This window comes from Rubrivirga sp. SAORIC476, from assembly GCF_002283555.1.
GTDB lineage: Bacteria > Bacteroidota > Rhodothermia > Rhodothermales > Rubricoccaceae > Rubrivirga.
The window spans coordinates 57,672-146,437 of sequence record NZ_MVOI01000003.1 but is presented as its reverse complement, the minus strand read 5'-3'; the positions used below and the strand labels follow the sequence as shown (position 1 = coordinate 146,437).

Here is an 88,766-nt window from a genome sequence, read left to right as displayed (position 1 = left end):
GGAGCCGGTCGCGGAGCCGGTCGCGGAGCGTGTGGCCGCCTCCCAGCCCGCCGCCGTGGGACCGCCTGCCGTCTCCGGCACGGACTCGCGCGCCAGGATGCTGTGGGGAGGGACTGTCCTCGTGCTCCTCCTCGTGGCCTTGGCCGTCTACGCCATCGCGTTCTGAGGTTCGCCCCGGCCGGTCGGTCCGAGTGCATCGGCTCTCCAGTCCTGCACCGACGTATCACTCCCCCTGTCATTCCCCTTCGAGCCATGACCGACGACGACTGGCGCCAGCGCCTCACCCCCGAGCAGTACCGCATCCTCCGCGAGGGGGGCACCGAGCGCGCCTTCACGGGCGCCTACCACGACGAGAAGGCGGACGGCGAGTACCGGTGCGCCGGCTGCGGCGCAACGCTCTTCCAGAGCGAGACCAAGTTCGACAGTGGCAGCGGCTGGCCCAGCTTCACAGACGCCATCGGCGGGGCGGTGACGCTCCGTGACGACCGGTCGCATGGGATGGTGCGCATCGAGGCGCTCTGCACGGTCTGTGGGGGCCACCTCGGTCATCTCTTCGACGACGGGCCGCGGGACCGGGGCGGCCTCCGCTACTGCGTCAACTCCGCCAGCCTGGTCCTCGACCGCGCCGAGGCAGGCGAGGCCGCGCCGGATGGAGAGAGGTCGTGAGCGGAAGAGCGGCCCGGCCGGGTCACGACGCTGGGGCGGTACGGCCAGTGGGTAGCGGGCCGATGAGTACCTCACCGACACTCGTCTCCCGGTAGTAGTCCAGGCCCAGGGTCTCGGCGAAGGCGTCTGCGTTGCCCGTGCCGAGCCCGCAGACCGCGATGCCGAGGGCGGCACCGGCCAGCCACAGCGACTGATAGAGGGCACCGACTTCCTTGAGCACGAGGCTGTACGCGATCGACTCGTACTTCCAGGCTGTCCGCGCGAAGCGAGCCGTGACCACCAGCAGGATCGGGGCGAGCGCCTCCGCGCCCGCCGCTCTCGCCCCGTCGCGGATGAGGGTCTCGATGTCCTCCGCATCCGCAGCGACCGGGTTGAGCGCGTGGTCGGCGGGCTGGTATCGGTAGGCGCCGGGCGAGAGCCCCTCGCACGTGCGCACGAGGACGAACAGCCCAGTCGGGTAAGTGGCGCCTCCACTCGGATAGGGGCGCCGCCGCCGACCCTGACTGTGGGTCTCGCGAACGGCGAGCGACAGGAGCGCGCCGAGGTCGGCGACGGAAAAGGGTTCGCCTCCGTAGTCGCGCGTCGAGGTTCTGCGTTCGAAGGCTTCCGAGAGAGGCATTCGACCGCGGCGGCCGTGCCCAGGCAAGGGGACGCGGTCCGGAGAGGGCGGAGGGAGGACCTCCAGGGGCATCTCGGCGCCAAACCGATAGGTCCCCCCGATGGGGGCGTTCGTCCGCCCGTGGCGGGTGCGGGCGTGAAAGAGCAGGTCGTGGAATTCCCAGGTCGACAGCGAGGGCGCGTCGTCGGCCTCGGTGCCGTCGGCAGGCGAGAGGAATCCGTGCTCGACGAGCAGGTCGAGCGCATTCCGCGTGGCCTCTCGCGAGGCAGGAGGGAGTGCGTCCAGGAGGGCGGCCAGCGAGACCGGGCGCGACAGACGATGCAGCAGGGCCAGAAGGCCCTCGCTGGCCGGGAGCCGCGCCGGTGTCAGCGACGACTCCAGCACGAGACTCTGCCCATCGTGTCGGAGGTACGCGAATCGGGACAGGACGTAGCGAGGTGTCGGAAGGCCGTCCGGTTCGGGCATCGGTAGAGGCGAGGGGGACAGGATGATAAGGGTCTACATTGCGGGCGATGAATCGACTTCGTCTCAGCGATCGCGCCCTCTTCGTCCCGACGGAGCATGGCCTCCGTGTTCTCACTGCCGACGCGAGGCATCTCCTGAGTGGCGACGCCGCAGCGCCGTTGTTCGCCCAACTTCGACATGCGCTCGACGGCCGCTACTCTGCGACCGAGATCGTGGACGCGAGCCCTCCGGAGGTCCGGGACCGGGTGGCGACGGTTCTGTCCCAACTCGATGCGGCGGGAGCTTTCGCGCCACCGCCGCCCTCACCGCCTCGGTGTCTCGCGTGGAGACCGCGGGCGGCCGACGGGATCCCCGGCCTCGGCGCGGTATTCGATGTCGAGGCCTCGGCGGACGTGCTGCTCACGGACGATCGTGCGGCGGTCTGGAGCCATCTCGATGTCCTCACGCAGCGTGAGCGGCCCCTCGCGGTCGTGCTCGTCGCATCACTCCCGCTGGACTCGGTCGAGCGAGCATTCCTGACAGAGCTCGCTCGCTCGATGGCGACCCGCTCGACCTCGGCGGTGTTCGAGGCAGGGGAGCGAGGCCTTTGCGAGGGCGTGCTGACGACCGAGGCCTCCGCTCCGGCGTGGGAACAGCAACTGAGCCTCGTCGAGGCGACGCTGGTCCCTCAGGTGCCGCTCGTCGGTGCGGTCGCGGCGCTCGACGGGCTGCCGCTCCTCGTGCAGACGCTCGGGCTGGACGTGTCCGTCGTCCGCCAGTGTGCCGCAGACGGCTTCCTCGCCTCCCTTGCCTGCGGGTCTCTCGTCTTCCATGCCGACCGCAGTGCCGCCGTCTGCCGACTCCGTGCGCTCGAAGCCCGCGCCTGGACGCTCCGGGACCGCGACGCCCGGCCCGGCCTCGTCGACCTCGGGGAGAGCGCTGAGGCGGCCGGACGGATGGCCGTCGCCTCGGCGCGAGCCGCCCAGCGGGACGGGGTGGACCTGAGCGCACGCTCGCTGTCGCTTCCGGGTGGAGTGCATGCGCTGGAGGCCGGAGGGCGCTGGGTCGTCCGGTGGTCCGAGGCGGAGGCGGTCACGGCGGCGCTGGTCGCCGCGCTCGGTGCCGCGCAGGGAGTCTCCGTGGACGCGCGCATCGCCACATCTCCCCCCGACCCGGAGGGGGCGGGGGAGGCCCTCGTTCGCGTGCTACCTGGAGGCGAGCCCCGTGTCGACTCCATCGACGTGTGGGGACGGCGACTGTACGGGGTGCGCGATGACGGGTAGCGCCCCTTCCATGTCACCTCGGCTGCCTGCCGCTTTCGCAGAGGCCCTCCGTGTGTCTGCGACGGGACCTCCGGTCAGGGTCGACCTCCTGCTGGACCTCGATGCGGTCGCGGAGCAAGCCCGCCAGGCAGGAGGGCCTGCGCAAACGCGCCACGTTCTCGTGGGGTACGACCGGGTGTTGGTGGTGCACACCGAGGCCCGTCCAGACGCCCCCTGCATCGCGTGCGTCGCCCGTCATGCCCTCGACAACCACCCGTACGCGGAGGTCGATGCCCTCTGGGAGGAGGTCCAGCACCACGGCTTCCGAGCCACCTACGATCCCGACGCGCTGGGTCTGGTGCCGCACCTGCTCGCCGAGTGCCCGTCGGGTGCCGCTCGCGTATGGATCCCGGGCGTTCCGGAGGTCTTGGTCGGCGCCGTCTACCGCCACCCCCGTTGCCAGACGCCGTGGCATCCCCCCGTCGGGGCTCCGAGCGGGGCGCTGCGCCTGGCCTCTCGCCTGCTCAACGAGAGCCTCCGCGGCGGCACGCCCGACGTCGACGGCCTCCTCTCGCCGACCGGCCCGATCCGACGGGAGAAAATGGTGCACGGGCAGGCCGGGCTGGTGTCCTGCATCACCGAGAGCATGCGGCATCGCGGCTCCCGGGTCGAGATTTGCGGAGGCGCCAGCCGGACCCCCACTTTCGCTGCCCGCTCGGCCCGGTGCGAGTCGGTCGAGCGCTACCAGGTCACGTACGAACCGGCGGACTCCCAGACCGTGCGTGCACCCGTGAGCGACGCCCTGACGATGCATCGAGATCGGTACCCCGACGAAGACGCGGCGCACGTCATCGACCCGGACCGGCTCTTTTTCTCGGTCCGCGACGAGCCCGAGGCGGGGCGCTACGACGCTGCAACGCCGCTCCGCTGGACGACGGCGACCAGCGTCACCCGCGACGCCGTGTGCCTCGTTCCCGCGCAGGCAGTCTGGATGGCGCCCATCGCGCGGCGGGGCGCCCCCCACGTCCGCGCCTCCACGAACGGGTGCGCGCTGGGCACGAGCGTCGAGGAGGCGGCCCTCCACGCGGTCCTGGAACTGGCCGAGCGCGACGGGTTCGTGACCTCCTGGCTACTCCGCCGACGGTGCCGCGCCATCGACCCCACCTCGGTCGAGAACGCGGCCTTCCAGGCGCTCTCCGACCGGGTCGCAGCCACGCATCCTGCGTACGCGCTCCACTACCTCGACACGACGAGCGACCTCGGCATCCCGTCGGTGTGGCTCCTGGCCCTCCGTGCCGACGGTGCGCTGGGACCGGCGACGCTCACCACCGGCGGCGGCGGGCTCTCCGTCGCCGACGCGATGGCGGGCGCCCTCCGCGAACTCGCGGGGCAACTCCGCCAGGCCGACCCTCAGGGGGCCGGGCCGCGACACACCGAGGCGTACATCGCGGAACTCGAAGCCGACCCGATGCGCGTTCTTGACGTGGGGGATCACGGCGCGTACTACGCCGGGCCTGGCGCGCGGGCCCGCCTCGAGGCCTTCTGCCCCCCGTCGGGGGTGGTCGCCGCCGAGCAGGTCCAGGCGACGGCTCTCTTCCCGACGCTTCCGGTGGCCGACCCCAGGGACATCCTCAACGCCATCGCCCACCGCCTCGGCGAGCTCGGCTCCGAACTCGTGCTCAAGGACCTCACGGTGACCCCCTTCCGCGAGCGCGGCCTGTTCTGTGTCCGCGCGCTCGCCCCGGACCTGTTCCCGGTCTCGTTCGGCCACGACAGCCAGCGCGTGGCGGTCACGGACCGGCTCCAACGCCTCGCCGAGGCGTACGGCGTGCCCGTCCCGCGCACGGTGGAGGACCTGAATCCCGACGTGCATCCCTTCGCGTGAGGAGCACGGGGAGGAGTCAGGAAATGAAGCTGTTGAAGTCGCAGAGGGCGCGGTAGTACTCGTCGGTCTCGTAGAGGACGTCGTGCGAGCCGTCGGCCACGATGCGGCCGTCGCGCATCACGATGACACGGTCCGCGCTCCGGACGGTCGAGAGGCGGTGCGCGATGATGAGCGACGTGCGGCCCTCGACGAGTCGGTCGAGCGCGCGGAGCACCTCGCGCTCGTTCTCGAAGTCCAGCGCCGAGGTCGGCTCGTCGAGCAGGATCAATTCGGGGTCGCGGACGAGCGCACGCGCGACCAGCAGCCGCTGGCGCTGACCGCCGGACATGGTGTCGTCGGAGAACACCTCGTCCAGGCCCTTGTCGAGGGTGGCCACCTCGTCCCACATGTTGACGCGGGTCAGCACCTCCTTGAGTTCGGCCTCAGAGCGCGATCGCGTCCCGATGCACAGGTTGTCGCGGATCGAGACGTCGAACAGGAAGTCGCTCTGGCTGACGACGCCGATCCGTCGGCGGTAGGCGTTCAGGTCGTCCACGAGCGCCGGGTCCTCGCCGCCGACGCGCACCTGCCCGGCCGAGGGCTGGAGAAAGCCGATCAGGAGGCGGAAGAGGGTCGTCTTGCCCGCTCCGCTCTTTCCGATCAGCGCGACGCGCTCGCCGGGCCGGATGTCGAGGTGGAGGTCCTTCAGGATCGGAGTGTCCTCGCGGTATCCGAACGTGACGCCGTCGAGCTGGACGCGGCCCGGCTCACGTCGGGGGGCGCCCAGGGCTGGCGTGTCGACGACTGGCGCGGGCAAGAGGGCGCCGTCGCCCATCGACACGGGCGTCGTCGTCTCGACCTCCATGTCGATCACCTCGAAGTACTTGATCAGGTCCTCGGAGACGGTGGCGAGCTGGCGGTACTGGCGGGCGAGGCCCTGGACCGGGTTCAGCAGCAGGCCCGCGATGATGTAGGCCGAGAACAGGTCGGCGATCGACAGCCGCCCCGCGCCCAGCATCACGAAGCTGACCGCGAGCGCGCCCACCACCGTCGCGGTCCGCAGAATCCCCAGGACGGCGCCGAGGCGGGACTCGTAGACGTCTTCTCGGTACTGCGCCTTTCGCCGCCGTTCGACGAGGCGCTGCACGTCGGCGGTGACGCCGACCGAGGCCGTGAGCGCCTTCACGGTCAGCATGCCGTTGATGATCTCCAGCATTCGCGAGACCAGCGGGTAGCCGGTCGCGAGGGCCTGGCTGTGCAACTCGCGGAGCCGCCCCGTCGTCGCGAGCACGTACGCGGCCATCGTCCCCCCGCCGATCAGCAGCGCCACGAGGATGGGCCAGCCGATGGTCGCCATGACGACGGCCAGCACCACGAGCGTGATCACGTTGAGGGTGCCCTGCACGACGACGGTCGTGAACGTCCGCGTCACGTTCATCACGTCGATCACGCGCTGGAACAGGCTGGTCGTCCGCCGCATGTGGAGGAACTGCGGCACCCGGACGTTGAGCACGGTCTCGTAGTACGACAGCAGCGCGCGCTCGCTCAACTCGGTGTAGACCGACGCCTGGACCCGGTTGACCAGGTGGCCGACGCCCTGCTGCGTCGCCATGACGGCGAAGTAGCCGAGCAGCGCGAGCGCGACGGCGTCGGCCTCCCCAGCGCGGATCGAGCGCTCGACGGTGCGGAACAGGAGCGGAATGAATGCCGCCGACGCCGAGAACAGCAGCGACAGGGCTGCGGCGACGCCCAGCCGCCAGCGCGCAGGGGCGAGCTCCCGGGCGAACCGCAGCACGGGGCCGACGGCGATTCGCTTGGGGGGAGCCGACGGGGTCAGCCACTCGTTGTTCTTCGTGTACCGGGACATCGGATGGGACGGTTGGTGAGGGTCAGGCCCCTCGGGCCATGACGCCGCGGAGACGGTCGGCGAGGTCGACGTCGTAGAGGTCCTCGACGGCGCGGTAGGCGAAGTGACCGAACGCGAACCGGTCGACCACGGAGAACCCGAGCTGCGGGAGGAGCAGGTACAGCAGGTTGACGTTCATGCGAGTCAGCACGAGACCCCGGCGGCCACAGAACCGGTCGAAGGCGTCGTCGTCGCCGAACAGGACGGACAGGAACGGGGTCTCCCGCTCGGCACCCCCCATCGACAGACGCCCATGTTCGAGGTAGGTCCTCGGCTCGGACGGCACGACCGCGCCGAGCCGTCCGGCGTCGTAGAGGGCGGCGATCCGGTCCTGGAACCGTCGCTGGAGCGGCACCCACGCCGCCACCACCGGATCCTGAGAGAGGTCCCCGTGCTCCCACTCGGCGAGGGCCGCCTCGGCGACGGCATGGATGCCCTCCCGGTTGGCCGCGTAAGCTGCCTCGATGGATGCCGTGAGGGTGGCGGGCTTTCCCGCCGCGAAGCGTTCCCAGTGAGACCGGAACGAGAGGGACCCATCGACGAGGGAGCCGAGGAAAACGAGGCTCCGCAGGAAGTACAGCTTCAGGGCCTCGGCACGCGGGCTCGTCGCATCCAGGACGGCGTAGGCCGTCGGACGGCTCTCCGCGTAAAAGGCCTCGGTCAGGGTCGCGCCTTCCACCCCTAGGTGGCTGGCGGGGGTGTGGTAGGGCACCGCCGCCGTCACGTCGGCTCGGTACCCGAAGTCGATGCCGACCGCGTCCAGCCCTTCCTCGACGGAGAGCCGACGGGCCCGCTCGGGGTCGTAGCCGCCGTCGTCGGTGGTCGGCATCGTCTCGAAATGGTCGGCTGCCATGTCGGCGAGCCTCTCCAGTACGCTCGACGCCGTACCTGCGTCGGCTCGGACGTTGACGCGGACGTGGGCGCCCCCCACGTACCCGCGTGTCCAGTAGCTCTCGCACACCGATCCGAGGTCCTGCTCCCACGCGCGGATGACGTCGAGCACCACTCGGTTGGGGTGCCCGGAGTAGACCGCGAGGGTATGCCAGGAGGGCGTGCGCGGTGGCGTCATCGGGCCGGCGGGGTAAGGTCCACCATGAGCTCAGAGGTGGTGGGGTGGCCGTCCACACGGAGCAGACCCTCGATGTCGGGCCGGGCCGGGCTCAGGAGGACGAGGTCGGTGGGGCGAAGCTTGCGGACGCGGCGCAGGAAGCTGGCTGCGCTGAGGGCGCTGCCGAGGTCGAGGTAGCGGGGCTTCGCCGTGCGCGCGCGCGGGCCGGTCGTGGTGTAGTAGTACGCGGTCGGGTCGGGCCCAATGGTCTCGTGGAGCCAGCCGGCGAGCGTCGTGGCCGACCGAGAGTCGTCGGCGAGGCGGGGCGGCAGCGCGCCGCGTGGGACCGCCCAGCGCTCCCGCCGGACACACACCGACCCGAAGCGCGCACCGGGCTCGTACGTGACCGCGTCGGAGAGGGGGACCGGACGCTCGAACGGATTCACGAAGGCGTCTGCGTAGTCAGTCAGCAGCACACGGTATTCCAGGGCCAGCTCGCGGCTGAGGACCAGCCCATCGTGCACGAAGCGGAGTCGCTGCCCGGTCGAGGCTCGCCAGAGGCACACCTCGCCGTCCTGCTCCGACATCTCGATGTCCGTCGGGAGGATCCAGTCCTCGAACAGAGAGCGGTGGCGCTGGGTCACGGCAAAGCCGACTCGGCTGGAACGCGCCGCATCGTTGAGGTTGGACTGGAGGGGATCGTAGATGGAGACGGTGAGGGCACCGCCCGGCTCCCTGCACGTCGTGTCCTCCAGCACCCAGCCACCGGGCAGGAAGCGGCGGAGGAACCGCCCTCCGCCGGCCCAGAGGTTCGTGAGGTAGAACATGCCCGACGCATAGTCGACGGCGCCCGTGACGGAGAGGGGCGAGGGGGGAGGTAGGGTCTGCGTCCACGCGGCGAGTGTCGCGGGGGAGATCTCGCCGGCGGCCTCTCGATATCTGGCTGCCGAGGCCGGAGGAGGGACGCTGCCCGAGAGAGCGGGCAGAGGCTGGGTGCGCAATTCCGTGATCACGTCGAGGTACCGGACACGCCCTTTCCCGTGGAGGTCCGAGAGGAGGCGCTCCCGGAGCGCAGCGCGGGTCCTCGGCACACTCGGCAGGGCGCCGAGGACCCGCGCCAGCGTGCCGAGGTCGGCGGCGATCCGCGCGTGCGCCTCGTCATGGCCCGCGCCGATCCAGGGCGAGGCGTAGCGCGTGACGTATGCGGGGGGCTGGGACGAGGCCGACGCCCGCTCCATCACCGCGGACCCGAACAGGCGGTCGCCATCGAACCGGAGCGGGAGGTCACCGAGTGCGCCCGTGCGCCCGTGCACCGCCCGCAGGCGTGCCGCGCGTTCAGCCGAAAGGCCGCCTGCCTCCAGATCGTCCACGAGGCGGGACGGGTCGCGGATCAGGAAGCGGGTCAGGATGCGAGCGCGGACGAGCGTGTCGAGGGCGCTCCGGACGGCCTCCGGTGCCATGCCTGCATCCACGAGGGCTTCCTTCGCGGCGGACTCCCGGAGCGGGGGGCCAGAGAGGCACTCCAGCATTCGCAGGAGCCCCTCTGAGACAGGCACGCTCCGGACTTCCATCAGCCCGCCGCCGGACATCACCGACACCCGGAGCGTCGCGCCGTCCTCTACAGAGTAGGGCGATGCCATGACGAACGGGTCTACGGCCTCCCCGTTCGCCGTGGCCAGAAGGTGGCGTTCCAGGACGTGGGCGTGCGGAAGGCTGAGTGCGAGACGGGCCGCCTCGGCCAGGGCGTACGGAGATCCGGGTGGCATGCTGACCTGTCCGTAGAGAAAGAACGGGTTCGCCTTGCTTGAGAAGCGGGTCGCGACCTCGTAGAGCGAGGTCTCCACCTTTGCGTACCGAGTCTCCGTCCGATCGGCAACGGGGACACGGCCGTACTGTCGGACGGCGCGGGCGAGGTCCAGCCCGGCATAGTCGACCGCGGCCATGAACCGGTCGTCGTGGAGCAGGGCGTCGAGTGCCTGCCGCTCGTCGCGTCTCGTCGCCACGTCGGCCTGGTCGGCGGCACGGTCCGCGTCGCGTCGCGCTTGCTCGTAGGCGGATGCGAGATCGGCGAGCGTCGCGGGGAGCCCGTCCGTGTTATGGATCGCTCGGCCGTTGAACGCCGAACGCTTGACCCGCAGGGCCACCCGACGCTCGGGTGGGGGGAGGGTCGGCATGGCATCGTAGAGTGCTGCGACGAGCACGTCCCGGGCCACCTCCCGCGCGCGGTGGGCATCCCGGGCCGAGTCGAGGTGCTCACGGCGGGCCCCCAGCCCGCGGCCATAGGCACCGGACAGGGGCGCGCCAGCGAGCCGCATGGCGACGACTCGGGCATCAACCTGAGGGAGGACAGGGAGGGGTGCGTTCACCGGGTCACGTCCTGAAGCGCGGCGTGGGCGGACAGAAGAAAACGCGGGGGGCTCCATGGCCCCCCGCGCTGTACTGCTCCGTGTAGGACACCGAGCAGCGAGTTCGAACTGTGACGGACGCTACTGACCGATCTCCGGAGTGGTCTCGCGGGGGCCATCGTCGCACGAACCGCAGGAGTTCGTACAGCCATCGTCACAGCAGGACGCTGCGAACTCGGGCATGCCACGTCCAGCGGACTCCTGGAGGAGCGCGACGTCGGCATCGGTGACACCGCTGAGGTCGATGTCGAGGGTAAGGTTATCCATGGTGAGACGGGGGTGCGGCCAGTGGTGCATCCATTGACCTGGAGACAAGGAGGGCGGATTGCCCGAGAACATTTCGAGTATAGGTGAATGGGTGCGGTGATGCAATTGGTATCTGTCTGGGGCCGATCGGTCAGGGATGCCCTTATGTGCATCTTCTGGATCTCTGTACGTCTGTAATTCAGTAGGCTAGAATCCAAACCCGGAATCAGCTTCCGTTTCCGGGGCCTGCGGTGCTTCTCGGTCAGACGACGACCCGAATGAATAGCTGAGTGTAATAAATGCCTGCTGAATGGCTGGATTCCGGACTGCGATGAGCGGGACGGTGGCCCCGTCGAATGACTCGAAGGTGAAGGTCGATGTCGCGAAGAGGTCATTGACCCGGAGCGCAAGCGAGAGAGAGGGGGAGAGTTCATGCGCAGCCGCCAGGGAGACGATTCCAAACCCAGAGACGCGACCTGTCTCTGTCTCCTGAGGTCCGCGGTAGTACCCGAATGCCTGAATGCTCGTCCCCTCCGCAACCTGCACGCGGATGTTGCCTCGTGCAGTCGCCTGGACATCGTCGGATGAGAACGTGCTCCCGAGAGCCATGCCTGATGTCGTGGACCGGTAGAGGCTGCCTGCGACGTAGGCTCGGACGGGCCCTCGACGCTCGAACACGGAGAGGTCCACTCCGTAGCTCTCCTGGAGGTCGAGATTGGCGAGGCCGAACACCCGGGTCCCGCTCGTTCCCTCTGTGAGCAGACGACGGATGGGGCTCGTGGTACGGTTGTAGAAGGGCGTTACCGTAACCAGGTACTTGTACCGCGCGCTGACCTCGAATGCGTCTGTGTACTCGGGTGAGAGCGCCGGATTGCCCCGCCGGATCGTGAGCGTGTCCTCGAAGGAAGGGAAGGGGTTGAGCTGCGACGCACTGGGCCGCGAGATGCGGCGGCTGTAGCTGGCGCGCAGGTTGGATCCGGACCGACCTTGAATCGGGAGCGTCAGGAAGGCGCTCGGGAAGAGGTCCGTGTAGCGGTCGTCCGCCTCCCCCTCCAGAGGGGGAAGCCCGGCCAGCGGCGGCGCGTCGTTGAGGAGGTCGAAGGCGCGGGAGGTGGTTTCGACCCGGAGTCCGGCCAGGGTCTCGAGGCGCCCGAACGACCGCGACGCCTGGCCGTACGCGGCGAGAACCGTCTCGCGATAGGTGAGTGCGTTGGACCGCAGGGGGTCCGTGACGGCCACCTCCCCGATCGAGTAGTCCAGTGTGCCATCGACGGAGCGGCGCGTGAGGCGTCCTCCGGCCTCAATGAGCCCGGACCCGACCGGGCGCGTGTAGTCGGCTTTGGCATACGCGTCGACGACGGTTTGGTCCTCTGTGGACTGTTCGAGTCCGGTCAGGACGCCGGAGGCTCGCTCGGTAAACACATCGTCGTCGTCGGAACGGGTGCGGAACGCCTTGGCTTCCAGAGACAGGCGGTGCTGGGGGCCACGGCCGCGTGTCGGGGGCGGTGCGAAGTCGTGGTTGAGCACTGCCGCTGCGCTGGCGGTCAGGCCCGCCTCGTCCCCGTCGGCGAACCGCGTGCCGCTTTCGGGGCCGCCGCGGGTCGAAAACTGGCGGAGGTCCTCGGTCCCCGCCTGGTCACGCTGCCCGAGGACGCCTTCGAAAACCAACGCGGTTCGTGGGGCGGCAGCGTAGTCCACGCGCGCGGTGGTGAAGACGGAGAGGGTCTCCGTCGCCTCGTCATAGGCCTGGAATCCTGGCACACCGACGATCGGGACGCCCCGCTCGGTGGTTCCTGCGAGGTCGAAGGCGTCGTACCGGACGCCCAGCGTCCCGGTCGCGTCGAAGGCGCCTCGCTGGTAGGAGAGGGTCCCGCCGAGTTCGGCGGCCGGGGCCGTCCCCCCTCCGACGGTGGTCCCGCCCGAGAGCCCACGGTCTGTGTTCTGGACGAGGACGATGTTGATGATTCCGCCAGTCCCCTCGGGGTCGTAGCGCGCCGAGGGGTTCGGAATCACCTCGACGCTGCCGATCTGGCTGGACGAGATCTGCCGGAGGTATCCCGTCAGGAGCGCGCCTTGCAAGGGGACGGGTCGTCCGTTGACGTGAATCGCCACGTCCCCGTTGCCTCGGAGGGAGACGTTCCCGTCTACGTCCACATCGACCGAAGGGAGCGTCTGGAGCGTCTCCAGCGCGTTCCCGCCTGCTGTGACGGCCTGATTCTGCACGTCGTAGATCGTCCGGTCGCCGACCTGCTGCACCTCGGGTCGGTTGCCGACCACCTCGGCGCCGCCCAGCGCCTGCGCGGTCGCGGTGAGCCCGAGGCGGCCGAGGCGGACCGGTTCGGTGCCGACGACCGTGTCGCGGCGCACGGTGTCGTAGCCCAGGAAGCTGACGCGTACGCGGTACCCGCCAGCCGGTAGGCCGTCGAACCGAAACGCCCCCGCCGCGTCGGTCGCGACGCCGGTCACGAAGGACGAGTCGGCCGTGCTGTAGAGCGCGACGCTGGCGGGCGTCAGCGTGCTGTCCGTCGCGGTGTCCACGACCGTCCCGACGATCACCCCTGGGCCTTGGCCCTGTGCCCAACTGGTCGTGCTGAGCGCACACAGAACTCCGAGAAGCAAAGCGGTGCGTGGCCAGATATGCATTTGAAGAGCACTGTGGAGAGAGCCGGAAGAGGCAGGGATGCCGATCGGCGATAGAGTATACATGGGGCGTCGATGATTTGGTGTACCTTTGGGCAGCTTCCGGCCATTCCCTATGCTCTCACTCGTGGTGACTGGGGTGCTGGCGCTGTGGTTTGCGCTGGCGCTTCTCAACCAATTCCGTCACCCGCCGCTGAAGCGCCTGATGGCGTGGGTTCGGCGTCGGGATCGGTTGGGGCTGTTGCCGGGATGGGGCTTCTTTACCGCCGACGTCGGCACGACCGATGTCTTCGTGTATGCCCGTCGGCGAGGCCCCGACGGGACGCCGACGGGGTGGCACGCCGTCCCGACGGGGCGTCGGCAGGGCGTCCTTCGTCTCGTTCACCCCGACCGACGGATGCGGGTCGCTGTCTCGAACACGCGCCACTGGCTGCTCGCCCACCTCCATGCGTCGGACGGGACCTCGGGGCGGATCCGCGAGGGAGAGCCGTATCGTCTGCTCCTCCGTTATGCGGCCTCCACCGTGCCGCGCGAGACGACCCCGGAGGGGGAGGAGACGGCAGGCTGTCAGTTCCTGGTCGGAATCCGGGCCGAGCTGGGAGGCGCATCGCCCATCAAGCCGTTGCTCGTCTCGGCGTTTCACTCCGACGACGAGGGGATGGCGTCTCGCTGAGGGGGGGACCTCGGCGAACCCAGCCGCGGCCGTGGGGGAGCGATCTCGAGGAGACCGTCGGCTGGTGCGGTGACCCGTCCAGAGACTGCGCCCCACCGGGATGGAATGCGCTCGCCTACCCTAGCGGCCCGTGCTCGTAGCTGTCGATCGGAACAGGTGGTACTATCGATGCAGTCTCGTCGTTGAGCCCATCCCGCCTTCCCTGATGTCCATGTCTGCTCTGGCACTCGTCGTCGCCCTTCTCGTCGCTCCTTCTGTGCCAGTGGACTCGCTCGACGTCGAGGGTCGAGACGCCCGCTGGAGCGGGGTCGTGCCTCCCGGGGCCGCCATCGAGATCCAGAACGTGAGCGGAGAGATCCTGGCCGAACGGTCCGAGTCGGACGAGGTCGAGGTCGAGATCCAGCGGTTCGGGGCGGCATGGGAGACGGTCCGCCTCGACTTGGTGATGGGCGCCGACGGGAGCGTGTCGATCTGTGCGATCGCCGACGATGCGGAGTACCTCGAAGAGCGAGGCTACTCGGCCGAACTCGGCCCGAAAGGGTGCGTGCTGGGCGGCGGCGGGCGTCTCGGCGGCGTTGGTCGGGACGAGTCTGACGTCGGCGTCTCGTTCGTGGTCCGAGTCCCGGAGGGCGTCTCATTTCGGGCCCACACCTACGACGGGGACATCGAGGCGGCGCTACCGGGCGCCATCTCCGCCTTCACGAGCGATGGTGACATCTACCTCGACCTGTCCACGGTGGCCTGGAGCGGACCGGTCGACCTGCGGACCAACGACGGGGACGTGAGCGTGCGCCTCGCGGAGGGAACCGGCGTCGAGGTGGACGCCTTCAGCCGCTTCGGCCGCGTGCGGACGGACCTTCCGGTGTTCCGGGACCCCAGCACCGGGGCGGTCTATGGGCGAATCGGGGACGGAAGCCGAGGCCTGAAGATCCGCACGACCGAGGGCACCGTGCGGATCCGGACGGCCGGGCTGTAGCCCGGCGCGAACACTCGGCAGGCTCAGGCCGCCCGCGCCACGGGCATCAGCATGCCCACCTTCACGAGCTGACGAACCAGCTTGAGGCGGGCCTCGGCCGGGATCTCGGCAGGGAGGTCCGTCGCGGAGAAGGCGGCGCCTCCTTCGATGCGTTCCAGCACTCCGTCGGCACCGTCCGGGAAGCGGACGGTCCGCCCGTTAAAGGACAGGATTTTCGTCGAGGCGCGCTCGTCGACCCGGTAGAGGAGGTCCTGCCGCATGCGAACCGGGTCGTCCATGCCCAGCGTGTCCGCCCGGTCGACATCCTCGATCAAGCCCTGGAAGGGGGCGGCGGTCGTCGCGACGACGCGCGCGCCGAGGGTATCCACCGCCCGTGCCAGCACCGACGCGTCGAGCCGCTCCCGGAGGGCCGCGAGCACGTCCTCGCTGTGTGCCTCGATGTCGGCCGGGTCGGCACCGCGGGCGAACCCTGCGGGGAGCGAGCGCCGGAGCTCGGGCGACGCGCCGAACACGTCGCCCAACGCCGCAAGCACAGCGTCGTGCCAGGTGAGGGTGTACGCGCCGATGGTGAAGTGCATCGAGAGGGTGTCGGTCGTGTAGGCCGCGTGGTAGAACCCGCGCGGGATGTAGAGGAAGTCGCCCTCCTCCAGTACGACCTCCATCATCAGCGGGGGCTCGCTGTTCGGGTCTGTGGAGTGCGAGTAGCGGACCGCACCCGCCTTGAGGCCGAACAGCTCCGGCCGCCCTCGGACGAGCTGGTCGTTCGGCAACTCGACGGGCTCAGCGTACACGTTCCAGTGCTTGCGTCCCTTGATCTGCACCACCAGGACTTCGTGGCCGTCCTGATGGACGTTGAAGCCCTGCGAGTTGCGAGGCGTCAGGTACATGTTGATCCGGACCGGTGCGCTCGTGTGTTGCGTGACCCCGGCCGCCAGGGCCTGTCCGCCAGGGAGGTGGCGCTGGATGCCGCGGATGCGGACGGTGGACCCGTTGGCGAACGCCTTGTACACGCCCTCCTGCTCGTACGCGACGCCCGAGCCGAACTCATGGATCGTGGTCTCCGGCCCCCGGGAGCCGATCACCGACAGCGACATGCCTTGCTCCCCGGAGAATCCCGTGATCAGGGAGTCGATCTCACGGGTCGTGGCGAGGCCATCGTAGTACGAGCTGTCCCCACGCGAGATGTGGAGCGGTTTCTTCTCCCAGTACTCCGCGAAGAACGTCTCGACGGAGATGGGGGCGATGAGTTTTTCGAAGGGGAAGTCCATGGGTGTGGGGGAGGGGGTCACAAACCTAGCACAGGGGAGGTGATGTGAAGAAGGGTGGAAAGGGACGATGTTGCGAGGTCATTCAGGGGCGCAGAGATCCAGTAGGTGCTGGGAAGTGCCGCTCCGAAGGCGAACACGAACCGGTTGAGCCCCATGGTTGCGGCGATCCCGACGTGGAACAGCGTGGCGATCGCGGCGAACGTCAGCGCGCCGGGCGGTCCCAGCAGGATGAGAAGAGGCCCCAGGGTCTCGAAGCCGAGCGTGCCCCACGCTGCGACGGCGGCGAGGGGGCGCACGTGCATGAGCGGCACCAGCGCTGGCGTCCCGAAGGTCTCGGTGGCCATGATCGAGCCGAGCACCGTTCCGTCTCGCCAGCCGGGCACCGACAGCTTCTTGAGGCCCGCCGTCACGTAGGCCACCACGGCATTGCCCGCGACGAACCACAGGGCCGCAGACCGCCCGAGAGAGCCGCCAGCGAGACCATACGCGACCACGGCCGACCACACGATCAATTGCATGTAGTCCGCCCCGTTGGAACTGAGCGGTGCTCGGATGCGGACGAGGAGGTGTACGGCGAGGACCACGATGCCCAGAAGTGCGCCCGCAGGCCCAGCCCACAGGACCAGGGGAGCCACCCCGAAGGCGGCCGCGATCTGGACCCCGAGTGCCCACTTGAGCGGGCCCGTTTGCGTCAGCCGTCTCAGCGTCGGCCGAAAGCGAGTCGCCTCCCAGGCGAAGTACCGGTCGAGCGGGCTTTTTGGGCCGAGCAACTCGGCGGCGTCCAGCGCAACGCCGCACGCCGCGATGAGAGCTGAGATCGCCAGGATGCCGTCGGCGGTCATCGGTCCGCGAGGAGCTGGTCGTACGCCGTCCGCGCGGTCTCACAGATGATCCTCTCCTCCTCGAAGGAGAAACCGAGCTTGTTGCAGAACAAGTGCAGGGCGTGGACGCCGACGAACAGGCCCTGCCCGCCTCGGTGGATCGAGCGGCGGATCAGCGCAGCGAGGGCTCGGACGTCCTGGCGGGACTCGAGAGGACCCTTGAGGGCGTCCGCCATCGTTCGGAGGGCGGCGAGCGAGGGCGTGGGCGCGTCGGCCGAGGCGGCGTGCCGGCGGGCGAAGGCGACGCTCCGAGAGAGCCCCTCGCGTGCATCTCCACGGAGCGCCTCCGACCACAGGGTGGAGATCGTGAGTGCCGTTGCGAGTGCGAGGGTAGAGCGATCCGGCCACGTGCGCGCCTGAAAACTGAGGGCGAGCGTCGACGTGTGTCCGTTCATCACCTCGGCGTAGACGGAATCCCACGTCTCGCCGAAGTAGTGGGTCTCACGCGAGTAGGGCACGAGACGCACACCGGCCGCACCGAACGCCGCGGCGAGGGGAGCGAGCGCGTCGAGGTGCGCCTGTCGAGCCGAAGGCTGCGCCTGGATCCGGAGTCGGAGTTCGAGGCGCTCCTCCCTGTAGAACAGGTGGAAAAAGCGGTGTGCGTCGCCGTCGGCAGCGAGACGCACCAGGGCGGGGGCCAGCGTGCGCGCGAGGATGGTGGCGAGATCGCCACCATGGAGAGCGACGAGCGAGACGTGGTAGCTGTGCCACATCCGGGCACACGCCTTGGTGTGTTCTCGGCGGTAGAGAACCGAAGGGGCAGTGGGTGGCAAGGATCGGGCGGACGAAAGGGTTGCCTGACTGACAGCGCGCTTTCCGAAGGGTACCGACCTCTGTGGGTTTGTGCATCAGGAGAGTTCGGATCCGATTCATCGAAATCGGGCGACGTGGTCCAAACATCGGGTTGCATTCGGGTAGCAGCCGAGAGCTCTCGGTGCGCCCGCTCCTACCGACTGGACACAGCCTGGATCGGGGAGGCTCTCTGGACCGTTGGTCTCCATGCGACCCTGTCCCGCGACCCCCACCGTGTCTGGTGCAGGGGAGATCCAGGCGCTGCGCAGCAGCCCCGAGTTGCCACGCGTGTTCTCCGGAGGTGCTGGGCCGTCCGACGGTTCGGCCCACGTGCCGCGTGCTACCGCAGCCAGCTCGCCGGGTTGACCGCAGTGCCGCCCTGGTAGAGGGCGAAGAACAGCTGGGAGCCGCGCCGCTGGGACGCCGTCCCTGCTCGGCCGATCACCTCGCCCGCGCGGACGCTCTGGCCCTGCGAGACGGCCACCTGCGACAGGTTGCCGTAGAGCGTCACGTACTCGCCGTGCGAGATCATCACGTATGTGCCGTAGGTCGGAATCGTGCCGACGCGCTGCACGACGCCCTCGAACACGGCACGCGCTGGGGCGGCCGGAGCCGTCGAGATGTCGATGCCCGGCGAACTGGTCGTCGTGCCCGTCACCGGGTCGCGACGGGACCCGAAGAGTCCGGTGATGGTGCCGTCGGCGGGGCGGGGGAGGCGGCCCCGGTTCTGACTGAAGGAGCCCGTGAGGTCGACGGTCCGGTTGGTAGCGGGCGGCGGCGCGGGGGCGGGCGGCGGCGCGGGGGCGGGCGTCGTCGTTCTGGGGGCTGGCCGAGGAGCGGGGGCGGTGACCTCCGGCTCGCGCACGGGAGCCGGTGTGGGCGTCGGCGGGGCAGGTGGCGGCGTCGGCGCGGGCGTCGGCGTCGCCTCGGCGATGGGCGGCGAAGGCGTCGGGGCGGTCCTGGGCTCGGGGCGCCTGCGGACCTCGGCGGCTCGGCGGGCGCGCTGCTCGGCCTCACGGGCCTGTCGTTCCACGCGGGCGATGCGCTCCGCCTCGGCTGTCGCAGCGGCCTGGGCGGCAGCCTGGGCCGCGGCCTGGCGCTCGCGCTCCGCCTCCGCGATCCGCTGGCGTTCCCGCTCGGCGGCAGCGCGGGCTCGCTCCTGGGCGACGAGGTCCTGAACGAGGCCCGCCAGTTGCTGGGCGTCGGTGCGGCGCTGTGCGAGCTCGCGCTCCAGGCGGCCCCGCTGCGAGCGGAGGTCGGCGACGAGGCGCTCGCGCTCGCGTCGGCTCTGCGCGATGCGCGTCTGCTCGGCCTGGCTCTGCTGGAGCAGCCGCTGCGTCTCCTCGAGCGATGAGCGGACGGCCACCTCCCGGGTCCGCATCTCGCCGGTCTTTTGAGCGATGCGGTCCACCTGCGCGCGGCGTCGGCTCGCGAACTGCTGCAGGTAGCGCGCGCGCACGATCATCTGGTTGACCGACCCGGCGGAGAGGATCAGCGCGAGGCTGTTGCGACGGCCGTGCATGTAGGCGTGGCGGGCGCGCTCCCGGTACGACTGCTTGGCGTCCTGGATCTCGGTCTCGAGCCGCTCGATGGAGCGCCGGAGCGTCTCGGTCTCGCCGCGGATGGTCCCGATCTGGGTCCGGTACCCCGAGACGAGCTGCTCGCGGAGTTGGACCTCGGCGTCGAGTCCCTCCAGGGCCTGCAACTCGGTCGCCTCCTGGCCGCGTGTCTCGCGGACCCGCTGCTCGACGCCCTCGATCTGAGAGCGGAGGCCGCTCAGGCGGCGCTCGGTTGCCTGGCGGTCCTGCGCCAGCGCGGGAACGGCCAGGAGCAAGCTGAGAAGGAGGACGCGACGCATGACCGGAGTGTCGGCGAGACGGCCGAAAGGTAAAGAGGGGAGCCGGCGAGCGACCGTCTGCGACTACTCGATCTCGATGACGTCGTACCCCTCCGGGCGCACGAACCGCAGGCGGAGGTCCGCGGGGTTGACCTCCAGCCGACGGTGCTCCAGGCTGACCGTCGTCCCGGCACCCTCCAGCCGGACCTGCCGGGGCAGCACGACGCCATCGACGGTGTCGAACGCGCTCGCCTCCTGAAGTCCCGCCTGCCGTCCGTCGGCGCCGAATTCGAGGACGCGGACGACGCGCCAGAGGGCCGGGTCGATGGTATAGGCGCGGCTCCCGGCACCGCCGGGGAGGCGCCCGGTGAGCTGGTACAGGCCGTCCTGCGCGCTGAGCGACCACACCACGTCCGCCTCGGGGACGAGGAGGCCGAGGGCGGCGCGAACGACGCGGGCGTCGGCGCTGGCGCCGGGGACGATGCGGTCGGCGGCGGAGAGCGGCCCGATCACGAGCTCGTCCTGGAGCGAGTTGGCGAACAGCACCGAGTCCCGGGTCACGAGGGCGCGGCCGACGGTGATGCCCAACGGGCCGCGCACGACGACGGTGGTGCTGTCCTCCAGGCGCGTCCGCAGGCTGAACGAGGCGCTCTGGTCGCTGCCGTTCTGCTCCACGCGGAGGTCGCCGTCGGCCGCGACGCTCAGGACGGGCGCGACCGAGGCATCGACCGCCGCCACGATCTGGGCGACGGTGTGGTTCGGGTAGCCAGCCGCCTCGCCAGTCGGGGCGTCGGTGACGAGGGGGCCGGTGGTGATGCAGCCGCTGAGGGCGACGGCGAGGGCGAAGAGGCCGGAGAGGCGAGCGAGCACGGGGAGAGGGTCAGCGGGAAAGGACGGCGTCGAGCCGGGCCCGGAGCGCGGGCGCGTCGGGCAGGTCGTCGCCGAGGAGGTCGAGGGCATCGGCGGCGCGCTGGGCAGCAGCGAGCGCGTCGTCGGTGCGGCCGGCCGCGGCGTACGCCTCTGCAGCGCCCACGAGGACGGACGGCACGGAGGCAAACAGCAGGAGGGCATCGTCGGCCGTCGCCCCGGCGCGAGGGTCCGCAGTCTGGGCGAGGGCCTGGAGCGCGAGCGCCCAGCGGTCGATCTGGCGCGGATCGTCGTCGATCTCGGCCAGCAGCGCGTCGGCGGCCTCCGCGAACTGTCCCGCGGCGAACAGCGCAGGGCCGTCCGCCTCACCTCCCGGAGTCGGCGAGGCCGCAGACCGAGCACCGCCTCGAAGCTCGTCCACCCGTCGGCGGACCGCGGGGTCGTTGGGCGCGAGTCGAACGGCGGCCTGGGCCTGTGCGAGCGCGTCGTCGGCGTCGCCCTGCTGCTCGGCGAGCACGGAGAGCCGGAGCCGCGCCGCGACGGTGTCGCCCACGCGGACGAGGGCGGCGAGGGCGTCTCGCTCGGCAGCCGCGTCTCCACGCTCCGCGGCGAGGTCGGCCGAGAGCGCGAGCACGTCCGGGTCGGCAGGAGAGAGGGTGCGGGCGCGATCGATCACTGAGGCCGCCTCGGCCGGCTGGCGGGCGCCGCGGAGGGCAGTGGCGAAGGCCAGCCACGCCTCGGCGCGGTCGGGCGCGGCCTCGGTCGCCCGGCGGGCGAAGAAGACGGCGTCGGCGGGAGCGTCCATGGCCGTGGCGACCTCGGCGCGGAGGGTCAGCACGGTCACGTCGCCGGGCGCGGCCTCCAGGACTGCGTCCAGCGAGCGGCGGGCCGTCTCGAAGTCCTCGATGGCGACGGCCGTCAGCGCGCGGACGAACCGACCTTCGGCCTCCGCGGCGTCGGCCCGTGACTGCGCCGAGGCCGGCATGGCGGCGAGGAGGAGCAGGGCGACCGCGAGGCGCACAGGGTAGGGGGGAGGGGGGGAACGGAAGATCGCACGAGCGCGCGGCGGGCCAACGCTAGCTTTCGGCCGGTTCGTACCCCACCCCATGGCCGACGCCCCCACGCTGTCCCGCTTCCGCGCGCCCGACACGACGCTCATCCTCGCGGGGATCATCGTGTTCGCAGCGGTGCTCACCTGGATCGTGCCACCGGGCGAGTATGCCCGCGCCGAGATCGAGGTCGAGGGCGTCGGGACGCGCGAGGTGGTCGTGCCGGGCTCTTACGGGCGTATGGAGCGGGGCGACGAGGGGGTCGTGAGCCGCCTGCTGCACTCGGCGGCGATGGTCCTCCAGGCGCCCATCCGCGGGTTCGTCGATGAGGACGCGGCGCCCATCATCGCGTTCGTGCTGCTCGTCGGCGGTGCGTTCGCGGTGCTGACCGAGACCGGGGCGGTGGACGCCGCGCTGCGGCGCGTGGTCTCGGCCGCCGAGCGGTCCCCGACGCTGGACGTGCTGCTCATCCCGCTCTTCATCGCCATCTTCTCGCTCGGTGGGGCGGTGTTCGGGATGTCGGAGGAGACCATTCCCTTCGTGCTCATCTTCGTCCCCCTGGCGCTGGCGCTGGGCTACGACTCGCTGACGGGCGCCGCGATTCCGTTCCTGGGCAGCGCGGCGGGATTCGCGTCGGCCTTCTTCAACCCGTTCACGGTCGGCGTGGCGCAGGGGATCTCGGGCGTGGCGCTGTTCAGCGGCGCGGGGTTCCGGGTCGTGCTCTGGGTGATCGTGACGGCCGTGGTGGCGGGCTTCGTGATGTGGCATGCGCGGCGCGTTCGCCGGGACCCGGCTCGGAGCCCGGTCCACGCCATCGACGCCGCGCAGAAGGGGGAGGGGCTGGTGGAGGTGGAGAGCGGCTTCACGGCCACCCATGGGGCGGTGCTGCTCGCGTTCGCCGCAGGCATCGGCGTGCTGGTCGCGGGTGTGCTGCTGGCGCAGTGGTACATCGTCGAGATCGCAGCCCTGTTCGTCGGCCTCGGGGTGGTGATGGGCGCCGTCGGTGGGCTGGGCGGCAACGGGACGGCCCGCGCGTTCATGATGGGCGTCCGCGACCTGGCGCCGACGGCCGTCATCATCGGGCTGGCGCGGGGCATCCTGATTGTCCTCGAAGACGGTCACGTCGTGGACACGATCCTCGACGCTCTGGCCTCCGGGCTCGGTGGTGCGGGCGCGACGCTGGCGGCGTGCGCGATGTTCGGCATCCAGACCGCGATCAACTTCTTCGTCCCGTCCGGCAGCGGGCAGGCCGCGCTGACGATGCCGCTCATGGCCCCGCTGGCCGACCTCGTCGGCGTGAGCCGCCAGACGGCAGTGCTCGCCTTCCAGATGGGGGACGGCTTCACGAACATGATTATCCCCACCAGCGCCGTCCTGATGGGCGTGTTGTCGCTCGCAAAGGTCCCGTGGCCGACGTGGGCGAAGTGGGTGCTTCCGCTGCAACTGCTCCTCGTGACGGTCGGCCTCGTCGCCCTCGTGATCGCGGTCGGGATCGGGTATGCGTGAACCCGAGGTCCTTAACGGTGTACACTACCGGGCACGGAAGCGCTGCCACCACACGTTCTTCGCATCGCGCTCCCGCCCGGTTGGCACGTCCCTTGACAGCCTCCGGACTCCCACTGGTTCTCCCACCCTCCCCCGCACCATGTCCCGATTCTTCCTTCGTGCGCTCGGCGCCGTCGCTCTCCTCGTCCTCGCTGCCCCCGCCTTCGCTCAGTCCGTCGACGGCTGTTGGGCGACCATCGACGACGACGACGGCAGCGTCAAGTCGTACGTCCGGATCTACTCTGAGGGCGGCGCCAAAGTCGGCGACATCGTCCGCCTCACGAACAGCGGTGGTCGCTGCACCGACTGCGCGGATCGCTACAACAACCGCGTCCTCCGCAACGAGCGGATCATGAGCGGCTTCCGGGCCGATGGCAACCGGTACACCGGCGGCAGCATCATCGACCCGAAGAGCGGCCGGACCTACAACGCGCTGATGAACCTCGTCGAGGGCAACAGCGACCGTCTGTACCTCCGCGGATACATCGGCGTCCGCGCGCTGGGTCGCTCGCAGACGTGGCGTCGCGCGGCGGCCTCGAACTGCGCCTCCTGATCCTCGGTTAGGGATTCGTGACGGCCCCCCGGTTGCGCTCGCAGCCGGGGGGCTTCGTCGTATCATCACGGAGCCGTCGGCGCCGGTGCCGACCGCGAACCGTGCCGCTGCCTTCCCAACGTCGTCCCCCCACGGTCTCCTGCCGTCGGTCGCCCGCTCCGTCGCGGGCCGGTCGTGAACTCCCTCGGCGGCCCGGTCCTGGTGCTCAACCAGGACTACCAGGCGCTGTCGGTGTGCAGCGTCGAGCGGGCGGTGGGGTTGGTGTTCCTGCAGAAGGCCGAGATGGTGGCCGCGCGGGCAGACCGAGCGCTGCGCTCGACGCGCGCCTCGTACCCGTGGCCGAGCGTCGTTCGGCTGAAGCGCTACGTGCGGGTGCCGTACCGCAAGGTGCTCCTGACGCGCCGCAACGTGATCCGCCGCGACGGTCACACGTGCGTCTACTGCGGCGCCACCGAGCGGCTCACCATCGACCACGTGATGCCGAAGTCGCGGGGTGGGCCGGACACATGGGAGAACCTCGTCGCCGCGTGCACGCCCTGCAACAACCGCAAGGGCAACCGAACGCCAGAGGAGGCGGGGCTGACGATGTACTCGCGCCCCTTCCGCCCGAGCCACGTCATGTACATGCGCGACCTGATCGGCACCGGGGAGGAGGCGTGGAAGCCGTTCCTGTTCGCAGCGTGAGGGGGCGCTGCGCTCGCGGACAGAGGAATCCGCTTCGGTCGATTGCAACGACAGAGGTCTGGTCGCGGAGCAGCAGCGGCCCGAACTTCTCGGTTCCCGATCCCTGATTCCCGACCCCCATGATCCTCCCTGACGGCCGCGACCTCCGGCCCGGCAAAGTCCTCTGCATCGGCCGCAACTACGTCGCCCACGTCATCGAGATGGGCGGGCGCGAGGGCGACCAGCCGGTCGTCTTCCTGAAGCCGTCCTCGGCGCTCATCGCGGACGGCGACGACATCGTGCTGCCCCGCCAGTCGGCCGACGTCCACCACGAGGTGGAACTGGTCGCCGTGATCGGCACGGGCGGCAAGGACGTCGCCGAGGCGGACGCCCTCGGGCACGTCGCGGCCTACGCCGTCGGCCTCGATATGACGGCGCGCGACCTCCAGGCGGACGCCAAGAAGGGCGGCAAGCCGTGGAGCGTCGCCAAGGGCTTCGACACGTTCGCGCCGCTCGGTCCGCTCGTGGACGCCGCCGACGTGCCAGACCCCCAGGCGCTCGACATCACGCTCACCATCGACGGCGAGGTGCGTCAGCAGGGCTCGACCTCCCTGATGGCGTTCTCGGTGGCCCGCATCGTCTCGTTCCTGTCGAGCGTGTTCACGCTGGAGCCGGGCGACCTGATCTACACCGGCACGCCGGAGGGTGTGGGTCCGGTGCACGAAGGCGAGACGCTGGTCGCCTCCATCGGCGGCTTCCCGTCGCTGACGGTCGGCGTGCGACGCTGAGGCACCACGCGGCGCGGTCGGTCGTTCGGAGGCGGTCTGCCCCGGTTTCCTCTCTGCCGCTCGTGCCCTCCACCCTCCGCCGCTCCGCCTGGCTGGCGTTCGCCCTCGTCGCGCTCACCGCGCAGGCCCAGCCTGTCCGGACCGGGGTGACGGTGCCCGACCGGTCGGCCCCGCGCCCCACCGAGAGCGTCGGGCGCTTCGAGGCGACCGTCGTGGATGCGGAGACCCGCCAGCCGCTCCCCGGCGCGACGGCTCAGGTGCAGGGTTTCCAGGGCGGCGCCTCCGCCGACGCCGAGGGACGGCTCGCACTCGACCTGCCCGAGCTTCCCGCGACCGTCGTGGTGCGGTTCGTCGGCTACGCGCCGGGTCTGGTGCCTCTCACAGCGGAGGACCTGCAGGACGGCGTCGTCCGGCGGACCGTCCGCCTCTCGCCCGCGCCGACGACGCTCGGCGAGGTGGTGGTGACCGACGAGCCGCCCGGGGAGGTGCTGTGGCGGCGCCTGCTCGCACGCCGCCAGCGCCTCTCGGTTCGGCTCGGGGCGTATGCGGCCGAAGGCTACTCGCGCCTGCTGCTCACTCGCGACGGCGTCACCGACGTGCGGCCGGTCGCGATCTCGCTCACCGAGGCCGTCTCCAACCTGTCGTGGTCGCGCGGCCTCGGGCTCCAGGAGGAGGTCGTCGCCCGGCGGCGGCTGCCCGATGGCGGGCCGTTCCGGTGGGCCGGGCTGGAGCCGCTCCCGGACCTCTACTTCGAGGACGTGCTGTGGCTCGACGGGCGCCCCATCCCGTCGCCCACCCGCTACGATGCGCTCGACCACTACGCCTTTCGGCTGGGCGAGACCGTCGAGGTGGACGGCCTCCGGTACCTCGACCTCGCCGTCATCCCGCGTCGCGGCGGCCTCGTGGCGGGCCGCATCCGGGTCGTCGACTCGCTCCTCGTCATCGCCGAGGCGGACCTCCGGGCGGACTTCTCGCCCGGCGGCTCGGTCGATCTGTTCGACGCCTCGTACCACTGGGAGTTCGAGCCGGTCTGGACCAGCGCGTCGCTGGCCGACTCGGTCTGGCTCCCACGCCGGTTCGACCGCGAGGGGACGGTGCAGGTGAACCTCCCCGGCAACCGCATTCCACAGGTTCGCTTCCGCCAGACCACACTGCTGGACCTCGTGGTGCCGGGCGTCCGCGGCGAGGCGACCGGCCTGGGACGTCGCTACCGGAATCCGCGGAGCGCCTACGCGGGCCACGAGATCTTCCGGGCCGGGCGCGCGGCGCTCCCGTTCGACAGTCTGGAGGTGGTCGCCAATGAGTCGGAGTGGATCCGACGGTCGGAACTGGCCGACCTCCTCAAGCCCCAGGAGGGGCTGTCGCTGGGAGGCCTGTTCGGCGCTGCCCTCTCCCTGGCGGGCGTCGACGTGGAGGGAGAGGACGACGACTGAACGAGGCGGGCGCAGAGCGTGGGGATGAGCCCGCGCTCCGCGCCCGGTGGCCTACTTCGGGTCCTGCCCCTTGCCGGTCAGGCCGCCGTGGAAGCGCTGGAGGTGGCCCTCGATGAACCACGTGCCCCGCTCTGCGACGTGGACGATCTGGTCGTAGAGGTCCGTCGTGCCGGGGTCACCGATCTCGTCGCTCTTGCCGTTCGACTCGCGGATGTGATCGGCGTACTGCGCCCAGCGGTCGGCGAGGACGGTGAGGAACGACGGGTCGTTGAGATCGCTCTCGTCCTCGTCCTGGTCGGTGCCGGGGAAGGGGTCGATGAGGCTGTTCTTGGCCGCCATCCGTACGGTGCCGTACGCGTAGCCGCCGAGGAGAACGATGCGCTCGGCGATGAGGTCTGCGGGCTCCTCCAGCTTCTCGGCCAGCTCGTCGTAGAGCAGGTGGAGCTGGTAGAAGTCCTTGCCCTTGACGTTCCAGTGGGCCTGCTTCGTCTGAGAGTAGAGGTCCGAGGTCGCGGCGAGGGTCGTGTTGAGCAGCTCGACGAGCTGGTGCCGCTTGTCGGCGTCGATGCCGAGGCGGGTGGTGTACGGGGTCTGAGCGGTCTTGGAGTCTGCCATGGGAGGAGAGAAGGGAAGAGAGGGATCGTCTATACCGGCCCGTGGGCGCTGCTGATCCGACCCTCTCGGAATCTCTGTCCGGACTCAGGGGCTCCCCGAGCCCGTCTCTGTTGCTCGATTCGAGGCATGGCGGGCGGACTGTCGGAGTGCCGACGCGCCACCCTCCTTCGGCCCGTTGGGCTGGCTCGCCTCGGGCCCGAGGCGGAGGGAGCGGCGATTTCGCCGGAGCCCCTCCGGCCGCGGCGCTAGGTTCTGTGGATCAGACTCAGACGCATCGATGAAGACGTTCGCCCTCCGTCCCTCGCTCGACTCCGCCGCCGACGCCCGGCCCGGCGCCCCCGGCGACCCCTCCGCCGCCGACACGTCCGAGGCCGAGGCCCTGCTCGGGGGCCTCAATCCCGTCCAGGCCGAGGCCGCGCGGACGACCGAGGGACCGGTCATGATCATCGCCGGTCCGGGATCCGGCAAGACGCGCACGCTCACGCACCGGATCGCCTACCTGCTGGCGGCCAAGAAGGCGTGGCCCAGCCAGATCCTGGCGCTGACGTTCACCAACAAGGCCGCCCGCGAGATGCGGAGCCGCGTCATGGGGCTCGTCGGCGAGGAGGCCAAGGGGATGTGGATCGGGACCTTCCACAGCGTGTTCGCCCGCGTCCTGCGCCGCGAGGCAGACCAGATCGGCTTCTCGCGCGACTTCACGATCTACGACTCGGATGACTCCGAGAAGATGATCAAGGAGCTCATGACGCGCTACAACGTCGACCCGAAGCGCGTCACGCCGCGGTCGGTCAAGAACGCCATCTCGGGCGCCAAGAACGCGATGGTGAGCCCGGAGGAGTACGCCCGCCTCGCAGGCGACCCCTTCACCGAGGCCGCCGCGAAGCTCTACACGCCGTACCAGGCCGCGCTCCGGAAGGCCAACGCGATGGACTTCGACGACCTGCTCGGCATGCCCATCCGCCTGTTCGAGCAGCATCCGGACACGCTCAAGGCCTACCAGCGTCGCTGGCGGTACCTCCACATCGACGAGTACCAGGACACCAACCGCACGCAGTACGTGCTGGCGAAGCTCCTCGCGGCCGACCACCACAACCTCTGCGTCGTCGGCGACGACGCGCAGTCGATCTACGCCTTCCGCGGGGCTGACATCCAGAACATCCTCTCGTTCCAGAAGGACTACCCGGGGGCGAAAGAGCTGCGGCTGGAGCAGAACTACCGCAGCACCCAGAAGATCGTCCGGCTGGCGGACGCGGTCATCAAGGGCAACGCGAAGCAGCTCGACAAGACGCTCTGGACCGACAACGACGAGGGCGACCCGATCGTCCTCATGGAGGCGCTCTCGGAGCGCGACGAGGCGCAGAAGATCGAGCGCACCCTCCGCGACATCCGGTCTCGCACGGGCATCGGCTGGCGCGACGCGGCGGTGCTGTACCGGACGAACGCGCAGAGTCGCTCGATCGAAGAGGCCCTGCGGCGCGGCGGCATCCCGTACCGGATCGTCGGCGGGACAAGCTTCTACCAGCGCAAGGAGATCAAGGACGCGCTCGCCTACCTCCGGCTGGTCGTCAACCCGAGCGACGACGCCTCCATCCTGCGCGTCGTCAACGTGCCGACGCGCGGCATCGGCGGCAAGACGCTCGACCAGCTCCGGACCTACGCCGCCGAGCACCGCGTGGCGCTGTGGCAGGCCATCCAGGACCCCCAGGGCGCCGGGCTCTCGGCCCGGGCATCGAAGGCCGTGGAAGAATTCGGCTTCCTGATCTCGCGCTTCGCCTCGAAGGCCACCACCGCTCCGGCCGACGAACTGGCCCGCGAGCTGATCCAGGAGACAGGTCTCCTCAAGACCCTCCGCGACCAGAACACGCCCGAGGCACTGACGCGGCTGGAGAACGTCCACGAGCTGCTGAACGCTGTCGCCGAGTTCGCGGGCTCTGACCCGTCCGGCGAGCCGCGCACACTCTCGGAGTTCCTCCAGGAGGTCAGCCTCGTGGCCGACGTGGACCGCCTCAGCGACGACGAGAACCGGGTCACGCTCATGACGCTCCACGCGTCGAAGGGACTGGAGTTCAAGGTGGTGTTCGTGACCGGCCTCGAAGAAGGGCTCTTCCCGCTGGCGAAGGCGGCGCAGGACCCGACCGAGCTGGAAGAAGAGCGGCGGCTCCTCTACGTGGGCGTGACGCGCGCCGAGGAGATGCTCTACCTCAGCTTCGCCCGGAGCCGGTACCGCTACGGCGACCAGCAGTCGAGCATCCGCAGCCGCTTCCTGGACGAGCTGGACGGCGACGACCTGCTGCGCACCGAGTCGGGCGGGCGCGTCGAGACGCGGACCGACCGCTTCAAGACGGCCGACGGGGGCATGGGCCGCTACGGCGGCATGGACCCGGACTACTGGAAGGACACCCTCCGCCCGGAGGCCGAGGCGGCCAAGAAGCTCAAGCGGCGCACCAAGAAGGTCTCGTCCGGCGAGCGGCAGATCGTCTACGACGAGGGGCAGGCGGCCGTCGTGCCGGGCGTGCAGGTCTACCACAGCGCCTTCGGGAACGGCAAGGTGATCTCGGTCGAGGGCGTCGGCGAGCGCGCGATGGCGACCGTCAACTTCAAGTCGGTCGGGATGAAGAAGCTGAAGCTGGCCTTTGCCAAGCTGCAGGTGGTCGCTTGACCCCGCTCCCGCCGTCGACCCACGACACCGCCCAGTTCCTCGACTACCACGTCTCGATGCTCCGGGACACGGTCCGGACGAACGCCTTCCGCGAGGCCGTCCACGCCACCGTCGTCGAGGGGGACGTCGTGGTCGACATCGGGTGCGGGACGGGCATCCTCTCGCTGTTCGCGTGCCAGGCGGGCGCGCGGCACGTCTACGCCATCGACCGCGGCCCCGTGCTGGACGTCGCCCGCGACCTCGCGCGCCGCAACGGGCTGGCGGATCGCATCTCGTTCCTCCGTGGCGAGTCGACGGTCCTCGATCCGCCTGAGCGGGCGGACGTGCTGATCACGGAGACGCTCTGGAACCTGGGCCTCGGCGAGGGCCTGCTCTCGACCGTGTCCGACGCCGTCCGGCGGTGGCTCCGCCCGGGCGCGGCCATCATCCCAGGGACGGTCGAGGTTCGGCTCGCACCGATCGGCCTGCGCGGCCTGCGGGAGCGCCTCTCGGTGGCGGACCTCGACTACGGCGTCGACTTCTCGCACCTGGAGGCGGCCTCGCGCAACGTGCCGCGCTCAATGTTCATCTGGCCCGAGGCGGTGCGCTGCCCCGCTCAGACGGTATGGTCCGCGCGTCTCCCGTACGGCGGCCCCGAGACGATCCCGATGGCGGCCGAGTTCGTCGTCGAGACGGCCGGGACGGTCAACGCCTTCGGGGGCTGGTTCCGGTCGGACCTCGGTGGGGGCGTCGTGTTGAGCAACGCGCCCCCCAGCGCCGCGCCGAGCTGGGAGCAGGCCGTGTTCCCGCTCAGCCACGCCGTCGAGGTGGCGCCCGGCGACCGCATTCGGGTGGCCCTGGAGACGGACGCGACGGCCGACACCACGTGGACGTGGGCCACCCGAGTGCTTCGCGACGGCGCCGAAGTCGCCGCGTTCCAGCAGTCCACGCGCGACGTGAGGCTTCTGACGTCAGCCTGAGGCCGCCCGCCTCGGCACCGAGGCGGTAGACCGGAACTGCGAGGCGTCGGCGTCTAAACGGGCAACTCCGGCGTCCCGATCTCCTCGGGCGTCGGGTGCACCGGCCGGGACGGCCCGGGCTGCGGACGCGCGACGTACGCCGGCGACAGCGGAGCGAACGGCGCAGGCGCCACGGGGATCGGCCTGTCCTGGGCGGGAGCCATGCGGACCGGCGCGACCGGGGGCGGGACGGGTGCGGGTGGAGGAGCGGGGGCGGACGCCGCCGCGCCATATCCCGCGCTCCCGATGGGTTCGGAGATCATCTCCGTCATGGCATCCACGTCGCTCTGCGAGAGGAGGCCCTCGACGCGGTCGAGGAGTTGGGTCACGCACGTGGCTCGGTACATCAGGTCCTCGCGGATCTCGCCGCGGTGGGCGGCCGCGTACTGGATCTGCACGTTGAGGATCGACCACTGGCACTTGAGGTCGATGTAGCACAGCGCGAGGATGCGCTCGAGCTCCTCCATGCTGTCCATCTCCGCTGTCACGTTGAGGATCTGGTTGCGGAGCCCTCGGGTGTAGGCGAGCGTGGCGAGGATCTGCGAGTGCGCCGCGTCGTGCCACTCTGCGAGGGTCTGCGCCCAGCCCTCTTCGAGGGCGGCGGCGGTGAGGGCGTCCTTGACGCTGTAGGGGGTAAGCATAGAGAGGGAGAGGTGTCGTGGCCCCGGAACTGGCAAATCGGGTTCCGTGCCGCTCCCGCCCGCGCAATCGTCACGTCGGCGTGCCCGAGCGAGGTCCTGCCCCTCCAGCGCAGTCCGCAGGCGCGAGCCACAGGGGGCCGCGAGTACCAAATCCCCCTTTGATGGGGTGGATTCGTAACGGAGAGGTGCTAAGGAATTTCCTTATTGGCTGAGTTTCCAGTCGCTTAGGACGCCCCCGAGCGCGCGCCAGCCCATCTGGTGGAGGGGGATCGGGCGAAGAGCACGGGAGCCCGATCTGCTGGCGCGGATGTTGGGAGAGGGGGGGCAACCGACTTCGAGGCCCTGCGGCTTCGCCCCACTGCCCCCGTTTCCATGGAAGTCCCCTCCGATCCCCAGGCGCAGTTCGCCCTCCTTGACCGAGAGCTCGGCACGACCTCGGCCGCCGAGATCGTCGACCTCGTGCGGTCGATGGAGGACCAGCTCGCCGAGTTCTACAGCGCCCGCGAGGTCGCCGACGAGAATGGCTCTCCGGAGCAGTACGCCCGCGTCACCCGGGAGCTGTACGCCTTCTACCTCGACCGCGACCGCATGAAGGACCGCTACGGGGTCGGGTCGAGCGAGGAGCTGGTCGAACTCATCGACAGCATGGACGCACAGCTCTCGGCCCTCTACGAGGACGGCGCCGAGATGCAGACCGCGGCGGCCATCGCAGAGAAGACCACTCGCGAGGCCACCAAAGCGACGCGCTCCGTCGAGCGGCTCCACTCGGAGCTGGGCACGGACACGCCCGAGGACGTGCTCGCTCTGGTCAAGTCGATGGAGGACCAGCTCGTCGAGTTGTACCAGGACCGCGAGACCACCGAGCGCATCCTGTCGGCCGACGAGAACGCCGACACGTTCACTCAACTGCAGGCGCTCTACGCGCGCATCGAGACGGTCCAGCGAGACCTCGGCGTTCCCTCCATCGAGGACGCGGTCGACCTCGTCCGCTCGATGGAGGAGCAACTGGCCGAGCTCTACAAGGAGCGCGAGGCCGTCGAGGCCCGCGTCGATGACGAGGACGGGCCGAGCGCGGCGGCGTTCGAGCGCGAGCTCGGGGTCGGCGGGCTGGGCGAGGCCGCGGCGCTCATCGGCTCGATGGAGGCGCAGCTCGCCGACCTGTACAAGGAGCGCGAGGCCCTGGGCGAGCACGGCATCGCCGACGTCGAGGAGGCCCTCGAGATGATCGAGAACATGAAGGAGCAGCTCTCTGAGCTGTACCGCGACCGCGAGGCGACCACGCGGGCGCTGGAGATGGCCGAGACCGGCGACCCGGTCCAGCAACTCCAGCAGCTCTACGCCAAGCTGGACGTGCTCCGCACCGAACTGGGCGTCGAGGACCCCGAGGGCGCCGTAGAGCTCGTCCGCTCGATGGAAGACCAGCTGTCCGAGCTCTACGAGGACCGCATCGCGCTGAGCGAGGCCGGCGTGGGCTCGGCCAAGGAGATCCTCGAAGTGATGGGGTCGATGGAGGACCAGCTCAAGTCGCTCTATACCGACCTCGAAGCGATGTCCAGGGCGGGCTTCGACGACCCGGCCTCGGCGCTGGAGGTGATCTCCAGCCTGGAGCAGCAGGTCGTGGACCTGTACCAGGAGAAGGAGGCCGCCCTCGCCGCCCGCAACCGTCTCGTCGACGAGGGCACCGTCCCCGACGACGCCGTCGAGAGCCTCGACCTGATCGCGGCTGAGGTGGAGAAGGCCCACGCCTTCAGCGGCGCCCTCTCGGACATGCGCCGGTCGCTGCAGACCGTGCTCGGCGAACTGGAGGCCGCCCGCGAACTCGAAGACGAGCTCCGTACCTACGAGTCCCGCCTCGCGGGCATGGAAGCCGAAGCGACCGCCAAGGCGACCGCCAAGCTCTCCGCGGGTCGCTCGCTCGTCGCCACCATCCAGAACCTCCAGGGGCAGCTCGACGCCCTCTACCAGGAGAAGCGCCGCATGGCCGACGCCGGTGTCGCCGACGCTGACGAGGCCGTCTACCTGATCGGCAACCTGAAGCGCCAGCTCGGCGAGCTCTACGGCGAGAAGCAGCGCCTCGTCGCTGCCGGTCTCTCGGACCCCGAGGAGCTGCTCGACCTCGTCCAGTCGATGGAGGAGCAACTCGGCGAGCTCTACAAGGAGAAGGCCGAGAGCGAGAACGCCACGACCGTGCTGGAGCGCGAACTGGGCGTCGGCGACCCCGAGGCGGTCGTCGAACTCGTCCGCACCCTTCGGGGCCAGCTGGAGACCTTCCACGCGCAGGCCCCGGCCACGGCCACCACGGCCTCCGAGGCCGCCCTCTACGCCAGCGACGACGACATCGCGACGCTGGACGCGCTCGACGAGCACCCCGACGCGAGCCGCCTCGCGAGCCTGCCGTTCGCGGCCGTCGCCCTCGACGACCACGGTGTGATCGTCGCGATCCACGAGCCCGACGACGAGCTCGGCGGCCTCGACGACGCGACGGTCGTCGGCCAGGGCTTCTTCTCGGACGTCGCGCCCTCGACCAACAACCGCCTGTTCTACGGTCGCTTCAAGCGCGGCCTGTTCGCCGGGCACATCGACACGGCCTTCCCCTACACGTTCCTGCGTGGGGAGGACTCCGAAAACCTCGTCGTCCAGATCCACCGCGCCGAAGGAGCCCAGCATTCCTGGATCCTGCTCCGTCGCGCCTGACCCCGAGCCGGCGGCTCAGTTGCGCCCTCGGGGCGCTCGTTTCCCTCGCTATTCAGTCCCCCGCTCAACACCCCCCCAGCCATGAGCTTCGTCAACGGAACCCTCGCCAAGCTGCCCACCATGTCGCCCGAGGAGCTCAACGCCCTCGACTTCGGCGTCGTCAAGGTGGATGACACCGGCACGGTCGAGTTCTACAACACCTACGAGAGTCAGCTCGCCGGCGTCGCCCCCGAGGCGGCCCGCGGCCGCAACTTCTTCACCCAGGTCGCTCCGTGCTCCAACAGCCGCCTGTTCTACGGCCGCTTCAAGCAGGGCATCGCCCGGGGAGACCTCGCCGCCGAGTTCGTGTACACCTTCACGTACAAGATGCGGCCCACCCTCGTGCGTGTGATCATGCACAAGGACGACGGGGGCTCCAACTGGGTCCTCATCAAGAAGCGGTAGTCGACGCGTGAGCGGACGGACGGCGCGGCCCCGGCCGCGCCGGGGCCGTCCGGTTGACGCCCCTCGGACCCTTCCGCTCCTCTGATGTCTGCCTCCGACCGGTCGCTCCCCGCTGCACACGCGCGGTGGCGCGGCACGCTCCACGCCCTCTCGGGCGCCCCGGAGCCGCTGTTTGTCTTCGACGATGACGCGACGCCCGCGGCGTCGATCTGGACGGGCGCCCGCGCCTACGTCCGCGCCTTTCGCGAGGCCGGACTCGAACCGGGAGACCGCATCGTCCTCGGGCTGCCGCCGTCGGTGGCCTTCGTGCAGGCCCTCGTGGCTGCGCTGTGGGAGGGGCTGACCCTCGTTCCCGCGCCGCCGTCCGAGGCGGCCACGCTCCTCGACACGGTCGACGCGTCCGCCGCCGTGCTTGCTGCCGACGCCGGGCCTTCGGGTCACGCCTGGGTGCCCGACGATGTCGGCGGACCCCTCGGCATCCCGCAGCGGCGGTCCACCCGCCACGACGCGACCCCCGACGCCCGATTTCTGCTCCGGACCTCCGGGACGACGGGTGCTCCGACCTGGGTCGCGCTGTCCGATGCGGGGGTCTGGTCGGTGCTCGACAGCCACCGAGAGCCGCTCGCGCTCGACGGAGGCCGCGTGCTGTCTGTCCTGCCCTGGCACCATGCCTTCGGTCTCATCCTGGACCTCCTGCCCGCGCTGCTCTGGGCGGACGAACTGGTCCGCGATCCCCAGTCCGGCCGCGACCCGGAGGCGCTGATCGACCTCGCCTCGGCGTCCGAGTCGACCCACCTGTCGTGCGTACCGCTGACGCTGCGTCGGCTCGTAGGCCAGCCGGGCGGAGAGGACCTGCTCGCGCGACTACGCGGCGGCGTCGTGGGCGGGGCGCCGCTGGCAGCCGACCATGCGCAGGCGATGCGCGGTACCTCCCTGCGCGTCGGCTACGGGCAGACGGAGGCCTCACCGGGCATCGCGCTCGGTCGGCCGGGCCACGCCGAGCCCGGATTGCTCGGCCGCGAACTCGGCTGCCACGTCCGCACCGAGGCGGACGGGGTGCTCTCCTTCCGGGGAGCGAACGCCGCGCTGGGCATCTGGACGGCGGGTGAGGGGCTGACCCGCCTCGATCCCGACCGCTGGGTCCGCACCCAGGACCGCGTCGAGCGGCGCGGTGGGGACCTCTACTTCCGCGGCCGCACCGGCGACGCCTTCAAGCTCGACAACGGGCGCTTCGTGCGCGCGGGCGAGGTGGAGGCCACGCTACGCGACTTCCCCGGCGTCCTCGACGCCGTCGTTTCGACGCCCGACGGGACAGCGCTGGCCCTCGACCTGCTAACGGACGGACGGCCCCCGGTCCGCGCCCGCGTCGCCGATGCCCTCGGACCCCATGCGCGCCGCCTCGGCGCCATCCGACCCCACACTGCCTCTGCCTGGCCGATGCTCGCCAAGGGCACGCCGGACCGTTCCTCTCTCCTCCAGATCTCTCCGCTCCCGCCCGCCATGACGACCCCACATCTGACCCTCGGCCCCGACCGCCCCCTCGACGTCCGCCGCCTGGAGCGGACCGCCCGCGAGGCGAGCCCGACCGTCGCCCTATCGGACGCCGCCCAGACGGGCATGCGCCGCTCGAAGGCCGCTCTCGACACCGTCATCCGCCGAGGCGACGCGGTGTACGGGCTGACGACCGGGTTCGGCCCCCACGTCGCGCACGGGGCGACCGGCGACGCCATCGGCAGCAACCTGACGGCCCACCTCGCGGCGGGGTGGGGGGCGCCCGCCTCGGCCGAGGTCGCCAGGGCCACCGTCCTCGTCCGTGCGCAGCAGATCGCGCAGGGGCACTCGGGCGTCGCGCCGGAGGTGGTGGAGGCGTACCTCGCCGTTCTCCACGCCGGGCTGGTGCCGTACGTGCCGTGCATCGGCTCGGTCGGTGCCAGTGGCGACCTCACCCCCCTCGCCCACGTCGCCCGCCTGCTGACGGGGGAGGGCTGGGCGCTCGACCCGGCGACAGGGGACCGGGTGCCCGCCCGTGAGGCGCTCGCCGCTGCGGGCCTGGAGCCGCTGCCGCTCTCGGGCCGTGAGGCGCTCGGCCTCGTCAACGGGACCGCCTTCATGACGGCGACCCTCGCCCTCGCCGTCGCCCGGGCGGAGCGCCTGCTGTCGCGCACCGAACGGCTCGTCGGCTGGGCGTATCGCATGCTGGGGTGCCGCCGCGCCGCGCTGGACGCTCGCCTTCATGACGCCCGCGGCCACGCCGGGCAGGCGCGCAGCGCCGCCGCCATCCGCGCCGAGATCGAGCGGGGGACCGAGACCGAGGATCGGAGCCGTCCGCTCCAGGAAGTCTACGTCCTCCGGTGCGCCCCTCAGATCCTCGGCGCCTGCCGGGACAGCCTCGCCTTCGCGCGCCAGACGGTCGAGACGGAGATGAACGGCGTCTCCGACAACCCGGTCGTGGTCGCCGACCCGCGCCCCGAGGCGCTCCACGGGGGCAACTTCCAGGGCCAGCAGATCGCTTTCGCCGCCGACACGCTCAACGCCGCGATCGTCCAGGCAGCCGTCTTCGCCGAGCGCCTGCTCGACGCCCTGACCGACCCCAAGCGCGGCGTGGTCGAGGCGCCGCTGCTGCTGGCCTACGAGCCCGGCCCGACGAGTGGACTCGCGGGCGCCCAGATGACTGCGACGGCGCTGGTCGCTGAGATGCGGCACCATGCCCAGATGGCGTCCACCTCGTCGATCCCGACCAACGCAGGCAATCAGGACATCGTCTCGATGGGCACGCTCGCCGCGCGGACGGCGCTCGGGCAGGCCGAGCGGCTCGCGCCGGTGCTGGCGACCGTCGGCATCGCGCTGGCTCAGCTCTCGTTCCTCCGCGCTGAAGGCCGTGCCCCCGGCTCGCGCGTCCCGCTGCCGATGTGGATGCCGCCCTTCGAGGGGCTGCGCGCCGACCGTCCCCTGTTCGACGACATCGCTCGCGTTGCCGCGATCTGGGAGGCCCCCTACGACGCCAGCCGCACCGTGCCGACGGTCCGCTCGGCCGCCCGGTCCGTTGGCGGCGACGGGGTGAGCACGTCCGGCCTCGTCCCGGTGGTCATGAACGAGGCCTGGGACCCGTGGTCGGCGCACCGGGAGCTGATGCGGCAGGCCGTCCGGGTCGGCTGACGCGTTCTGCCTCGCTCCGCCTCGGCACCGAGGCGGATGGCGCTGGGCCGACGATTCTTGGATTCGGGGCCAACGGCGGGGCCGAATGCTCGGATCTTGGGGAGACTGTCCCCCCGGCTCTGCCCCATGTCCGTCTCGCTCGCCAAAGACAAGATCAAGGTCCTCCTGCTGGAGGGCATCCACAAGACCGCCGTCGAGGCCTTCGAGGCGGCCGGATACCGGAACGTCGACCGGCGGAGCGGGACCGTGGACGCGCGGGAACTGCTGGACCTCGTCCACGACGTCCACTTCCTCGGCATCCGCTCGCGGACCCAGCTGACGGCCGACGTGTTCGCGGCGGCCGAGCGGCTGGTCGGCGTCGGGGCGTTCTGCATCGGGACCAACCAGATCGACCTCGCGGCGGCGGCGGCGCACGGCGTGGCGGTGTTCAACGCGCCGTTCTCCAACACGCGCTCGGTGGCCGAGCTGGTGCTCGCTGAGGCCATCCTGCTGCTGCGTGGCGTGCCCGAGAAGAACGCCAAGGCGCACCGTGGCGAGTGGGCGAAGAGCGTCGGCACGAGCCGCGAGATTCGGGGCAAGACGCTCGGCATCGTCGGTTATGGCAACATCGGCAAGCAGCTCTCGGTGCTGGCGGAAGGCCTCGGCATGCGGGTCCTCTTCCACGACACCGCCGACGTGCTGCCGCTCGGCAACGCCCAGCCGGTGCTCCACCTGGACGAGCTGCTGACGAAGTCCGACGTGGTGTCGCTCCACGTGCCGGACACGCCCCAGACGCACGGCCTCTTCGCCGCGCCCCAGATCTCGCTCATGAAGGAGGACGCCGTCCTCATCAACGCCTCGCGCGGATCGGTCGTGGACCTGGAGGCTCTCGCGGCGGCCCTCGACGGCGGGATGCTGGCGGGTGCCGCGGTGGACGTGTACCCGACCGAGCCAAAGTCCAACGACGAGCCCTTCGCGAGCCCGCTGCAGGGCGTCGACCGGGCGCTGCTGACGCCGCACATCGGCGGGTCGACCATCGAGGCGCAGCAGAACATCGGCGCGGAGGTGGCGGGCAAGCTGATCCGCTACAGCGACAACGGCAGCACGATGACCGCCGTCAACGTGCCCGAGGTGGCGCTGCCGCCGCACCCCGGCGCCCACCGGATCCTCCACCTCCACCGCAACGTGCCCGGCGTGATGGCGGCCGTCAACCGCGTGTTCTCCGACCTCGGCGTCAACGTGGAAGCGCAGTTCCTCCAGACGCGCGGCGAGCTGGGCTACGTGGTCACCGACGTGGGCCGGGGCTCGTCGGCAGAGGCGCTGGCGGCGCTCCAGTCCGTCCACGGCACCATCCGGACGCGCGTGCTCTACTGAGCCGTCTCCCCGAACCGGGGGAGGCCCGGTCCCGGGCGTCGGGATAGGTTCGAGGGGGTACAGCCTCCGGACCGATGCGCCTCCTCCTGCTCCTCCTCGCCGTTCTCCTCGCTGCCGGAGAACCGGACGCGCAGGCCCTCGTGCAGGACCCCGCCTCGGGGCTGTGGGGCGTGCAGGCCGAGGATGGAACGTGGCTCACGGCGCCCACCTACGACGCCGTCGAGCGTCCGTGGACCGACCGGGAAACCGGCGACGTGTACGTTCGCGTCCACGCCGAAGGGGGGATGGGGCTCCTCCGGAACGGTCGGCTGATCCTGCCGACGCGGTTCGAGACGATCGGCTCGGAGCCCACCTTCCAGTGGCAGCCACACCTCTTCTTCCTCGCCGCCCCGCGCATCCTCGCAGAGACGCCCGAGGGCACGAAGGGCCTGTACCTGTTGGACGGCACGGAGGTCATGGCGCCCGTCCACGAGGACATCGACCCGGCCGGGATCTACGTCCGCGTCTACGTCGGCCCGTTCGAGACCCACCTGTACACCCTCGACGGCGAGCGAGTGGGGGAGGAGGTCTACGCGACGGTCTCGTATGCCTGCGCCGAGACCGGCGCCGCGACGCCGCAGACCTCCACCACGCCGGACGGCGTCTACGCCCCGGACCGCGACGTGCTGGTCGTCCGCCGGACGCGCGGCGCGCAGGTGGAGCTGCTCCGGGCCTCCGACCGCGTCCCGGTGACGCGCGACCGCTTCGATGGGGTGAGCACGATGGCGGGCGTCATCGCGACGGTGCGTCGGCGCGGAGAGCGTCGGGACGTGTCGCTGATAGGGTACGACGGCAGGGTGCGGCTGGCGGGACCCTTCGACGAGGCACGCTCGCTCGCGCAGCCGATGCCGACGCGGTACGTCGCCGTCCGCCGTGGCGACCGCTGGCGCGTCGCCGACATCGAGGCGGGAACGCTGTCCGAGGCGGCGGTCGAAGACATTGGCTCCCCGCGGCCCTTCGCCCCGGAGAGCCCCGAGCGGACGTTCTTCCTGGCCCGAGAGGGCGGCCTGTGGGGTGCCATCGACCCGACCGGCGCGTGGCTGATTCCCCCGTCGTACGATACCCTCAGCGCCTACCGCCCCACCTCGCACACGCTGGCGGCCCGGCGAGGCGACGAGACCGTGCGGCTCCCCGTCGGCGAACCGGAGGAAGGAGGCGAGTAGCTTGCCGATCCACCCCGCCTCGGTCATGTCTCGGATCGTCCCGCTCCTCTTCGCCCTGCTCCTCTCGGCCGCCGCGACGGCCCAGCCGTCCGACGCCGACCGCCTCCGCGGCTACGCCGAGGCCGACGGGGTCACGTTCGTGTTCGATGCGGCGCGCTACGGCCTCGACCCGGCCTTTGTCACCGTCACCGGCCCGTTCCGCGGCTGGACGACCGACATGGAGGATCCCGCCTGGGCGCTCACCGAGGCGGACGGCGTGTGGACGCTCGCGGTCGACCCCGACGCGGTGGGGCTCGGGCCCGCGACGCCCTTCAAGTTTCGTGCGGATGGCCGCTGGCTGGACCCGGCGCCCGGTGCGGAGAATGTGGCGGGGGGCAACCTGATCTACCGGTTCGGCGAGGTGCCCATCCGCGTGGTCGCCGAGCTCCGGAGCGAGGACGCGGTGTGGGTGCGCGTGGAAGGAGGCGAACGGCCGCTCGCGGTGGACGCCTACACGCTGGAGCGGTGGGACGGGCGTACGATCCCCCTGCACGGCGTCGTGCCGAACGAGGCCGAGACCGCGACGCTCCGCTCGGCGTGGCAGCTCGACACGCAACAGGTCCACTACCTGACGGCTCAGGTGGACGGCCAGCCGGTCCGCGCGCGGGTCCGCTTCGACGGTCTCTGGCGCGACATGATGCCGATCTGGCCCGCCGACAAGCCCGCGATGGGTCCGGTCGTGGAGTTCCACCCTGGGACTGCGGAGGGCAGCGCCGCAGCCTATCGGCCCGACTCCTGGTCCACGACCCTGCGCCTCTTCGCGCCCCGCGCCGACTCGGTGGTGGTCCACCTCTACGACGCGGCGACGGGGCCGGAGACGGCCCGGCATCGCCTGCGTGGTGGACGCGACGGCTGGTGGCTCACGCTCCAAGAGGATCTGCGTGGCACGTGGTATGACTACTCCGTCTATGGCCCCGACGGCCCCGGCTCGGCGTTCACCAACCAGACTGGCGAAACCGTCACCGACCCCTACGCACTCGTATCCGACGACTCGTGGGGCCGCGCCCGCATCTGGCGAGACGACTTCGAGCCACCCGCGCCCGTGGCCGGTGGCCGCCCGCCGATGGAGGCCGTCGTCGCTTACGAGGTCCACCTGCAGGACTTCACCGATGCGTTGCCGCTGGCGGATGGCGTCGGCCCGCTGGAGGGCTTCATCGCGTCTGGTCTCCGCAACGAGCGGGGAGAGGCCATCGGGTTCGACCACGTGGTCGGCCTCGGCGTCAACACGGTCCACCTGATGCCGGTCCAGGAGTTCTTGCACTACCCGGACGCCGAGTGGCAAGCCGCCTTCGCCGACGACCCGCTCATGATCGAGCAGGGCATCGCCGACGAGAACTACCAGTGGGGCTACCGGACCACGCACGCCTTCGCCATCGAGTCGCGCTTCCGGAGTGAGGGCGACGAGCCCGGACGCGAGCGTGAGCGGCTGCGCGACCTGGTGGATGCGTTCCACCGTGAGGGCATCGCCGTCGTCGTGGACGTGGTATTCAACCACACTGGCGAGAACATGGAGGGCGACGAGCGCTACTTCACCTTCAACGGCATCGACAAGTGGTACGCCTACCGCCTGGACGACGACGGCAACCACATCGGCGCGTTCGGCAACGAGGTCAAGTCCGAGAACCGGCCCTACATGCAGCGCTGGTTGCTCGACCAGCTCCGCCACCTCGTCGATACGTTCGGCATCGACGGCTTCCGGATCGACCTGGCCGGGCAGACCGACGAGCAGACGCTCCGCTGGCTCCAGGCCGAGCTGGGCGACGACGTGCTGATCTACGGCGAGCCCTGGATCGCGAGCAACGACCCCGACTACGAGGCCAACCCGTCGTGGGACTGGTACAAGGAAGACTCCCCGATCACCTTCTTCCAAGACGACGCCCGCAACGCCTTCAAGGGCACGCCTCTCGACGACCCGACGCCCGCGCCCGCCAGCCGCGGCTTCTCCGGCGGCAACCCCGCCATGCGCGATGCCGCGCTCCAGGGCGTCGCCAACGCCTACGCCGAGGAGGCCACGCCCAACGGCGGCATCAACTACCTCGACATCCACGACAACTGGGCGCTCGCGGACCGCTTCGCGGCGTGCCAGGCCGGCGACTGCCGCTGGGACGGACGGCAGGGCGTCCGCGACGCCGAGATGCGGATCGCGGCGACGCTGCTGCTGACGAGCCTCGGCCCGGTCGTGCTGCACGGCGGGACCGAGTTCGCCAAGTCGAAGGGCCTCGCGCCGCTCGCCGAGGAGTGGGGCGGCGAACTCCGCCTCGACGCCATGCCGCTCGCGCCGATCTACCTGAAGGGCCGCGGCGACACCTACAACCTGCGCGCCGCCAACGCCTACGACTGGTCCCAGGTCGGTGCCGACACGCCCGTCGACCGCGCTGCCATGCTCGACTGGTGGCGCGGCCTGCTGGCCCTGCGCGCATCCGAGCACGGCGACGTGTTCCGCGTCGGCACCGAGGTGCCCGAGGGGTGGGTGCAGCCCTTCTACGGGGAGGACGACCGAGTGCTCGCGTATCTGGTCGGTGGACGCGTCCTCGTCGGCATCAACGGAAGCGAGGAGCGGGTCGAACTCCCGGTCGATCTGCCCGGTGAGAGATGGCGCTATGTCGCTCTCGCCGATGAGATGGGAGGGATGATCACGCCCGACTCGGAGATCGCGGATGTCGATCCGGTGTTTAGATCAGAGCCGGTCCTCGTGATCCCTCCGAAGGGCGTCTCGATCCTCGTCCGCGACTGACCCCGCCTCGGCACCGAGGCGGGGCGTGCGAGACCGCAGCGGGCGCTACCCCGAGACCGTGATCGTGATCGTGGTGCCGCCGGAGGTCGTGATGACGACGGTCACGCGCCACCCGTTGGTCTCCTGCGTGCCGGTGAAGCCGTTGCGCCCCGCACGGAGCTCGGGCATCTGGAAGGCCCGGCCCGGTCCATCACCCGTGCCGAGGCGGAGCGAGCGGACGTCCCGCATCGCCGGGAGGTCGGCGCGGGCCGAGAACGTGCCGTCGCCGCTGTCGCGCAGACGGAGTTCGTGGTCCTTGTCTCCATCGGTCAGCGAGAGCAGGATCTGGCGGGCCTCGATCTCGGTGTCGGCTTTGAGGGTGACCGTCGCAGGCCCAGAGGTCCCGTCGTCGTAGGCGACCTCGATCTGGGCCTCGCCGAAGTCGGGTTGGCCCCGCTGTGCCTGGGCAGGGAGGGAGAGGAGGAGGGCAGCTAGGAGGCCGAGCAAGGAACGAGTGAAGGTCATGGACAGGGGAGTGGGGTTGAGGAACGAAGGCACACTCCCTTCGCCAGGTCTCTCTGCGTAGGGTCATGGCGGAGTCGGCCGGTCGCAAAGAAACCGGGCCCACGGGTGGCCCGTCCCGAAAGCGCTTCCGATCTTGCCCGTCCCTCTTCCGACTTCCCGATGTCTCACATCCCCAAGGTCCCGGCGTACGAGATCGCGACCGTCAACTTCCAGCGCGCCGCCGACCTGATCGACCTGTCCCCCGAGTGGCGGACGCTCATCCGGACTCCGTTCCGCGAGATGAAGGTCGAGGTGCCGCTCTACCGCGAGGACGGCTCGTTTACGACGTTCAGCGGCTACCGCATCCAGCACAACGGGGCACGCGGACCCTTCAAGGGTGGCATCCGCTTCTCGTCGTTAGTGGACGAGCAGGAGGTCAAGGCGCTCGCCGAGACGATGACTTACAAGACGGCCCTCGTCGACATCCCGTTCGGCGGCGGCAAGGGCGGCGTGAACGTGGACCCGCCGCAGCTCACCGAGCGCGAGCTGGAGCACGTCACGCGGCGCTACATCAGCCGCATCCACCTGATCCTCGGTCCCAACCGCGACGTGCCCGCGCCCGACATGGGCACCAACGCCCAGACGATGGCGTGGATCGTGGACCAGTACGGCCGCCAGCACGGCTACAACCCGGCCGTGGTGACCGGCAAGCCGCTCGAACTCGGGGGCAGCCAGGGCCGCGCGCAGGCGACCGGCCGCGGCGTCATGCTGACGACTCTCGCTGCCGCCAAGGACCACCTCGGGATGGCGCCCGAGGATCTGCGGGTCGTGGTACAGGGCTTCGGCAACGTGGGGATGAACGCGGCGCTGCTGCTCGCCGAGCGCGGCGCGACCATCGTCGCGATCAGCGACCACACCGGCGGCTACCACCGCACCGAAGGCATCGACCTGGACGCCGCCGTGGCCCACGTCCAGCGCGAGGGCGGCGACCGGACCCTCCGCGGCTTCACCGGCGGCGACGCCGTCGGCGCAGACGATTTCATGGGCCTCGACTGCGACGTGCTCATCCCGGCGGCCATCGAGGCGGCCATCCACTCCGACAACGTGGAGTCGGTCCAGGCCCGGCTCATCGTGGAGGGCGCCAACCTGCCCGTCACGCCCAAGGCCGACCAGCGCCTCGCCGAGCGTGGCGTCATCATCGTGCCGGACATCCTGGCCAACGCGGGCGGCGTGATCGTGAGCTACTTCGAGTGGAGCCAGAACTTCCAGCAGTACCGCTGGAGCGTCGAGGACGTCAACGAGCGCCTGGAGCGGATCCTGATCAAGGCGTACCACGACACCGCCGAGAAGCAGGCGGTGCTCGGCTGCACCATGCGCGAGGCGGCGTTCGCACTCGCCATCGGGCGCGTCCAGACCGCCGAGAAGTTGCGCGGCGCGCTGTAGCGACGCCTCGCCCCGCCTCGGCACCGAGCGCCTCGGCACCGAGCGCCTCGGCACCGAGCGCCTCGGCACCGAGGCGGGGCGACCCGGCTAGTCCCGGTTGTAGGCGTCGATGGCCTGCCGCCGGGCGCCGCTGATCATCGTCGGGAAGACGAAGTTGCTGACGCCGATCGCGACGCCGCCCCCGACCACGATCGGTGCGTAGGGCGTGTAGTCCTCGCCGTTCTCCTCGGCCTGGATCATCAGCGCGGCCCCGGTCACGAACGCCGCGACCCCCAGCCCGGTCACGATCCAGCGGGTCGTGCTCAGCGTGCGCATCCGGTCCAACTGCCGCATGCTCTCGGGGTTGTCCTGGAAGGCCTGGCGGAGGGCGGCGGTCGTCGCGTCCTGCACCGGCCCGTCGCCGATCTGGATGTAGCCGTACTCAGTGCTCCCGCCCGGCGTCCCGGCGACTGCGCCCGGCGTCCCGGGGACCCCGAAGCCCGGCGTTCCCGGCGAGTACTCCGAGCGCGAGTAAAAGCGCACGCGGCCGTCCTGGACCAGCTTCGCCAGCCCGCGCCCGTCCACGACGGCCAGCAGGTCGCCGTCGACCTGGAGGTACGAGAACTCGTCGATCTCGCGCCGCTCCCCGTCGATCAGTACGTGGCGGCGGCCCAGGAGCGGGTCTTTCAACTCGACGTCGCCGCGCAGGGTGTCGCCCTGGACGGTGACGGCGAACGGGTCTGTGGAGTCGGACTGCGCGAGGGCGCTCGGGGCGAGGCTCAGGGCGAACAGGAGAACGGTAAAGAGACGCATAACGCGCATGATCTGTCGGTAGGGAGGAGGGCGTAAAATCTACCCCAGCGGCGCAGCCCCGTCGGCGTGCGGACCCGCATTCGTACAGACTCAACTCCCCGGCCGAGACGCCCGCGTCTCGACCCGCCCCTGCCCGCCTCGTCACCGAGGCGAACGGGAACGTCCTTCAGGCCATCACGGTGTCGAGGCCGTGCAGGTCGATCGTCACGTCGGGGTGGCCTGCGAAGAAGATCGACGGGTTGCTGCCGTACACGTCGTCGTACGAGAGGACGTAGGCCTTGCCATCGAGGCCCTTCTCGTGGAGCACGGACGCGTAGTAGAAGATGGGCAGGTTTTTCGTGCTGACCGGCGGCAACGGAGCGTCCGTGTCCGAGGTCGGCACGCCGGCGCCCTGGTAGTACTGCGACGCGTCCACCCACGAGGTCGTCCCGTCGTCGAGGTGCATCACGCCGCGGCAGATCGACACCATGATGGCCATGCACAGCGGGTCGTTGCCCCAGTGGTCTGCCGCCCCCGTGCCGACGCTGTTGCCCAACAACAGGAAGCCCCAGTCGATCTCGTCCTGCGTTCCGTTCACGTTGTGGTAGTTGGACGGCACGTGCGGCGGGGGTGGCTTCATGCTCGGAAGCGGCCACGGGGCGCAGGGTGGCGCCAGCGTCGGGACGGGCGTGTACGGCTGGGTGTGCGCCGCATCCGTCCATAGCGACAGCGTGCCGTCCGCGTCGGTGGTGCCGTAGTACGTCGTGTTGGGGCCGGCCGGCGTGTACGTCTTGTCGTAGAAGCTGAACGCCCGGTTCGGGCGGAAACAGTGCTGGGTGACGTAGGCGTCCAGGAAGTGCGAGCAGGCGGTCGCCCAGAAGACGAACTCCTTCTCGTTCGCCCCCCAGTCGCTGAGACCCATCGTCTTGGGAGCGAGCACGCGCAGGATGGGGGGTCCCGCCTTCGCTGCCGCGCCCTCGACCACCGTCTGTGCGAAGATGCCCGTGTTGCCGCTCTCCTGCGTCGTGGGCGTCGAGGCCGGAATGCTCGTCAGCGCCCCGATGATCTCTGACCGGCTCTTGTCGAACCCGTACTGCACCGCGCCGTCGTTCACGTCCGTCCCCGAGATCACGTACGAGATGCCGTAGAAGTCGACGCTCGTCCCGTTGATGTTGGGGTTGGAGCCGCTGTCGAACTCGATCTTGTCGAACAGCGTCGCGTTGTCCTTGCTCGCCGTCGGGCCAGACGCTGGGAACGCCGGGAAGGGGGCCCCGACGGAGAAGTAGATCCGCCCGCTGTTGATGTCCGGCACCGCTAGGGGGAAGGTGATCTGGTCGAGCGTGGTCGCCATCGTCGCCGAGTCCATCGCCCAACTGGTCTTGTCGGAGAACACGGCCTGTCCCGTGGCGAAGTCGAGGTAGCCGAACGAGGTGTCCGGGGCCGACGGGTCGTTGCCCAGGAGGCAGACGTACACCTGATCGCTCGGTGCGCCCGAGGTCGGCAGGTTGTTGATCGTGAGGGACATCGTCGAGGCCATGAGACTACGGGGCTAGAGAGGAGGGACCCCAAATAGATCGGGCGAACCGTCCGCCCCCCAAAGCCATCGTGCCTGAATTCGTGCAGGTTCGTGTGATCCCATGATCTCGGCCTCGTGGTGCACGTCACTGTGTCGCTTCGGTCTTCCTGCTGAGGCCTCTCAGTGCACGAACGACACCACGTGTCCGCCGACGCCCTCCGGCGCCCGCACCCGGACCCCGTACACGCCCGACGCCAGTCCCGACCCGTCCAGGCGTATCGCGTGCACCGCCCCCGCGGAGAGCGGGCCCTCGTGCGCCACCGCCACGATGCGGCCCAGACGGTCCAACACGTCTACCGTCACCCACCCGCCGACGGTCAGCGTCAGCGACAGCGTCGACGTACCCTGAGCCGGGTTCGGCTGCACCGTCCCGATGGAGACCGGCGGCGGTTTCGCCTCCAGCGCCGTGTCCAGGCCGAGTTCGTAGATCGTCCCGCCATCGGTCGTTACCAGCACCCGCCCGTCCGCCAGCCGCACGATGCCGCCCAAGACGTCCGGGAGCGTCGCGACCACCCCGGTGTCCGTGCCGGTCGACGAGAAGGAGCGCACCTCCCCGACGAACCAGTTCAGCGCCAGGATCGAGCCGTCGGCCAACTCCACCATCTGCCCGGCGTCGCCGCTGGTCAACGTTGCGAAGACGCTCCCCGAGCCGCCCGCAGCCCCGAACTGCTGCACGGCGTCGAGCGGCCCCGTGAACGTCACCAGCACGCTTCCATTCGCGCGTCGGAGCACCCCCCGCGCGGCGCCCGGCGGGTCCGACAGTGACTCGGCGAAGTTCCCCGCCGCCACGCCCGAGGGGGAGTACCCTCGCACCGCCCCGGCGTAGTTGTCGCTGATCAGCACGGTGCCATTCGTTGCCTGGGAAATGACGAACGGGGCGCCCCGTCCGTTGTCGCCGAAGTCCGTCACGAAGGTCCCGAGCGGTGTCCCGTTCGCCTCGAAGGCCTGCACCCGGGCGTCGTTGAACTCAGACACCAGCACGCGCCCGTCAGCCAGCTGCGCGATCCCGGCCGGGTCCTCCAGCCCGGAAGCGAACACCCCGAGCGGCGTCCCGTCGGGGGAGAAGGCCGACACCTGATCGCTCGGTCCGAACTCGGCCACCAGAATCCGCCCGTCCGATAGTTGCGTGATTCCCATCGGTTGCTCCAGCCCCGTCGCGAAGACGGTCTGGGCGGCCGCGGCGCCGACCGGGCTGAGAAGCATGAGAAGGGCGAGTGGGAGCCAATGGAGACGCATGGTGAGAGGGGGGAGTCTGACCCGTAGAACGGAGTCTGCCTGCCCCCGGGCTCACGCCCGCCTCGGGACCGAGGCGGCCCCACCCGGCGGCCCCGAAGCGCAACCGCGACCAGGCATCGCCCACCACCCCGAACGAATCGCCCACCACCACCGGGACACCGTTTCCCAGGCCCAGAAATCATTCCCCAGGCCGTAGCCGTCACTCTCCAGCCCCTCGAAACCGCTCCCCAGGACCGAAACGTCATTCCCCAGGCCCCCGACGGCGTCCCCCGGGTCCTCGAAGCCATCCCCCAGCACCTCAGAATCAGTCCCCACCATCAGAAGATGATCCACCACGGTTAGGATTCGCGTCCCTGCCCACCCTCGCCCCGAGGCAGAGCACGCCGCCCCGTCCCCCCGGCACCTTCACGGACGACACGGGTAGCTTGGCCGCCCCCTTCCGGCCCGACATGTCCCGCCCGCTCCTCGTCACCTCCGCGCTGCCGTACGCCAACGGCCCGCTCCACCTCGGCCACCTCGCCGGCGCGTACCTCCCGGCCGACCTGTTCGTCCGCTACCAACGGCTCGCCGGGCGCGACGTGGTCTGGGTGTGCGGCTCCGACGAGCACGGCGCCGCCATCGAGATCCGCGCCCGCCGCGAGGGCGTGACCCCGCAGTCCATCGTGGACCGCTACCACGCCGAGCTCAAGAGCGCCTTCGACGGCTTCGGCATCGCCTTCGACACGTACGGCCGCACGTCGTCGGCCATGCACCGGACGACGAGCCAGGACCTGTTCCGCAGCATTGAGGCCGCCGACGGGTTCGTCCGCAAGACGACCACCCAACTCTACGACCCCGAGGCGGGGCTCTTCCTGGCCGACCGCTTCGTGCAGGGCACCTGCCCCGTCTGCGGCTACCCGGACGCCTACGGCGACCAGTGCGAGAACTGCGGCTCCACGCTCTCGCCCGACGACCTGATCGAGCCTCGAAGCGCGCTCTCCGGCGCGACCCCCGAGACGCGGGAGACGACGCACTGGTACCTGCCCCTCGGCGACCTCCAGCCCCAACTGGAGGCCTGGATCGGCACGCGCGAGAACTGGAAGCCCAACGTCCTCGGCCAAGTCAAGAGCTGGTTCCAGGCCGGGTTGGCCGACCGCTCGATGACGCGCGACCTCGACTGGGGCATCCCCGTGCCGCCCGAGGTCGACGGCGAAACGGAGGGCAAGGTGCTCTACGTCTGGTTCGACGCGCCCATCGGCTACCTCTCGGCCACTAAGGAGTGGGCCGAAGCCGAGGGCGACGCCGAGCTGTGGCGCCGGTACTGGCAGGTGCACCCCGATGGCACCGAGCCCGAACTGGTCCACTTCATCGGCAAGGACAACATCGTCTTCCACTGCCTGACGTTCCCGGCCATTCTGATGACCGCCAACGCCGCGCAGCCGACGCTTCCGCAGTTCACGCTGCCCACCCAGGTCCCAGCCAACGAGTTCTTGAACCTCGAAGGGCGCAAGCTCTCCACGTCGCGCGGCTGGGCCGTCTGGGCCGCCGAGGCGCTCGACGCCTTCGACGCCGACCTGCTGCGCTACGCCTTGGCCGTCGGCCTGCCGGAGACCAAGGACGCCGACTTCACGTGGTCGGACTTCCAGAACCGCGTCAACGGCGAGCTGGCCGACGTGGTCGGCAACTTCGCCAATCGCGCGCTCACCTTCGCCGCTCGCTTCTGCGACGGCCAGGTCCCCGCCCTCGTCGACCCCACCGAGGCGGACCGGGCCATGCTGGACGCGCTCGCCGCCGCGCCCGCCGCCATCGGCGAGGCGTACACGGCGTATCGGCTCCGCGAGGCCGTCGCCCTCACCGTCGACCTCGCCCGCAAGGGCAACCAGTACCTCCAGGAGACCGAGCCCTGGAAGACGCGCAAGACGGACGAGCAGGCCATGCGCAACTCGGTCCACGTCGCCCTCCAGGTGACCGCCGGGCTGTCCATCCTCCTCGACCCGGTCGTCCCGGGCATCGCCGCTCGCCTGCGCGAGATGCTGGCCCTCACCGGCGTCCGCTCCTCGACCGGCGCAGGCACCGACGGCCTCGGCTGGGCCGACGCCGGGACCGCGCTCCTCGACACCGGCCACCCCATCGGCGAGCCCGGCATCCTGGTCGCCAAGGTGGAGGACGAGGCCGTCGAGGCCCAGCGCCAGCTCCTGGCCGACCGCTCCGCCGCCGCCGAGCCCTCCGACCTCGCGACTGAGACGGACGAGCCCGCTGCTCCCTACACGGCGCTCTCGGACGAGATCACGTTCGACCAGTTCACCCCGCTGGACCTCCGCGTCGGGCGGATCGTCGCCGCGGACCTCCACCCCAAGGCCGACAAGCTCCTCCGCTTCGACGTGGACCTGGGCTTCGAGACGCGCCAGATCCTGTCGGGCGTCCGCGAGTGGTTCTCACCGGACGAGCTGGTGGGCACGCAGGTCGTCGTCGTCGCCAACCTCGCGCCGCGCACCATCCGTGGGCTGGAGAGCAACGGCATGATCCTCTTCGCCGAGGACCGCGACGGGGCCCTGAAGCCGGTCGTCCCCCACGGTGAGCCCGGCGCGGTGGTGCGGTAGAGAGGGAGGCGCACGGAGTCCCGACGCGCGACGCCCCACCTCCGTCGCTAGAACGTCACGTCGAAGCGCCCGCCGCTGACCGTCACCTCGGTGCCGCCGACCGTCCGCCCGGTGAACGCGAACGTGCCCCGCGCCGCCGTCGCCGAGGCCGACTCGACCGTGAGGGTCCCGCTGACCGCCGCGTACGTCTCGTCGTCCTGGTCGTTGGGGTCCTCGGTGCGTGCCACGTAGACGGCCGTCGCCGCGTCGGAGCCCAGCGTGTAGGTGCGGGCCTCGGACGAGGGCAGCACGAGCGTGATCACCTCCTGGTTGTTCTGCGAGACCACGTTGTCCGCCCCGACGATGGTGAGCGTCCCCTGCTCGGTGTCGACGCGGATGCAGGTCCCCGAGAACCTGTCGCTGCCGACCGTCGCGCGAACGGTTCCACCGTCGGCGTAGCCCGTCGCCTGGCACGCCGCGTTGTCGACGGCGTCGCTGACGGAGTCGCAGGCCGGGAGAGCGACAAGAAGGAGAAGGCAGAGGGCGAGGCGCATGGTCGGAGGGAGGGGGAGGGCATCAGACGCCGGGCCCGGCCGCGCGTTCGCCCCGCGCGCTATTCTGTCGCCATGCGCCGCCTGCTCCTGCTCCCCCTGCTCACGGTCGCGGCCGTCGCCCAGCCGCTCGCCCCCCTCGACGCCGTCGCCGACGCCCTCGGCGGGCGGGACCGCATCGACGCCCTGCGGACGGTCCGCGTCGAGTCGCAGACGCGGGCTCCCCTCGGCGGCGCGTCCCGGACGGTCCGCTCGTCGCTGGACCTCGCGCTCCCCGACACGGCGCGCTGGACGGTCCGCCTCGGCAGCGTCCCGCAGACCACCTGGATGATCGGTACGACTGCGACGGTCATGGTCGGCGACTCGGTCCGAGTCCTCCCCGAGGCGGCGCGGCGTCTGGCGGAGGGGGCGCTGTGGCTCCACCCGCTCGTGCTGGCGGCTCGCCGCCGCGACCTGCGCGCCGAGTGGCTCGCCGACGACCTGCTGCGCGTCTTCGTGCCCGGCCGGGAAGAGCCGCTGCTGATCGGGCTGAATGCCGACGGGCGCCCGTCGCGCATCACCACCTTCCGCCGCCGCGCCGGGCGCCGAGACTACGTGGAGGTCGTCCTCCGCGAGTACCGCGAGGTCGAGGGGGTGTTCATTCCACACCGGATCCGCCAGGCGGTCCGAGGGGTGGTGACCGGCGAGGAGACTGTCTCGGCGGTCCGGTTCGGCCTCCCGCTGACGGGCCCGCCCTTCGAGGAGGGCGGCTGACACGCAGGGTAGGCCACATCCTACAGGGAGCAGGAAAGGGATTCGGAAGACGAAGCGTTTGAGAGGCGAACACTCCCTTCCCCTGCATGTCTCGCTCCCGTCTTCTCTCACTCAGCGCGCTGGTCTTCGCCCTGGGGCTAACCGCGTTCGCACCGTCCGACTACGTCGTCGCGGCGTTCTCCAACATGCGCCCCGGCGGCACCGTCAACGGGTGGGAAGCGATGAGCCTCGGCGACGCGCCACGGAGCCAGTACGCGCTGGTCCGCGACGGCAGCTCGACCGTCATCCGTGCGGAGGCCAACCGGTCCGCCTCGGGCCTCATCCGGCGCTTCGACCTCGACCCGAACCGCTTTCCCATCATGACGTGGCGATGGAAGGCCGAGAATGTGATCTCGGGGGGCAACATCCGCAGCCGCGGCGGCGACGACTACCCGGCCCGCATCTACATCACGTTCGACTACGACCCGTCGGATCTGTCCTTCGGGGACCGGGTGAAGTACCGCGCCCTGCGCGCCCTTGGCTACGACGACATCCCGGTCCGCGCGCTCAGCTACGTCTGGGCGAACCGGTCCAGCGAGACCCAGATCGTACCGAACGCCTACACGGACTGGGTCCAGATGGTGCCGGTCCGCAGCGGGTCGAGCGGCCTGGGCACGTGGCAGACCGAGCGCCGCGACATCGTGCGCGACTACCGGGCGGCCTTCGGCGAGGACCCGCCGGCCATCTCGGGCGTCGCCATCATGACGGATGCCGACAACACCGGTGGCTCGGCGACTGCCTACTTCGGGGACATTCGACTCGGCACGCGGTAACCCGCCACGCGTCCCCCCCCCAGGCGCCCCGCTGGACTCGGTCCGGCGGGGCGTTCGTCGTCGCGTGTGGGATTCGTGGGCACAGAAATGGTAGGATGACAGAGCCGATGTCAGCGTGTCCGCGCTAGGTTCGGGCATGGCCGACCTTTTCGCTCGGGACCCCTCCGCACCGCTCGCGCCGCCCGACGAGGCCGAGCGGCGTGCGCTGGTTGCGCTGTCGCTCGTGCCGGGCGTCGGGCCGGGGCGTGTGCGGGCGCTGCTGGCGGCGTTCGGCAGCGCACGGGCCACGATGGCAGCCTCGACGTCTCGGCTCGTGCGCGTGAACGGCGTGGGGCGGCAGACCGCCGAGGCGATCCGCGCCTGGGACGACGCGTCCGCCGTCGACGCCCAGTTCCAGCGCGCCGAGGCGGTCGGGGCCCGGCTCGTGGCCGTGGCCGACCCCGACTACCCGGCTCTGCTCCGCGAGATCTACGACCCGCCGTCCCACCTCTGGGTCCTCGGGCGCCTCACCGAGGCGGACGCGCTCGCGGTCGCCGTGGTGGGCACGCGCCGCGCCAGCGACTACGGGCGGCGGGTTGCCGGGGCCTTCGCACGCGACCTCGCCGCCGCGGGCGTCACCGTCGTCAGCGGACTCGCCTACGGCGTCGACATCGCGGCGCACCGGGCCGCGCTCGACGCGGGGGGGCGGACGGTCGCGGTGCTCGGCTCGGGTGTCGACCGCATCTACCCGCACCGCCACAGTGCCGATGTGCGCCGGATCCTGGACGAGGACGCGGGGGCCGTCGTGTCCGAGTTTCCGCTCGGCGCCGCACCGGACGCCGTCAACTTCCCGCGGCGCAACCGGATCGTGTCCGGCATGAGCCGAGGCGTGGTGGTCGCTGAGGCCCACGAGTCGGGCGGAGCGCTGCTGACGGCCGGGATCGCCGTCGAGCAGAACCGGGAGGTATTCGCCGTGCCCGCCTCGGTGTTCGCGGAGGCGCAGGGGACGCACCGGCAGATCCAGCGCGGGACGGCCGCCCTCGCCACCTCCGCCGCCGACGTGCTGGATGTGCTGGCGCCGCAGTGGGAGAGGGGGGCGGCCGCTCGGCCCGCGACGCCCGCCGAGCCCGAGCCGCCCCTCAACCGGGTCGAGCAGCGGCTCGTGGACGCCCTCGCCCCGGAGCCGCGCCCGCTGGACGCCATCTGCGCGGCGGCCAACCTCGACACCTCGACGGCGCTCGTGTACCTGCTCCAGCTGGAGTTCCGAGGGCTCGTCCGGCAACTCCAGGGCAAGCAGTTCGCCCGCGCCTGAGCGGTGCTGGTGGAACGGGCACCGACGGCCCTCGTTGGCGAGATCCCCACGTCTCGGTGCCTGTGTCTGTCTTTCGGATCGTCCTGATCGCCCTCGCCGGGCTCATCGTCGTCGCGACGGCGCTCTCCCTCGTGCGAACGGACGCGTGGTGGGTCCGCATGTTCGACTTCCCGCGGATGCAACTGACGGTGGCGGCCATCGTCGTCGTGGCGCTCTACGTGGGCTCCAACCTCTGGCTCGGCGACCCCTCGTGGTGGGAGTGGGGCCTGTTCGCGGCGCTCGCGGTGGCCGTGGGCGTGCAGGGGACGCAGATGGTGCCGTACACGTCGATCTACCCCGAGCAGACCGTCCGCGCCAACCCGGCGGACGCCGCGCCGGACCGGCGTCTCCGGCTGGTGGTCTCGAACGTGCTGATGGAAAACCGCGACCGGGACCGCTGGCTCGAGGTCGTCCGCGAGGCCGACCCTGACATCATCGCCGCCGTCGAGACCGATGCCTGGTGGGTCGAGACCTCCCGAGAGCTGGCGGACGCCTACCCGCACGCCGTCGAGGTCCCGCAGGACGACACCTACGGGATGCTGCTCCGATCCAAGCTGCCCCTCGACCGGACCGAGGTGCGACACCTCGTCGAAGACACGGTGCCGAGTCTCCTTCTAACGGTGCGCCTGCGCTCCGGCGAGCCGGTGACGGTGATCCTGCTCCATCCGCGCCCTCCGCGCCCGGACATCCAGCAGGACGCGACGCTGCGCGACGCCGAACTGGTCCTCGCCGGACGCGAGGCGGCCGAGGAGAAGGGGCCGATCGTCGTCGCGGGCGACCTCAACGATGTCGCGTGGAGCCACACGACGCGCCTCTTCCAGCGCCTCTCCGGCCTCCTCGACCCGCGCATCGGCCGGGGCACGTTCTCGACGTTCCACGCCGAGCACTGGTGGCTGCGCTACCCGCTCGACCACGTCTTCCACTCGGACCACTTCGCGCTCGTCGAACTCCGCCGCCTCGACCCGGTCGGCAGCGACCACTTCCCGATGCTGATCGAGCTGGAACTCGACCCGTCGGTGGTGCCCCTTCAGGAGGCGCCGGAGACGGAAGCGGACGACGTGGAAGAGGGCGCCGACATGGTCGACGAGGCCGAGGAGATGAAAGCCGAGGAGACGCCCGAGGAACGCCGCGAGCGGGAGGAGGAGGACCAGTAAGGGCGGGAGGCGGATGCGGCGCAAAGTTCCGGCCTTCTTCCGGGCGGACGGGTGGCATGGGGCGCACGGAGCCCCCACCTTGTACCCTCCGACCCCCAAGCCCCGGTGACTCTCGACGCCTACCGCGACCTGTTCCCCCTCCCGGAAGGCGAGGTCTACCTCGACCACGCCGCCACGGGCACGCTCGGGGCCCACACGCTGGGCGCCGTCACCGACTACCTCGCGGGACGGGCGGGGCTCCTCGCGGATCGGTCGCCCAACAACTTTCCGGCGGACCTCGACCGCGGCGTCCGGGCGCGGGAGCGAGCCGCAGCCCTGGTCGGCGCCGATGCGGCCTCCGTCGCCCTCGTGCCGAACACGTCGTACGGCCTCAACCTCGTCGTGCAAGGACTCGACTGGCGGCCGGGCGACCGGGTCGTGGTGCCGGGCTGCGAGTTCCCCGCCAACCACCTCCCGTGGCTCGGCCTCGCCCCCCTCGGCGTCGAGGTGGACACGGTCGCGCACCGGGAGGGCGTGTTCTCGGTGGACGACGTGCGGGCGGCGCTACAGCCCGAGACGCGCGTCGTCGCCGTCTCGGCAGTGCAGTTCCTGTCCGGCTTCCGGTGCGACCTGGAGGCCATCGGCGCGCTGTGCCGCGAGCGCGGGGTCCTGTTCATCGTGGACGCCATCCAGGCCGTCGGCGCGTCCCGGCTCGACATGTCAGCCATCAAGGCCGACCTGCTGGCGGTGGGGGGGCACAAGTGGCTCGGTGCGCTCCAGGGGCTCGGCTTCGTCGCCCTCGCGCCGTCGCTGCTCCCGCGGCTGCGGCCCACCATCGGCTGGCTCAACGGGCCCGTCGACTGGGACGACTTCGACACCGTCTCGACGGCCCTCCACCCGGACGCGACGCGCTTCCACGTCGGCACCAGCCCGACGGCGGGCGTGTACGCGCTCGACGCGGCGCTGGGCGCGATGCTGGAGGTCGGCCCCGACGTGATCGAGGCGGTTGTGCTCGCGAACGCCGCCCGCATGGCGGAGGGGTTGGAGCGCCTCGGCGCCGAGCGCTACGGTCCCCAGGGCGAGCCTGCCTCGGGCATCGTGACCGTTCGCGTGCCCGATCCCGAAGGGCTCCACGCCCACCTCGCGAGCCAGGGCGTCACCTGCTCCATGCGCAGCCGACTCGTCCGGTTTGCGCCCCACGCCCAGACGCCGCCCGCGGCGATCGACCACGCCCTCGACGCTGTCGCGTCGTTCGGCCGCACCGTGCACGCATGAACCCCGATTCCAACGAGCCCGATCCGATCGAGACGGTCATAGAACTGGAGGTGCCGCCCGGCCAGTCGCCGGTCCGCATCGACCTCTACCTGACCGACAAGACGGCCAACGCGACGCGAACGAAGGTGCAGCGCGCCATCAAGGAGGGGCGCGTCGAGGTCAACGGGGCGCTCGCCTCCAAGGTGTCGATGCCGGTCCAGCCGGGCGACCGGATCCGGTGCACGGTGATGCGCCCGCCACCCATCGAGATCGTCCCCGAGGACATCCCGCTGTCGATCCTCTACGAGGACGACACCCTGCTCGTGGTCGACAAGCCCGCCGGGATGGTGGTCCACCCGGCCTACGGTCACCGATCCGGGACGCTCATCAACGCGCTGCTGCACCACGTCGGCGCGGGGCCGCTGTCGGGCGATGAGATCGAGGACACCGACGACGACGACGTCGGACTGTCGACCGCGACGGCGGGGCCGCGCTACGAGGGCGACCCGACGGTCCGCCCCGGCCTCGTCCACCGGCTCGACAAGGACACGACCGGCGTGATGGTGGTCGCCAAGACCGACGTGGCCGCGGCGCACCTCGGCAAGCAGTTCGCCGACCGGACCATCCGCCGCCGCTACCTGGCGCTGGTCTGGGGCGTCCCCGAGGCGAAGGGGCGTGTGGAAGGCTGGCTCGGCCGGAGCCCGCGCGACCGCAAGAAGGTCTCCGTGCGCCCCGAGGGCGAGGGCAAGTGGGCCGCGACGACCTACGAGGTGGTCGACGACCTGGGCACGACCGCGCTGGTCCGCTTCCGGCTGGAGACCGGGCGGACGCACCAGATCCGCGTCCACGCCCAGTCCATCGGGCACCCGGTCTTCGGCGACGTGACCTACGGCGGCGACCGGATCGTGTACGGCGCCGCAGAGGGGTCACGGAAGGCTTTCATGCGCAACCTGTTCACGCGCCTGGGTCCGCGCCAGGCGCTCCACGCGTCGACGCTCGGCTTCGTCCACCCGACGACGGGAGAGGAGATGGACTTCGAGGCCCCGCTGCCGGAGGACATGGCGTGGGTCGTCGAGCGCCTGCGAAAGGTGGAGGCCGGGCGGTAGACGCTCCGGCGCGTCGCGCTGGAGGCTGGGCATTCCCGTTCCGTTCTTCGGAGAGCGCTCCCGTCAGGGCTAGCCGGAGCGGGAGCCCTCGCGCGAGATCGGCCAGGGCGTTTCTACCCGCCCACGGTTCGTCCATCTCCTCGTGCGAGCAGGGGCGCCGCGGAAACTCACCCTGCCTTGTACGAGCACGTCCGGCCGATTCAGGACCTGGACGGCTCCCCAGAGGAGAGGATGCCGACGTGGTCGAGGGGGCTCCGCCGACAGATGGTAAGGGGCGAGGCGTGAACGGGTTGCCCTGTATGTCCGCGTTAGGAGTGAGTGGATGAAGCTGTGCAAATTGCGTTCCGAAGCAGTACGTCTCTTGTTCTGGTCCGAAGAACGTCAGAGGGGGCATCCAGAATGAGGAGAGCCCGGGGAAGGGTGTCGAGACGCCGAGGGGAAGGCTGATCATGGGAAGGCACCTTTTCTCCTCCCCCCGTTCCCTTTCTTCCCATGCGTCTCGCGGCTCACTTCGCTTCTCTACGTCTCCCCGCCCTCCTGATGGGCCTCTTCCTCAGCACGGCCCTGGCCGTCTCGGCGCAGCCTACCGTGTACATCCCGACCGCCGCGGATGGGGCGACGGCGTCCAGCTTTATCGATGGCCTTTGCATCGGATGTTCGGTCACCGGCACCGACGACGTGGTCGGTCGCCGCCAGGATGCGGCCCGCCTCGTGGTGCCTGTCGGCGTGCTGTCGTCGGCAGGCATCCGGGTGGACCTTCCGGCCTCCGAGTCCGCCAACACCCGCGCCGGGTTCGTGATCGATGATCCGAACGGTCTCCTCGATGTGGCGGTGATCGACCGGGTCACCGTACGGACCTACCTGGGGGCGACCCTCCAGGAGAGCCGGTCTGGCACGTCGCTCCTGTCGCTCCAGCTCATGGCTTCGGGTCTCAGCAAGGTCACGTTCCGAGCGCGGAAGGCGTATGACGCCGTCGAGATCGAGTTCGACGGGGCGGTCGCTCTCCTCACCGAGATCGACGTCCGCTACGCCATCATCACGCGCCCGACGACGCTGGACCGCATCGTCGCCCTCGAGTCCGACGGCGCCACGGCGTCGGGCTCGACCTCCGGCCTCTGCCTCGGGTGCGTGGTGGACGACCTCTCGGAGGCCATCGACCTGCCGGTGGCGACCGCGGCGAACCTGCGAATCCCGCTCGGCATCGCCGGCAGTGCCACACTCACGGTGGACTACGGCACGATGCTGCCCGCCAAGGCGTGGACCGGCTTCTGGGTGTCGTCCGATGCCGACCTGCTGGACCTCGCCGTGCTGGGTGCCATCCGGGTCCGGGCCCTCAACGGCGGCGACGTGGTCGGCGAAGCCAGCGGCGATGACCTCCGCGTGACCACGCGGCCCGACGGGCTCTCGTTCATCCGCTTCCGCACGAACGAGGCGTTCGACACGGTGAGCATCCGCATCAGCAGCCTCATCGGGCTGAGCATGAATCTCAACGTGCACCAGACGCTGACGGTGCCGGTCGAGACCGCGTCGGGCCTCGACGAGGCGCCGCTCGCCGCAGCGCCGTCCAGCCCGGCGCGGAGCGTCGCCGAGGCGGGCATTCAGTTGGGCGCACCGCGGCCGAACCCGGCCGCCGGCCTGGCCCGCGTGTCCTTGAGCACGGACGCCGCCACCCAGGTCCGCGTGGCGGTCTACGACGCGCTGGGCCGCGAGGTCGCGGTCCTCCACGACGGGACCGTCGACGCTGGGACCCGCGAGCTGACGCTCGACGGCACCTCGCTGTCGCCGGGCACCTACGTCGTCCGCGCAGCGAGCGGGGCCGAGGCGCCCCAGACCCGCGTGCTCACGATCGGGCGCTGACCCTTCCACCCAGGTCAGCCCCGCTGGGCCGGACGTCGTGAGCCCGTCCGGCCCAGTCCTGTGGTCGAGTCGCGCTGGCAGTTTGCCCTGAGGGGTGGCTGCCAGCGCTTTTCGCAGAGTGCACGCGGCGGCGCCGGTGCGGCTGGAGCACCTTGGAGCCTCCATTCGACTGCACCCCGCATGGCCTACCAGACGATCCGCGGCACGTTCGACATCTTGCCCGACGCCCACAGCTCCGGGGGCTCGACGATCCAGGGGGCGGCGGCGTGGCGCTGGGTCGAAGGCGTGGTCCGGGACGCGATGGCGCGGTTCGCGTTCGAGGAGATCCGGACGCCGGTGCTGGAGCCGCTGGAACTGGTCGCCCGCGGGGTGGGGGGGACCACCGACATCGTGCAGAAGGAGATGTTCGTCGTCGAGCGGTCGAAGGAATCGTACGTGCTCCGGCCCGAGGTCACGGCGCCCGTTATGCGGGCCTACCTGGAGCACCACCTGGAGCAGCGCGGCGGCGCGCAGCGGCTCTACTACATCGGGCCGTGCTTCCGCGCCGAGCGCCCGCAGAAGGGGCGTTACCGCCAGTTCCACCAGTTCGGGACCGAGCTGCTCGGGTCGGACGACCCCCGTGCGGACGCCGAGGTCATCGCCAACCTGCGCGCCATCTACGACGCGTTCGGCATCACCGGGACGCGCCTCCGACTCAACACGCTCGGCGACGCCGCCGACCGCCCCGCCTTCCGCGACGCCCTGCGGGCCTACTTCGCGCCCCACGCGGACGTCCTCTCGGCGACGAGCCGGCAGCGGCTGGAGGCCAACCCGCTCCGCATCCTCGACACCAAGGACGAGCGCGAACGTACTCTCCTCGCCGACGCGCCCCGCATCACCGACTTCATCGGCGACGACGCCCGCGCCCACTACGACGCGCTGAAGGGCCTCCTGGACGGCCTCGGCGTGCCCTACGTCGAGGACCCGCTGCTCGTCCGCGGCCTGGACTACTACACGCGGACGGTGTTCGAACTGGAGTCCGACGCGCTCGGCGCGCAGGGGGCGCTGGCCGCAGGGGGGCGCTACGACGGGCTCGCGCAGGCGGTCGGCTCGAAGAAGCCCGTCCCGGCGGTCGGCTACGCGGCAGGCATCGAGCGGCTGTTCATCGCGCTCGCCGAGCAGGAGGTGGTCCTGCCCGAGGCGCCGCGCCCCGACGTGTTCCTCGTCTGCCTCGGCGACGCGGCCGAGGCGGCCGGGTTCGGCCTCGCCCAGACGCTCCGCCGCGCCGGGCTGGCGGTCGATTTCGCACTCGGCGGCCGGTCCATGAAGGCCCAGATGAAGGCAGCCGACCGGTCGCAGGCCGCCGTCGCCGTCATCCTCGGCGACGACGAACTGACGGCGGGCGTCGCACAGGTCCGCGACCTCGGCGCCAGCGCACAGCGGACCGTGCCCATCGACCAACTCGCCCTGGCGCTCACGCGCGACGCACCGTAGGCGCGCGTTCGTCCCGTCCGTCCCTAGCTTCCCGCGCCACCCCCGACGCCCGATGTACCCCCGGATCAGCGACCTCACGCGCGACCTCTTCGGGTTCGACTTCCCGATCGACCTCTACGCCTTTGGCCTCATGGTGGCCATCGGGATCCTCGTCGCGACCGCAATGACGCGGGTCGAAGTGGACCGCCGCTATGCGCTCGGCTGGATGAAGTCGGTCCGCGATACCGTCAAGGACGACAAGGGGCGCGAGAAGACGGTCCAGGCCAGTCCGTCGGTGCTCCTCTGGAACATGGCGCTCATGGCGGGCGGCTTCGGCGTGCTCGGCGCCAAGCTGTTCCACATCATCGACTACTGGGACGAGTTCACGGCCGACCCGCTGGGGATGATCTTCTCGGGCTCCGGGCTGACCGTCTACGGCGGCATCCTGCTCGGCTCCATCGCCATCCTGTGGTACGCGAAGAAGAAGGGCGTCTCCCGCGCCCACCTCGCCGACGCCGCCGCGCCGGGCCTGCTGTTCGCATACGGCATCGGCCGCATCGGCTGTTACCTCTCGGGGGACGGCGACTGGGGCGTGTGCTCGTCGCTGGACGACAAGCCGGGCTGGCTGCCAGGCTGGCTCTGGAGCGAGACGTTCCCGAACAACATGCTCGGGCAGATGGACCCGGTCGTCTACAACGCGACCCAGCGTGGCGCCGAATGTGCGCTGGCCAACCCGACGGGCGTCTATCCGACGATGCTCTACGAGTTCGCGATGGCGAGCGTGCTGGCGGGCATCCTGTGGGTGCTCCGCAAGAATCCGTTCCGCGCGGGCTGGCTGATCTCGCTCTACGCCGTGTTCGCGGGCGCCGAGCGCTTCCTGATCGAGTTCATCCGCGTCAACCCGGACGCGGCGTTCGGGCTGCCGCAGTCGCAGATCATCTCGATCGGCTTCATCATCGCGGGCGTCGTCGGCCTCGTGCTGACGACCAAGCGGCGCGACGACACTCCCGGCGCGACGCCCGAGGCCGTGCCGGTCGCCGCATGAGCCGGTCCGTCCCCGATCCGCTGGGCCTGATCCGCGACGGCTTCGCCGCCCTCGACGCCTGGGACGCGGGCTTCGGCACGGCCGACCCGCACCCGGCGATGGCCGTCGACACCGCCCGCCTCGGGGAAGCGGTGGAGGAGTACCTGGGGCGGATGACGGCGCCCCCGCGAGGAGAGAGGCCGGGCATGTACCCGTTCGGCCACCCGCGCTACGCCGGGCAGATGCTCAAGCCGCCGCACCCGGTGGCACTGGCGGCCTACGCCATCGCGGCGCGCATCAACCCCAACAACCACGCGCTCGACGGCGGCCCGCCGACGAGCGAGATGGAGAAGGAGGTGGTCGCCGATCTGGCGCGGATGGTCGGGTTCGGGACGCCGCTGGGGCACCTGACCGGCGGCGGGACGGTCGCCAACCTGGAGGCGCTGTTCGTAGCGCGCGAGGAGACCGGCGGGCGCGGCATCGCGGTCAGCGCCGAGGGCCATTACACGCACAGCCGGATGGCCCACGTGCTCGGCCTCGACTGCACCGTCGTGCCCAGCGACGACGCCGGGCGGATCGACCTCGGGGCGCTGGAGGATGCGCTGACGACCGGCGCCGTCGGCACCGTCGTGCTCACGGCCACCACGACGGGTTTGGGCGCCATCGACCCCCTCGCGGACGCGATCCCGCTCTGCCGCGCCCACGGCGCCCGCGTCCACGTCGACGCCGCGTACGGCGGCTTCTTCCGCCTCCTGGCCGACGACGACGCCCACCTCGGGCCCGCCGCCCGCCACCTCCGCGCGATCGCCGAGGCGGACTCGGTGGTGATCGACCCGCACAAGCACGGCCTCCAGCCCTACGGATGCGGCGCCGTCCTCTTCGCCGACCCGGCCGTCGGACGCCACTACGCACACGACTCGCCCTACACCTACTTCACCTCGGCGGCGCTCCACCTGGGCGAGATCAGCCTGGAGTGCTCGCGCCCGGGCGCTGCCGCGGGCGCCCTGTGGCTGACGCTGAAGGCGCTGCCGCTCGCCGCCGACGACGGCCTCGGCCCGATCCTCGCCGCCGGCCTGCGCGCTGCCCGGGCGTTCCACCAGCACCTCGGCGATGCGCGGCACCTCGTCCCGCTGCTGCCGCCCGAGACCGACATCGTCGCCTACGCGCCGACAGGGGCGTCCGTCTCCCAGGTCGACGCCCGGAGCGCCGCCGTCTTCCAGGCGGCCATGGACGACCCCGACGACCCGGTCTTCGTCAGCCTCTACCGGCTGTCCGCCTCCCGCCTCGGCCACGCCCTCCCCGGCCTCGGAGCGGACGCCGAGGCGGCCCGGGTCCTGCGGAGCGTGCTCATGAAGCCCGAGCACGAGGCCTGGGCCGAGCGACTCGTGAAGCGCCTGGACGAGCTGGCGGAGTGAGGCGTCCGCGGTGTGGAATGGCGCGGGCCCAAAGTTCCCGGCCTCTTCCGGGCGAAAGAGTGGCGCCGCGTCCGCGGTGACGCCACCTTGCCAGCCCTGAGCCGAAGGTCGGCGCAGCCAACGACGCCCCCTGAACCCGCCATGCCCGCCTCCCGCACCGATGTCCTCGCCGGGCGCCACCCCGTCCGCGACGCGCTCGACCTGGCCGACGGCCGGATCGAGAAGGTCTACCTCCAGAAGGGCGTCCACGGGAGCGCGATCGATGGGATCCGTCGTGCTGCGCGGGCCGCGGGCGTTCCCGTCCAGATGGTGCCTCGGCAGAAGGTCGATGGGCTCGCGCCGCAGGCCGAGCACCAGGGCGTCGTGGCCGTCGTCGCGCCGGTCGCGTACCTGGACATCGACCGGATGCTCTCGGCCGTCGCGCCGACGCTGGACGACGTGCGCGAGACCAAGCCGGTCCTGATCGTGCTCGACGAGATCGAGGACCCGCGCAACTTCGGCGCGATCCTGCGGAGCGCGGTCGCCGCGGGCGCCGCCGGGGCCATCGTGCCCGAGCGCCGCATGGCGCCGCTCTCGGCCGTCGCGGTGAAGGCCAGCGCGGGGACGGCGCTCCAGATCCCCGTCGCGCGCGTCTCCAGCCTCGCCGACGCCCTCCACCAGCTCAAGGAGCGCGGCTACTGGGTCGTCGGACTGGCCGACGACGAGGGGCCGGGCGGGCCCGAGGTCACGACCGTCTGGGCCTACGACTGGGACCGCGCGGTCGCCATCGTGGTCGGCAACGAGGGCGGAGGGCTGCGGACGGGCGTCCGCGCGGCGTGCGACGTGATCGCGTCGATCCCGATGCGTGGCCCGGCGGAGTCGCTCAACGCGTCCGTCGCGGCGGGCATCGCGCTGTTCGCGGCGGTGCGGGACCGGGAGGACTGACCCCCTCCGCCTCGGCGCCGAGGCGGGCAGGCGCAAAAAAACGGCGGGGCCACCGCGTGGCCCCGCCGCTCCCTCTGTGGGCCCAGTCCTCAGACCGGGGCCCTCTCACCCAACCCTTGGGGAGACTCGTCGGGCCGCGCGGGAGGGACGCGCGGCCGGGCGCCTAGGTGCGGCGCCGAAGGCCGTAGACGATCTTGCGGATCGTGTCGAACTGCAGGTACGGGTGCTGCTCGCGGAGCTCCTCGATCGCCTCGTAGGCTGGCATGTCGTTGCCGCGCATGGAGCGGAACTGCTGGCGGATCTGGTAGTCGCGGACGCCCTTCTCGTTGAGCAGCTTGTGCTCTTCGAGGACCTGATAGACCTCGTCGGGGACGAGGTCGCCGAGGGGGTTCGCGTCGAAGGTGAGCTCCATGGCGGGCGGGGGCTGGTGTGTCCAAAGGCCGGTGTCTGCACAGACGGTACCGCTCTCCTGTGCGTCAAGCCCGTGCAGGGTGGGCGAACGGTCGGATGGTGGGACTGAATGGTTAGAGCCCGGACCCCGACGGAGGTCGCACCTCGGCTTCGACCCGCGACCACGCCGAGACCTCCACCCACCGACGGCCCCCGCGAGCACGCAGGCGACCGACCGCCAGCAGGTGGTCCTCCACCTCCACCTCGGCGTCGTCGTCGAACCGGAAGGCAAATGCGTCGCCGTCGGATGCGATCCAGACGTCGTCGCCGGGGCCGACCTGGACCACGATGCCGCTCACCGAGGCCTCGACCCGCCGTCCGCGGACGGTGAGCGTGTCGAGGACGCCCGGCGTCGCGTCGGCCAGCTCGACGCGGGCGTCCATCCGGGCGAGCGGGCCGGCGTCGCGGGACAGCAGGACGAGTCCTACCACGAGCCCGCCGAAGCCGAGCGCGGCGGCCAGCCGCAGGCGACCGCTCACGCGTCAGCAGGCGCGCGCACGACCGCGCCCACGGACGTGCCCTGGCTCGCCAGCGCGACCACACCCAGGATGCAGTAGAACACGACCCCGGCGGCGTGGACCAGCAGGGCGTACGTCGCCGCGGGCGTCGGGTCCACGGCGAACAGGAGCGTCAGCGCGAGCACCGTCGCGTAGTGAAACGAGCCCGTGCCGCCCGGTGAGGGCAGCGCCATCCCGATGCCGCCGACCGCCATCACCGCCCAGGCGTCGAGCGGTCCGAGTCCGTAGGCGGCGTCCATGCCGAGCAGGCGGAAGGGGAGGTCCGACATGAGGCCGTAGCAGACCCAGAGGAGCACGGTCGAGAGGATCACCAGGCCCGGCCGGCCGGTGTGTCCGACGGAGGTGAACCCGTCCTTGAACTGGGCCAGGAGCCCGGCGATGCGCCCCCGCCCGCGGCGGAGCAGGAGCAGGACGCCCACGCCCAGCCCGGCGACGACCAGCGCGGCCACGACCAGCATCCACAGCGGCACGTCCAGCAGGCCCGCCAGCGACGTCCAGGCCTGGCCCAGGATGGCGTGCACTCGCTCCCCGTAGAGCGCCACCACCGAGAGGAGCGCCAGGGCCAGCATCACGACGTCCAGCACGCGCTCGGCGACGACGGTGCCGAGCACGGCGGAGAACGGCGCCTCCGCTCGGCGCGACACGTTGGCCGTCCGCGCGACCTCGCCCAGGCGCGGCGCGGCGTAGTTAACGAGGTAGCCGATGGCGACCGACGCCGAGGTCAGCCGGAGGGGCACGCGGCCGGAGCGGCCGGGGAGGGCGTCGATCAGCATCCCCCAGCGCCACGCCCGCAGGGCGACCGACACGAGGCCCAGCGCGACGAACGGCACCATCCAGATCCACTCGCCCGCCGCGAACGCCTCGGCGACCGCGCCGAGGTCGGCGTTGCGGAGCGCGAGCCACAGGAGGCCGCCCCCGAGCACGAGGCTCAGCAGGAGGGAGAGGAGGCGTTTCGTTCGGTCAGTCATGCACAAGAGAAGGCGCGGAGCCACGTGTGTGGCCCCGCGCCCAACGGACGGCGCGAGTGCGCGGTTCGTGTGCGATCAGCGGAGATCGACGACTTCCGTGCCACGCGGCGCGTCGAAGCGGAACGTCGAGGTGGGCAGGGAGACGTTGCGGCGCACGTCGCGCAGGTCGAAGGCCAGCGTGCCGCCGTTGGTGTCGTGCACGCGGACGCGCGTCGGGACGGCGTCCGAGGACCGGACGTAGAGCGTCGCGTCGCGGACCGACATGCCGCTGCTCCGCGGGCGCAACGTCAGCACGTCGTGGGCGACGCCGCCGATGGTGGCCTTCGTGGCCGCGGTCACGCGGAACACGTCGAGGTAGTTGGTGAACAGCTGCCCGACCGAGAAGCCGACGCGCGAGGGCTCGTAGTCCTGCACGACGACCTGGTCGTCGTCGCGAGAGTACGACCACAGCGTGCCGCCGTCGGTCACGAGCACCTGCTCGCCGAGGTCGAGGCGGAACGCGTCGCGGCGGACGGACAGGGTGCCCTGGAGGCGCTGGCCGCCGGCGGTCTGCACGAAGGAGGCCTGGAGGGATTCGAGGGCGCCGTAGCGCTGCTGGAGGCGCTGCGCGACGGCCTGGGGGGTCTGGGCCTGCGCCTGACCGGCGATGAGGACGGTGGCGGCGAGGGCGATCAGACTCAGCGAGCGAGAGAGGAACGAACGAGTCATGGGAGGGGGGGACGTGGTGGATGAACGGGGGACGAGGCCGAAACGTTCAACCCTCGTGCCGCATCCGGGACCGTGACGGTCTCGCCACACAATCGCCACACCCGTGCCCCTTCGCATCGTCTCCGGCGGACAGACCGGCGCCGACCGCGCTGCGCTCGACGTGGCCCTCCGTCTCGGCCTGCCCGTGGGGGGCTGGTGCCCGGCCGGGCGCTGGGCCGAAGACGGCCCGATTCCAGCCGACTATCCGCTTCTGGAGACCGCATCCGCCGATCCGGCGGTCCGCACGGGGCGCAACGTGCGGGGGGCCGACGCGACGCTCGTGCTGGCGCGAGGGCCGCTGACGGGGGGGACGGCGCTCACGGTCCGACGGGCGACCGAGGCGGGCCGACCGGTGCTCGTGCTGGCCCCGGTGCCCGACACGGTGGACGCCGCCGTCGCCTGGATCGCACGGACGGTGCCGCCGGGGGGCACGCTCAACGTGGCGGGGCCGCGCGAGAGCGAGGCGCCGGGCAGCACGGCCGCCTGCCAGGACTGGCTGATGGGGGTGCTCGCAGCCAGTCATCTCGACGGACTCCAACCCCCGCCCGCGCGGACAAAGTGAGTCGTGTCCCCCTCGACCTCGGCGCTGCCTCCGACCCCTCGACACGATGCCATATGCCTCCCCCACCAGGGGGGCCGAGAGGGAGACATCCGCACTCCCCACCTCGGCCCCGAGGTCGCCCCACCCGCCCCCCGGCTCCTCAACCGACCCTGACAAGCACGCAGACGAGACCAGCGACCACGCAGACGAGACTCCCGAGCATTCAGACGAAGCCAACAGGCACTCTGCAGAGGCCCCCGAGCACTCAGGCGAGGCTCCCAGGCATTCAGACGCCCCGCACAAGCCCTCAGACGAGGCAGACAGGCACTCAGACGACCCTCCCGAGCACTCAGACAACCCTCCCGAGCACTCAGACGAGGCTGCCAGATCCTTCATAATCCCTCGGCCCCCTTGCGCGAGAACTCCCCGCGCCCTACGCTATCCCTCGGCCACACCAACACGCCATCCCATACACACACACATTCCCACGGACCCATGCCCGCCTTCTCCACGATCTCTCGCCCCGACCTCGCCTTCGCCGCCCGCACCCTCTACCTCAACGCCCGCGACGATGCCGAAATCGCTGCCGACCTCACCGCCTGGGGCTACACCGCCCCCGACGACTACGACGCCGGCCTCGCCCTCGTCGCCGCTTTCGAAACCGCCACCGCCACCCAGGCCGCCGAGTACGCCGATCAGTACGCCGCCACCGACGCCGCCCAGACCGCCGCCGCCGAGGCCCACGTCCGCTACTCCCGCCACCGACAGGCCGCCCGCATCGCCCACCGGCCCGGCACCGACGGCCACGCCGCCCTCCGCCTCGCCGGCACCCTCCCCAGCGCCCGCGCCGACCGCCTCGACCACGCCCGCATCTTCTACCAGACCCTCGAAACCCGCACAGACCTCCTCGACCTCATCCGCGGCCTCGATCGCACCGGCGTCACTGACGCCCTCGCCCTTGTCACCGCCGCCCAGACCGCCGACGTCACCCAGGCCGCCGAGACTGGCGAAGCCCAGCGAGCCACTGTCTCCGCCACCACGGCCGAAGCCGATCTCCGCGCCCACGCCGCTGAACTCGCCGCCGTCGCCAAGCTCGCCCTCGCCGACAAGCCCCAACTCCGCGAGAAGCTCGGCCTCCTCGAACGCTCCTGACTCGCCGCGCGCCTCAGTCGGCCTCCAGCACCGCCTGGAGCACCATCACCCCCGCCTCCACGTCGATCGAGATCGCCAGCGGAAACGGCGTCGGCGCCCCCACCCCTTGGATCTGCTCCCACGAGTAGAACCCGTCCGCCCCGGGCGGACCGACCTCGCGCCGGAACTCCGCGTCCAGGTCCTCCAGGTCCTGGCGTCCGCTCTCCGACGCCGTCGCCGTGAACCGCATCAGCCGCCCTCCGCGCACCGACAGCAGGATCCGCGTCACCTCGGTGTCCGGCGAGAGGAAGAGCAGATCCCCGGTCTTCCCGACCACCCGGCCCGAGTCGGGCGCGGGAATGACCGTCTTCGCCTCCGCCCACGGCGCCCCCAGCCGGTTCATGGCCGCCTGCGGATCGAACGTCGTCTGTGCCTGGGCAGAGACGGCGACGAAGACGAGGAGGAGAGGGAGGAGGCGCATGGTGCCCAATCTAGACCCCGTCGCGGCCCTCTACTCGCCCAGGTGCGACTCTCCCCGCCGCCGGACGCCGCGCCCGCTCCGTCCCGCGTACAGGTCCTCGCCCGCCTTCAGCCGCCGGTACGCCGTCCACAGCACCAGCCCCACCAGCACCGCACCGCCCAGCGTCACCACCAGCACCGGGATCCAGTAGGAGTGGTCGAAGGCGCCCTCGAACCACCGGGGCTGCTTCAGCCGCACGTCCGGGTTCGCCAGCGCCGCCCACGTCAGATAGCCGCCCGCCGCCACGAGGAACGCCACGACGGCGCCGATGGCGAGGCGGACGAGGCGAAGACCGAGAGGGGCGCTGCTCATGCGTCGACGGGTCGGATGGGGACGCCTGCCGCCGCGAGGTGGGCCTTGGCCTCGGCGACGGTCGTCTCGCGGAAGTGGAACATGGAGGCGGCCAGGACGGCGTCGGCGCGTCCCTCGGTGAGGCCCTCGGCGAGGTGGTCCAGCGTCCCCGCCCCGCCCGAGGCGATCACGGGCACGTCGACGGCCTCGTCGAGCGCGCGGAGCAAGTCGAGGTCGTAGCCCGCCTTCGTCCCGTCGCGGTCCATGCTCGTCACCAGCAACTCGCCCGCTCCCAGCCGGACGCCCTCGGCGGCCCAGGCGACGGCGTCGCGGCCGGTCGGCTTGCGGCCGCCGTGGGTAAACACCTCCCAGCCGCTCGGCGTGGCGCCGGTCTGCTTGGCGTCGATGGCGAGCACGACGCACTGCGCCCCGAAGGCATCCGCGGCGCGCGTCAGGAGGTCCGGGTCGGCCAGCGCGGCCGAGTTGATGGCCACCTTGTCGGCGCCGGCCTCCAGCAGTCGCCGCACGTCCTCCACCGCCCGCACGCCTCCGCCGACGGTCAGCGGGATGAACACCTCGTCCGCCGCCCGCCGGATGATGTCCACCAGCGTCGCCCGGCCCTCGTGCGTGGCCGAGATGTCCAGGAAGACGACCTCGTCGGCGCCGGAGGCGTCGTAGAAGCGCGCCTGCTCGACCGGGTCCCCCGCGTCCACGAGGTCGACGAACTGGACGCCCTTCACCACGCGCCCGTCGTGGATGTCGAGGCAGGGAACGATGCGCTTGGCGAGCATGACAGGGTAGGTGGTACACGGTACGGGCGGGTATCACATACCCTGGGCCCCGTACCTAGCCTCGAAGCGCGAGGCGAGCCGTGGAAAACCGGTCCAGGTCCACTTCGTCCTTCTTGTGCCAGCACCAGAACTGCTGGCAGGGGAAGCGATTCTCGTAGAGCGCCCGCCCCACGATCACCGAGTCGACCCGGAAGGGCTCGGCGGCCTGGAGGGCCAGCAGGTCGGTGTAGTCGCCGACGCCGCCCGAGGCGGTCAGGTGGGCGCGCGTGAGCCGTCCGCCCATTTCGCGGTAGGCCTCGATGTTGGGGCCCTCCAGCGTCCCGTCCCGCGCGATGTCGGTGTAGACGAACCGACGCACGCCCCGCGCCTCCATGTCGAGCGCGAGGTCGACCGCGTCGACGCCGGAGCCCGCCTCCCAGCCCTCCGTCATCACCTCGCCCTTGCTCGCGTCGATGCCCACCACGATGCGGCTCGCCCCGAACCGCCCAACGGCCTCGCTCACGAGGTCCGGGTTGCGGACGGCCGCGGTGCCCAGCACGACGCGGTAGACGCCCAGGTCGAGCATCGCCTGGATGTGGTCGAGGGTCCGGATGCCGCCGCCGACCTGGACGGGGACGTCCAGCGCCGCCGCGATGCGCGCGATCACGTCCCGGTTGTGGGAGATCTCGTCGGCCGTCGTCCGCGCCGCGTCGAGGTCCACGAGGTGGATCACCTTGGCGTTCATCACCCGCCACAGCTTCGCCATGCGGACGGGGTCGTCGAAGTAGACCGTTTCGTCCTCGTAGCGCCCCTGCCGAAGGCGGACGCAGCGGCCGTCGCGGAGGTCGATGGCGGGGATGACGAGCATGGGGCGAGCAAGAGTGAGAGATGGAGAGTAACGAGCGGGGAGAGTGTCCGGCCCTCGACAACGATCAGGCCCTACACCCGGAGCCCGCTACCCATCACTCGCGGGGGTCCAGTCTGCGAACCTACGGAGCATCGCCAGCCCCGCCCGAGCACTTTTCTCGGGGTGGAACTGGACGCCGACCACGTTGTCGCGCCCGGTCACCGCGGGCACGTCACCGCCATAGTCGACCGTCGCGAGCCGGTCTCCGTCGGCGGACGGGGCGGCGTGGTAGGAGTGAACGAAGTAGACCCAGTCGCCGTCGGCGCCCTCCAGGATGGGGTGGGGGTGGACGGTGCGGAGCTGGTTCCAGCCCATGTGGGGCACCTTCAGCCGCTGCCCGTCGGCCGCGAGGCCGGGGGCGAAGCGGACGATCCGGCCGGGCAGCAGCCCGAGGCCGTCGTGGGCGCGGCCGTCGGCGCCGGGGCGCTCCTCGGAGGCCTCGAACAACAACTGCATCCCCACGCAGACGCCCAGCAGCGGCACTCCCGCCTCGGCACGCTGGCGGACGAGGTCGGTCAGCCCATGGGAGGCCAGCGCGTCGGCGCAGGCCCCGAAGGCACCGACGCCGGGGAGGACGAGGCGCTCGGCCTCGGCGATGCGCTCGGGATCGGCGGTGCGTTCGACGGCCACGCCCGCTGCCGCGAACGCCTTCGCGAGCGAGCGCAGGTTGCCGATGCCGTAGTCGATGATCGTGGTCATAGACCCATGCAACGGCACGCCTCAGGCGGGGTGCGGCGCGGAGGCCTGCTTCCTTCATTCTTCGAGGGGGAGAGCCGGGAGAGGGGACCGGGCGGGTCGCGCCCCAAACGGCACATGAGGCCGCAACCGGCCCGTGTTTCCCCTAGATTTGGACCGGTCCAGACCGGCTCACACCCATCCTCCGACGCGCTCTCCTCGCCGTGTGCCTCGTGTCCGCGCTCGCGCGTGCGGACGCGCAGCCGGTGTTCGACACGCTCACCCGTGCCGACGGGCTGCCGTCGGACTATGTCCAGGCCGTCTACCAGGACCGGTTCGGCTTCCTCTGGTTCGGTACGGATGCCGGGCTGGCGCGCTACGACGGGCGCCACGTGGTCACGTTCACCGCCGACGACGGTCTGCCGGACCCGTTCGTGTATGCCGTCGGCGAGGACCGGGCGGGCGTGCTCTGGGTGGGGACGTTCTCGGGGCTGGCCCGGAAGGAGGGCGAGCGCTTCGTGGAGGTGGCGACCCCCTTCGGAGACGAGCCCATCGTGGCCGTGGAGCCGGGGGCCGACGGCCGGATGCTCATCCAGACCGGGACGCAGGTCGGGGTCCAGGAGGAGGGGGGGTGGCGCGTTCTGGATGCCGGGGCGGCGAACGGGTGGTCGGGCGTCGTCGCCCTGGACGACGGCTCGATCGTCGTCTCGCGGCGCCTCGGCGAGACCGACGACGGCCCCTGGGACCTCGCGCGCTTCTCTCCTCGTGGCCGCACGCCCGTCGCGGTCGCGACCGAGCAAACCGCGACGGGGGGGCGCTGGATCTCGGGCGCCGGGGATGGGCGCATCCTGCTGGCGGGTCGGGAGGAGGTCGCGCTGGGCCGCCTCGATGAGGGCCGCTTCGTCCCCGAGGCGGCCTACCCCATCGCCGACGCGCGCCGGATGACGCTCGGTGCGCGGGGCGAGCTCTACGTGATCGCCGATGAGGGCGGCATCTGGAGCGCCGACGCCCCGGACGTCCCGCCGGTGCTCCTCAGCACGCAGCGCGCCCAGGACCTCGTCGTCGATCGGGAGGGAGGCGTCTGGGTCGGCACGTTTGGGCAGGGCGTGCTGCGGCTCGCGGGCCGCCACCTGGGCATCGTCACCCGGACGCCTGCGCTCCGGCTGGCCGTCGACGGGCCGACGGTCTGGGCGACCTCAGGCGCCGCGGTGGTGCAGATCGACTCGGAGACCATGAAGCCCCGCAGTCGGATGGTCCGGCCGGGCCTCCGGGAGGTCGTGGTCGCTCAGGAGGGCCTCTACCTCACGAGCGGGCCCAGCGGCATGTGGCTGGAGGATCCGCTCTCGCCTGCGCTGCCGGTCCCTCGGTTCATGGACCCGAACTGGATCTCGGGCATGGAGGCGGCGACGGATACCGTCTGGGTCTCGGGCTACGGCTCCGGCATCGTGCGCTACCGCGACGGGGCCGTGCTCGACACACTGCGAGCGGCCGACGGCCTCGGCACCGACATGGTCGAGGGACTCACGCGGACCTCCCACGGCGTCTGGGCCCTGACTCGTTCCAACGGGGCCGCGCTCGTGCAGGGGGACCGCATCACCCGGGTCACCCGGACCGACGGCCTGCCGTCGTCGGCCATCTACGCGGTCGGCGAGCAGGCGGACGGGACCGTCTGGTTCGGGACCGATCGCGGGCTCGGGCGGTGGGACGGCGAGCGCGCCACGGCGGTGGGTGCGCGCGAGCTGGGGCGGCAGCGCATCCTGGCCGTGTTCGAGCGATCGGGCGTCATGTTCGCGGTCGGCGAGCGCGGGCTGTACCAGGTCGAGGGCGACCGCGTCCGGGCCCTCGGGCCGGTGCTGTTCGGGGCTGCGACGCGGGCGTCCATCAACGCCGTCGCCTACGTGCCCGCGACCGACCGGGTGGTGCTCGCGACCACGGCAGGCATCCTGTCGCTCGACTTCCGCAAGATCCCCAACGTGATCACGGCCCCCCAGGTCGCCGTGCTCAGTCTCCGCGTCGACGACGACGAGCAGGTCCTCATGGGCTCTGTGCTCGACGGCCGCGCCGCGACCATCCCGCCCGGGCGGCACCGCGTCGAGATCGAGTTCGCGTCCCTGTTCTACGGCGCCGGGGCAGGGGTCGAGTACCGCGTCGGGACCGGGCCGTGGCAGCCGACGGGCCCGGAGCAGCGGGTCGTGTTCTCCGACCTCGGCGCGGGTGAGCACGTGATCGAGGCGCGGGCCGTCGGGCCGGACGGCGCCCTGTCCGAGGCGGTCGCGCGGATGACGCTCCAGGTCGCCCCGCGGTGGTGGGAGCGTCCGGCGGTGGTCTGGGCGATGGTGCTGCTCGGGCTCGGCGTGTTCGCGCTGACCGTCCGGGAGCTGTCGCAGCGGCGGCTCCGGCGGGAGGTCGAGCGGCTCGAGGTCGGGCGCCGCGTCCAGTCCGAGCGCGAGCGGATCAGCCGGGACCTCCACGACCATGTCGGCGCACAGCTGTCGTCGCTGCTCGCGGGCGTCGAACTGGCCAAGCTGGCCCGTCGGGCGCGCGGGGAGGCCGACCCTGTCGGCGGGGACGGGGCGATGGCCGACCCGCTGGAGGCCGTCGAGACCGATGCGCGTGAGACCATCCGGCAGCTCCGCGAGACCATCTGGGCGCTCCACGACGAGGCCCTGACCGCCGGGGCCTTCTGCCAGCGCCTCGACGCGTACGTGCGGAGCCACGCCAAGGACCGCATCGCCGACGTGCAGGTGGCGTGCGACGGGACGCCCGAGCAGGTGCTGCCGCCAGCGGTCGCCCTGTCGCTCTACCGGATCGCGCAGGAGGCCGTCACGAACGCGCTCAAACACTCCGGCGCACGGTCGCTCGCCATCACGCTCCGGCCCACCGCCGCGTCGGTGTCGCTCGCCATCGAGGACGACGGCCGGTTCGTGCCTCCTGCCGGGGGCGACGGCCTCTCGGGCTTCGGCATCGGCTCCATGCGGACGCGCGCCGAGCAGCTAGGCGGCACCTTCGACCTCGACACGGCATCGGGCACGCGCGTCTGCGTCGACGTTCCGGTCACGATCCCCCCGGCGTAGGGGAGGGCGGGGGACGGCCTCTGCCCGATCTTTCGGCTCAACCCCACCCGATCCCATGTCCCGTCCCATCCGCGTCGCCGTCGTCGAAGACCATGCGGGCCTCCGGGAGCGCCTCGTTCAGCAGCTCGCCTTCTTCGACGCCGTCGAGCTGGTGCTCGTGTCGGAGAGCGGCGACGCCTTCCTGGCCGACCTCGACGTCCGCGCCCGCTCCGGTGCCCCTGCGCCCGAGGTGGTGCTGATGGACATCGAGATGCCTGGCCGCGATGGCATCGCGACCACCGCCGAACTGAAGCAGTCGCGGCCCGAGATGGAGGTCCTGATCCTGACCGTCTACGAGGACGAGGACAAGATCTTCGCGGCCGTCCAGGCGGGCGCGAGCGGTTACCTGCTCAAGGACGCCGGGCCAGACGCGGTCGTCCGCGCCGTCGGCGAGATCGCCGAAGGGGGGGCGCCCACGTCGCCGCTGGTGGCGCGCAAGCTGCTCGGGTACGTCCGCCACCAGCAGGGCGAGGCCAGCCGCGTCGCCGCGGCCACCGAGGCGCTCCACCTGACACCCCGCGAGACCGACGTGCTCTCCCGCCTCGTCGAGGACGACACCGAGGCGGGCATCGCAGACGCGCTCGGGGTCAGCCCCCACACCATCCGGACGCACGTCAAGAACCTCTACGCCAAGCTGCAGGTCCACAGCCGCGCGCAGGCCGTCCGGGCGGCCTTCGAGCGCGGCCTTGTCTAGATCTTCGCGGACGTGTCTCCCTTCGGGATGTGGGGGAGAGGCGTCGGCGGTACCATACCCTCTCGCCCCCACCTCGTGTGGGAGCGTTGCGGGGCCGGGTGCCTGTGGTGGGACGCCCGGCCCCGCTCCTGTGTCCGGGCGCTAGGGTCGATGCGTCGCGCGCCACGCGACGACCCCGAGCGCCAGCAGGAGGCAGACGTTCAGGGCCATGCTCATCCCAACGCGGCGGCGGGCGCGGGCCTCACCCTCCGCGGCGACCGCCGCCAGCGAGTCGAAGGCTGTGCCCGACACGACTCGGTCGGGCTGGGGGCCAACCATGGGGTCTGGAATGGGGACCCATGTCGCGCGTCGCGACCGGAGCCAGTCGATCTCCTCCGCGGCGTCGGCCGCGAGCGCCGTCCGGCCGCAACCCGACGCGTCCATGAGCGATCCGTTGGTCCGGTGCGCGTAGACGAGGTAGCGCTCGCCTGGCCGAAACACATAGCCACAGGCCGTCCCCTGGACGTAATGCAGGGTGATTGGGCGTCCGCTCTTGCGCGATCTGCCAGACAGCAGGGAAGGTAACGAGCTGAGGAGCACCTCCTCGATGGTCAGCCAGATGCCCTGAAGCGGATATCCGGGCACCGGGTACACCCGGGCGAGCCCCACCGAGTCGACCGTCGCCAGGAAGACGAGGTCGGCCGACCGGGCCGCCAGTTCGCGCGAGGGCAGCGGGGCGCAGGAACACGCGTTCGCTTGGGGCGCCGCCAGGACGAGGGCGACCGCGAGACAAAAGGCGACTGGGTGCATGGGACTCGGGACGGCTGTCAGAGGAGACACGCCGCGCCGGGTTCCGTTGCCTGCCTCGGCGCCGAGGCGGGCGGGGTCAGGCGTCCACGTCGGCCGACTCGCCTGGGGCGGCCGGGTTGAGGTGCGTCTCCAGCGCGAACTCGTCCGGGATGAGCACGTCGCGCGCCTTCGAGCCCTCGAACGGGCCCACGATGCCCGCGTCCTCCAACTGGTCGACGAGCCGCGCCGCGCGCGTGTAGCCGACCGACAGCTTGCGCTGGAGCAGCGACACCGACCCCTGCTGGCTGCGGACGATCACCTTGGCGGCGTCCTCGAACAGGTCGTCGCGGTCCTCCGACGAGTCGCCCGCGGAGCCCTTCGGCGCGTCGCCGGTCGCGTCCATCGGCGGCAGCAGGTACGGCCCGGCGCCCTCCTGAGAGGCGATGAAGCCCGCGATCGCGTCCACCTCATCGACCCCGACGAACGGGCCCTGGAGGCGCGTCAGGCGCGATCCGTTCATGTGGAGCAGGTCGCCGTTGCCGACGAGCTGCTGCGCCCCGCCACCGTCGATGATCGTCCGCGAGTCGATCTTGGACGACGTCTGGTAGGCCATCCGAGATGGGAAGTTGGCCTTGATGAGGCCCGTGATGACGTCCACCGACGGGCGCTGCGTCGCCAGCACGAGGTGGATGCCGATGGCCCGCGCCATCTGGGCCAGTCGCGCGATGGGGGCCTCGACCTCCTTCGCCGAGGTCATCATCAGGTCCGCCAGCTCGTCCACGATGACGACGATGTAGGGCAGGTGACGGTGCTTGTCGCCGAGGGCCTCCAGCTTCCCCGCGGCGAGCTTCTTATTGTACTCGCCGATGCCGCGCACGCCCGCCTCGGCGAGCAGGTCGTAGCGGATCTCCATCTCGCGCTCGCACGACCGGAGGACGGCCGCGGCCTCCATGAAGTCGGTGATGATGGGATCGTCGGAGTCCTCGGGCATCGCCGAGAAGTGGTTCAGCAGCTCCGCGTAGCCGTTGAGCTCGATCTTCTTCGGGTCGACCATCACGAACTTGAGGTCGGCCGGGTGCTTGGCGTAGAGCAGGCCCACGATGAGCGCGTTCACGCCGACCGACTTGCCCGAGCCCGTCGCGCCGGCCACCAACAGGTGGGGCATCTTGGCGAGGTCCTCGATGAACACCTCGCCCTCGATGGTTTTGCCGATGGGCACCGGCAGCGCCATCTTCCCGCTGCGCGCCGCGTCTCGGAACTTGGCCGTCGCGAGGAGCTGCCGCAGGCGCACCATCTCGCGCGTCCGGTTCGGGATCTCGACGCCGATGGAGCTCTTGCCCGGGATGGGCGCGATGATGCGGATGCCCGGCGCGGCGAGGGCCATCGCGAGGTCGTCCTCCAGGGCCGTGATGCGGCTGATCTTGACGCCCGGCGCGGGCGTCAGCTCGTAGCGCGTGACGGTCGGCCCGACGACCGCCTCGATGGCGTCGATCTGGATGTTGTAGGTCTCCAGCTTGTCGAGCAGGACCTGCTTGTTGTCCTCGATTTCGTCGAAGTCGACCTCCTGGTCGCTGTCGGACTCCTCCAGCAGTTCGATGGAGGGGAAGACGTAGGGCAGCGAGGCTGCGTCTGCGGTGGTGCCGCGTGCGGCGTCGAGGTCGGCCGTCGCTTCCTCGACGGGGCCGGTGACGTGGAACGCCGGGCCATCCCCCCGTTCGTCGAGGATGAGGTCGTCCAGCAGCGGGTCGTCCGCGTCGATGGGCGTGAGCGTCGGCGCGGGCTTCGGCGGGACGTCGGCGAAGGGGGCAGCGGCCGGGATGGAGGGGCGCTCTGGCTCGGTCCGCGTGGGCACCGAGGCGGCCGGGGCCGGTCGGGGCGCCGGCTTCGGCTTGGGTTTCGGAGCCGGCTTCGCGGATGCGGCGTCGGCGCGGCGAGCCTCCCGTTCGGCCCGCGCTTCCTCGCGAGCCGAGGCACGGAGTTGCTTCCGCTCGGCGGCCCCGGCGCGGTAGGTCGCCCACGACTCGGCCAGGCCGGAGCGCAGGCTCGTCACGGCGCCCTCGGCCCGGTCCAGCGAGGTCTGGATGTCGCGGTCCCACACGAGCAGGAGCGTCACGAGGACCGACACCAGGAGCACGATGAACGACCCGACGGGCTTGAGCACACTGGTGAGCCACCCCGCGATGCCGATGCCGAGGTCGCCGCTCCACGCCGCCAGATCCGCGTCCATCTGGGCGTCGAACCAGCCGAAGAAGCACGCGACGAAGAGCGCGCCCGCGAGCGAGAGGCCGGTGAGGGTGGGGAGGAAGATGGGGGTCTTCTGCCGCAGCAGCACCCAGCCCCAGGCCAGCAGCGCGGCGATGGGCAGGAGCACCGGGTAGCCCACCAGCCCCGACACGAGCGCCCGCGCGAGCGTCGCGCCGACGAAGCCGAGCAGGTTGTCGAACCGGTTGTCGCCCGGGTCCATCAGGCTGTCCCAGTTCTCGTTCGCCAGCCGCCCGTCGTCGGCCGCGGAGAACGTGAGCACGGCCAGCCCCGCGAGGACGGCGAGCGCGATGAGGAGGATGCCCAGGATCTCGCGCTTGCGCTGCGTCGAGAACCCACTGGCGGCCTTCTTCTTGGCGGGCCGCTTCTTGCTTCGGGATCGGGTGCTGCTCACGGACGTGGGGGGACGAACGGCCGAGCGGCGCTCAGCGCTCAGGCGAGCGTGGAGGCCGCATGAAGGTACGACGCGGCGACGGGAGCCCGCAGGAGCCACCCCGACGCCTTCGAGGGGACGGTCAGGCGGCCACGATCCGGGAGTCTCGGAGGACCGGCAGCACGTCCGACACGTCGATGCGCGCGCAGTCCGAGAGGTCGTCGCCCGCGCCCACCTCGATGAGCCGCTTCGAGTGGTCGGCGACGAAGAGGACCCGGGCGAGGTCCGCCTGGGCACCGCGATAGAGGCTGGAGGCGATACGGGCGCCGTCGTCGGTGGGGGTAGCACGCGGGTGGGACGCGAGACGGTCGACGAAGAGGCCCGCGCAGAGTGTGTCCTCCAGCGCCACGTGGCCTTCCCAGCCCGCGCACAGGAGGGTCACGTCGAGGCCGTCGTCCAGGGCCTGCGCCAGGAAGGCCGTCGCCGCGGTCGCGTTGGCGAGCGCCCCGACCGCGAGGCGCTCCGCGCCCCGCGCCTTGACGAGCGCGGCCGTCCCGTTGGTGGTCGTCAGCACGACCGTGCGCCCGCGGACCACCTCGGGGGTGAAACTGCGGGGCGAGTTGCCGAGCGCGAAGCCCGCCAGCTGCTGCCCCCCGCGCTCCCCGGCCATGACCGACATGTCGCGGTCCAGGGTCGCAGCGAGGCGGCCTGCTTCGCCCTTGTCGGCGACCGGGATGACAGCGCGAGCTCCGTTCGCGAGCGCGGTCACGATGGTGGTCGAGGCGCGGAACACGTCGATCATCAGGACCGCCTGGCGATCGAGCGTGCCCGGGTCGAGGCCCGCCGGGCTGAGGGCGACGCGGAGGCTCATGCGGTCGAGGTGTGGAAGGGGGGCTTCGTGACCGTCGCGCCCTGGACGCGCCCGCGCACGGAGATGCCGAGTTCGGTGCCCGCCGTCGTGTACGCTGGATCGTTGGGGACGTAGCCGAGCGCGACGCCCTTGCCGAGCACGGGCGACTGGCTGCCACTGGTGACGATGCCGACCGGCTTCCCATCCGTCGTCACGATCTCGTGGCCCGCGCGGGGAATGCTGCGTCCCTCGGCCACGAGCCCCACCAGCTTGCGGGGGATGCCGTTCGCTTTCTGACGCACGAGCGCGTCGCGGCCGACGAAGTCGCTGGCATCCGGCTTGACCACCCAGCCGAGGCCCGCTTCAAGGGGCGTCGTGTCGCGGTCCAGTTCGTGACCGTAGAGGCAGTAGCCCGCCTCCAGGCGGAGGGTGTCGCGGGCGCCGAGCCCGGCAGGGGTGGCCCCGGCGGCCAGGAGGAGGTCCCAGGCCCGTCCGGCGGCGTCGGGGGAGAGGTAGAGCTCCAGCCCCCGCTCGCCCGTGTAGCCCGTGTGCGAGACGATGGCACGGTCGGCGCCGAACACCGTCCCCGCAGCCATCGGGCGGAAGTGGTAGTAGGGGATGTCCGAGACGTCGAGTCCGGTCGCGGCCTCGAACACGTCGAAGGCGGTCGGGCCCTGAAGCGCGAGCAGCGCCCAGCCGGCCGACTCGTCGGTGACCTCTGCGTCCAGCCCGAGGCGGCCCGCCTCGGCCGTGACGTGGGCCCAGTCGGTCGCGATGTTGGCCGCGTTGACGACCAGCAGGACGTCGTCGTCGGCGATGCGGTACACGAGCAGGTCGTCGACCGCGCCGCCGCCCTCGTGGCAGAGCACCGCGTACTGGGCGGCGCCATCGGCCAGCTTCGTCACGTCGTTGGTGACGAGCCGCTGGGCGAGGTCGAGCGCCTGCGGGCCGCGGATCCTGAACTCACCCATGTGGCTCACGTCGAACAGGCCCGCCGCCTCGCGCACGGCGCGGTGCTCATCGAGGATGCCCGAGTACTGGATGGGCATGTCCCACCCGCCGAAGGGGGCCATCTTGGCGCCGAGGGCGAGGTGTCGGGCGTGAAGGGGGGTGATCTGGAGCGGAGTGTCGGTCATCGAGGGGCGGAGGCGTCTGGAAAGGTACCCCGCCAGGGCGGAGGCGAAGGCGCGGATGGGTGGCTGTTAAGTCGTTAGGCAACTTCTGGGCGGGGGCGGAGTGAAACGGCTCCCTTCTCACTCCACCCCTCCCTCCTATGGCTGGCGAGTTCCTGAACATCTTTATCATCCTGGCCGTCGTGGCACTCGTCGCGGCCCTCCTCGGATTCCGCGGCGTCGCCGGCCTCTCGGCCAACTTCGCCAAGATCGCCCTCGTGGCCGCTGTCATCCTCTTCGTGCTCGCGTTCGTCTTCTAGCGATACGCGTCCGCCGTGGGGCGCCCGGGCTGCGAGGCTCGGGCGCCCCTTTTTTTGTCCCGTCCCCACGCTCCGCCCATGCGCGCGCTCCTCCTCACCCGCGACCCCGACCTCTCCGTCACGCTCACCGAGGTGGACGAGGCCGACCTCCCCGACGGCGAGGTCCTCATCGATGTCTCGCACTCCAGCCTCAACTACAAGGACGGGCTGGCGGTCACCGGGCGAGGCAAGATCGTCCGGGGAGACTTCCCCTTCGTGCCCGGCATCGACCTCGCCGGTACGGTCGCCGCGTCCGTCTCGGACCGCTGGGCGGAGGGCGACGCGGTGATCCTGACGGGCTGGGGGACGGGGGAGGACCGCTGGGGAGGATTTGCAGAGCGCGCACGCGCGTCGGCCGACCACCTCGTGGCGTCGCCGGGCTCGCTCTCGGCCGAGGATGCCATGTGGATCGGGACGGCCGGGTTCACGGCGATGCTGAGCGTGCTCGCCCTGGAGGCCCACGGCGTGGGGCCGGACGCCGGCCCCATTGCAGTCACGGGGGCTTCGGGAGGCGTCGGGTCGATGGCGACGGCGTTGCTGGCGGCGGCGGGCTACGAGGTCCACGCCGTGACGGGGACCGCCTCGGCACACGGCTACCTGCGGGCGCTCGGCGCGGCAGAGATCGTGGACCGGCACGCCCTCGCCGACGCAGCCGAGCCGCCGCTCCAGCGGGGCGTCTGGGCGGGTGCCGTCGACTCGGTGGGCGGGACGACGCTCGCAGCGCTCCTCGCCCAGTCGCGGCGCCACGCCTGCGTGGCGGCCTGCGGCCTCGCAAGTGGGCCGGCCCTCGCCACGACGGTCTTCCCCTTCATCCTGCGCGGCGTCACGCTGGCTGGCATCGACTCGAACACGGCCCCGGTTCCGCTCCGCGAGCAGGCCTGGGCTCGCCTCGCCGACGCGGTCGCGGCGGGCGCGCTGTCGGCGGTCGAGAAGACCGTCATCCCACTCGCCGACGTGCCGGCGTGGAGTGCCCGGATCGTGGATGGCGACACGGTCGGCCGGGTGGTGGTCGACACCCGCACCTGATGGCGACCGTCTCCCTCTGGCAGCGCACGCCCCGCCTCGACGCCGACGTGGCCATCGTCGGCGGTGGCATCATCGGCACCGCGACCGCATGGGCGCTGCATCGGCTGGACCCGACCCTGCGTGTCGCGATTCTGGAGGCCGAGCGGCTGGCGCACGGCGCGAGCGGGCGCAACGCGGGCTTCCTGCTCCTGGGGACCGCGTCCGACTACGCCTCGGCGGTGGACGCCTACGGGCGCGACGCCGCGCGGCGCATCTGGGCGTTCACGCGCGAGGCCTACGAGATGGCGGCCGAGATCGGCACCCGACGCGAGGTGGGCTTCCAGGCGACCGGCAGCGTCCTCGCCGCAGGCACGGACGCCGAGGCCGACCGCCTCCGCCGCGCACGCACGCTGATGGCCGAAGACGGCATCGAGAGCGCGTGGTGGGACGAGTCGGACCTGGACGACCGGGTCGCCGCGGTCGGCTTCCCCGGCGCGCTGTTCGTGCCGACCGGCGGCGCCATCGATCCGGCCCGACTCGTGCGGGCACTGGCCGAGGAGAGTGGCGCGGAGGTCGTCACCGGTTGGCGGGCCGAGGCGGTCGAGGCCGAGGGCGGGCGGGTCCGCCTCGGCGCCGTCGGCGGGGGAGAGGTGGTGGCCGACCGCGTGCTGATCGCGACGAACGCCTACCTGCCTCAACTGCTGCCCGAACTGTCGCCACTCGTCCGGCCCGTCCGCGCGCAGATGCTGGCGACTGCGCCCACGGCTCCGTTTCTGGATGTGCCGGTCTATTCGCACGACGGCTACTACTACGTCCGCCAGCGGCCCGACGGGCGCGTGCTCGTCGGCGGCGCCCGGCACCTCCACGTCGAGGAGGAGGTCGGGTACGCCGACGCGACCACCGAGGCGCTCCAGGGCGACCTCGAACGCTACCTCGCCGAGCACTTTCCGTATTGGCCCGGCCTGCCCGTCGAGCGCCGCTGGTCGGGCACGATGGGCTTCAGCCCGGATGGTCTACCGGCGCTCGGCGGCGTGTCCGGCGTCGACGGCGCGCACGTCGCGGTCGGCTTCACGGGACACGGCATGGGCTACGCGCTCCGGTTCGGCCTGCTCGCAGCCCGCACCCTCCTCGGCCGAACCGATCCGGCATTCGATCTGTTCGACGCCAAACGCCTCCCGACCCCGTAGGCGCCCGGCGGCCTCAGACGGATGCCGCCGCTCCGCCGTTCACCCCCCGATTCCGACTCCTTCTTCCCATGGACACCCTCTATCGCACCCCGGTCGCCGCTCTCGGCGACGACGCCCGCGCGGCGTTCCTGACGCGCACATACGCGCACCTCCTCGGCGCCATCCTGCTGTTCGCGCTCATCGAGGTCTTCTTCTTTACCTCCGGCATCGCCGAGCCGATGGCTCGAGCCATGACGAGCGTCAGTTGGTTGCTGGTGCTGGGTGGGTTCGTGGTCGTGAGCTGGTTCGCGTCCAGCGCGGCGGCGCGCGCTGAGTCGAAGGCGGCCCAGTATGGCGCCCTCGGGGCGTTCGTGCTCGCCGAGGCAGTCATCTTCGTCCCGCTGCTCTGGATCGCGGAGCAGTCAGTCGGCGGCGGGGTGATCGCGAGCGCGGCCTGGGTGACGCTGCTCGGCTTCTCGGCGCTGACGGCCATCGTGTTCTTCACCGGCAAGGACTTTTCGTTCCTCGGCGGCCTGCTGAAGTGGGCATTCGTGCTCGCGCTGGTCGCCATCGTGGCGGGCGTCCTGTTCGGGTTCGAACTCGGCACGTGGTTCTCGGTCGCGATGATCGGCCTCGCCGGGGCCGCCATCCTGTACGACACGTCGAAGGTGCTCCACCACTACCCGGAGGACCGCTACGTGTCCGCCGCGCTGGAGCTGTTCGCCTCCGTCGCGCTGATGTTCTGGTACGTCCTGCGGCTGTTCATGAGCCGCGACTGATCCACGGTTCCGTCCGCCTCGGCGCCCCGCTCGGCCTGGTCCGGGCGGGGCGCTGTCGTGTTCTGGGGCGGAGCTTCGGACGGATCCGGGCGTTCGAAGCGCATGAACCGACGCACCCGCGCCCTCCTGATCTCCACGGCCTCCCTCACCGCGGGCGCCGCCCTCGCCACCTGGGCCGTCCGTCGCTGGGGCTACCCCGTCCGCGCCGTCGAGCGGGACGTGCCCTACGTCGGGCCCCCGCCCGCCGACGACGATGTGCCCGGCGACCGGGACCTTCAGCCCGAGGAGGAAGGCGTGGGGCCTCGCTTCCATCGTCGCTACGAGGTAGACGTGGAGCACACCACCAAGTCGCCGGAAGAGTTGATCGCCTGCATCGGCGCAAGCATCCAGGACTACGTGCCGGACGAACTGGCGGTGTTCGAGAAGTCGACGGGCGAGGAAGGATTCCTCTCGGTCGGGGACGAATACGACATCACCATCCGCTCGCCGTGGGACGGCCCCGTGCGCGTCGTCGAGGTCACGCCGACGCGGTTCACGCTCGCGACGCTGGAAGGCCACATGGAGGCGGGCCAGATCCGGTTCGCGGCGGCCCCGCACCCCGTCGTGACCGACGCGCTCCGCTTCTCGATCGAGTCATGGGCCCGCAGCCGCGACGGCGCGGTGGACTTCGTCTACGACGAGCTCGGCCTCGCCAAGAAGGCCCAGCAGGCCATGTGGACGTTCTTCTGCGAGCGCGTCGCCGAGGACTGCGGCGGGCGCAAGATGGAGGAGGTCCGCGTGCTCACCGAGCGGGAAGCCGACCCCGACGATGGCTGACCTGATTTCCCGCGCCGTCCCGCGGCGCCCCGACTGGACGGACTATGCCGAGCGGCTCGACGCCGTCCGGCAGGCCCGCTACAACTTCGACCTCGACGAGGACCACGACTACACCGAGGCCGACGGGTGGCGTCTCGACCACCACGAGGCGGAGCTGGTCCCCGAGCCGCCCGGCCCGCCGCTCCCGGCCGACGACGCGCGGGCCTCGTTCGCCGTCGCCTGTGACCTCGTCCGTGGGTACGCCTTTCCCGACCCGTCGCTCATCACGGGCATCTTCTCGCCCGACGACCCCGTCGCGGGACGCCCGATGCTGCTGCGTGCGCGCTTCCTCGGGTTCACGTTCTGGTTCGAGGTGCGCATCGGGCGCGAGATCGACGAGGTTCGGGAGACGGATGCTGGCCGCGTCCACGTCTACGGGTTCGACTACGCGACCCTGGAAGGGCATTTCGAGCAGGGGCAGATCACCTTCGAAGTCCGCAAGGCCGAGGCGACGGGCGAGGTAGTGTTCCACATCGACGCGTTCTCGAAGCCGGACCGCATCCGGAATCCGTTCTACCGGATCGGCTTCAAGCTCTTCGGCCGCCGCCTCCAGCTCAAGTTCGCGCGGACGGCGCTCGACCGGATGCAGCGGTTCGTGCGGGACGAGTTGAAGGCACGCGCCGAAGGCTCGACGCCCCCGCCTCGGGAGACCGTCGGGCCGACCCGCCCGGACGCCGAAGCGGCCGAGCAACTGGCGGAGTCGGGCGAGGTGACGCATGCAACCTGAGCGAGCCCGGCCGTAGTCTGAGGCCTCGTTTCCCCCTTCCGACCATGCGCCTGTCCCTTCTCGCTCTCCTCCTGCTCGCCGTCCCCGCGTCCGCCCAGGACGACGCCGACGCGGCCGTCCGCGCCACCATCGACCAGTTGTTCGACGGGATGCGCGCCAAGGACACGACCGCCATCCGGGCCGCGATGCACCCCGAGGCCCGCCTGATGACCGCCGCCGTCGGCCCCGAGGGCGAGCGCCGCGTGATCGAGTCCCCGATCGACCGGTTCCTCACCAGCATCGCCGCCGCGCCCGTCGACCTGGACGAACAGCTCACGGACGGCTACCCGGTGATGATCGACGATGGCCTCGCGGTCGCGTGGACGCCCTACACCTTCTACGCGGGTGGCCAGCTCAGCCACTGCGGCACGAATGCGTTCACGCTCGCACGCAGCGACGACGGCTGGCAGATCGTTCACATCATGGACACGCGCCGCCGCGATTGTGAGGCCGACTGACCGCGTCCGAGCGAGCGGGTAGAACCCGCCGAGCGCTCCGTCGTCCACTGGTTGCTTCGTTTCCACAGACCCACGCCCATGACCCCGCCCGCCGACCTCGACCAGCGCCTGCACAACTTCTCCGCCGGTCCCGGCGCGCTGCCGTCCGACGTGATGGAGGAGGTGCGGGAGGAGCTCCCGGTCTTCCCCGGGCTCGGCGCCTCGATCATGGAGGTCAGCCACCGGTCAGCGGCGTACTCCGAGATCCACGAGCGCGCGAAGGAGCGGATGGCCCGCCTGCTGGGGCTGGGCGACGACTGGCACGTCCTGTTCCTGGCGAGCGGCGCGTCGATGCAGTTCCACCAGGTGCCGCTCAACTTCCTCCCGGCGGGGGGCTCCGTCGCCTACCTCGACACGGGCAACTGGAGCGGGAAGGCGGTCGCCGAGGCTGTGATCGTGGCCAACACCCGGAGCGCGCGGGTCGATGTCGTGGCGTCGAGCCGAGACGGCGACTACAGCTACGTCCCCCGTCAGAGCGACTGGCGGCTCGACCCCGGCGCGACGTACCTCCACTACACGAGCAACAACACCATCTACGGCACCCAGCTCCGCGAGGAGCCGGACGTCCCGATGCCGCTCGTGTGCGATGCATCGTCCGACTTCCTCAGCCGCCCGCTCGACATGGACCGCTATGGGCTCCTCTACGCGGGCGCGCAGAAGAACATCGGCCCCGCCGGCGTCACCGCCGTCCTCGTTCGCGACGAGTTCTTGCAGACGCGGCTACCTGGCCTGCCGACGCTCCTGGACTACGGCACGCATGCGAAGAAGCTGTTCCACACCCCGCCCGTCTTCGCCATTTACATCGTCGACAAGGTGCTCGGTTGGATCGAGCGCAACGGCGGGTTGGCGGGCATGGTCGAGCGCAACCGCACGAAGGTCGAGGCCCTCTACGGAGCCCTCGACGCGACAGACTTCTACCGCCCGACCGCGCGCACCGAGGACCGGTCCCACATGAACGTCACCTTCCGACTGCCCAGCGAGGAGTTGGAGGCGCGCTTCGTCACCGAGGCGGCGGGGGAGGGGCTGCTGGCACTGAAGGGCTACCGGACGGTGGGCGGCGTTCGAGCGTCGATCTACAACGCCGTCGAGCCCGCCTCGGTGGACGCGCTGGTGGACTTCATGGGCCGCTTCGAGTCGACCTACGGGTGACGTGAACAGGCCTGGAGGGGAAGGGGGGACGTGACGCATGCTGCGTAACGGAAGCGCTTCCGGTCCCCGATCGCGCATTTTGTTGGTGTGATGGCGCACAGGCGCCTGCCGAGTGAGGGTGGGTTTGCCCTATGTTGGCCGCCCCCCTGGCACGGCTTCATGTCGATTTTTCCCCTGGTCGGACTCACTCTCGCGGCGCTGGCGGTGACCGCGTGCGCGGTCGTTGGATGGCGGGCGATGCAAACCCGAGCCCATCGACGGGCGATGATGCGTCGGTTCGAGGACGCGTATGATCTGGCCCCTGAGGACGGTGTGGGAGAGACGCTCGCGCTGTGCAATCCAGAGGGGCGGATCGCCATTCAGCCGGACGGGCTGAGGCTCCACCTCGGCGGCCCGCCGGAGCGACTGCGCCACGTCCCCTGGAGCCGGGTCAAGAGCGTCGTGCCGGTCGCCGCCGGCCGGTTCGTGGTGGACGTGTCGCGCGTCGGGCCGATCGTGATTCCGGGTGCTGTGGGGAGGAGGCTCTGGGAGGTGTCCGGGTCCCGCGCAACGCCCACTCCCCACGCGTCGGTGGAACGGGCACGGTCCGCCCGCGTGTAGCGACCTCCGCCACCTTGCGCACACGCGGTGCCGCAGGGCCGTCATCGGCGGACGCTAGTTTGCCCGGCCGCCCAGGTCTGGACCCGAACCCCCCACTATGAAGCGCCTCGTCGTCGTCGAGTCTCCCACCAAGGCCCGTACGATCCGCAAGTTCCTGCCCGCCGGTTATCAGGTCGAGGCCTCCATGGGGCACGTCCGCGACCTGCCCTCGTCCGCCGCCGAGATCCCGGCGAAGGTCAAGAAAGAGAAGTGGGCCCGCCTC

Annotated in this window: 77 protein-coding genes (1 of these 77 only partly in view); 45 read left to right on the top strand and 32 right to left on the bottom strand. The window is 71.1% G+C overall.

Annotated elements, in window-relative coordinates; genetic code table 11:
- Positions 1–252: 252 nt before the first annotated feature.
- Positions 253–666 carry a peptide-methionine (R)-S-oxide reductase MsrB gene (gene msrB, locus B1759_RS19565; RefSeq protein ID WP_095513452.1) on the top strand — a complete coding sequence of 138 codons (414 nt, stop codon included), beginning with the start codon at positions 253–255 and terminating at the stop codon, positions 664–666.
- 22 nt (positions 667–688) lie between these two features.
- Here msrB and B1759_RS02445 read toward each other — a convergent pair whose 3' ends face one another.
- On the bottom strand, positions 689–1,750 hold the full coding sequence (locus B1759_RS02445) for a SagB family peptide dehydrogenase (RefSeq protein ID WP_095513451.1): 1,062 nt from the start codon (positions 1,748–1,750) through the stop codon (positions 689–691).
- A gap of 47 nt (positions 1,751–1,797) precedes the next feature.
- Here B1759_RS02445 and B1759_RS19560 point away from each other — a divergent pair, with 47 nt between their 5' ends.
- Positions 1,798–3,012 (top strand): hypothetical protein, encoded by a 1,215-nt coding sequence (locus B1759_RS19560; RefSeq protein WP_233134382.1) that lies wholly within the window; start codon positions 1,798–1,800, stop codon positions 3,010–3,012.
- A 52-nt stretch (positions 3,013–3,064) separates the two neighbouring features.
- Complete coding sequence (locus B1759_RS02440; RefSeq protein ID WP_158225084.1) at positions 3,065–4,876, top strand: YcaO-like family protein; 1,812 nt, start codon at positions 3,065–3,067, stop codon at positions 4,874–4,876.
- A 16-nt stretch (positions 4,877–4,892) separates the two neighbouring features.
- Here B1759_RS02440 and B1759_RS02435 read toward each other — a convergent pair whose 3' ends face one another.
- From B1759_RS02435 to B1759_RS02415, 5 genes are all read right to left on the bottom strand, one after another.
- Entirely contained in the window at positions 4,893–6,722 is a 1,830-nt protein-coding gene (locus B1759_RS02435) for an ABC transporter ATP-binding protein (RefSeq protein WP_095513449.1), read from the bottom strand.
- Positions 6,723–6,744: 22 nt separating this feature from the next.
- The gene (locus B1759_RS02430; RefSeq protein WP_095513448.1) at positions 6,745–7,830 is read right to left on the bottom strand and encodes a lantibiotic dehydratase C-terminal domain-containing protein; all 1,086 of its coding nucleotides are present in this window, start codon (positions 7,828–7,830) and stop codon (positions 6,745–6,747) included.
- Positions 7,827–10,124: a hypothetical protein gene (locus tag B1759_RS02425; RefSeq protein WP_095513447.1), complete on the bottom strand. Its 2,298-nt coding sequence runs from the start codon at positions 10,122–10,124 to the stop codon at positions 7,827–7,829. The genes B1759_RS02430 and B1759_RS02425 overlap by 4 nt, the downstream gene beginning before the upstream one ends.
- Positions 10,125–10,295: 171 nt before the next feature.
- Positions 10,296–10,481 (bottom strand): hypothetical protein, encoded by a 186-nt coding sequence (locus tag B1759_RS02420; RefSeq protein WP_143537244.1) that lies wholly within the window; start codon positions 10,479–10,481, stop codon positions 10,296–10,298.
- A gap of 186 nt (positions 10,482–10,667) precedes the next feature.
- Entirely contained in the window at positions 10,668–13,103 is a 2,436-nt protein-coding gene (locus B1759_RS02415) for a TonB-dependent receptor domain-containing protein (RefSeq protein WP_255380486.1), read from the bottom strand.
- A gap of 112 nt (positions 13,104–13,215) precedes the next feature.
- Here B1759_RS02415 and B1759_RS02410 point away from each other — a divergent pair, with 112 nt between their 5' ends.
- Positions 13,216–13,773 carry a hypothetical protein gene (locus tag B1759_RS02410; protein ID WP_095513444.1) on the top strand — a complete coding sequence of 186 codons (558 nt, stop codon included), beginning with the start codon at positions 13,216–13,218 and terminating at the stop codon, positions 13,771–13,773.
- Positions 13,774–13,984: 211 nt separating this feature from the next.
- The gene (locus B1759_RS02405) at positions 13,985–14,749 is read left to right on the top strand and encodes a DUF4097 family beta strand repeat-containing protein (protein WP_143537243.1); all 765 of its coding nucleotides are present in this window, start codon (positions 13,985–13,987) and stop codon (positions 14,747–14,749) included.
- Between the two features lie 23 nt (positions 14,750–14,772).
- Here B1759_RS02405 and B1759_RS02400 read toward each other — a convergent pair whose 3' ends face one another.
- The 6 genes from B1759_RS02400 to B1759_RS19170 all read right to left on the bottom strand — a co-directional run bounded on the left by B1759_RS02400 (position 14,773) and on the right by B1759_RS19170 (position 21,415).
- Entirely contained in the window at positions 14,773–16,017 is a 1,245-nt protein-coding gene (locus B1759_RS02400; protein ID WP_095513442.1) for a cupin domain-containing protein, read from the bottom strand.
- Positions 16,018–16,034: 17 nt separating this feature from the next.
- Positions 16,035–16,859 carry a hypothetical protein gene (locus tag B1759_RS02395; RefSeq protein WP_095513441.1) on the bottom strand — a complete coding sequence of 275 codons (825 nt, stop codon included), beginning with the start codon at positions 16,857–16,859 and terminating at the stop codon, positions 16,035–16,037.
- Positions 16,856–17,611 carry a thiopeptide-type bacteriocin biosynthesis protein gene (locus tag B1759_RS02390; protein WP_095513440.1) on the bottom strand — a complete coding sequence of 252 codons (756 nt, stop codon included), beginning with the start codon at positions 17,609–17,611 and terminating at the stop codon, positions 16,856–16,858. The genes B1759_RS02395 and B1759_RS02390 overlap by 4 nt, the downstream gene beginning before the upstream one ends.
- Before the next feature lie 419 nt (positions 17,612–18,030).
- Positions 18,031–19,548: a murein hydrolase activator EnvC gene (locus B1759_RS02385; RefSeq protein ID WP_095513439.1), complete on the bottom strand. Its 1,518-nt coding sequence runs from the start codon at positions 19,546–19,548 to the stop codon at positions 18,031–18,033.
- Positions 19,549–19,611: 63 nt separating this feature from the next.
- A complete protein-coding gene (locus B1759_RS02380) occupies positions 19,612–20,397 on the bottom strand; it encodes a DUF4292 domain-containing protein (protein WP_158225082.1) in 786 nt (261 codons plus the stop codon).
- Positions 20,398–20,407: 10 nt separating this feature from the next.
- Positions 20,408–21,415, bottom strand: a complete 1,008-nt coding sequence (locus B1759_RS19170; protein WP_158225081.1) for a tetratricopeptide repeat protein — start codon at positions 21,413–21,415, stop codon at positions 20,408–20,410.
- 85 nt (positions 21,416–21,500) lie between these two features.
- Between B1759_RS19170 and B1759_RS02375 the strand changes: the two genes are divergently transcribed.
- From B1759_RS02375 to B1759_RS02355, 5 genes are all read left to right on the top strand, one after another.
- Positions 21,501–22,949, top strand: coding sequence for a YfcC family protein (locus tag B1759_RS02375; protein WP_095513437.1), 1,449 nt, complete (start codon positions 21,501–21,503; stop codon positions 22,947–22,949).
- Between the two features lie 139 nt (positions 22,950–23,088).
- Positions 23,089–23,541 carry a DUF2147 domain-containing protein gene (locus B1759_RS02370; RefSeq protein ID WP_158225080.1) on the top strand — a complete coding sequence of 151 codons (453 nt, stop codon included), beginning with the start codon at positions 23,089–23,091 and terminating at the stop codon, positions 23,539–23,541.
- Positions 23,542–23,715: 174 nt separating this feature from the next.
- Positions 23,716–24,225 carry an HNH endonuclease gene (locus tag B1759_RS02365; RefSeq protein WP_095513435.1) on the top strand — a complete coding sequence of 170 codons (510 nt, stop codon included), beginning with the start codon at positions 23,716–23,718 and terminating at the stop codon, positions 24,223–24,225.
- 119 nt (positions 24,226–24,344) lie between these two features.
- Positions 24,345–24,992, top strand: coding sequence for a fumarylacetoacetate hydrolase family protein (locus tag B1759_RS02360; RefSeq protein ID WP_095513434.1), 648 nt, complete (start codon positions 24,345–24,347; stop codon positions 24,990–24,992).
- 62 nt (positions 24,993–25,054) lie between these two features.
- Complete coding sequence (locus tag B1759_RS02355) at positions 25,055–26,425, top strand: carboxypeptidase-like regulatory domain-containing protein (protein WP_158225079.1); 1,371 nt, start codon at positions 25,055–25,057, stop codon at positions 26,423–26,425.
- Positions 26,426–26,476: 51 nt separating this feature from the next.
- Here B1759_RS02355 and dps read toward each other — a convergent pair whose 3' ends face one another.
- The gene (gene dps, locus B1759_RS02350; RefSeq protein WP_095513432.1) at positions 26,477–27,040 is read right to left on the bottom strand and encodes a DNA starvation/stationary phase protection protein Dps; all 564 of its coding nucleotides are present in this window, start codon (positions 27,038–27,040) and stop codon (positions 26,477–26,479) included.
- Positions 27,041–27,317: 277 nt separating this feature from the next.
- Here dps and B1759_RS02345 point away from each other — a divergent pair, with 277 nt between their 5' ends.
- Together B1759_RS02345 and B1759_RS02340 are read left to right on the top strand one after the other, a co-directional pair.
- A complete protein-coding gene (locus B1759_RS02345) occupies positions 27,318–29,699 on the top strand; it encodes an ATP-dependent helicase (protein WP_095513431.1) in 2,382 nt (793 codons plus the stop codon).
- Complete coding sequence (locus B1759_RS02340; RefSeq protein WP_095513430.1) at positions 29,696–30,658, top strand: 50S ribosomal protein L11 methyltransferase; 963 nt, start codon at positions 29,696–29,698, stop codon at positions 30,656–30,658. Before B1759_RS02345 ends, B1759_RS02340 begins: the two co-directional genes overlap by 4 nt.
- 53 nt (positions 30,659–30,711) lie before the next feature.
- Here B1759_RS02340 and B1759_RS02335 read toward each other — a convergent pair whose 3' ends face one another.
- The gene (locus B1759_RS02335) at positions 30,712–31,338 is read right to left on the bottom strand and encodes a hypothetical protein (RefSeq protein ID WP_095513429.1); all 627 of its coding nucleotides are present in this window, start codon (positions 31,336–31,338) and stop codon (positions 30,712–30,714) included.
- 372 nt (positions 31,339–31,710) lie between these two features.
- Here B1759_RS02335 and B1759_RS02330 point away from each other — a divergent pair, with 372 nt between their 5' ends.
- The 6 genes from B1759_RS02330 (at position 31,711) to B1759_RS02305 (ending at position 42,960) form a co-directional block, all read left to right on the top strand.
- The gene (locus B1759_RS02330) at positions 31,711–34,032 is read left to right on the top strand and encodes a hypothetical protein (protein ID WP_095513428.1); all 2,322 of its coding nucleotides are present in this window, start codon (positions 31,711–31,713) and stop codon (positions 34,030–34,032) included.
- A gap of 81 nt (positions 34,033–34,113) precedes the next feature.
- Positions 34,114–34,476 carry a PAS domain-containing protein gene (locus B1759_RS02325; RefSeq protein WP_095513427.1) on the top strand — a complete coding sequence of 121 codons (363 nt, stop codon included), beginning with the start codon at positions 34,114–34,116 and terminating at the stop codon, positions 34,474–34,476.
- Positions 34,477–34,560: 84 nt separating this feature from the next.
- A complete protein-coding gene (locus B1759_RS02320) occupies positions 34,561–37,632 on the top strand; it encodes an aromatic amino acid lyase (RefSeq protein WP_095513426.1) in 3,072 nt (1,023 codons plus the stop codon).
- 126 nt (positions 37,633–37,758) lie between these two features.
- Entirely contained in the window at positions 37,759–38,985 is a 1,227-nt protein-coding gene (serA, locus tag B1759_RS02315) for a phosphoglycerate dehydrogenase (protein ID WP_095513425.1), read from the top strand.
- 74 nt (positions 38,986–39,059) lie between these two features.
- Positions 39,060–40,187, top strand: a complete 1,128-nt coding sequence (locus B1759_RS02310) for a WG repeat-containing protein (protein WP_095513424.1) — start codon at positions 39,060–39,062, stop codon at positions 40,185–40,187.
- A gap of 25 nt (positions 40,188–40,212) precedes the next feature.
- Positions 40,213–42,960, top strand: a complete 2,748-nt coding sequence (locus tag B1759_RS02305) for an alpha-amylase family glycosyl hydrolase (protein ID WP_095513423.1) — start codon at positions 40,213–40,215, stop codon at positions 42,958–42,960.
- 45 nt (positions 42,961–43,005) lie between these two features.
- Here the strand turns inward: B1759_RS02305 and B1759_RS02300 are convergent, their stop codons facing one another.
- A complete protein-coding gene (locus B1759_RS02300; RefSeq protein WP_143537241.1) occupies positions 43,006–43,464 on the bottom strand; it encodes a hypothetical protein in 459 nt (152 codons plus the stop codon).
- Positions 43,465–43,623: 159 nt separating this feature from the next.
- On the opposite strand from B1759_RS02300, the gene B1759_RS02295 reads away from it, so the two are divergent.
- A complete protein-coding gene (locus tag B1759_RS02295; RefSeq protein ID WP_095513421.1) occupies positions 43,624–44,886 on the top strand; it encodes a Glu/Leu/Phe/Val dehydrogenase in 1,263 nt (420 codons plus the stop codon).
- 87 nt (positions 44,887–44,973) lie between these two features.
- On the opposite strand, the gene B1759_RS02290 is transcribed toward B1759_RS02295, so the two are convergent.
- The 3 genes from B1759_RS02290 to B1759_RS02280 all read right to left on the bottom strand — a co-directional run bounded on the left by B1759_RS02290 (position 44,974) and on the right by B1759_RS02280 (position 48,469).
- Complete coding sequence (locus tag B1759_RS02290) at positions 44,974–45,687, bottom strand: hypothetical protein (RefSeq protein WP_143537240.1); 714 nt, start codon at positions 45,685–45,687, stop codon at positions 44,974–44,976.
- Between the two features lie 157 nt (positions 45,688–45,844).
- Positions 45,845–47,182 carry a beta-1,3-glucanase family protein gene (locus B1759_RS02285; protein ID WP_158225078.1) on the bottom strand — a complete coding sequence of 446 codons (1,338 nt, stop codon included), beginning with the start codon at positions 47,180–47,182 and terminating at the stop codon, positions 45,845–45,847.
- Positions 47,183–47,353: 171 nt separating this feature from the next.
- Positions 47,354–48,469 (bottom strand): hypothetical protein, encoded by a 1,116-nt coding sequence (locus tag B1759_RS02280; protein WP_233134381.1) that lies wholly within the window; start codon positions 48,467–48,469, stop codon positions 47,354–47,356.
- Positions 48,470–48,918: 449 nt separating this feature from the next.
- On the opposite strand from B1759_RS02280, the gene metG reads away from it, so the two are divergent.
- Positions 48,919–51,048, top strand: a complete 2,130-nt coding sequence (metG, locus tag B1759_RS02270) for a methionine--tRNA ligase (RefSeq protein ID WP_095513416.1) — start codon at positions 48,919–48,921, stop codon at positions 51,046–51,048.
- Positions 51,049–51,095: 47 nt separating this feature from the next.
- Here metG and B1759_RS02265 read toward each other — a convergent pair whose 3' ends face one another.
- On the bottom strand, positions 51,096–51,581 hold the full coding sequence (locus B1759_RS02265; RefSeq protein WP_095513415.1) for a DUF6252 family protein: 486 nt from the start codon (positions 51,579–51,581) through the stop codon (positions 51,096–51,098).
- Between the two features lie 72 nt (positions 51,582–51,653).
- On the opposite strand from B1759_RS02265, the gene B1759_RS02260 reads away from it, so the two are divergent.
- The 11 genes from B1759_RS02260 (at position 51,654) to rlmB (ending at position 64,638) form a co-directional block, all read left to right on the top strand.
- Positions 51,654–52,331, top strand: a complete 678-nt coding sequence (locus B1759_RS02260; protein ID WP_095513414.1) for a hypothetical protein — start codon at positions 51,654–51,656, stop codon at positions 52,329–52,331.
- Between the two features lie 86 nt (positions 52,332–52,417).
- Positions 52,418–53,143, top strand: coding sequence for a DUF3047 domain-containing protein (locus B1759_RS02255; protein ID WP_095513413.1), 726 nt, complete (start codon positions 52,418–52,420; stop codon positions 53,141–53,143).
- Positions 53,144–53,279: 136 nt separating this feature from the next.
- Positions 53,280–54,434 (top strand): DNA-processing protein DprA, encoded by a 1,155-nt coding sequence (gene dprA, locus B1759_RS02250; RefSeq protein ID WP_095513412.1) that lies wholly within the window; start codon positions 53,280–53,282, stop codon positions 54,432–54,434.
- Between the two features lie 56 nt (positions 54,435–54,490).
- The gene (locus B1759_RS02245; protein WP_143537239.1) at positions 54,491–55,627 is read left to right on the top strand and encodes an endonuclease/exonuclease/phosphatase family protein; all 1,137 of its coding nucleotides are present in this window, start codon (positions 54,491–54,493) and stop codon (positions 55,625–55,627) included.
- 105 nt (positions 55,628–55,732) lie between these two features.
- Positions 55,733–56,881, top strand: coding sequence for an aminotransferase class V-fold PLP-dependent enzyme (locus B1759_RS02240; protein WP_158225077.1), 1,149 nt, complete (start codon positions 55,733–55,735; stop codon positions 56,879–56,881).
- Positions 56,878–57,966 (top strand): RluA family pseudouridine synthase, encoded by a 1,089-nt coding sequence (locus B1759_RS02235; protein WP_095513409.1) that lies wholly within the window; start codon positions 56,878–56,880, stop codon positions 57,964–57,966. The genes B1759_RS02240 and B1759_RS02235 overlap by 4 nt, the downstream gene beginning before the upstream one ends.
- Before the next feature lie 540 nt (positions 57,967–58,506).
- Positions 58,507–59,823, top strand: a complete 1,317-nt coding sequence (locus tag B1759_RS02230) for a T9SS type A sorting domain-containing protein (RefSeq protein ID WP_095513408.1) — start codon at positions 58,507–58,509, stop codon at positions 59,821–59,823.
- A gap of 180 nt (positions 59,824–60,003) precedes the next feature.
- The gene (gene hisS, locus B1759_RS02225) at positions 60,004–61,296 is read left to right on the top strand and encodes a histidine--tRNA ligase (RefSeq protein WP_095513407.1); all 1,293 of its coding nucleotides are present in this window, start codon (positions 60,004–60,006) and stop codon (positions 61,294–61,296) included.
- A 52-nt stretch (positions 61,297–61,348) separates the two neighbouring features.
- Positions 61,349–62,320, top strand: coding sequence for a prolipoprotein diacylglyceryl transferase (locus B1759_RS02220; RefSeq protein ID WP_095513406.1), 972 nt, complete (start codon positions 61,349–61,351; stop codon positions 62,318–62,320).
- Positions 62,317–63,714: an aminotransferase class V-fold PLP-dependent enzyme gene (locus tag B1759_RS02215; RefSeq protein ID WP_095513405.1), complete on the top strand. Its 1,398-nt coding sequence runs from the start codon at positions 62,317–62,319 to the stop codon at positions 63,712–63,714. Before B1759_RS02220 ends, B1759_RS02215 begins: the two co-directional genes overlap by 4 nt.
- 141 nt (positions 63,715–63,855) lie before the next feature.
- On the top strand, positions 63,856–64,638 hold the full coding sequence (rlmB, locus tag B1759_RS02210) for a 23S rRNA (guanosine(2251)-2'-O)-methyltransferase RlmB (protein ID WP_095513404.1): 783 nt from the start codon (positions 63,856–63,858) through the stop codon (positions 64,636–64,638).
- 163 nt (positions 64,639–64,801) lie between these two features.
- Here rlmB and B1759_RS02205 read toward each other — a convergent pair whose 3' ends face one another.
- The 4 genes from B1759_RS02205 to B1759_RS02190 form a co-directional block, all read right to left on the bottom strand.
- Positions 64,802–65,050 (bottom strand): hypothetical protein, encoded by a 249-nt coding sequence (locus tag B1759_RS02205; RefSeq protein ID WP_095513403.1) that lies wholly within the window; start codon positions 65,048–65,050, stop codon positions 64,802–64,804.
- A gap of 112 nt (positions 65,051–65,162) precedes the next feature.
- Entirely contained in the window at positions 65,163–65,567 is a 405-nt protein-coding gene (locus tag B1759_RS02200) for a hypothetical protein (RefSeq protein ID WP_095513402.1), read from the bottom strand.
- The gene (locus B1759_RS02195) at positions 65,564–66,574 is read right to left on the bottom strand and encodes a lysylphosphatidylglycerol synthase transmembrane domain-containing protein (protein WP_095513401.1); all 1,011 of its coding nucleotides are present in this window, start codon (positions 66,572–66,574) and stop codon (positions 65,564–65,566) included. The genes B1759_RS02200 and B1759_RS02195 overlap by 4 nt, the downstream gene beginning before the upstream one ends.
- Positions 66,575–66,649: 75 nt before the next feature.
- Positions 66,650–67,282 (bottom strand): outer membrane lipoprotein carrier protein LolA, encoded by a 633-nt coding sequence (locus B1759_RS02190; RefSeq protein ID WP_158225076.1) that lies wholly within the window; start codon positions 67,280–67,282, stop codon positions 66,650–66,652.
- A gap of 103 nt (positions 67,283–67,385) precedes the next feature.
- Between B1759_RS02190 and B1759_RS02185 the strand changes: the two genes are divergently transcribed.
- Both B1759_RS02185 and B1759_RS02180 read left to right on the top strand, forming a co-directional pair.
- A complete protein-coding gene (locus B1759_RS02185) occupies positions 67,386–67,883 on the top strand; it encodes a putative molybdenum carrier protein (RefSeq protein ID WP_198948721.1) in 498 nt (165 codons plus the stop codon).
- 474 nt (positions 67,884–68,357) lie between these two features.
- Positions 68,358–69,014 (top strand): hypothetical protein, encoded by a 657-nt coding sequence (locus tag B1759_RS02180; protein ID WP_095513399.1) that lies wholly within the window; start codon positions 68,358–68,360, stop codon positions 69,012–69,014.
- Positions 69,015–69,027: 13 nt separating this feature from the next.
- Here the strand turns inward: B1759_RS02180 and B1759_RS02175 are convergent, their stop codons facing one another.
- From B1759_RS02175 to hisH, 5 genes are all read right to left on the bottom strand, one after another.
- Entirely contained in the window at positions 69,028–69,474 is a 447-nt protein-coding gene (locus tag B1759_RS02175; protein ID WP_095513398.1) for a hypothetical protein, read from the bottom strand.
- Positions 69,475–69,504: 30 nt separating this feature from the next.
- Positions 69,505–69,825 (bottom strand): hypothetical protein, encoded by a 321-nt coding sequence (locus B1759_RS02170; protein ID WP_095513397.1) that lies wholly within the window; start codon positions 69,823–69,825, stop codon positions 69,505–69,507.
- Complete coding sequence (hisF, locus tag B1759_RS02165; protein WP_095513396.1) at positions 69,822–70,595, bottom strand: imidazole glycerol phosphate synthase subunit HisF; 774 nt, start codon at positions 70,593–70,595, stop codon at positions 69,822–69,824. Before hisF ends, B1759_RS02170 begins: the two co-directional genes overlap by 4 nt.
- Positions 70,596–70,650: 55 nt before the next feature.
- Complete coding sequence (gene hisA, locus B1759_RS02160) at positions 70,651–71,442, bottom strand: 1-(5-phosphoribosyl)-5-[(5-phosphoribosylamino)methylideneamino]imidazole-4-carboxamide isomerase (protein ID WP_095513395.1); 792 nt, start codon at positions 71,440–71,442, stop codon at positions 70,651–70,653.
- 87 nt (positions 71,443–71,529) lie between these two features.
- Positions 71,530–72,180, bottom strand: a complete 651-nt coding sequence (hisH, locus tag B1759_RS02155) for an imidazole glycerol phosphate synthase subunit HisH (protein ID WP_095513394.1) — start codon at positions 72,178–72,180, stop codon at positions 71,530–71,532.
- Positions 72,181–72,389: 209 nt separating this feature from the next.
- Here hisH and B1759_RS02150 point away from each other — a divergent pair, with 209 nt between their 5' ends.
- Both B1759_RS02150 and B1759_RS02145 read left to right on the top strand, forming a co-directional pair.
- The gene (locus B1759_RS02150) at positions 72,390–75,230 is read left to right on the top strand and encodes a two-component regulator propeller domain-containing protein (protein WP_158225075.1); all 2,841 of its coding nucleotides are present in this window, start codon (positions 72,390–72,392) and stop codon (positions 75,228–75,230) included.
- Positions 75,231–75,285: 55 nt separating this feature from the next.
- Positions 75,286–75,963, top strand: a complete 678-nt coding sequence (locus tag B1759_RS02145) for a response regulator transcription factor (protein ID WP_095513392.1) — start codon at positions 75,286–75,288, stop codon at positions 75,961–75,963.
- Between the two features lie 141 nt (positions 75,964–76,104).
- On the opposite strand, the gene B1759_RS02140 is transcribed toward B1759_RS02145, so the two are convergent.
- The 4 genes from B1759_RS02140 to gcvT all read right to left on the bottom strand — a co-directional run bounded on the left by B1759_RS02140 (position 76,105) and on the right by gcvT (position 81,352).
- On the bottom strand, positions 76,105–76,752 hold the full coding sequence (locus B1759_RS02140) for a hypothetical protein (protein ID WP_095513391.1): 648 nt from the start codon (positions 76,750–76,752) through the stop codon (positions 76,105–76,107).
- A gap of 76 nt (positions 76,753–76,828) precedes the next feature.
- Positions 76,829–79,387: a DNA translocase FtsK 4TM domain-containing protein gene (locus B1759_RS02135; protein WP_198948720.1), complete on the bottom strand. Its 2,559-nt coding sequence runs from the start codon at positions 79,385–79,387 to the stop codon at positions 76,829–76,831.
- A 121-nt stretch (positions 79,388–79,508) separates the two neighbouring features.
- Positions 79,509–80,237 carry a 2-phosphosulfolactate phosphatase gene (locus B1759_RS02130; RefSeq protein ID WP_095513390.1) on the bottom strand — a complete coding sequence of 243 codons (729 nt, stop codon included), beginning with the start codon at positions 80,235–80,237 and terminating at the stop codon, positions 79,509–79,511.
- Positions 80,234–81,352 (bottom strand): glycine cleavage system aminomethyltransferase GcvT, encoded by a 1,119-nt coding sequence (gene gcvT, locus B1759_RS02125; RefSeq protein ID WP_095513389.1) that lies wholly within the window; start codon positions 81,350–81,352, stop codon positions 80,234–80,236. The genes B1759_RS02130 and gcvT overlap by 4 nt, the downstream gene beginning before the upstream one ends.
- A gap of 137 nt (positions 81,353–81,489) precedes the next feature.
- Between gcvT and B1759_RS02120 the strand changes: the two genes are divergently transcribed.
- The 10 genes from B1759_RS02120 to topA form a co-directional block, all read left to right on the top strand.
- On the top strand, positions 81,490–81,648 hold the full coding sequence (locus B1759_RS02120; RefSeq protein WP_095513388.1) for a DUF1328 family protein: 159 nt from the start codon (positions 81,490–81,492) through the stop codon (positions 81,646–81,648).
- A gap of 78 nt (positions 81,649–81,726) precedes the next feature.
- Complete coding sequence (locus B1759_RS02115; RefSeq protein WP_095513387.1) at positions 81,727–82,713, top strand: MDR family oxidoreductase; 987 nt, start codon at positions 81,727–81,729, stop codon at positions 82,711–82,713.
- A complete protein-coding gene (locus B1759_RS02110) occupies positions 82,713–83,879 on the top strand; it encodes an FAD-binding oxidoreductase (RefSeq protein WP_095513386.1) in 1,167 nt (388 codons plus the stop codon). Before B1759_RS02115 ends, B1759_RS02110 begins: the two co-directional genes overlap by 1 nt.
- 68 nt (positions 83,880–83,947) lie before the next feature.
- Positions 83,948–84,637: a Bax inhibitor-1 family protein gene (locus B1759_RS02105; RefSeq protein ID WP_095513385.1), complete on the top strand. Its 690-nt coding sequence runs from the start codon at positions 83,948–83,950 to the stop codon at positions 84,635–84,637.
- Positions 84,638–84,739: 102 nt separating this feature from the next.
- Entirely contained in the window at positions 84,740–85,453 is a 714-nt protein-coding gene (locus tag B1759_RS02100) for a DUF1990 family protein (protein WP_198948719.1), read from the top strand.
- Positions 85,446–86,219: a DUF1990 family protein gene (locus tag B1759_RS02095; RefSeq protein ID WP_095513384.1), complete on the top strand. Its 774-nt coding sequence runs from the start codon at positions 85,446–85,448 to the stop codon at positions 86,217–86,219. The genes B1759_RS02100 and B1759_RS02095 overlap by 8 nt, the downstream gene beginning before the upstream one ends.
- A 44-nt stretch (positions 86,220–86,263) precedes the next feature.
- The gene (locus B1759_RS02090) at positions 86,264–86,716 is read left to right on the top strand and encodes a nuclear transport factor 2 family protein (protein WP_095513383.1); all 453 of its coding nucleotides are present in this window, start codon (positions 86,264–86,266) and stop codon (positions 86,714–86,716) included.
- A 78-nt stretch (positions 86,717–86,794) separates the two neighbouring features.
- Positions 86,795–87,904, top strand: coding sequence for a 3-phosphoserine/phosphohydroxythreonine transaminase (gene serC / locus B1759_RS02085; protein ID WP_095513382.1), 1,110 nt, complete (start codon positions 86,795–86,797; stop codon positions 87,902–87,904).
- 159 nt (positions 87,905–88,063) lie between these two features.
- The gene (locus tag B1759_RS02080) at positions 88,064–88,504 is read left to right on the top strand and encodes a hypothetical protein (protein ID WP_095513381.1); all 441 of its coding nucleotides are present in this window, start codon (positions 88,064–88,066) and stop codon (positions 88,502–88,504) included.
- A 97-nt stretch (positions 88,505–88,601) separates the two neighbouring features.
- Positions 88,602–88,766, top strand: partial view of a type I DNA topoisomerase gene (gene topA / locus B1759_RS02075; RefSeq protein ID WP_095513380.1) — the 5' end (the start) only. It continues 2,391 nt past the right edge of the window; only the first 165 of its 2,556 coding nucleotides appear in the window; it begins with the start codon at positions 88,602–88,604; its stop codon lies beyond the right edge, outside the window.

Bases quoted from the DNA above. Each gene is read 5' to 3' on its own strand.
- msrB (WP_095513452.1), top strand. From the start codon at position 253: ATGACCGACGACGACTGGCGCCAGCGCCTCACCCCCGAGCAGTACCGC.
- B1759_RS02445 (WP_095513451.1), bottom strand. From the start codon at position 1,750: ATGCCCGAACCGGACGGCCTTCCGACACCTCGCTACGTCCTGTCCCGA.
- B1759_RS19560 (WP_233134382.1), top strand. From the start codon at position 1,798: ATGAATCGACTTCGTCTCAGCGATCGCGCCCTCTTCGTCCCGACGGAG.
- B1759_RS02435 (WP_095513449.1), bottom strand. From the start codon at position 6,722: ATGTCCCGGTACACGAAGAACAACGAGTGGCTGACCCCGTCGGCTCCC.
- B1759_RS02430 (WP_095513448.1), bottom strand. From the start codon at position 7,830: ATGACGCCACCGCGCACGCCCTCCTGGCATACCCTCGCGGTCTACTCC.
- B1759_RS02425 (WP_095513447.1), bottom strand. From the start codon at position 10,124: ATGCGGCTCGCTGGCGCGCCCCTGTCCGGTGCCTATGGCCGCGGGCTG.
- B1759_RS02420 (WP_143537244.1), bottom strand. From the start codon at position 10,481: ATGGATAACCTTACCCTCGACATCGACCTCAGCGGTGTCACCGATGCC.
- B1759_RS02415 (WP_255380486.1), bottom strand. From the start codon at position 13,103: ATGCATATCTGGCCACGCACCGCTTTGCTTCTCGGAGTTCTGTGTGCG.
- B1759_RS02410 (WP_095513444.1), top strand. From the start codon at position 13,216: ATGCTCTCACTCGTGGTGACTGGGGTGCTGGCGCTGTGGTTTGCGCTG.
- B1759_RS02405 (WP_143537243.1), top strand. From the start codon at position 13,985: ATGTCTGCTCTGGCACTCGTCGTCGCCCTTCTCGTCGCTCCTTCTGTG.
- B1759_RS02400 (WP_095513442.1), bottom strand. From the start codon at position 16,017: ATGGACTTCCCCTTCGAAAAACTCATCGCCCCCATCTCCGTCGAGACG.
- B1759_RS02395 (WP_095513441.1), bottom strand. From the start codon at position 16,859: ATGACCGCCGACGGCATCCTGGCGATCTCAGCTCTCATCGCGGCGTGC.
- B1759_RS02390 (WP_095513440.1), bottom strand. From the start codon at position 17,611: ATGTGGCACAGCTACCACGTCTCGCTCGTCGCTCTCCATGGTGGCGAT.
- B1759_RS02385 (WP_095513439.1), bottom strand. From the start codon at position 19,548: ATGCGTCGCGTCCTCCTTCTCAGCTTGCTCCTGGCCGTTCCCGCGCTG.
- B1759_RS02375 (WP_095513437.1), top strand. From the start codon at position 21,501: ATGGCCGACGCCCCCACGCTGTCCCGCTTCCGCGCGCCCGACACGACG.
- B1759_RS02370 (WP_158225080.1), top strand. From the start codon at position 23,089: ATGTCCCGATTCTTCCTTCGTGCGCTCGGCGCCGTCGCTCTCCTCGTC.
- B1759_RS02360 (WP_095513434.1), top strand. From the start codon at position 24,345: ATGATCCTCCCTGACGGCCGCGACCTCCGGCCCGGCAAAGTCCTCTGC.
- dps (WP_095513432.1), bottom strand. From the start codon at position 27,040: ATGGCAGACTCCAAGACCGCTCAGACCCCGTACACCACCCGCCTCGGC.
- B1759_RS02345 (WP_095513431.1), top strand. From the start codon at position 27,318: ATGAAGACGTTCGCCCTCCGTCCCTCGCTCGACTCCGCCGCCGACGCC.
- B1759_RS02335 (WP_095513429.1), bottom strand. From the start codon at position 31,338: ATGCTTACCCCCTACAGCGTCAAGGACGCCCTCACCGCCGCCGCCCTC.
- B1759_RS02330 (WP_095513428.1), top strand. From the start codon at position 31,711: ATGGAAGTCCCCTCCGATCCCCAGGCGCAGTTCGCCCTCCTTGACCGA.
- B1759_RS02325 (WP_095513427.1), top strand. From the start codon at position 34,114: ATGAGCTTCGTCAACGGAACCCTCGCCAAGCTGCCCACCATGTCGCCC.
- B1759_RS02320 (WP_095513426.1), top strand. From the start codon at position 34,561: ATGTCTGCCTCCGACCGGTCGCTCCCCGCTGCACACGCGCGGTGGCGC.
- serA (WP_095513425.1), top strand. From the start codon at position 37,759: ATGTCCGTCTCGCTCGCCAAAGACAAGATCAAGGTCCTCCTGCTGGAG.
- B1759_RS02310 (WP_095513424.1), top strand. From the start codon at position 39,060: ATGCGCCTCCTCCTGCTCCTCCTCGCCGTTCTCCTCGCTGCCGGAGAA.
- B1759_RS02305 (WP_095513423.1), top strand. From the start codon at position 40,213: ATGTCTCGGATCGTCCCGCTCCTCTTCGCCCTGCTCCTCTCGGCCGCC.
- B1759_RS02300 (WP_143537241.1), bottom strand. From the start codon at position 43,464: ATGACCTTCACTCGTTCCTTGCTCGGCCTCCTAGCTGCCCTCCTCCTC.
- B1759_RS02295 (WP_095513421.1), top strand. From the start codon at position 43,624: ATGTCTCACATCCCCAAGGTCCCGGCGTACGAGATCGCGACCGTCAAC.
- B1759_RS02290 (WP_143537240.1), bottom strand. From the start codon at position 45,687: ATGCGCGTTATGCGTCTCTTTACCGTTCTCCTGTTCGCCCTGAGCCTC.
- B1759_RS02285 (WP_158225078.1), bottom strand. From the start codon at position 47,182: ATGTCCCTCACGATCAACAACCTGCCGACCTCGGGCGCACCGAGCGAT.
- B1759_RS02280 (WP_233134381.1), bottom strand. From the start codon at position 48,469: ATGCGTCTCCATTGGCTCCCACTCGCCCTTCTCATGCTTCTCAGCCCG.
- metG (WP_095513416.1), top strand. From the start codon at position 48,919: ATGTCCCGCCCGCTCCTCGTCACCTCCGCGCTGCCGTACGCCAACGGC.
- B1759_RS02265 (WP_095513415.1), bottom strand. From the start codon at position 51,581: ATGCGCCTCGCCCTCTGCCTTCTCCTTCTTGTCGCTCTCCCGGCCTGC.
- B1759_RS02260 (WP_095513414.1), top strand. From the start codon at position 51,654: ATGCGCCGCCTGCTCCTGCTCCCCCTGCTCACGGTCGCGGCCGTCGCC.
- B1759_RS02255 (WP_095513413.1), top strand. From the start codon at position 52,418: ATGTCTCGCTCCCGTCTTCTCTCACTCAGCGCGCTGGTCTTCGCCCTG.
- dprA (WP_095513412.1), top strand. From the start codon at position 53,280: ATGGCCGACCTTTTCGCTCGGGACCCCTCCGCACCGCTCGCGCCGCCC.
- B1759_RS02235 (WP_095513409.1), top strand. From the start codon at position 56,878: ATGAACCCCGATTCCAACGAGCCCGATCCGATCGAGACGGTCATAGAA.
- B1759_RS02230 (WP_095513408.1), top strand. From the start codon at position 58,507: ATGGGCCTCTTCCTCAGCACGGCCCTGGCCGTCTCGGCGCAGCCTACC.
- hisS (WP_095513407.1), top strand. From the start codon at position 60,004: ATGGCCTACCAGACGATCCGCGGCACGTTCGACATCTTGCCCGACGCC.
- B1759_RS02220 (WP_095513406.1), top strand. From the start codon at position 61,349: ATGTACCCCCGGATCAGCGACCTCACGCGCGACCTCTTCGGGTTCGAC.
- B1759_RS02215 (WP_095513405.1), top strand. From the start codon at position 62,317: ATGAGCCGGTCCGTCCCCGATCCGCTGGGCCTGATCCGCGACGGCTTC.
- rlmB (WP_095513404.1), top strand. From the start codon at position 63,856: ATGCCCGCCTCCCGCACCGATGTCCTCGCCGGGCGCCACCCCGTCCGC.
- B1759_RS02205 (WP_095513403.1), bottom strand. From the start codon at position 65,050: ATGGAGCTCACCTTCGACGCGAACCCCCTCGGCGACCTCGTCCCCGAC.
- B1759_RS02195 (WP_095513401.1), bottom strand. From the start codon at position 66,574: ATGACTGACCGAACGAAACGCCTCCTCTCCCTCCTGCTGAGCCTCGTG.
- B1759_RS02190 (WP_158225076.1), bottom strand. From the start codon at position 67,282: ATGACTCGTTCGTTCCTCTCTCGCTCGCTGAGTCTGATCGCCCTCGCC.
- B1759_RS02180 (WP_095513399.1), top strand. From the start codon at position 68,358: ATGCCCGCCTTCTCCACGATCTCTCGCCCCGACCTCGCCTTCGCCGCC.
- B1759_RS02175 (WP_095513398.1), bottom strand. From the start codon at position 69,474: ATGCGCCTCCTCCCTCTCCTCCTCGTCTTCGTCGCCGTCTCTGCCCAG.
- B1759_RS02170 (WP_095513397.1), bottom strand. From the start codon at position 69,825: ATGAGCAGCGCCCCTCTCGGTCTTCGCCTCGTCCGCCTCGCCATCGGC.
- hisF (WP_095513396.1), bottom strand. From the start codon at position 70,595: ATGCTCGCCAAGCGCATCGTTCCCTGCCTCGACATCCACGACGGGCGC.
- hisA (WP_095513395.1), bottom strand. From the start codon at position 71,442: ATGCTCGTCATCCCCGCCATCGACCTCCGCGACGGCCGCTGCGTCCGC.
- hisH (WP_095513394.1), bottom strand. From the start codon at position 72,180: ATGACCACGATCATCGACTACGGCATCGGCAACCTGCGCTCGCTCGCG.
- B1759_RS02145 (WP_095513392.1), top strand. From the start codon at position 75,286: ATGTCCCGTCCCATCCGCGTCGCCGTCGTCGAAGACCATGCGGGCCTC.
- B1759_RS02140 (WP_095513391.1), bottom strand. From the start codon at position 76,752: ATGCACCCAGTCGCCTTTTGTCTCGCGGTCGCCCTCGTCCTGGCGGCG.
- B1759_RS02130 (WP_095513390.1), bottom strand. From the start codon at position 80,237: ATGAGCCTCCGCGTCGCCCTCAGCCCGGCGGGCCTCGACCCGGGCACG.
- gcvT (WP_095513389.1), bottom strand. From the start codon at position 81,352: ATGACCGACACTCCGCTCCAGATCACCCCCCTTCACGCCCGACACCTC.
- B1759_RS02120 (WP_095513388.1), top strand. From the start codon at position 81,490: ATGGCTGGCGAGTTCCTGAACATCTTTATCATCCTGGCCGTCGTGGCA.
- B1759_RS02115 (WP_095513387.1), top strand. From the start codon at position 81,727: ATGCGCGCGCTCCTCCTCACCCGCGACCCCGACCTCTCCGTCACGCTC.
- B1759_RS02110 (WP_095513386.1), top strand. From the start codon at position 82,713: ATGGCGACCGTCTCCCTCTGGCAGCGCACGCCCCGCCTCGACGCCGAC.
- B1759_RS02105 (WP_095513385.1), top strand. From the start codon at position 83,948: ATGGACACCCTCTATCGCACCCCGGTCGCCGCTCTCGGCGACGACGCC.
- B1759_RS02100 (WP_198948719.1), top strand. From the start codon at position 84,740: ATGAACCGACGCACCCGCGCCCTCCTGATCTCCACGGCCTCCCTCACC.
- B1759_RS02095 (WP_095513384.1), top strand. From the start codon at position 85,446: ATGGCTGACCTGATTTCCCGCGCCGTCCCGCGGCGCCCCGACTGGACG.
- B1759_RS02090 (WP_095513383.1), top strand. From the start codon at position 86,264: ATGCGCCTGTCCCTTCTCGCTCTCCTCCTGCTCGCCGTCCCCGCGTCC.
- serC (WP_095513382.1), top strand. From the start codon at position 86,795: ATGACCCCGCCCGCCGACCTCGACCAGCGCCTGCACAACTTCTCCGCC.
- B1759_RS02080 (WP_095513381.1), top strand. From the start codon at position 88,064: ATGTCGATTTTTCCCCTGGTCGGACTCACTCTCGCGGCGCTGGCGGTG.